At 66.2% G+C, this 110644-nt stretch carries 108 protein-coding genes, 3 tRNA genes and 1 pseudogene (1 of these 112 only partly in view); 47 read left to right on the top strand and 65 right to left on the bottom strand.

Annotation, left to right across the window (positions count from 1 at the left end):
• The first annotated feature begins 12 nt into the window (after positions 1-12).
• The 5 genes from ACFSX5_RS07910 (at position 13) to ACFSX5_RS07890 (ending at position 9167) form a co-directional block, all read left to right on the top strand.
• Positions 13-816, top strand: a complete 804-nt coding sequence (locus tag ACFSX5_RS07910; RefSeq protein WP_386832729.1) for an ImuA family protein — start codon at positions 13-15, stop codon at positions 814-816.
• Entirely contained in the window at positions 755-2374 is a 1620-nt protein-coding gene (locus ACFSX5_RS07905; protein ID WP_386832728.1) for a Y-family DNA polymerase, read from the top strand. The genes ACFSX5_RS07910 and ACFSX5_RS07905 overlap by 62 nt, the downstream gene beginning before the upstream one ends.
• Positions 2371-5814, top strand: a complete 3444-nt coding sequence (locus ACFSX5_RS07900; RefSeq protein ID WP_386832727.1) for an error-prone DNA polymerase — start codon at positions 2371-2373, stop codon at positions 5812-5814. Before ACFSX5_RS07905 ends, ACFSX5_RS07900 begins: the two co-directional genes overlap by 4 nt.
• 153 nt (positions 5815-5967) lie before the next feature.
• Positions 5968-8280: a putative bifunctional diguanylate cyclase/phosphodiesterase gene (locus ACFSX5_RS07895; RefSeq protein ID WP_386832726.1), complete on the top strand. Its 2313-nt coding sequence runs from the start codon at positions 5968-5970 to the stop codon at positions 8278-8280.
• A gap of 125 nt (positions 8281-8405) precedes the next feature.
• Positions 8406-9167 carry an N-acyl amino acid synthase FeeM domain-containing protein gene (locus tag ACFSX5_RS07890; RefSeq protein WP_386832725.1) on the top strand — a complete coding sequence of 254 codons (762 nt, stop codon included), beginning with the start codon at positions 8406-8408 and terminating at the stop codon, positions 9165-9167.
• A gap of 32 nt (positions 9168-9199) precedes the next feature.
• On the opposite strand, the gene ACFSX5_RS07885 is transcribed toward ACFSX5_RS07890, so the two are convergent.
• The 5 genes from ACFSX5_RS07885 to hemC all read right to left on the bottom strand — a co-directional run bounded on the left by ACFSX5_RS07885 (position 9200) and on the right by hemC (position 13695).
• A tRNA-Thr gene (locus ACFSX5_RS07885) sits at positions 9200-9275 on the bottom strand.
• A gap of 95 nt (positions 9276-9370) precedes the next feature.
• Positions 9371-10729: a heme biosynthesis protein HemY gene (locus ACFSX5_RS07880; RefSeq protein ID WP_386832724.1), complete on the bottom strand. Its 1359-nt coding sequence runs from the start codon at positions 10727-10729 to the stop codon at positions 9371-9373.
• Entirely contained in the window at positions 10726-11994 is a 1269-nt protein-coding gene (locus tag ACFSX5_RS07875; protein WP_386832723.1) for a COG4223 family protein, read from the bottom strand. Before ACFSX5_RS07875 ends, ACFSX5_RS07880 begins: the two co-directional genes overlap by 4 nt.
• Before the next feature lie 31 nt (positions 11995-12025).
• On the bottom strand, positions 12026-12754 hold the full coding sequence (locus tag ACFSX5_RS07870) for a uroporphyrinogen-III synthase (RefSeq protein ID WP_386832722.1): 729 nt from the start codon (positions 12752-12754) through the stop codon (positions 12026-12028).
• Positions 12751-13695: a hydroxymethylbilane synthase gene (hemC, locus tag ACFSX5_RS07865; RefSeq protein ID WP_386832721.1), complete on the bottom strand. Its 945-nt coding sequence runs from the start codon at positions 13693-13695 to the stop codon at positions 12751-12753. The genes ACFSX5_RS07870 and hemC overlap by 4 nt, the downstream gene beginning before the upstream one ends.
• 57 nt (positions 13696-13752) lie before the next feature.
• Between hemC and tsaD the strand changes: the two genes are divergently transcribed.
• Genes tsaD through ACFSX5_RS07845 form a run of 4 tightly spaced genes read left to right on the top strand, consistent with a single transcriptional unit; the run spans position 13753 to position 16541 of the window.
• Positions 13753-14832, top strand: a complete 1080-nt coding sequence (gene tsaD, locus ACFSX5_RS07860; protein WP_386832720.1) for a tRNA (adenosine(37)-N6)-threonylcarbamoyltransferase complex transferase subunit TsaD — start codon at positions 13753-13755, stop codon at positions 14830-14832.
• On the top strand, positions 14822-15805 hold the full coding sequence (locus ACFSX5_RS07855) for an NAD(P)H-dependent glycerol-3-phosphate dehydrogenase (RefSeq protein WP_386832719.1): 984 nt from the start codon (positions 14822-14824) through the stop codon (positions 15803-15805). The genes tsaD and ACFSX5_RS07855 overlap by 11 nt, the downstream gene beginning before the upstream one ends.
• A 4-nt stretch (positions 15806-15809) precedes the next feature.
• A complete protein-coding gene (locus tag ACFSX5_RS07850) occupies positions 15810-16103 on the top strand; it encodes a YciI family protein (RefSeq protein ID WP_386832718.1) in 294 nt (97 codons plus the stop codon).
• Between the two features lie 3 nt (positions 16104-16106).
• Positions 16107-16541: an EVE domain-containing protein gene (locus ACFSX5_RS07845; protein WP_386832717.1), complete on the top strand. Its 435-nt coding sequence runs from the start codon at positions 16107-16109 to the stop codon at positions 16539-16541.
• 3 nt (positions 16542-16544) lie between these two features.
• Here the strand turns inward: ACFSX5_RS07845 and ACFSX5_RS07840 are convergent, their stop codons facing one another.
• Positions 16545-16856: a DUF167 family protein gene (locus ACFSX5_RS07840; RefSeq protein WP_386832716.1), complete on the bottom strand. Its 312-nt coding sequence runs from the start codon at positions 16854-16856 to the stop codon at positions 16545-16547.
• Between the two features lie 4 nt (positions 16857-16860).
• Positions 16861-17151: a YggT family protein gene (locus ACFSX5_RS07835; RefSeq protein ID WP_386832715.1), complete on the bottom strand. Its 291-nt coding sequence runs from the start codon at positions 17149-17151 to the stop codon at positions 16861-16863.
• Between the two features lie 425 nt (positions 17152-17576).
• On the opposite strand from ACFSX5_RS07835, the gene ACFSX5_RS07830 reads away from it, so the two are divergent.
• Positions 17577-19730, top strand: a complete 2154-nt coding sequence (locus ACFSX5_RS07830) for a methyl-accepting chemotaxis protein (RefSeq protein WP_386832714.1) — start codon at positions 17577-17579, stop codon at positions 19728-19730.
• Positions 19731-19878: 148 nt separating this feature from the next.
• Here the strand turns inward: ACFSX5_RS07830 and ACFSX5_RS07825 are convergent, their stop codons facing one another.
• The 17 genes from ACFSX5_RS07825 to ACFSX5_RS07745 all read right to left on the bottom strand — a co-directional run bounded on the left by ACFSX5_RS07825 (position 19879) and on the right by ACFSX5_RS07745 (position 34383).
• Positions 19879-20565 carry an aspartate/glutamate racemase family protein gene (locus ACFSX5_RS07825; protein WP_386832713.1) on the bottom strand — a complete coding sequence of 229 codons (687 nt, stop codon included), beginning with the start codon at positions 20563-20565 and terminating at the stop codon, positions 19879-19881.
• Between the two features lie 3 nt (positions 20566-20568).
• The gene (locus tag ACFSX5_RS07820; protein ID WP_386832712.1) at positions 20569-21111 is read right to left on the bottom strand and encodes an RNA pyrophosphohydrolase; all 543 of its coding nucleotides are present in this window, start codon (positions 21109-21111) and stop codon (positions 20569-20571) included.
• Positions 21112-21121: 10 nt separating this feature from the next.
• Complete coding sequence (locus ACFSX5_RS07815) at positions 21122-22222, bottom strand: divergent polysaccharide deacetylase family protein (RefSeq protein WP_386832711.1); 1101 nt, start codon at positions 22220-22222, stop codon at positions 21122-21124.
• Positions 22223-22295: 73 nt separating this feature from the next.
• Positions 22296-23738, bottom strand: coding sequence for a S41 family peptidase (locus ACFSX5_RS07810; RefSeq protein ID WP_386832710.1), 1443 nt, complete (start codon positions 23736-23738; stop codon positions 22296-22298).
• A 7-nt stretch (positions 23739-23745) separates the two neighbouring features.
• Positions 23746-25224, bottom strand: coding sequence for a murein hydrolase activator EnvC family protein (locus ACFSX5_RS07805; RefSeq protein WP_386832709.1), 1479 nt, complete (start codon positions 25222-25224; stop codon positions 23746-23748).
• A gap of 108 nt (positions 25225-25332) precedes the next feature.
• Positions 25333-25815, bottom strand: a complete 483-nt coding sequence (rlmH, locus tag ACFSX5_RS07800; RefSeq protein ID WP_386832708.1) for a 23S rRNA (pseudouridine(1915)-N(3))-methyltransferase RlmH — start codon at positions 25813-25815, stop codon at positions 25333-25335.
• A gap of 3 nt (positions 25816-25818) precedes the next feature.
• A complete protein-coding gene (gene rsfS / locus ACFSX5_RS07795) occupies positions 25819-26211 on the bottom strand; it encodes a ribosome silencing factor (RefSeq protein WP_386832707.1) in 393 nt (130 codons plus the stop codon).
• A 188-nt stretch (positions 26212-26399) separates the two neighbouring features.
• Entirely contained in the window at positions 26400-27020 is a 621-nt protein-coding gene (locus ACFSX5_RS07790; RefSeq protein WP_386832706.1) for a nicotinate-nucleotide adenylyltransferase, read from the bottom strand.
• A gap of 160 nt (positions 27021-27180) precedes the next feature.
• Positions 27181-28464 carry a glutamate-5-semialdehyde dehydrogenase gene (locus tag ACFSX5_RS07785; RefSeq protein ID WP_386832705.1) on the bottom strand — a complete coding sequence of 428 codons (1284 nt, stop codon included), beginning with the start codon at positions 28462-28464 and terminating at the stop codon, positions 27181-27183.
• 1 nt (position 28465) lies between these two features.
• Positions 28466-29593 (bottom strand): glutamate 5-kinase, encoded by a 1128-nt coding sequence (gene proB, locus ACFSX5_RS07780; protein ID WP_386832704.1) that lies wholly within the window; start codon positions 29591-29593, stop codon positions 28466-28468.
• 226 nt (positions 29594-29819) lie between these two features.
• Entirely contained in the window at positions 29820-30863 is a 1044-nt protein-coding gene (obgE, locus tag ACFSX5_RS07775) for a GTPase ObgE (protein WP_386832703.1), read from the bottom strand.
• Positions 30860-31396, bottom strand: coding sequence for a GNAT family N-acetyltransferase (locus ACFSX5_RS07770; protein ID WP_386832702.1), 537 nt, complete (start codon positions 31394-31396; stop codon positions 30860-30862). The genes obgE and ACFSX5_RS07770 overlap by 4 nt, the downstream gene beginning before the upstream one ends.
• Positions 31393-31911, bottom strand: coding sequence for a GNAT family N-acetyltransferase (locus tag ACFSX5_RS07765; RefSeq protein ID WP_386832701.1), 519 nt, complete (start codon positions 31909-31911; stop codon positions 31393-31395). The genes ACFSX5_RS07770 and ACFSX5_RS07765 overlap by 4 nt, the downstream gene beginning before the upstream one ends.
• Positions 31908-32435: a GNAT family N-acetyltransferase gene (locus ACFSX5_RS07760; protein ID WP_386832700.1), complete on the bottom strand. Its 528-nt coding sequence runs from the start codon at positions 32433-32435 to the stop codon at positions 31908-31910. Before ACFSX5_RS07760 ends, ACFSX5_RS07765 begins: the two co-directional genes overlap by 4 nt.
• Positions 32436-32562: 127 nt before the next feature.
• Entirely contained in the window at positions 32563-32829 is a 267-nt protein-coding gene (rpmA, locus tag ACFSX5_RS07755) for a 50S ribosomal protein L27 (RefSeq protein ID WP_386832699.1), read from the bottom strand.
• A gap of 11 nt (positions 32830-32840) precedes the next feature.
• Positions 32841-33377, bottom strand: coding sequence for a 50S ribosomal protein L21 (gene rplU, locus ACFSX5_RS07750; protein WP_386832698.1), 537 nt, complete (start codon positions 33375-33377; stop codon positions 32841-32843).
• Positions 33378-33609: 232 nt separating this feature from the next.
• Positions 33610-34383: an MBL fold metallo-hydrolase gene (locus ACFSX5_RS07745; protein WP_386832697.1), complete on the bottom strand. Its 774-nt coding sequence runs from the start codon at positions 34381-34383 to the stop codon at positions 33610-33612.
• Positions 34384-34591: 208 nt separating this feature from the next.
• On the opposite strand from ACFSX5_RS07745, the gene ACFSX5_RS07740 reads away from it, so the two are divergent.
• Positions 34592-34681, top strand: a tRNA-Ser gene (locus ACFSX5_RS07740).
• Between the two features lie 55 nt (positions 34682-34736).
• Here ACFSX5_RS07740 and ACFSX5_RS07735 read toward each other — a convergent pair.
• The 8 genes from ACFSX5_RS07735 to ACFSX5_RS07700 all read right to left on the bottom strand — a co-directional run bounded on the left by ACFSX5_RS07735 (position 34737) and on the right by ACFSX5_RS07700 (position 42239).
• On the bottom strand, positions 34737-35411 hold the full coding sequence (locus ACFSX5_RS07735) for an N-acetylmannosamine-6-phosphate 2-epimerase (RefSeq protein ID WP_386832696.1): 675 nt from the start codon (positions 35409-35411) through the stop codon (positions 34737-34739).
• On the bottom strand, positions 35408-36271 hold the full coding sequence (locus ACFSX5_RS07730; protein WP_386832695.1) for a carbohydrate ABC transporter permease: 864 nt from the start codon (positions 36269-36271) through the stop codon (positions 35408-35410). The genes ACFSX5_RS07735 and ACFSX5_RS07730 overlap by 4 nt, the downstream gene beginning before the upstream one ends.
• On the bottom strand, positions 36268-37188 hold the full coding sequence (locus ACFSX5_RS07725; protein WP_386832694.1) for a carbohydrate ABC transporter permease: 921 nt from the start codon (positions 37186-37188) through the stop codon (positions 36268-36270). The genes ACFSX5_RS07730 and ACFSX5_RS07725 overlap by 4 nt, the downstream gene beginning before the upstream one ends.
• 64 nt (positions 37189-37252) lie before the next feature.
• A complete protein-coding gene (locus tag ACFSX5_RS07720) occupies positions 37253-38494 on the bottom strand; it encodes an extracellular solute-binding protein (protein ID WP_386832693.1) in 1242 nt (413 codons plus the stop codon).
• Between the two features lie 46 nt (positions 38495-38540).
• A complete protein-coding gene (locus tag ACFSX5_RS07715; protein ID WP_386832692.1) occupies positions 38541-39605 on the bottom strand; it encodes an ABC transporter ATP-binding protein in 1065 nt (354 codons plus the stop codon).
• Between the two features lie 124 nt (positions 39606-39729).
• A complete protein-coding gene (locus ACFSX5_RS07710) occupies positions 39730-40413 on the bottom strand; it encodes an NnrU family protein (RefSeq protein ID WP_386832691.1) in 684 nt (227 codons plus the stop codon).
• Positions 40414-40473: 60 nt separating this feature from the next.
• Positions 40474-40908 carry a pseudoazurin gene (locus ACFSX5_RS07705; protein ID WP_386832690.1) on the bottom strand — a complete coding sequence of 145 codons (435 nt, stop codon included), beginning with the start codon at positions 40906-40908 and terminating at the stop codon, positions 40474-40476.
• 104 nt (positions 40909-41012) lie between these two features.
• Positions 41013-42239 (bottom strand): NnrS family protein, encoded by a 1227-nt coding sequence (locus ACFSX5_RS07700; RefSeq protein ID WP_386832689.1) that lies wholly within the window; start codon positions 42237-42239, stop codon positions 41013-41015.
• A gap of 278 nt (positions 42240-42517) precedes the next feature.
• Here ACFSX5_RS07700 and ACFSX5_RS07695 point away from each other — a divergent pair, with 278 nt between their 5' ends.
• The 6 genes from ACFSX5_RS07695 to ACFSX5_RS07670 all read left to right on the top strand — a co-directional run bounded on the left by ACFSX5_RS07695 (position 42518) and on the right by ACFSX5_RS07670 (position 48263).
• A complete protein-coding gene (locus ACFSX5_RS07695; protein ID WP_386835598.1) occupies positions 42518-43027 on the top strand; it encodes a pseudoazurin in 510 nt (169 codons plus the stop codon).
• A gap of 63 nt (positions 43028-43090) precedes the next feature.
• Entirely contained in the window at positions 43091-44248 is a 1158-nt protein-coding gene (gene nirK, locus ACFSX5_RS07690; RefSeq protein ID WP_386832688.1) for a copper-containing nitrite reductase, read from the top strand.
• Between the two features lie 55 nt (positions 44249-44303).
• Positions 44304-45287, top strand: a complete 984-nt coding sequence (locus tag ACFSX5_RS07685) for a hypothetical protein (protein ID WP_386832687.1) — start codon at positions 44304-44306, stop codon at positions 45285-45287.
• A gap of 25 nt (positions 45288-45312) precedes the next feature.
• Entirely contained in the window at positions 45313-45843 is a 531-nt protein-coding gene (locus ACFSX5_RS07680; RefSeq protein WP_386832686.1) for a YcnI family copper-binding membrane protein, read from the top strand.
• A 56-nt stretch (positions 45844-45899) separates the two neighbouring features.
• Entirely contained in the window at positions 45900-47492 is a 1593-nt protein-coding gene (locus ACFSX5_RS07675) for a copper resistance CopC/CopD family protein (protein ID WP_386832685.1), read from the top strand.
• 102 nt (positions 47493-47594) lie between these two features.
• Positions 47595-48263: a Crp/Fnr family transcriptional regulator gene (locus ACFSX5_RS07670; protein ID WP_386835596.1), complete on the top strand. Its 669-nt coding sequence runs from the start codon at positions 47595-47597 to the stop codon at positions 48261-48263.
• Here the strand turns inward: ACFSX5_RS07670 and ACFSX5_RS07665 are convergent.
• A complete protein-coding gene (locus ACFSX5_RS07665; protein ID WP_386832684.1) occupies positions 48255-48461 on the bottom strand; it encodes a DUF1858 domain-containing protein in 207 nt (68 codons plus the stop codon). The genes ACFSX5_RS07670 and ACFSX5_RS07665 overlap by 9 nt on opposite strands.
• A 249-nt stretch (positions 48462-48710) precedes the next feature.
• On the opposite strand from ACFSX5_RS07665, the gene ACFSX5_RS07660 reads away from it, so the two are divergent.
• The 3 genes from ACFSX5_RS07660 to ACFSX5_RS07650 all read left to right on the top strand — a co-directional run bounded on the left by ACFSX5_RS07660 (position 48711) and on the right by ACFSX5_RS07650 (position 51552).
• A complete protein-coding gene (locus tag ACFSX5_RS07660; RefSeq protein ID WP_386832683.1) occupies positions 48711-48953 on the top strand; it encodes a BON domain-containing protein in 243 nt (80 codons plus the stop codon).
• 67 nt (positions 48954-49020) lie between these two features.
• Positions 49021-49230, top strand: a complete 210-nt coding sequence (locus tag ACFSX5_RS07655) for a hypothetical protein (RefSeq protein ID WP_386832682.1) — start codon at positions 49021-49023, stop codon at positions 49228-49230.
• Positions 49231-49356: 126 nt separating this feature from the next.
• Entirely contained in the window at positions 49357-51552 is a 2196-nt protein-coding gene (locus ACFSX5_RS07650) for a putative bifunctional diguanylate cyclase/phosphodiesterase (RefSeq protein WP_386832681.1), read from the top strand.
• On the opposite strand, the gene ACFSX5_RS07645 is transcribed toward ACFSX5_RS07650, so the two are convergent.
• From ACFSX5_RS07645 to ACFSX5_RS07630, 4 genes and pseudogenes are all read right to left on the bottom strand, one after another.
• Positions 51549-51977, bottom strand: a complete 429-nt coding sequence (locus tag ACFSX5_RS07645) for an RrF2 family transcriptional regulator (RefSeq protein ID WP_386832680.1) — start codon at positions 51975-51977, stop codon at positions 51549-51551. The two genes, ACFSX5_RS07650 and ACFSX5_RS07645, sit on opposite strands and share 4 nt — an antisense overlap.
• A 778-nt stretch (positions 51978-52755) precedes the next feature.
• Positions 52756-54540, bottom strand: a pseudogene (locus ACFSX5_RS07640) (cation:proton antiporter domain-containing protein); the annotation flags it as partial.
• Positions 54541-54695: 155 nt separating this feature from the next.
• A complete protein-coding gene (locus tag ACFSX5_RS07635) occupies positions 54696-55580 on the bottom strand; it encodes a carbohydrate kinase family protein (RefSeq protein ID WP_386832679.1) in 885 nt (294 codons plus the stop codon).
• Entirely contained in the window at positions 55577-56506 is a 930-nt protein-coding gene (locus ACFSX5_RS07630; RefSeq protein ID WP_386832678.1) for a pseudouridine-5'-phosphate glycosidase, read from the bottom strand. Before ACFSX5_RS07630 ends, ACFSX5_RS07635 begins: the two co-directional genes overlap by 4 nt.
• A 436-nt stretch (positions 56507-56942) precedes the next feature.
• Here ACFSX5_RS07630 and ACFSX5_RS07625 point away from each other — a divergent pair, with 436 nt between their 5' ends.
• From ACFSX5_RS07625 to ACFSX5_RS07605, 5 genes are all read left to right on the top strand, one after another.
• Positions 56943-58034, top strand: coding sequence for a polyamine ABC transporter substrate-binding protein (locus tag ACFSX5_RS07625; protein ID WP_386832677.1), 1092 nt, complete (start codon positions 56943-56945; stop codon positions 58032-58034).
• Between the two features lie 58 nt (positions 58035-58092).
• Entirely contained in the window at positions 58093-59241 is a 1149-nt protein-coding gene (locus ACFSX5_RS07620; protein ID WP_386832676.1) for an ABC transporter ATP-binding protein, read from the top strand.
• Positions 59242-59512: 271 nt separating this feature from the next.
• Entirely contained in the window at positions 59513-60370 is an 858-nt protein-coding gene (locus ACFSX5_RS07615) for an ABC transporter permease subunit (RefSeq protein ID WP_386835594.1), read from the top strand.
• Between the two features lies 1 nt (position 60371).
• Positions 60372-61181, top strand: a complete 810-nt coding sequence (locus ACFSX5_RS07610; protein ID WP_386832675.1) for an ABC transporter permease subunit — start codon at positions 60372-60374, stop codon at positions 61179-61181.
• A 22-nt stretch (positions 61182-61203) separates the two neighbouring features.
• Entirely contained in the window at positions 61204-61596 is a 393-nt protein-coding gene (locus tag ACFSX5_RS07605; protein ID WP_386832674.1) for a hypothetical protein, read from the top strand.
• Here ACFSX5_RS07605 and ACFSX5_RS07600 read toward each other — a convergent pair.
• Positions 61588-61962: a DUF2267 domain-containing protein gene (locus ACFSX5_RS07600; protein WP_386832673.1), complete on the bottom strand. Its 375-nt coding sequence runs from the start codon at positions 61960-61962 to the stop codon at positions 61588-61590. The genes ACFSX5_RS07605 and ACFSX5_RS07600 overlap by 9 nt on opposite strands.
• Before the next feature lie 432 nt (positions 61963-62394).
• Here ACFSX5_RS07600 and purU point away from each other — a divergent pair, with 432 nt between their 5' ends.
• Positions 62395-63249 carry a formyltetrahydrofolate deformylase gene (gene purU, locus ACFSX5_RS07595; protein ID WP_386832672.1) on the top strand — a complete coding sequence of 285 codons (855 nt, stop codon included), beginning with the start codon at positions 62395-62397 and terminating at the stop codon, positions 63247-63249.
• Between the two features lie 189 nt (positions 63250-63438).
• Here purU and ACFSX5_RS07590 read toward each other — a convergent pair whose 3' ends face one another.
• Together ACFSX5_RS07590 and ACFSX5_RS07585 are read right to left on the bottom strand one after the other, a co-directional pair.
• Positions 63439-63834, bottom strand: coding sequence for a YciI family protein (locus ACFSX5_RS07590; RefSeq protein WP_386832671.1), 396 nt, complete (start codon positions 63832-63834; stop codon positions 63439-63441).
• 63 nt (positions 63835-63897) lie between these two features.
• Positions 63898-64761 carry an EamA family transporter gene (locus ACFSX5_RS07585; protein WP_386832670.1) on the bottom strand — a complete coding sequence of 288 codons (864 nt, stop codon included), beginning with the start codon at positions 64759-64761 and terminating at the stop codon, positions 63898-63900.
• Between the two features lie 97 nt (positions 64762-64858).
• Here ACFSX5_RS07585 and ACFSX5_RS07580 point away from each other — a divergent pair, with 97 nt between their 5' ends.
• Genes ACFSX5_RS07580 through ACFSX5_RS07570 form a run of 3 tightly spaced genes read left to right on the top strand, consistent with a single transcriptional unit; the run spans position 64859 to position 67684 of the window.
• Positions 64859-65920, top strand: a complete 1062-nt coding sequence (locus ACFSX5_RS07580; RefSeq protein WP_386832669.1) for an aldo/keto reductase — start codon at positions 64859-64861, stop codon at positions 65918-65920.
• The gene (locus ACFSX5_RS07575; protein WP_386832668.1) at positions 65895-66593 is read left to right on the top strand and encodes a fumarylacetoacetate hydrolase family protein; all 699 of its coding nucleotides are present in this window, start codon (positions 65895-65897) and stop codon (positions 66591-66593) included. The genes ACFSX5_RS07580 and ACFSX5_RS07575 overlap by 26 nt, the downstream gene beginning before the upstream one ends.
• Positions 66593-67684: an ATP-dependent DNA helicase gene (locus tag ACFSX5_RS07570; RefSeq protein ID WP_386832667.1), complete on the top strand. Its 1092-nt coding sequence runs from the start codon at positions 66593-66595 to the stop codon at positions 67682-67684. Before ACFSX5_RS07575 ends, ACFSX5_RS07570 begins: the two co-directional genes overlap by 1 nt.
• A gap of 2 nt (positions 67685-67686) precedes the next feature.
• On the opposite strand, the gene ACFSX5_RS07565 is transcribed toward ACFSX5_RS07570, so the two are convergent.
• The gene (locus ACFSX5_RS07565; RefSeq protein ID WP_386832666.1) at positions 67687-69084 is read right to left on the bottom strand and encodes a M20/M25/M40 family metallo-hydrolase; all 1398 of its coding nucleotides are present in this window, start codon (positions 69082-69084) and stop codon (positions 67687-67689) included.
• Positions 69085-69188: 104 nt separating this feature from the next.
• Here ACFSX5_RS07565 and ACFSX5_RS07560 point away from each other — a divergent pair, with 104 nt between their 5' ends.
• Positions 69189-69953, top strand: coding sequence for a FadR/GntR family transcriptional regulator (locus ACFSX5_RS07560; RefSeq protein ID WP_386832665.1), 765 nt, complete (start codon positions 69189-69191; stop codon positions 69951-69953).
• On the opposite strand, the gene ACFSX5_RS07555 is transcribed toward ACFSX5_RS07560, so the two are convergent.
• From ACFSX5_RS07555 to ACFSX5_RS07530, 6 genes are all read right to left on the bottom strand, one after another.
• A complete protein-coding gene (locus ACFSX5_RS07555) occupies positions 69950-70138 on the bottom strand; it encodes a hypothetical protein (protein ID WP_386832664.1) in 189 nt (62 codons plus the stop codon). The two genes, ACFSX5_RS07560 and ACFSX5_RS07555, sit on opposite strands and share 4 nt — an antisense overlap.
• Entirely contained in the window at positions 70135-70317 is a 183-nt protein-coding gene (locus ACFSX5_RS07550) for a hypothetical protein (RefSeq protein ID WP_386832663.1), read from the bottom strand. Before ACFSX5_RS07550 ends, ACFSX5_RS07555 begins: the two co-directional genes overlap by 4 nt.
• 51 nt (positions 70318-70368) lie before the next feature.
• Positions 70369-71196 (bottom strand): metallophosphoesterase family protein, encoded by an 828-nt coding sequence (locus ACFSX5_RS07545; protein ID WP_386832662.1) that lies wholly within the window; start codon positions 71194-71196, stop codon positions 70369-70371.
• A complete protein-coding gene (locus tag ACFSX5_RS07540; RefSeq protein ID WP_386832661.1) occupies positions 71193-72143 on the bottom strand; it encodes a diacylglycerol/lipid kinase family protein in 951 nt (316 codons plus the stop codon). Before ACFSX5_RS07540 ends, ACFSX5_RS07545 begins: the two co-directional genes overlap by 4 nt.
• Before the next feature lie 189 nt (positions 72144-72332).
• The gene (locus ACFSX5_RS07535) at positions 72333-73586 is read right to left on the bottom strand and encodes a Glu/Leu/Phe/Val family dehydrogenase (protein ID WP_386832660.1); all 1254 of its coding nucleotides are present in this window, start codon (positions 73584-73586) and stop codon (positions 72333-72335) included.
• 364 nt (positions 73587-73950) lie between these two features.
• Entirely contained in the window at positions 73951-74451 is a 501-nt protein-coding gene (locus ACFSX5_RS07530) for a DUF421 domain-containing protein (RefSeq protein ID WP_386832659.1), read from the bottom strand.
• A 230-nt stretch (positions 74452-74681) separates the two neighbouring features.
• Between ACFSX5_RS07530 and ACFSX5_RS07525 the strand changes: the two genes are divergently transcribed.
• Positions 74682-75953: an O-acetylhomoserine aminocarboxypropyltransferase/cysteine synthase family protein gene (locus tag ACFSX5_RS07525; protein ID WP_386832658.1), complete on the top strand. Its 1272-nt coding sequence runs from the start codon at positions 74682-74684 to the stop codon at positions 75951-75953.
• Here ACFSX5_RS07525 and ACFSX5_RS07520 read toward each other — a convergent pair.
• Positions 75950-77308, bottom strand: coding sequence for an NAD(P)H-dependent flavin oxidoreductase (locus ACFSX5_RS07520; protein ID WP_386832657.1), 1359 nt, complete (start codon positions 77306-77308; stop codon positions 75950-75952). The genes ACFSX5_RS07525 and ACFSX5_RS07520 overlap by 4 nt on opposite strands.
• Positions 77309-77365: 57 nt before the next feature.
• Between ACFSX5_RS07520 and ACFSX5_RS07515 the strand changes: the two genes are divergently transcribed.
• Positions 77366-78034 carry a uracil-DNA glycosylase family protein gene (locus ACFSX5_RS07515; RefSeq protein ID WP_386832656.1) on the top strand — a complete coding sequence of 223 codons (669 nt, stop codon included), beginning with the start codon at positions 77366-77368 and terminating at the stop codon, positions 78032-78034.
• 6 nt (positions 78035-78040) lie between these two features.
• Here the strand turns inward: ACFSX5_RS07515 and ACFSX5_RS07510 are convergent, their stop codons facing one another.
• From ACFSX5_RS07510 to ACFSX5_RS07500, 3 genes are all read right to left on the bottom strand, one after another.
• Positions 78041-78574, bottom strand: coding sequence for a DUF488 domain-containing protein (locus ACFSX5_RS07510; RefSeq protein ID WP_386832655.1), 534 nt, complete (start codon positions 78572-78574; stop codon positions 78041-78043).
• 58 nt (positions 78575-78632) lie between these two features.
• Positions 78633-78708: transfer RNA gene (locus tag ACFSX5_RS07505), tRNA-Ala, on the bottom strand.
• Between the two features lie 50 nt (positions 78709-78758).
• A complete protein-coding gene (locus ACFSX5_RS07500; RefSeq protein WP_386832654.1) occupies positions 78759-79757 on the bottom strand; it encodes a Gfo/Idh/MocA family protein in 999 nt (332 codons plus the stop codon).
• A 530-nt stretch (positions 79758-80287) separates the two neighbouring features.
• Between ACFSX5_RS07500 and ACFSX5_RS07495 the strand changes: the two genes are divergently transcribed.
• Positions 80288-81259 (top strand): IS110 family transposase, encoded by a 972-nt coding sequence (locus ACFSX5_RS07495; RefSeq protein ID WP_386832653.1) that lies wholly within the window; start codon positions 80288-80290, stop codon positions 81257-81259.
• A gap of 587 nt (positions 81260-81846) precedes the next feature.
• Here ACFSX5_RS07495 and ACFSX5_RS07490 read toward each other — a convergent pair.
• Positions 81847-82656, bottom strand: coding sequence for a siderophore-interacting protein (locus tag ACFSX5_RS07490; RefSeq protein WP_386832652.1), 810 nt, complete (start codon positions 82654-82656; stop codon positions 81847-81849).
• 74 nt (positions 82657-82730) lie between these two features.
• A complete protein-coding gene (locus ACFSX5_RS07485; protein WP_386832651.1) occupies positions 82731-84050 on the bottom strand; it encodes an NAD(P)H-dependent oxidoreductase in 1320 nt (439 codons plus the stop codon).
• A 154-nt stretch (positions 84051-84204) separates the two neighbouring features.
• Between ACFSX5_RS07485 and ACFSX5_RS07480 the strand changes: the two genes are divergently transcribed.
• The 5 genes from ACFSX5_RS07480 (at position 84205) to ACFSX5_RS07460 (ending at position 88394) form a co-directional block, all read left to right on the top strand.
• Positions 84205-84495 carry an STAS domain-containing protein gene (locus ACFSX5_RS07480; RefSeq protein ID WP_386832650.1) on the top strand — a complete coding sequence of 97 codons (291 nt, stop codon included), beginning with the start codon at positions 84205-84207 and terminating at the stop codon, positions 84493-84495.
• The gene (locus ACFSX5_RS07475; protein ID WP_386832649.1) at positions 84492-84860 is read left to right on the top strand and encodes a response regulator; all 369 of its coding nucleotides are present in this window, start codon (positions 84492-84494) and stop codon (positions 84858-84860) included. The genes ACFSX5_RS07480 and ACFSX5_RS07475 overlap by 4 nt, the downstream gene beginning before the upstream one ends.
• A gap of 40 nt (positions 84861-84900) precedes the next feature.
• Positions 84901-87252, top strand: coding sequence for a chemotaxis protein CheA (locus ACFSX5_RS07470; protein ID WP_386832648.1), 2352 nt, complete (start codon positions 84901-84903; stop codon positions 87250-87252).
• A gap of 52 nt (positions 87253-87304) precedes the next feature.
• Positions 87305-87799, top strand: a complete 495-nt coding sequence (locus tag ACFSX5_RS07465) for a chemotaxis protein CheW (RefSeq protein WP_386832647.1) — start codon at positions 87305-87307, stop codon at positions 87797-87799.
• Positions 87800-87986: 187 nt separating this feature from the next.
• Complete coding sequence (locus ACFSX5_RS07460) at positions 87987-88394, top strand: response regulator (protein ID WP_386832646.1); 408 nt, start codon at positions 87987-87989, stop codon at positions 88392-88394.
• 12 nt (positions 88395-88406) lie between these two features.
• Here ACFSX5_RS07460 and ACFSX5_RS07455 read toward each other — a convergent pair whose 3' ends face one another.
• Complete coding sequence (locus tag ACFSX5_RS07455) at positions 88407-88763, bottom strand: hypothetical protein (protein WP_386832645.1); 357 nt, start codon at positions 88761-88763, stop codon at positions 88407-88409.
• Between the two features lie 165 nt (positions 88764-88928).
• Between ACFSX5_RS07455 and ACFSX5_RS07450 the strand changes: the two genes are divergently transcribed.
• From ACFSX5_RS07450 to ACFSX5_RS07420, 7 genes are all read left to right on the top strand, one after another.
• Entirely contained in the window at positions 88929-89510 is a 582-nt protein-coding gene (locus ACFSX5_RS07450; RefSeq protein WP_386832644.1) for a chemotaxis protein CheD, read from the top strand.
• 138 nt (positions 89511-89648) lie between these two features.
• On the top strand, positions 89649-91160 hold the full coding sequence (locus ACFSX5_RS07445; protein WP_386832643.1) for a methyl-accepting chemotaxis protein: 1512 nt from the start codon (positions 89649-89651) through the stop codon (positions 91158-91160).
• Between the two features lie 41 nt (positions 91161-91201).
• Positions 91202-92050: a CheR family methyltransferase gene (locus ACFSX5_RS07440; RefSeq protein ID WP_386832642.1), complete on the top strand. Its 849-nt coding sequence runs from the start codon at positions 91202-91204 to the stop codon at positions 92048-92050.
• Positions 92047-93096 (top strand): protein-glutamate methylesterase/protein-glutamine glutaminase, encoded by a 1050-nt coding sequence (locus tag ACFSX5_RS07435; RefSeq protein WP_386832641.1) that lies wholly within the window; start codon positions 92047-92049, stop codon positions 93094-93096. Before ACFSX5_RS07440 ends, ACFSX5_RS07435 begins: the two co-directional genes overlap by 4 nt.
• Before the next feature lie 129 nt (positions 93097-93225).
• Positions 93226-93615, top strand: coding sequence for a response regulator (locus ACFSX5_RS07430; protein ID WP_386832640.1), 390 nt, complete (start codon positions 93226-93228; stop codon positions 93613-93615).
• A 240-nt stretch (positions 93616-93855) separates the two neighbouring features.
• Positions 93856-96387, top strand: a complete 2532-nt coding sequence (locus ACFSX5_RS07425; RefSeq protein ID WP_386832639.1) for a methyl-accepting chemotaxis protein — start codon at positions 93856-93858, stop codon at positions 96385-96387.
• 64 nt (positions 96388-96451) lie between these two features.
• A complete protein-coding gene (locus tag ACFSX5_RS07420; RefSeq protein ID WP_386832638.1) occupies positions 96452-96745 on the top strand; it encodes a YkvA family protein in 294 nt (97 codons plus the stop codon).
• Positions 96746-96751: 6 nt separating this feature from the next.
• Here ACFSX5_RS07420 and ACFSX5_RS07415 read toward each other — a convergent pair whose 3' ends face one another.
• From ACFSX5_RS07415 to ACFSX5_RS07400, 4 genes are all read right to left on the bottom strand, one after another.
• Complete coding sequence (locus ACFSX5_RS07415; protein ID WP_386832637.1) at positions 96752-97399, bottom strand: MAPEG family protein; 648 nt, start codon at positions 97397-97399, stop codon at positions 96752-96754.
• A 3-nt stretch (positions 97400-97402) separates the two neighbouring features.
• Positions 97403-100843, bottom strand: a complete 3441-nt coding sequence (gene pyc / locus ACFSX5_RS07410; RefSeq protein WP_386832636.1) for a pyruvate carboxylase — start codon at positions 100841-100843, stop codon at positions 97403-97405.
• Between the two features lie 98 nt (positions 100844-100941).
• Positions 100942-101358 (bottom strand): TIGR01244 family sulfur transferase, encoded by a 417-nt coding sequence (locus tag ACFSX5_RS07405; RefSeq protein ID WP_386832635.1) that lies wholly within the window; start codon positions 101356-101358, stop codon positions 100942-100944.
• A 103-nt stretch (positions 101359-101461) separates the two neighbouring features.
• Positions 101462-102484, bottom strand: a complete 1023-nt coding sequence (locus ACFSX5_RS07400) for a glycine betaine ABC transporter substrate-binding protein (protein WP_386832634.1) — start codon at positions 102482-102484, stop codon at positions 101462-101464.
• A gap of 225 nt (positions 102485-102709) precedes the next feature.
• On the opposite strand from ACFSX5_RS07400, the gene ACFSX5_RS07395 reads away from it, so the two are divergent.
• Together ACFSX5_RS07395 and ACFSX5_RS07390 are read left to right on the top strand one after the other, a co-directional pair.
• Positions 102710-103918 (top strand): ABC transporter substrate-binding protein, encoded by a 1209-nt coding sequence (locus ACFSX5_RS07395; protein ID WP_386832633.1) that lies wholly within the window; start codon positions 102710-102712, stop codon positions 103916-103918.
• Between the two features lie 110 nt (positions 103919-104028).
• A complete protein-coding gene (locus tag ACFSX5_RS07390; protein WP_386832632.1) occupies positions 104029-104952 on the top strand; it encodes an SDR family oxidoreductase in 924 nt (307 codons plus the stop codon).
• Between the two features lie 9 nt (positions 104953-104961).
• Here ACFSX5_RS07390 and ACFSX5_RS07385 read toward each other — a convergent pair whose 3' ends face one another.
• From ACFSX5_RS07385 to ACFSX5_RS07355, 7 genes are all read right to left on the bottom strand, one after another.
• A complete protein-coding gene (locus ACFSX5_RS07385) occupies positions 104962-106287 on the bottom strand; it encodes a branched-chain amino acid ABC transporter permease (RefSeq protein WP_386832631.1) in 1326 nt (441 codons plus the stop codon).
• A complete protein-coding gene (locus tag ACFSX5_RS07380) occupies positions 106284-107291 on the bottom strand; it encodes a branched-chain amino acid ABC transporter permease (protein WP_386832630.1) in 1008 nt (335 codons plus the stop codon). The genes ACFSX5_RS07385 and ACFSX5_RS07380 overlap by 4 nt, the downstream gene beginning before the upstream one ends.
• 3 nt (positions 107292-107294) lie before the next feature.
• On the bottom strand, positions 107295-107999 hold the full coding sequence (locus tag ACFSX5_RS07375; RefSeq protein WP_386832629.1) for an ABC transporter ATP-binding protein: 705 nt from the start codon (positions 107997-107999) through the stop codon (positions 107295-107297).
• Positions 108000-108002: 3 nt separating this feature from the next.
• On the bottom strand, positions 108003-108785 hold the full coding sequence (locus tag ACFSX5_RS07370) for an ABC transporter ATP-binding protein (RefSeq protein ID WP_386832628.1): 783 nt from the start codon (positions 108783-108785) through the stop codon (positions 108003-108005).
• Between the two features lie 104 nt (positions 108786-108889).
• Positions 108890-109252: a methylglyoxal synthase gene (locus ACFSX5_RS07365; protein ID WP_386832627.1), complete on the bottom strand. Its 363-nt coding sequence runs from the start codon at positions 109250-109252 to the stop codon at positions 108890-108892.
• A 38-nt stretch (positions 109253-109290) separates the two neighbouring features.
• The gene (locus ACFSX5_RS07360) at positions 109291-109677 is read right to left on the bottom strand and encodes a DUF1801 domain-containing protein (RefSeq protein ID WP_386832626.1); all 387 of its coding nucleotides are present in this window, start codon (positions 109675-109677) and stop codon (positions 109291-109293) included.
• 61 nt (positions 109678-109738) lie between these two features.
• Positions 109739-110644, bottom strand: the 3' portion of a protein-coding gene (locus tag ACFSX5_RS07355; RefSeq protein WP_386832625.1) for a methyl-accepting chemotaxis protein. 696 nt of this gene lie beyond the right edge of the window; 906 of the gene's 1602 nt are visible here — the last part of the coding sequence; its start codon lies off the right edge, out of view; the stop codon is at positions 109739-109741.

Below are 110644 nucleotides of genomic sequence, written 5' to 3'. Positions count from 1 at the left end.
AGGGTGGCGCTCATGGGCTCCACGGATCGTCAACAGCGCCTCGCGGCGCTGCGGGATACCATTGCCGATATCGAACGCCGGCCAGCGCTGCTGGAAGCGCGTTCGCGCGTCGAACTCACGCCGGGCGATTTTCCCGTGCTGGGCGGTGGCCTGCTGCAGGAGATCTTCACCGACGAGCGGCGCAATGCCGGCGCGGCGCTGGGCTTTGCCCTGGCGCAGGCGCGGGGGCTGATCGAGGCGGCACGGCCGGGAGTGATCTTTCTCCAGCTCGCCGGCGAGTCGCAGAAGCTCGGCCTGCCCTATGGGCCGGGTCTTGTCAGCTTCGGCTTCGATCCGGCGGCGCTGATCCTGGTGCGGGTGGACGACGTCAAGGAACTGCTCTGGGCCGCCGAACAGGCGCTGGGCTGCCGGGCGGTGGCAGCGGTGGTCGCCGATATCGGCGCGCCCGCCAAGATTCTCGATTTCACCGCCAGCCGGCGGCTCAGCCTCAGGGCGGCCGAGTCCGGCACCTCGGTTTTTCTGCTCCGCTACGGCACCGGGCGCGAAGCCAGTGCAGCGCATCTGCGCTGGCGGCTCGAGCCGGCGCCGAGCGCCCGCAAACCCTTTGATGACAAGGCTCCCGGTCCGGTGCGCTGGCGGGCCGAACTCGAGCGCGGGGTCCTCATCAAGCAATCGGCCGAATGGCTTCTGGGATGGTCGAAAGATGGATTGGCAGCAGTCTCTCCTGAGCGCCGGGGTGCACAGCGCATCGCCGATGCGGCGGTTTCTCGTGCTGTTCCTGCCCAACTGGGCGACGGACTACCTCAAACGGCGTGACTATCAGCTCAGGGCGCCGCTGGCGCTCTATGAGCGGATCAAGGGCGGCCTGCGCCTTGCTGCCGTCGACAGCGAGGCGGTCCGGCGTGGTCTTCATCTCGGCCAGAGCCTGGCCGATGCCAAGGCGCTGCTGCCCGAACTTACGGCCATGGAAATGGACCGGCCGCTGCTCGAGGCCGGCTTTGCCGAGTTTGCCGACTGGCACTCCAATGCCAGTCCCCTGGTGTCGGTAATGACCGATGTCAGCGGCTTCGGCGACCTCGTGCTCGATATCACCGGGGTGGCGCATCTGTTCGGCGGCGAACGGGCGATACTGCGCATGCTGCTGACGCGGCTGCGCGACCTCGGCTACACCGTGGCCGGTGCCGTTGCGCCCACCATCGGCGCGGCCTGGGCGGTGAGCCATTATGCCCGCTCGCAGGTGGTCGAACCCGCCGACATGGAGGCGGTGCTCGATGCCCTGCCGGTGGCGGCGCTTCGGCTCGATCCGTTCCAGACGGGAACGCTGGCGCAGATGGGGCTCAAGACCGTCGGGCAGTTGCGGGCCCGCGAGCGCAAGCCATTGCAGGCGCGGTTCGGCCAGTCGCTGCTGCTGCGGCTCGACCAGGCCTTCGGCCATGTCGAGGAGCGGATGACGCCGCGCCTGCCGGTGGCCGAGCGCTATGCCGAGCGGCGCTTCGCCGACCCGATCGCCTTGATGGACGACGTGCTTATGACCACGCACGACCTCGCCATTCAGCTCGGCATCCGGCTCGAGGCGGAAGGGCTGGGGGCGCAGAGCTTCCATCTGTTCCTCTACCGGGTGGACCACAAGGTGATGTCCTTGTCGGTCAATTCCGCCCGGCCCACGCGCGAGCCCGAACATATCACCCAGCTCTTTGCCCATCGGGCAGAGCGCCTGTCGGGGGAATACGATGCCGGCTTCGGCATCGACATGATCCGGCTGGCGGTGAGTTCGGTGGGCGAACTCGATGCCGTGCAGTTCGGCGCCTTTCAGGTGGAAAGCGGGGCCGAGGATCTCGATCAGCTCAATGATCGCATGGCGAGCCGGCTCGGACCGCTGGCGGTGCTGCGCACCGAGTTCGTTGCCAGCCACATTCCCGAGCGGGCGGCACGGCTCAAGCCGGCGCTGGTGGTCAGCAACGAGCGGCCGGCGGAGAACGCGGCACCGCGAACGCCGCGACCCCTGCGCCTGTTGCCGGCGCCGGAAGTGATCGCCATTGCCGCCGAAGTGCCGGACGGGTTGCCGGCGGCAATGATCTGGCGGCGCGAGCGCTACCGGCTGATCAAGGCGGCCGGCCCCGAGCGGCTGGGGGCCGAATGGTGGCGCAGCGGCCGCCGGCTCGAACTGGTGCCGCCGCCCCCGCCGCCCAGGCCCGGTGAGCCGGAGGGCGACAGGCCTTATCTTCCCCAGATCGACAAGTTCGATCCCGATGCGGAAACGCGCGACTATTATGTGGTCGAGGACGATGCCGGCCGCCGCTTCTGGGTGTTCCGGCTGGGGCTCTATGGCGGGCCGGTGCCACCGGTGTGGTACCTGCACGGGTTCTTTCCATGAGCGATGTCGTCGCCCTGCCGAAGCGGTCGCGGGTGCCGCGGGCCGAGCCGCGGGTCGCCTCCTATGCCGAACTGGTCGCCACCACCAATTTCTCGTTTCTCCATGGCGGTTCGCACCCCGAGGAAATGGTCTCGGCCGCCATGTATCTCGGGCTCAAGGCGCTGGGGGTGTGCGACCGCAACAGCTTTGCCGGGGTGGTGCGCGGCTATGTGACGGCGCGCGAACTCGCCGACAAGTTCCCGGGTTTCCGCTACCTTGTGGGAGTGCGGCTCTGCTTTGCCGACGGCACGCCCGACATCATCGCCTATCCCACCAATCGCGTCGCCTATGGACGGCTGTGCAAGCTGCTGTCGGTCGCCAACCAGCGCGGCGAGAAGGGCAAGCCGGTGCTCCGGTTCAGCGATCTGGTGGATGGCAGCCAGCCCGGCAAGATCGAGCAGGGGCCGCCGGAGAATTATGCCCAGGGGCAGTTGTTCATCCTGATGCCGGATGAAGGAAACTGGGCGCTGACGGAAAAGGCGCTGGCGCGGCTCGCGGCGGTGGCGGCAGGGCGGGTGTGGGTGGCGGGCGTGGTGCGCTTCGACGGCGACGACCGGGCCCGGCTCAACCGGGTCGATACGCTGGCCCGCCGGCACGGCGCGGCCATGATCGCCAGCAATGACGTGCTCTACCACGAGCCGGACCGGCGGATGGTCGCCGATGTGGTCACCTGCATCCGCGAGCACCTGACGCTGGACCAGGCCGGGTTCCGGCTCTCGGGCAATGCCGAGCGCCACCTCAAGCCCGCCGGCGAAATGGCGCGGCTGTTCGCCGAGCATCCCGCGGCCATCACCGAGACGCAGCGTTTCATCGAGCGGATCGGCTTTTCGCTCGACCAGTTGCGCTACAACTATCCGGAAGAAACCGTCGGCACCGGCGAAACCGCGCAGGAAACGCTGGAGCGGCTGACCTGGGAGGGGGCGGCCAGGCGCTTCCCCAACGGCATCAGCGACACGCTCAAGCGCTCGATCTGGTCCGAACTCTGTCTCATCGCCTACAAGCGCTATGCCGCCTATTTCCTGACGGTGCACGACATCGTCATGTTCGCCCGCTACGAGCGCAAGATCCTCTGCCAGGGGCGCGGCTCGGCGGCCAATTCGGCAGTCTGCTTCTGCCTCGAGATCACCGAGGTCAATCCCGAGCAGGCGACGCTGGTGTTCGGCCGCTTCATCTCCACCGAGCGCGACGAGCCGCCCGATATCGACGTCGATTTCGAGCACGAGCGGCGCGAGGAGGTGATGCAGTATGTCTACCAGAAATATGGTGGCCGCCGCACCGGGCTGACCGCCAACGTCATTTCCTACCGCTCCAAGAGCGCCATCCGCGAAACCGCCAAGGTGTTCGGCGTTTCCGAGGACACGGTCAACGCCTTCAACCAGTTGCACTGGGGCTGGGGGTCGAAGCTCGACCTGGGCGTGGTGCGCTCCATCGGGCTCAACCCGGACGATCCGGTGCTGGCGCAGATGTTCGAGGTGATCAAGGTGCTGCGCGGCTTTCCGCGCCACCTGTCGCAGCATGTGGGCGGCTTCGTCATCACCCGCGACTCGCTCGAAAGCCTGGTGCCGATCAGCAAGTCGGCAATGGACAGCCGCACCATCATCGAGTGGAACAAGGATGACATCGACGCGCTCGGCATCCTCAAGGTGGATATCCTCGCCCTCGGCATGCTGACCTGCCTGCGCCGCGCCTTCGAGCTGATGCACCTTCATTACGGGCAGGATCTGCGGCTCACCGACCTCCTGGCCGAGGAGGTGGGGGAGGGGCCGATGGACAAGGCGCGGGTCTACGCCATGATTCAGCGCGCCGACACCATCGGGGTGTTCCAGATCGAAAGCCGGGCGCAGATGTCGATGCTGCCACGGCTCAAGCCGGAACGGTTCTACGATCTAGTCATCGAAGTCGCCATCGTCCGCCCCGGCCCGATCCAGGGCAACATGGTGCATCCCTATCTGCGGCGCCGGCAGGGGCTGGAACCGGTGCATTTCCCCAGCAAGGCGCTGGAAGGGGTGCTGGGACGAACGCTCGGGGTGCCGCTGTTCCAGGAGCAGGCGATGCAGATCGCCATCGTCGGCGCCGGCTTTTCACCCGGCAAGGCCGACCAGTTGCGCCGGGCCATGGCGGCGTGGCGGCGGACCGGCAAGATCGCCCAGTTCGGCGAGGATTTCATCGGCGGCATGCTCGCCAACGGCTATACGGAAGAGTTCGCCAAGGGGAGCTTTGCCCAGATCCAGGGCTTTGCCGAATACGGCTTTCCCGAAAGCCATGCGGCGTCCTTTGCGCTCTTGGTCTATGCCTCGTGCTGGCTCAAATGCCACTATCCCGACGTCTTCGCCTGTGCGCTCTTGAACTCGCAGCCCATGGGCTTTTATGCGCCGTCGCAGATCGTGCGTGATGCGATCGAGCACGGCGTCGAGGTACGCAGCGCCGACGTGAACCTGTCCGATCTCGAATCGCTCCTCGAGACGGACGGGCACCCGGTTCGCGAGCATATCTGGCCCAAGCATGCCGAAATGGCGGGCGACATCCACTCCACCCGCGCCATCCGGCTCGGGCTCGGCATGGTGGAGGGGCTCGCCGACAACGACATCAACCGCATCGTTGCCCGTCGCGGCCCGGGTTACACCTCGGTGCGCGACCTGTGGCTCCGCACCGGCGTGCCGATCACCAGCCTTGAAAAGCTGGCCCGCGCCGATGCCTTTGCTTCGCTCGGGCTCAACCGGCGCGAGGCCCTGTGGGCGGTCAAGGGGCTGGTCGGCACCCATGGCGCCGAGACGCTGCCGCTGTTCGCCGCCTCCGGCCTGCCGGCCGCGGCCCCTCCGGAAGAGTCTGCCGGGCTGCCGCTGATGTCGCCCGGCGAAGAGGTGATCCACGACTATTCGAGCCTCACCCTGTCGCTCAAGGGTCACCCGGTGCAGTTCCTCAGGCCCATGCTCGAGGCGCGCGGCACCACGAGAGCCTGCAATCTCGGCCGGGTGACGCCCGGGCACCGCATCGAAGTCGCGGGCCTGGTGCTGGTGCGCCAGCGGCCGGGCACGGCGAGCGGGGTGATCTTTGCGACCCTTGAGGACGAGACGGGGGTCGCCAACGTCGTCATCTGGCCGAAAGTGTTCGAGGCCAACCGCAAGACGGTGCTGGCAAGCCGCATGCTGGCGGTGCGCGGGCAGTTGCAGCGCGAGGGCCTTGTGGTCCACATCATCGCCGAGGAACTGGTCGACCTCACCCCGCAACTGCTCGAGATCAGCAATGGCAAGGACTTGGGTGACGCCGTCCTCGCCCGCGCCGATGAGGGCAAAGCCGGCCCGGCCGGCAGCCAGAGTCGCGAGAGGCAGGCCGTGCGCGAGGAAGACCTGGCCCGCCGCCGCGCCTACCAGGCCCTGCCCAGCGGGCGGAACTTCCATTGAGGGCCCCGACCTCCGGAATTGTCCCTTCCGTATTAGCCCTTGGTTCACCACCCTTTTGGAAAAGCTATCGAATTCCTCCCGAACCGGCTCGTAGCAAGCCGAAATTAAGGCGCTCGGGCGTTGTCTGGACACACGACCACTGCGAGGCCCCTCGTGTTCCATTCCGCCCGCACCACAATGCCGGCGCTCGACTACGTGTCGATCATCCGCTCCGTCTACACTGACCGGCGTGCCATGCTGGCCGGTGTGTTTGCCAGTGCCGTCGCCGCCGGAATGGGTGCCGCCAAGACCGGCTCGCTGCCGCTCTACCTGATTGCGCTGGCGTTTATCGCCATCGGCATCATCCGCTATTTCGACATGCGTGCCTTCTGGAAGGCCGACATCGAGCCGGATGATGCCGCCGGGGCCGAACACTGGGAAAACCGCGCCGTCCTGTCAGGATCGCTGCTCGCCCTGGTCTACGGGCTGTGGTGCCTGGTCTCCATGGCCTTCGTGGTCGATCCGTTTGCCTCGCTCTCCAGTGCCTCGATCTCGATCGCCGTGATGGTGGGCATCTGCGCGCGCAACTTCGGTCTCGATCGGCTGGTCACCTTCCAGATGCTGGCGGTGATCGTGCCGCTCTCCATCGGCTACGCATCCCACGGCGACATCTACCACGTCGTGCTGGCAGCCTTGCTGTTCGTCATGCTCGCCAGCTATCGCAAGCTCGCCGGCGACATCCGCTCATTGTTGCTCAGCGCCGTGCATGGGCGCGTCGAGGCCTCGCGCCTCGCCACCGAACTCGATATCGCCCTCACCACGCTGGAACACGGGCTGTGCATGCTCGATGAAACCGGCCGCGTGAGCGTTGCCAATGAGCGGGCGACCCGCGCCCTCGAAGAACTGGGGGTGAGCAACCTGATCGGACGCCGGCTCGGTTCCGTGCTTGAGGCACTGCGTTCCGAAAACAAGGTGCCCCGCACCGCCATCGATCGGCTGGAAGAGATCATCGGCCGCCATCTCAGCGGCAAGGTGCTGCTGTCGGTGGACGGTGGCACCTATTACGAGGTCACCGTCAGTTCCCGCCAGTCGCGCAGCGTCTTGCTGTTCGAAGACATCAGCGAGCGGGTCGCCGCCGAGGAACGCATCAGCTTCATGGCGCGTCACGACGCCCTGACCGGCCTCGCGAACCGCACCTATTTCGGTGAGCTCGCCGCCGAAGACCTCGATGCCCGCCGCAACGGGCCGCCGGGAACGGCGGCGCTGATGATCATCGACGTCGACGATTTCAAGCACGTGAACGACACCTACGGCCATCTGGCCGGCGACGAATTGCTGATGCAGGTGGCGCGGCGGCTTCAGGCAGCCCTCCCGCCCGGCTCCATTCTCGCGCGTCTGGGTGGCGACGAGTTCATCGTTTATCGCAGCAGTGTCGGCGATATCGGGGCCGCCGGGGCGGAAGCACAGGCGTTGCTTGCCGCCTTCCACGAGCCGTTCCGGCTCGACGGGCTGACGCTCAACGTCAACGCCAGCGTGGGGCTGGTCACCTCCGACGATCCCGAGGCGCAGTTCGACGAATTGATGACCAAGGCGGATCTGGCACTCTATACGGCCAAGAGCGGCGGCAAGGGGCGCGCGCAGATCTTCCATGCTCAGCTCGATACCGATTATCACTATCGGCAGCGGCTCAAGGCGGATCTCAAGCAGGCGGTGCAGGCCAGGTCGCTATCCCTGGCGTTTCAGCCGCTGCTCGACATCACCACGCGCCGGGTCGTCAGCTGCGAGGCGCTGGCGCGCTGGGAGCACCCAGAACTCGGCGAGATTTCGCCGGCGGTGTTCATCCCGCTGGCCGAGGAGATGGGCATTATCTGCGACATTACCGAGTGGGTGCTCGAGACGGCCGCGCGTGAATGCGCCGGATGGTCAGGCGGCGTCGGTGTTGCAGTCAACATTTCGGCACGCGACTTCCGCACGCTCGACCTCGCCGGAGCCGTCGACGAGGTCTTGGCCTGCTCCGGCCTCAAGCCCGAACGGCTCGAGATCGAAGTCACCGAAACCGCCGTGATCGAAGAACAGCACATGGCGCGCAACGTGTTGGAAGCCTTGTCGGAACGCGGTATCGGCATTGCGCTCGACGATTTCGGCACCGGCTATTCCTCGCTCAGCTATCTCAACGCGCTGCCCTTCACCAAGCTCAAGATCGATCGCTCCTTCCTGACCGATATCGACGAGAATCCGCGGGCGCTGCGCCTGCTCGCCAGCGTCGCGCGCGTGGGTCGGGATCTCGATCTGACGGTGGTGGCCGAAGGCGTGGAGACCGAGGCGCAGCTTGCGCATCTGTTGAACCACACCGATGTCCAGCAGGTGCAGGGTTACCTGTTCAGCCGCCCTCTTCCGGCCAGCGACGCCGCCGAACTGATCCGCCGGATGAACCGGGCGGCCGTGCGTCCGAACCTGCAAGTTGCTGGTGTGGTTAACGGCCTGTAAGTACCGATAATTTCAGCCGTTTTGTGCGCCGTGGTTCCGCGATAGGACCGCGCTGCAACGAATTTTGTTGTTTGGCAATTGTTTAACAAGACGTTAATACTGCCGCAGCAAGCTGGGGGTTGGTAATGAGTGCAGCGGGCGAGCGGCCGCAGAGCGGTCCTTCACGATTCGCGTTGACGTTGATGGACCTGCTGGACCGGATTCACTATCGGCGGGTATCTCCCGAAGAGCAGTTCGATCCCGTCTACCGGTTGCGCTACGAGGCTTATCGGCGCGAAGAGTTCATCCCGGTCAACTCGCAGCAGATCACCCGCGACGGCTATGACGACGCCGCCAACTGCTACTGCTACGGGCTCTATATCGACGACACGCTGGTGAGTTCGATCCGGCTGCACATTGCCAGCGCTGCCGATCGCACCTCGCCGAGCGCGGCCATCTGGCCCGACGTGTTGGGCGGCATCATCGACAAGGGCGGCAGCTACATCGATCCCAGCCGGTTTACGGCCGACCACGAAGCTTCCCTAGCGTTCCCCGCGCTGCCGTATCTCACACTGCGCCTCGCCGTGATGGCGTGCGAACACTTCCGCGCCACCTACTGCATCTCCTCCGTCCGCCCCGAGCACGCCGCTTTCTACCGGCGAGTCTTCGGCTCCGAGCAACTGGCGGGGGAGGGATATTGGGGCGAACTGACCTTCCCGGTCTGTCTCTATGCCTCCTATATCCCGGTGATGTACCCGCGCGTGATTTCGCGCTTTCCGTTCTTCGATTCGACCGCCGAGGAGCGCGAGGCCGTCTTCGACCGCGGCGCCTCGCAGAAGATCATCGTGCCGACGGCACGCCAGGCGATGCGCCTGCGGGAGATGACGGAAGAACGCGAAACCGCCTGAGGCGGCTGCAGCTCGGCAATGTCAGGGAAACGTGGTGCCGCAGAAGGGACTCGAACCCCCGACCCCATCATTACGAATGACGTGCTCTACCAACTGAGCTACTGCGGCGACGGGTGGGGCATTAGCAGGCGCCACGGAGCTTGGCAAGGCAAGCGGTTTCACGAGGCACGAGAACGTGCAGCAGGGCGCGGCTGACGCCCAGCTCAACCGGTGCTCTCGACCGGCGCCAGCGCCATGGTCGGCGTGCTCGCCGGCAACACCGGCTCGGGTGGGCGTTCGCTGCGGGTCATCGGCACCTTCCATTCGAAGGCGTCCAGCCGTCCCGTCACGGGGGAGACCGGCTCCCATTCGTCCGAGACGATGCCGTCCGCGGTCCAGACCGGATCACGCGGGGCGGTCATGGCGCGGGCCAGCCACTCGCGGGCTTTGCCCTGGTCGCCATGCTCGCCTTCCTCGATCTCGGCCATCAGTGCGGCGACGCCCTGGGTCATCTCGGTGCCGGTGAAATCCTCCAGCGCCTTGCGGGCGGTGGTCCAGTCATAGGCGTCGATGGCGGCGCGGGCCATGGCCATGGCGCTGGCCCGGTCCGGCGGCGGCATTTCGATGATCTCGCCAAGGCGCCGCAGGCGTTCCACCGCCGAGGCCCCAGGCTGGACGTGGGCATAGAGCGCCGCCGCGTCGGGATGACCGGTGGCGCGCCAGATGCGGCGCAACAGGCTCGCGGCACGCCGGGTTTCGCCGCGGCTCGAATGGATGCGCGCCGCGATCAGTGCCGCCGGCACGAAATCGGGCAGGAGGCGCAGCGCGGTCAGGGCATGTTCGAGCGCGGCCATCGGATTGGTTTCTTCGGCTTCGCGCGCCCGGGCCGTCTCGATCACCGCCTGGCGCCGGCGCTTGCGGGCTTTGGCCTCGCGAGAGGTGGGCTGTTCGGCATTGACCATGGCGACGGCCTCGGACCAGCGCGCCTCGCGCACCAGATCCTCGAACACGGCATTGGCGGCCCAGCCGCTGGTCGGCGACAGCGCCAGCGCCTTTTTGGCGAAGGTCATCGCCGCCTCGGGCCGATGCTGGCTGCGGGCTTGCTCATAGAGCCCGGCAAGGGCGGCGAGCGCTGTTTCTTCGTTGGAGAGGAGCGCCCGGTAGTGCTCGCGGGCGGCGGCCATGTCGCCCAGGGCGAGGTCGGCGCGGGCTTCCAGCAACCGCGCGGCCGTGTTGGCCGGGAGGCGCGCCCGGGCTTCGCGGGCCAGCAGCCGGGCCTTGAGGGCGTCGCCGGCCTGCAGTGCCACCACGGCATCGGAGAGGGCGGCAACGCCCTGCTCGCGCCGCCGCTGACGGTTGCGGCGCGCCATTGCCGACGGAGCGCCGATCACCCGACGAACGATGGCCCAGACGGCAATCACCAGCAGTGCCGCCACGATCAGGATGAACACGGCGGTGCCGAGCTGCGGCTGCATGCGAAGCCCCGCCACCTCCAGCGTCAGCGTCCCCGGCAGCGAGATCAGCCAGGTGGCCAGGGCGGCGACCAAGAGACTCCCGGCAATCCACAGCGCCAAGCGGATCATGAAGCAGCATCCGTGTTGGTGGTGGCGCCGGCGCGCACGGTGCTCAGCAGCCGGGCAGCTTCCGCCTGGGCGGCAATGCGGCGCGGCAACTCGCCGGCAGCGGCACGCATCGAATCGGGAAGCTCACCCATCAATTCGTCGGCGGCAATGAAATCACGACGGGCGACCGCCGCCTCGAGTCGCGACAGCACCGCCTCAGGGGAGTCACCCTCCACTTCGCCGATGGGGCGCAGCGCGATGGCCGAGGAGAACCAGTCGAGCGCTCCATCCTGCCAGTTGGCATCGGGGTCGCCCGGCCGGCCGGCCAGCATCGCCGGCACGGCATTGCGCAGTTCGGTCTCGATGGTATCGGGGCGGGCGAGGCCAGTCGCTGCGGCGTCGGCAACCGGTGCCGGAATGCTGAGCTCGGGCATGGCAGCGCGCAGGGCCGACAACTCGCTCTCATAAGGCCGGCCCATGGTGAAGGCTGTCTCGAGACCGGAGACGATCAGCGGCAGTTGCAGCACCGCGGCGATGTCTTCCGGCTGCGCCGAGAGCGTCTGGTTGGCCTCGGCGACGGCGGTGTCGAGGGTGCGGAGCTCGGCTTCGGCGGTGCCGAGGCGGGCGGCGACTTCGTCCAGCCGGCCGCCCAGAGCGCCGAGCTGCTCTTCGAGGCTCGCCAGGGCCTCGGGGTCGGCCGATGGAGCCGGTTGCTGGGACAGCGAATCAATGCGGCCTGCCAGCGCGGCGATGTCGGCTTCGAGCCCGGCGACATCCACCGGCTCGGCCGCCGCGACCGGGGAAGGTTCGGCGGTTTCGAGCGCCGCCAGGCGCTGGTTCAGCGCAGCGAGTTCGGACTGGGTGGTGGACGCGACCGTTTCCAGTTCGCCAAGGCTGGCGCTGAACTGCCCCAGCCGCGGATCTTCGGGTGGCGGCGGCACCGGCTGCGTCGGCCACAAGCCTGCCCAGGCCAGGCCGTAGGCTGCAGCGAGGCCGATCACGCCGCCACCGATGGCTGCAAGAACGGCGCTGCCGGAACCCGACGAGCGCTCCGGTTCGGCAGTGCTTTTCGGCGCCGTCGATGCAGGCTTCGGCTTGTCCGCGGGCTTCTTGTCGGCAGCGGGCTTGGCTTCAGCCTCGGGCTTGCCGTCCTTGCTGTCCTTGGCCTTGAGGTCGAGCACCGGCGGCTTGACCGCGCTGGAACGAGCGGCCGCAGCGGGGGTGTCCCCGGGCTTCGGCGCCTTGGGGTCGGTAGGTTTGGGGGTGTCGCCCGGTGTATCGGCCATGCCTGTCGACGTGCTCCCTATTCGTGCCTGATCATGGCCCAGTTTGCTCGCGGGCAAAAGCCAGCGCGAGCGCCATCATCGCATCTTCATCGGGCCGGTCGGCGAGATTGATGCGGCCAAAGCCGGCTTCGAGCAGCGGCTCCGCTACCTGCTCGGCAAGGCAGAGCAGGCCCAGCCGCCGCCGCCGCTCCGGCGCCAGCTCGCGCGTCACCTCGACGAAAATCTCGGCCGTGCGGCGCGAATAAAGCAGCACCGCGCCGATGTCGTCGCCGAGACGGGCGAGGATTTCCGGCGGCAAGCTCGGTTCGGCCACCATGTCGTAGAGCTTGGCGGTCACCACCATCACCCCGAACGGAGCGAGCGCCTGGGCGAGATCGCCGCTCTGGTGCTTGCCGGTGGCGTGGAACAGCGGCCCGCGGACGCCCGACAGGGAGATGGCGTTGACGAGGTCCTGCAGCGCTCCGGCGGCGCTGCTGACGCGGTGGAAACCGGCAGCCTCGGCGTCGCGGGCCGTGCGGTCGCCGACGGCGAAGACCGGCAGATGAAGATACTGGTCGATGACGCCGCGATCAGCCAGCGAGCGGATGCCATTGGCGCTGGTGAAGACGATCGCCTGAAAACCAGCCGGCGGCGGCAGGCTCACCGGCAGCGTCTGGCGTACCATCAGCGGCGCTGCGACCGCTTCGATATCGAGCGCCGCCAGCTTGGACACCGTGGTCTGCGAGTCGGGCTCTGGGCGGGTCACCAGCATGCGGGTCATGTCTCGGCCGCCCATTGCGCCAGCCACTCGGTCCCGGCTTGCGCCACGAGGTCCTCGCCGACCTGCCGGCCGACCACCAGCGGATCGTCGCCATCGGCGCCGGCGGTGAACGATGTCTGGCCATCGAGGCTGAGGATTTCGCCACGCAGGGTCAGGCCGGTGCCGCCAATCGTGGTCAGTGCCCCCACCGGCGTGCGGCAGGAGCCGTCGAGCACCGCCAGCATCGCCCGTTCGGCGATCAGAGTGCGATGGGTCGGTGCATGGTCGAGCGGCGCCACTAGGGCGGCGGCGCGCTCGTCGTCGGAGCGGACGGCAAGGCCGATCGCGCCCTGCGCCGGCGCCGGCATGAACAGCTCGGGATCGAGCACGGCGGTGGCGCGGTGGCTTTCACCCAGGCGGTTGAGGCCCGCCATCGCCAGCATGGTGGCATCGGCGACGCCGCTCATGAGCTTTTCGAGCCGTGTGCCGACATTGCCGCGGAAGGGCACGACTTCGAGATCGGGGCGCTGGCGCAGCACCTGCGCCTTGCGCCGAATGGAGGAGGTGCCGAACTTCGCCCGCTCCGGCAGATGGTCGAGGCTCTGCACCGTCACCGAGATGAAGGCGTCGCGCACATCCTCGCGTTCGAGGAAGGCCGCGAGCCGCAATCCGTCCGGCAGGCGCGTGGCGACATCCTTGCTGGAATGCACCCCCACATCGACGCGGCCCTGGAGCATCGCCTCGTCGATTTCCTTGGTGAACAGACCCTTGCCGCCGATCTCGGTCAGGCTGGCATTGGATGCCTGCGAGCGGTCGCCGCCGGTCGAAATCACCTCGATGGCGATGTCGTCCTCGGGCACGGAATGGGCTTCCGCCAGCAGCCGCCGCACCAGGCGCGCCTGCGCCAGCGCCAGCGGGCTACCGCGGGTGCCGAGACGAAGGAAGGGGAGCGGCGATTGCAATGGTCTTTCTTCCCGTAGTAGGCATCAGCATACCCCCGAGGGAGTAGCCAGTTCGTTGTGACCGGGCAAGCACCACAGGCCGTTCTCGGCATCGAGACCAGCTGCGACGAAACCGCCGCGGCCATTGTCCTGCGCGACCAATCCGGCAAGGGGGGCATCCGTTCCAACGTGGTCCGCAGCCAGTTGGAGGAACATGCCCAATATGGCGGTGTGGTGCCGGAATTGGCCGCCCGTGCGCATGTGACGCATCTCGACCGCATCATTGCCGAGGCCGCCCGGCAGGCCGACATGGAGCTGTCCGAGGTCGACGCCATCGCTGCCACCGCCGGGCCGGGCCTCATCGGGGGCGTGCTGGTGGGCCTCACCACAGCCAAGGCCTTGGCGGCCGCGCTCGGCAAGCCCCTGGTGGCGGTCAACCACCTCGAGGCGCACGCGCTGACGGCCCGGCTTACCGATGGCGTAACCTTTCCCTACCTCATGCTGCTGGTCTCGGGCGGGCACTCGCAGTTCGTGCTGGTGCGCGGGGTCGGGGACTACGAGCGCTGGGGCTCGACCATCGACGATGCGCTGGGCGAAGCCTTCGACAAGGTCGCCAAGCTCCTCAGCCTCGGCCATCCCGGTGGTCCGGCGGTGGAGCGCACGGCGCTCAATGGCGATCCGAAACGCTTCGCCTTTCCGCGTCCACTGTTGCGCGAGCAGCGGCTCGATTTCTCGTTTTCAGGGCTCAAGACGGCGGTGCGGCTCGAAGCCGAGAAGCGCCAGCCGCTCTCGGACCAGGACGTCGCCGACATTGCCGCAAGCTTCCAGGCGGCAGCGTGCGACGTGGTCGGCACCCGCACCCGGCAGGCTCTGGAGCGGTTCCGCGCCGAACTGCCGGAGCATCCGCCGCAACTGGTGGTGGCGGGCGGCGTCGCTGCCAACAAGCAGATCGGCGCCGCCCTGCGCGCCGCGGCCGAAGCCACTGGAGCCCGCGTGGTCATCCCCCCGCCGGCCCTTTGCACCGACAATGGCGCCATGGTTGCCTGGGCGGGCGCGGAGCGGCTGGCCCTCGGCGTCACCGATGGGCTCGACGTGGTGGCGCGGCCGCGCTGGCCGCTCGACCTCCCCGACATGAAGGTCGCCTCCGATGCGGCTTGAAACCGTTTCGGTATTCGGCGGCGGCTCCTGGGGCACGGCCCTGGCGCAGGCCGCAGCCATGGCCGGGCGGCAAGTCGAGCTGGTGCTGCGCGATCCGGCCGAAGCCGAAGCGATGAATGCTGCGCGGATGAATGCGCGCTACCTGCCCGGCGTGATCCTTCACGAGGCCGTACGCCCCACCGCAACCTCACAGGCCGCCGATTTCGTTATCCTTGCGGTCCCGGCGCAAGCGACCCGGACCCTGCTGACCGCCCTGCCGCCGGACCTCTTCGCGGGCAAGCCGGTGGTGCTGTCAGCCAAGGGCCTCGAAACCGGCACGCTCCTGCGCCAGAGCGAGATTTTGCGCGACATGGCGCCGGAGGCCATCCCGTTCGTCCTTTCGGGCCCCAGCTTTGCTGCCGACGTGGCCGCCGGCCGGCCCACCGCCGTGACGCTGGCGGGGGACGATCCCAGCGACACCTCCGATCTCGCTACCGCGCTGGCAGGGCCGAGCTTCCGGCCCTACGCCGCCGATGACCGGATCGGCGTCGAACTCGCCGGCGCGCTCAAGAATGTCTACGCGCTCGCTTGTGGTGCGGTGGAAGGCGCCGGTCTCGGCGCCTCCGCCCGGTCGGCGTTGATCGCGCGCGCCTTTGCCGAACTGGCGCGGCTGGTCCGGACCTTGGGCGGCTCCACATCAACGCTCACCGGGCTGGCGGGCCTTGGTGACCTCACCCTCAGTTGCACCTCGGCGCAGTCGCGCAACTACCGCTTCGGCATGGCGCTGGGTGCCGGCCGCCGGCCCGAGGACATCACCGCCGATGTCGGGCTTGCCGAAGGCATGTGGACCGCGCCCGTGGCGCGGCAACTCGCCCGCGATACGGGCGTCGACGCGCCGCTGGTCGATGCCGTGGTGCAGGTGCTGGCCGGCGAGGCCGATATCGCCACTGTCGTTGCGGGGCTGATGTCCCGCCCACTCAAGCGGGAGGACTGACCCCATGCTCTATGCCCTGATCGCCAAGGACAAGCCCGGCACTGCCGAACAGCGGACCGCCACGCGCCCAGTGCATCTCGATCACCTCAACAGCCTCGGCACCAGGCTGAAGCTGGCCGGTGCTCTGCTCGACGAAGCCGGCAATCCTGAAGGCTCGCTGATGGTGCTCGAAGCGGCCTCGATCGAGGAAGCCACGGCCGCTTTCGAAGCCGACCCTTTCATCAAGGAGGGGATTTTCGGCTCCTACGAGATCAAGCCGTGGCGCGTCGCCATCGACAATGTCGATATCGGGAAGTGAGCCATGGCCTATTGGTTGATGAAATCCGAGCCGGACGTGTTTTCCTTCGACGACCTCGTCGCCAAGACGGCGAAGGGGGAGGCGGAGGAGTGGCACGGCGTGCGTAACTTCACCGCGCGCAACAACATGAAGGAAATGGAAGTGGGCGACCTCGCCTTCTTCTACCACTCCAATATCGGCAAGGAGGTGGTCGGCATCATGAAGATCGTGGCGCCGGCCCACAAGGATTCCACCGCCGAGCCGAACGACAAGGGCAAAGTGGTGTGGGAGTGCGTCGACGTGCAGTCGGTCGAGCCGCTCCCGAAGCCAGTGACGCTGGCTACGATCAAGCAGACGCCGGGTCTCGAGCAGATGGAACTGGTGCGCCTGTCGCGGCTGTCGGTGTCGCGCGTGACACCGGAAGAGTGGGACATCGTCTGCCGCCTCGGCGGCAAGTAGCGGTTATCCCAAGGCTTCGATCCGGGCGCCCAGTGCCTCGACGTCGTCCTCGATCCGCAGCGTCTTAAGCCGCGCCGTTTCGCCGCTGACCAGTTGCACCGCGCTCTTCGGGACGCCGAGCGCCTTGGCGATCAGCGCCACTACGGCCGTGTTGGCCTTGCCCTTGTCGGGCACGGCACTGACCCGTACCCGCAGCACGGCGCGGCCGTCGTCACGCAGTTCCACGCCGTCTATGACGTCGCGGCCACTGTTGGGGGTCACCCGCAGGAACAGCTCGAGCCCGGCCTCGACCGGCCGCCAGCACTGCGCTGCCACTGCCTCAGAAGACGTTGGGATAGATGTAGTAGATGATGATCCGCTCGATGAAGAAGATGATGATGAACAGGATGATCGGGCTGATATCGAGGCCCGACAGGTTCGGCATCATGCGGCGGATGGGGCGCAGCACCGGCTCGGTGAGCTGGTTGAGGATGCGCCAGACCGAGGCGACGAACTGATTGCGCGTATTGATCACGTTGAACGAGATCAGCCAGCTCATGATGATCATGGCGAGCACGACCCACCAGTAGAGCTGGAGGATCAGCAGGATGATGTCGAGCACGGCGCGCATGGTCGTCTCCGGTTGAAAACGCAACGATATCTAGTGGCTGGCGGCGGTGGCGGCAAGTGCAGCCCCGCCGGAAGGTGTCGGGGGTCCCGCCCCGGTCGCAGAAGCGGGACCCGCTGACTGACATCCGGTACGCATGCACAAGTTTCCGGACAAGCGGACCATTGCCAGAACCATGCCATCGCCGAACCACCAGCGTTTCCGGGCGATTGGCGGAGGCGTCTTCCGGATCTGCGTTGCAGAATGCAACGGCCCCGTCGCAAACTGCAGCCTTGGGCACTCTGCCGATAAATTAGGCAAGGCCTTGATATGGCTAGAGATTTATCACGGTATAAACACAGGTTTAACTATCGCGGCGCAGGCTCCACCGCGTGGAGGAGCCACATGCCGGCGCCAGAAGGCGCGGCCCTATGTCGGAGTGACCCAGAATGCGTTCGCTGCTCGGCAGGATTCGCCTGACCTTTGCCATTGCCGCCCTGGCGGTTTGCTCCATCGTCATCTCCGTGGGAGCGGTGACGCTGGGATTGTTCATCAGCCTGTCCGGCACGGTGCGTGAGGAGGCGGACACCGCGGTTGCCAGCGCCACCCGCATCAGTGCCTCGATCCTGCAGGTCAACCTGCCGAGCCTCGAGGTTATCTCCGACGAGGCCGGCAATGTCGCGGCGCTGACCATGCGCTCCATGCCGCGCTTCCGCACCCATGACGTGATCGACACCATCGCCCGGGTCGCCGGGCAGGACGCGTCAATCTATGTCTATGACCCCGAAGCCGGTCCCGACATGATGGTGGGTACCACCAGCCTGCTCGACCCGGCCGGCGAGCGGCTGCTGGACATGCCGATCACCGCCGGCACGCCGCTGTTCGAGTCCCTTGTCGCCAACCAGCCGGTCCGCGCCGAAGCGACGATTTCGGGGATCGACTACTATACCCTCTACCAACCCATCGCCATGGCCGACGGTCAGGTCATCGGTGTGCTCGCCATTGCGGTCGAGAAGGCGCCGATCAATTCCGTGGTCGGGGAAACCCTGATCATGCTGGCTGGCGTCGCTGGCGTCGCCCTGCTGACGGTGGGCGCCCTGGCACTGTTGCTGTCGCGGGTCCTCACCCGTCCCATTCCGCGCCTCTCCACCACCATGAGCGCCATCGCCGATGGCAGGCTCGACGAGCCCGTACCCTATACCGACAATCGCAACGAGATCGGCGCCATGGCGCGGGCGGTGGAGGTGTTCCGCGCCAATGCCGAGCGGGTGGCCGAACTCGGTGCCGAAACCGAGCGGCATCTGAGCGTGGCTGCCGACCATACCGGCCAGCTCGACGCCATCTCGCGCTCGCAGATTGTTGCCGAGTTCACCCTCACCGGCGAACTGATCACCGCCAACGGCAACTTCCTCGATTTCCTCGGCTACCGTCTGGAGGAGGTGGTGGGCGTGTCCAACGGCCATTTCCTGTTCGAAGCCGATCCGGCCTCGGCGTCGTACCGGCAGTTCTGGCTCGATCTGGCTGCCGGCCAGTTCAAGAGCGGCGAATATCGCCGCCGCACCAGCGACGGTCGCGAGGTGTGGATTCAGAGCACCTTCACGCCCATTCTCGGGCTAGACGGGCTGCCGTACAAGGTGGTGCAGTTTGCAACCGACGTCACCGCCCGCAAGCAGGCGGTGGCGGCGATCGGGGCCGGCCTCGCGGAGCTGGCGCAGGGCAACCTAACCCACACCATCGACACCGCGTTCGATCCGCAGTTCGAGGATCTGCGCCACGCCCTCAATGGCACGGTGCAGCGCTTTGCCGACGTCATCGGCGAGCTCAAGGGAACGTCACGCTCGATCCGCTCGGCGACCGAGGAAATCCTGTCGGGTGCCAACGACCTCAGCGAGCGCACCACCCGCCAGGCCGCAACCATCGAGGAGACCTCAGCTGCCATGGAAGCCCTGGCGGAAACCGTGGCCAGCAATGCCCGCATGGCGCGCGACGCTGCCGGCAAGGCTGCGGCCGTCTCTGATACCGCCGGACAGAGCGGCGCCGTGATGGCCGAGGCGACCGAAGCCATGGAGCGGATCCGGGACTCCTCGGCCAAGATCTCCAATATCATCGGCCTGATCGACGACATCGCCTTCCAGACCAACCTGCTCGCCCTCAACGCCTCCGTGGAGGCAGCCCGCGCCGGTGAAGCCGGCAAGGGCTTCGCCGTAGTGGCGGTGGAAGTCCGCCGGCTGGCGCAGTCAGCCGCTGGAGCCTCGGCGGAAGTGAAGGCGCTGGTGGAACGCTCTGCCGACGAGGTGACGAGCGGCAGCAGACTGGTGTCGGGCGCCGCCGAACGGCTCGCCCAGATGCTCGACGCCGCCCGCCAGAACAGCGAATTGGTGGAAGCCATCGCCCGCGCCAGCCGCGACCAGGCCGCCGCCATCGACGAAGTCACCGGCGCCGTCCGCCAGCTCGACGAAATGACCCAGCACAACGCCGCCCTGGTCGAAGAAACCAATGCCGCCATCGGCCAGACCGAAGCGCAGGCGCGTTCGCTGGACGAGATCGTCGCCGTGTTCCAGGTGGAACAGAAGGCGCCCCCCGAGAAGCGGCGGGCGGCGTAAAGGTCAGGCCCCAACTCACCTCTCCCCTGAGGGGAGAGGTCGACGCGTAGCGGCGGGTGAGGGGTTGAGAATTCGCGTTTCTGCCGTGGGGGTGAACCGCTGACCCTGACCCTCTCCCCTCAGGGGAGAGGGGACGAAGGCGGCAAGCTCAAGCCAGCGCCGCCGCCACCAGTGCCTTCGCATGCAATTCGGTGGTGTCATACACCGGCAGCGGGCTGACGGAATCGTCGATCAGCATGCCGATCTCGGTGCAGCCGAGGATCACCGCCTCGGCGCCACGTGCCGCCAGCCGCTCGATGGCGGTGACATAGACCCGCCGCGACTCCTCGCGCACGATGCCGCGGCAGAGTTCCTCGTAGATGATGCCGTTGAGGTTGGTGCGGTCAACCTCGGGCACCAGCGCTTCGAGCCCGCGCTGGCGGAGCCCGTCGAGATAGAACGGCTCTTCCATGGTGAAGCGGGTGCCGAGCAGGCCCACCGTGCCGAAGCCATCGGCCAGAAGCGCCTCCGCCGTCGGCTCGGCGATATGGACGAAAGGCACGCCGATGGCATTTATGATCGGCTCGGCCACCTTGTGCATGGTGTTGGTCGCAAGCCCGATCACCTCGGCCCCGGCGCGCTCCAGCCCCTCGGCGATTTCCGCCAGTTGCTGGCCGGCCTCGTCCCAGCGCCCTTCCGACTGCATCGCCGCAATGGGCGCGAAGTCCACCGAGTGGACGATCACCGGTGCCGAATGCAGTCCACCCAGCCGCGCCGCCGTCTCCTGGTTGAGGATGCGGTAGTAGTGCGCCGTCGATTCCCAGCTCATGCCGCCGATCAGGCCTATAGTCTTCATGGCTCAGGCCTGGGTGAAGCGTTGCGGAATGTCGGCGAAGGCAGCGGCCACCTGCTCATAGGCCGGCCGCTTGAACGGCACGATCAGTTGCGGCGTACGGCTCAGCCGCTCCCAGCGCCAGGCGTCGAATTCGGCCTCGACCTTGCCGCCTCCGGGGTGGTCGACGTCGATCTCGCTATCGTTCCCGGTGAACGCAAAGGCGAACCAGCGCTGGCGCTGGCCGCGATAGCGTCCGCGCAGAGCGATGCCGAGCAGTTCGTCGGGCAGATCGTAGGTGATCCATTCCGGCGCTTCGGCCAGCAGGCTCACCGAGGCAATGTTGGTTTCTTCGAACAGTTCGCGCAGCGCGGCGCGCAGCGGGTCCTCGCCAGGGTCGATCCCGCCCTGCGGCATCTGCCAGGGCGCTTCCACTTCCGAGACGTCGTCACCCGACGGCTCCGGCTTGCGCCGGCCGATGAACACATTGCCCTGGGCATTGAACACGGCAACGCCGACGCAGTCGCGATAAGGCAGGGCGTCGCGGTCGGGGCGGGAAAGGGCACTCATCTCTGGCAGCTCATTGCATCAGGGCGCTGGCCGGAACCAGCATCAGCCCCCTCTGCTCGAGCCCGCGGGCCCATTCGGCGACGGCAGCCACCGAGAGGGGGAGCGCGCTCACCATACCAATTGCGGCGCCGTTCTGTTTTGCCTTCTCCTCAAGGCTGGCAAGCGCTGACTGGATGGATTGGGGCGACGGGTTGGCGTCGATCACGGCATCCACGCGCGAGAACGGCACCTTGTTGGCTTCCGCCAGTTGCGGGGCCACGGAGCGATTGGAGGAGCCATCGTCGAGGTAGCCGAGGCCCCGCGCGCCCAGCTCTTCCATGATGGGCGAGAAATCGGCGGCCGAGGCGGTGAAGCGGGCGCCCATATTGTTCATCAGCCCGAAATAGCCGCCGAAGCGCGACATCAGCCAGAACAGCTTGTCGAGATTGGCGCGCGGCGCATCGCCGGTCAGCAGGGTCTGCGGCCCGGGATCGTTCTGCGGGTAGTCGAAGGGTTCGAGCGGGATCTCCAGCAGCACTTCGTGTCCACCCGAGCGGGCCGCAGCCACGGTGGCCACCAGCGACTTGCCGTAGGGGGCAAAGCCCATGGTGATGGCTTCGGGCAATTGGTCGATGGCATCGAGCGAGGCCTGCTCGTTGATGCCGAGGCCGGAGACCACGATGGCGATCTTGGGCGCGCCGCTCACCGCGGCCTCGGGGGCGGGGGCGGAATAGGCGGTAAACGGCGTCAGGCCGGTGGCAGAAATGCGCGGCAGGGCGCCGTCGCCGGTTTCCTCACTGAGGTCGGGCAGGGCGCCGAACAGGTCGGGCGTGGTCCCCGCGCTCGGCGCCGGTGGCGTCTCGCCCACCGGATATTGCTGCGGGTCGGCGGTGATGGTCACCGGGCCCGGCGCCACGGCATTGGCAACGGCGTTGGCGTCGCGCGTCGAGGTGATCGGCACCTCCGCCGTGGGGCGGCCGCCATCCGGCTCATCGACGGTGAGGATGCGCAGCGCCGCGGCGCCGCCGATCACCACCAGCAGAAGAAGCAGCGCGCGCGCCACCGGCAGATGTCGCCGTACCCCCGTCTGGCGTTTACGGCCGGTCAGCGGTGTGGACAGGTCGTTGGCCAAGGCTCCGCCTTACCCCGTGGTTGGAAGCGGGCACGAACCGAATCATGCCCGCCTCCTTCATACCACGCCGCGGCTATTCGGCCTTGGGCGGGTAGGCCGGGTCGGTTTCGCGCCCTTCCACCAGGGCGATCGCATACTGCAACTGCGTGTCCTCCGCCTTGTCCACCGGCACATAGACCGAGGAGCCGACGGTGGCTTCCTCCTGGCCCTCGGCGGTGATGTGACCGCTGAGGCCGGCTTCGCCGATGATCTCGTCGCGGCCCTGGAACTCCTCGGGCACCACCTGGCGCACCTCGATGTCGGGCGTGATGCCGAGCGCCTGGATGGAGCGGTTGGCGGGGGTGTAGTAGCGCGACGTGGTCAGCCGCATGGCCCCATCCGGGCCGAGCGGAATGATCGCCTGCACCGAACCCTTGCCGAAGGAGCGGGTGCCGACAAGCGTGGCGCGCTTGTGGTCCTGCAGGGCTCCGGCGACGATTTCGGAGGCCGAAGCCGAGCCGCCATTGATCAACACCACCATCGGTACATCGGCCAGCTTGGAATCGAGGCTGTCCGGCTGGGCATCGTAGCGTTCCGATTCCTGCGGACCGCGGCCACGGGTCAGCACCACCGCGCCCTGCTTCAGGAAAGCATCGGCGACGAACACCGACTGGTCGACGAGGCCGCCGCCATTGTTGCGCAGGTCGAGAATGATGCCGGCCGGCGCCTCCCCGTCCAGTTCCTCGTAGATCTTCTCGATGGCGTTCTGAATGCCGACAAAGGCCTGTTCGGAGAAGCTGCTGAGGCGCAGCAGCGCCACTTTGCCGTCCTCGCCTTCCAGCGACCAGCGCACCGCTCGCAAGGGCACGGTCTCGCGGGTCAGTTCAAACTCGAACGGCTCGCTGACGCCCTCGCGCAGCACGGTGATCTTGACGCTGGTGCCGGTCGGGCCCCGCATCTTGCTGACCGCTTCGTCGAGGGTCAGGCCCTGCACCGGGGTGCCGTCGATCTCGACGATGAAGTCGTTGGGCAGGATGCCGGCGCGGAAGGCGGGGGTGTCGTCGATGGGCGAGACCACCTTGACCACGCCCTCTTCCATGGTGACCTCGATGCCGAGGCCGGAGAACTCGCCCGACGTGCTCTCGCGCATGTCGCTGTAGTCGGTTGGCGGCAGGTAGCCCGAATGCGGGTCCAGCGAAGTCAGCATGCCCTGGATGGCGGCCCGGATCAGTTCCTTTTCGTCCGGCGGATCGACATATTCGGCGCGGATGCGGTCGAAGATCTGCCCGAACAAGGCAAGGTCGGAATAGATCTCCAGCGGATCGCGGGGCGCGGCGGCCTTCTCCTCCGCGGTCGGCTCCGGCTCCTCACCCGATGGCGCCAGGTCTACGGGCTCCTCGGCGGGCGCCTCTTCGGCAGGCGCCTCCACGGCCGGATCGTCGCCGGCGGGGGCGGGCGGCTCCTGGGCAATCAGCAGGCCAGCGGGCACCGAAAGCGCCAGAGCCAGGGCAAGGGCGCGAAGGGGAGTGAGGCGCATGCGGGTTCTATCCACTCTGTGTCGGGGCTGCCCACCAGTCGGTCGGATCGATGGGCTCGTTGTTCTGTCGCAGTTCAATATAGAGGGTCGGCTGATCGGCGCCAGCACCGGTGGTTACGGAGCGCCCAATTGTGCGTGACCCCATGGTGCCGACCGGCATTCCCATTTGCACGAACTGGCCGATTTCGACGCTCACCGTGTCCAACCCGGCCAGCAGGGCCGTGTAGTTCTGGCCGGTATTCAGAATGACGATCTGGCCATAATTGAGGTAGGGGCCGGTATAGAGCACCCAGCCGTCGGCCGGCGCCACCACCTGGGCTTCGGCGCGGGTGACGATGGACACGCCCTCCGACAGCCCGCCGAAGCCATCGCTGGTGCCGTATTCGACCACCGTCACGCCATTGGCGGGCGGGGTGAGATAGCCGCGGGCGGCAGCAAAGGGCACGGCGGGCTCGGTGCGGGCGGCGTTGGCGAAAGCGGTGCGGATCTCCGCCTCGCTGAGCTGCGGCGCATCGGGATCGACTGTCGGCGTAGGCGTGCCGACGGCGTTGGCCCGGGCCGACAGGCTCTGGATCAGGTCGCGCAGGTCGGCGGCGCGGGAGGCGAGCTCCAGCGCCTCTTCCTCGGCCGCGATCAGGTCGGCGGAGCGTGTTTCGATGCCTTGGCGTCGCGCCGCGATCAGCGTCGCGATGCGCAACTGCTCTTCCTCGAGCACTTCGTAATTGGCCTTCAGCGTCGCCTCTTCCTCAAGCACCTGCGCCTTGATCTCGGTCAGGGCGGTGAGGTCGGCGGTAACCGCATCGGCGCGGGCGCGCAGTTGCGGCACGATGGCGGCGATCAGGATGGCGCTGCGGGCGGAGCCGAGGGCGTCGGATGGGTCGACGATCAGCGCCGGTGGCGGATTGAGCGAGATCCGCTCCAGCGCAGCCAGCACATTGGCGATTTCGCTGCGCGAACCATCGAGGCGCCCACGGATTTCGAGTTCGCGCACGATCAGGTCCGACAGGCGCTCCTCGACATCGGCGATCTCGATTTCAGCCAGCTTGACCCGCTGGGCCGCAGCGATCAGCGCGGCATTCTGGCGGGTCTGGTCGCCTTCCATCTCGGCGATCTCGGCCCTGAGGGCGTCGACCCGCTCCTGGCTGAGCGTGATTGAAGCTTCGATGGCCTGGAGTTCGGCTTCAGGATCTTCGGGAGGTTCTTCGGTCAGCGCGGTGCCGGCCGCTGCCGCGGCTTCCGCAGCGTCGGAAGCGGCCGTGTCGGCGTCGGGTTGGGCCGGTGTCTCGGGCGCTGCGGCAGGCGCAGGCTGAGGCGCGGCCTCTGGCGCGGGCTCCGTCACCGCCGGTGCAGGTGCCTGCGCCGCGGGCGCAGCCTCCGCGGGCGGCGCGGCCTCGTCGGTCTGGGCGACCAGCGGCAACGCCGAAAGGCCGGTCAGCCCAAGGCCGGCCAGCAGGACCAACAGCCGGTTGCGAGGGCTTGCTGCCATCCATTCTCCCATGGGCACCGCCCGAATCACGGAGCCGACCATATCAACCCGCCGGCAAACCGCAGGTTAACGTTGCTTAACCATGTTCAAGAATGGCGGAGCCGCGGTTCAGTCGCCGCGATGGTAGGGGTGGCCCGACAGGATGGTGGTGGCGCGATAGAGCTGCTCGGCCAGCATTATGCGGACGAGCTGGTGCGGCCACACCATGGGTGAAAAGCTCAGCAAGAGGTCGGCACTGCGGGCAAATTCAGGCTCGATCCCATCCGCGCCGCCGATGACGAAGGTGGTGGCGGGGCGGCCATCATCCCGCCAGCGGCCGAGCTGGGCGGCAAAGGCTTCGGAACTGATGGATTTGCCGCGCTCGTCCAGCGCCACGACGATGCCGTCGGCTGCGGCGGAACGGAGCGCTTTCGCCTCTTCGGCCTTGCGCGCCGCGGCGGAGCCGGCGCGAGATTCATTGAGTTCGGTGACGTCGAAGCCGGTGAGGGCCAGCGGCTTACCGCTGGCCTGGGCGCGATCGAGATAGCGGGCCACCAGTTCGCGCTCCGGCCCGGCCTTCATGCGGCCGACGGCCAGGATCGCGATGCGCATCGATCAGTGTGCGTCGGCCGCGAACTCGGCCTGCCACATCTTCTCGATGTTGTAGAACTCGCGCACTTCCGGGCGGAACACGTGGACGATCACGTCGCCGGTATCCACCAGCACCCAGTCGCAATGCGGCAGTCCCTCGATGCGCGGCTTGTCGAAGCCGTTCTCGCGCAGGGCCTTGAGCAACTGGTCGGCAATGGCGCCGACATGGCGGTCCGAGCGGCCGGAGGTCACGACCATGTGGTCGGCCAGCGACGACTTGCCGGTGATGTCGACAGCGACGGTGTTCTCGGCCTTGGCATCATCGAGGCATTCGAGGACGACCTCGATCAGCGGCCGATGCGGGACGGGAGTGGCCGCGGGGGCGGCGTGGACAGTGTTGTCGGGCAGATTGGCCATCAGCAAAGGCTCTCTGCCCCGTTCAGGGCATGCATCATGCGGTGCGCAGCATCCTTGGTGGTTGATCGGAATGTGCAGGCGTTTCAGTAAACGGCAAGCAGCGTGTTCCTGTTCCGGTGATCTCGCTTCACCTCAGGCGCTAATATGCGCGCTGGAGGCCCCAAGTGCAAGGCGCGCGCCGGAAACCGTTATTGCCCCGCCCGCAGCGCCGTCGAGGACAGCGCCGATTGCCGGCCATGAAGATAGACCCAGGCCGGCGGCCGCATCATCGCCAGCCGCCCCGCATCCTCCTCGTCGATCCGCCAGCGCGACAGGGCAACCGCCGCCCGCGAGGCCGGCGCCTGCCGCGAGCCCGGGCGCACATAGACGGCCATCGGGACAGTCCGGGCGATATCCCGCCAGCGCTCCCAGCGGTGAAAATCCCTCAGGCTATCGGCCCCCATGATCCACACGAAGCGCCGGTCGGGCAGCGTCTCGGTCAGGTGGCGGATGGTCTCGTAGCTATAGGTGAACCCCCGTTCCGCTTCCCAGCCGGTGACACGGATGCGCGGGTCGCTGACCGCGGCGCGAACCGCCTCCACCCGCTCGGCGAGCGGCGGCAGGCCGGCATTGTTCTTGAGCGGATTGCCCGGCGTCACCAGCACCCACAGCGCATCGAGCTCCAGCCGGCGCAGCGTCTCGGCCATGACCAGCAGATGCCCCTCATGCACCGGATTGAAGCTGCCGCCGAACAGGCCGATGCGCATGCCGGCCCCGGAGGTCGGCAGGGTGGTGATACCGGGAATGCGGCGCGGCGGGCGGCGCGTCATGCGGCTCCGCCGCCGCAGTTGCGTGCGTTGCTCCACCCCACCCTCATTCCCTCCCCATCAAGGGGAGGGAGGCGAAAGCTGTGCTGCCGGTGTTCATCGTCTCCCTCCCCCTTGTGGGGAGGGATCAAGGGTGGGGGTGTGCGTACGGCGAAACCGCCGCTCAAGGCCGGGTCTGCCCCGTGCCGCGCACGCGATACTTGAAGCTGGTTAACTGCTCGACCCCCACCGGTCCGCGCGCATGCATCTTGCCGGTGGCGATGCCGATCTCGCCGCCGAAGCCGAATTCGCCGCCATCGGCGAACTGGGTGGAAGCATTGTGCATCAGGATCGCCGAGTCGATCTCGTTGAAGAATTTTTCGACCGCCGCGGCATCCTCGGCGATGATCGCCTCGGTGTGGTGGCTCGAATAGGTCTCGATGTGGTCGATCGCCGCTTCGAGGCTGTCCACCGCCTTCACCGAGATGATCGCGTCCTCGTATTCGGTACGCCAGTCCTGCTCGGTCGCCGGCACGACATCGGCAATCCGCTCGGCCACCGTCGCATCGCCCCGGATCTCACAGCCCTTCTCCACCAGCGCCGCAATGATCGGCTGGAGGTGGGTGTCGACCACGTCGCGATGCACCAAGAGCGTCTCGGCGGCCCCGCAAATGCCGGTGCGCCGCATCTTGGCGTTGACGACGATCTTCACGGCCAGCTCGAGATCGGCGCTCTTGTCGACATAGACATGCACAAGCCCCTCGAGATGGGCAAACACCGGCACCCGCGCCTCGTCCTGCACCCGCGCCACCAGCGACTTGCCGCCGCGCGGCACGATCACGTCGATATTGCCGCCAAGGCCACGCAGCATTTCGCCGACGGCGGCACGGTCAGTAGTCGGCACCAGTTGCACCGCATCTTCCGGCAGCCCGGCCTGCTTGAGCCCGTGGCGCAGGCATCCGACCAGCGCCCGCGAGGACTCGGTGCTGTCGCTGCCGCCGCGCAGGATCACGGCATTGCCCGACTTGAGGCAGAGCGCGCCGGCATCGGCGGTGACGTTGGGACGGGATTCGTAGATCACGCCGATGACGCCGAGCGGGGTGCGCACGCGCTCGATATGGAGCCCGTTGGGCCGGTCCCATTCGGCGATGACGCTGCCCACCGGGTCGGGCAGTTCGGCGATGGTGCGCAAGGCGTCGACGATGCCGTCGAGCCGCGCATCGGTCAGCAGCAGCCGGTCCTGGAAGGCCTTGGTCATGCCCTTGGCCACGGCGTTCCGCATGTCGACCGCATTGGCCGCGAGAATGTCATCCTTGTGGTCGCGCACGGCCTGGGCGGCGCCGACCAGGGCGGCATGCTTGCGCTCGGCCGAAGCGGTAGCGAGCCGGGCGGCGGCAGCCCGTGCCCTGCGGCCGAGTTCAGCCATCATCGTGCCGACGTTGTCGGCAATCATTTCTGCCGCGCTCATGTCACGCCTCCTCCTTGGCCCCGACCAGCACCAGATTGTCGCGATGCACCAGGGTGGCACGGGTGCCCACGCCCAGCAAATCCTGCACCATCTCGCTCTTCTTGCCCATCACCAGCCGCGCATCCTCGCTGTCGAGACCGGCAAGGCCGCGGGCGATCTCGTGCCCGTCCGGATCGACGATGGCCAGCGTGTCGCCGCGCTCGAACTCGCCGCTGATGCGGGTCACGCCCACCGGCAGCAGCGACCGCCCCTGCCTCAGGGCACTGACGGCGCCGGCATCGATCTCGAGCGTCCCCGCCACGGCGAGCGTCCCCATGATCCAGCGCTTGCGCGCCTGCGCCCGCGAGCTCGAGGCGTGGAACAGCGTATGCCGCCCGCCTTCGGTCAGGGTGCGCAGCGGATGCAGCTCGGTGCCCTTGGCAATGATCATGGCGGTACCGGCGAGCGTAGCGATCTTGCCCGCTTCCACCTTGGTGGTCATGCCGCCGCGCGACAGATGGCTGGCAGCGCCCCCGGCCATGGCCTCGATTGCCGGCGTGATCGCCTTGACCACCGGAATGTGCTCGGCGTCGGGATCGCGCGCCGGCGGCGCCGTATAGAGCCCGTCGATGTCGGACAGCAGCACCAGGCAGTCGGCCTCGATCATGGTGGCGACGCGGGCCGACAGCCGGTCATTGTCGCCATAGCGGATTTCGGCGGTGGCGACGCTGTCGTTCTCGTTGATGATCGGGATGGCCCCGAGCCCGAGCAGAGTGGTGATGGTGGTGCGGGCGTTGAGGTAGTAGCGCCGCTCCTCGGTGATGTTGGGCGTGATCAGGATCTGCCCGGTGACGATGCCGTGCCGCCCCAGCGCCTCGGCCCAGGCCTGCGACAGGGCGATCTGCCCCGCACTCGCCGCCGCCTGCGACTGTTCCAGCGTCAGCGACACGGCCGACAGGCCCAGGAGCCCCCGCCCGAGCGCGATTGCGCCCGACGAGACGATGACGATCTCGCGCCCCTCCGCCTTCAGCGCAGCGATATCCTCGGCCAGCGCCGCCAGCCACTCGGCCCGGAGCTTGCCGGCCTTGTCGACCAGGAGCGCCGAGCCGATCTTGATGGTGAGGCGCCGATAGGCGGCGAGGGGGGTCATTGGACAGGTCCGCAGCTGGCGACGAGGCAGGTGGAGAGCTGGCGCCTCGGCCCCCCCTCCCCCTTGAGGGGAGGGGTGAGGGGTGGGGGTGTCGTCGCCGAGCCATACCCGGAATCCGAGTATGCACGCCCGCTGACACCCCCACCCTCGATCCCTCCCCTCAAGGGGGAGGGAGGCGATAGCACCGAGGCCGCAGCGCCTGCCACCACACGATCAAGCATCACCATCACGGCGTCCAATTGGGTTCCACCTTGCGCCGCTCGCTCTCGGCAGCAGCAGCGCGTTCCTCGTCCAGCACCGACACCACGCGATACAGCACCTGGTCGATGTTTTGCCGGGTCGCCGCCGAAACCGTCATCACCTCGGCCTTGCTGATGCGCTTCAGCACCTTCAGCTTGTCCTTGAGCTCGTCCGGATCGATGGCGTCGATCTTGTTGAGCACGACGATCTCGGGCTTTTCCGCCAGCCGCTCGTCATAGGCGGCAAGTTCGCCGCGAATGGTCTGGTAGGCGGCCTTCACATCCTCCTGGGTGCCGTCGATCAGGTGGATCAGCACCGCGCAGCGCTCGACATGGCCGAGGAAGCGGTCGCCGAGCCCGGCGCCTTCGCTCGCCCCTTCGATCAGGCCGGGGATGTCGGCGAGGACGAAATCATGCTCGCCGATCGACACCACGCCGAGATTGGGGTGGAGCGTGGTGAACGGATAATCGGCGATCTTGGGATTGGCGGCGGAGACCGAGGACAGGAAGGTCGACTTGCCGGCATTGGGCAGGCCCACCAGCCCCGCATCTGCGATCAGCTTGAGGCGCAGCCAGATCCACTTCTCCTTGCCTTCCTGGCCGGGATTGGCGTGGCGCGGGGCCTGGTTGGAGCTGGTCTTGAAATGGGCATTGCCGAAGCCGCCATTGCCGCCGGTGAGCAGCACCACGCGCTGGCCCACTTCCGTCAGGTCGGCGATCAGCGTCTCGTTGTCGTCCTCGAACACCTGGGTGCCGACGGGCACGCGCAGCACCACGTCGGCGCCGTCAGCCCCGGTGCGGTTCTTGCCCATGCCATGGGTGCCGGTCTTGGCCTTGAAATGCTGCTGGTAGCGGTAGTCGATCAGCGTGTTGAGCCCGTCGACGCATTCGACGATCACGTCGCCGCCGCGCCCGCCATTGCCGCCATTGGGCCCACCGAATTCCACGAATTTTTCGCGCAGGAAGCTGACGGCGCCGGCACCGCCGTCGCCCGAGCGAACATAGACCTTGGCCTGGTCGAGAAACTTCATCTTTGGCGGTCTTTCCAGACGCTGCGCGTCAATTGAGTGTCGATATGCTCCACCTCGGCGCCCCGTGCAAGGCAGAGGAGCCGCGAGCGGCCGATCTCGGTGAAGCCGAGCTTGTGCTGGATGGCCAGCGACGGCGCGTTGAAGTGAAACACGCCGGAATAGACGATGTCGGCCTTGCTGGCGCCGAAGAACCAGTCGAGGCTCGCCCGGCCCGCCTCGGTCATGATCCCCCGGCCCCAGAACGGCCGCCCCAGCCAGTAGCCGACGATCGGCCCCTGCGGGCCGCGGTGAAAGCCGATCTGGCCGGCATAGCCTTCGCCCGGCAGTTCGATCGAGAAGTTGGTCTCCTCGACCGGCAGGCCCGGCACCCGGGTCCGCAGCCACGCCCGGGCATCGGACTCGTGGTAGGGAAACGGCACCCGCGCCAGATTGCCGGCGACGCCGAAGTCGTTGAGATAGCGTGCAATCGGCTCGGCATCGCCCATCTGTGGCGGCCGCAACAGCAATCGCTCCGTCATGATGGTGGCGTTCACGCTGCTCTCCCTCGCTCCAGCCAGGCGGAGGCGTCGAGCCGGCTCACCACATGCCGCACATTGCACTGCAGGGCATGGGAATAGCGCATCTCTTCACCCACCGCCACAAAGCCCAGCTTGCGCTGAACCGCCAGCGAGGCGTGATTGTTCCGCTGGGCGCTGGCGATGACCGGTTCGGGCGAGGCGGCGAAGCGCCAGTCGAGCACGGCGGAAGCGGCCTCTGTGGCATAACCCCGATTCCAGAAGCGCCGCGCCACCCAGAAGCCGAGTTCGTCGGCGAGCGTGATGCAGCCGACCAGCCCATGGTCGGCATGCTCGATGATGAACATGGCCCGTTCCGGCGTCACCGCCGGCGCCTGCCGCAGCCAGTCAATGGCCATGGCCAGCGTATAGGGCCAGGGCAGGGCGGTCAGGTGCCGCGCCACCGCGAACTCGCCCACGGCCAGGGTGAAGGCCGGCGCATCGGCAGAATTGGCGGGCCGCAACAGCAGGCGTGGCGTGCCGAGCTCGGTCATCTGTCGAACTCCAGCCGCATCAGCACCATCCGCTGACCTTCGAGCGTGCCCTGGCGGTCGACCTCTTCGCCGATCTCGATGAAGCCGAGCTTGCCGAGCACGTTGCGGGAGGCGGTGTTGGTGGGGAGCGCCCGCGACCGCAGCGCCGTTGCTCCCGCCGCTCGCGCGGCTGCCACCACGGCGCGCCCCGCTTCGGTGGCATAGCCGAAACCCCAGTGCGGCTGGCCCAGCCAGTATCCGAGTTCGGGCACCTGATCGGGCAGGAGGTGCAGCCCGATCGTGCCGATGAACTGCCCCTCGCTGGTGATGGCCCAGGCGAACTCTTCGTCGCCACGGGCGATATGCTCGACGAAGAAGCGCCCGTCGCTTTCCGCGTAGGGGTGCGGCAGCCGCGACAGCACTTCGTAGATGGCGCGATTGTTGGCGAGTGCCGCCATTTGCGGGACATGGGCCAGCGTCGGGGTGGTCAGCACCAGCCGCTCGGTGGCGATGGTGGCGGGCAGGCGATGCTTGAGGCTGTCCATGTCTTTGCTCCAGAAACGAAGAAGGGGACCGGCTGACCCGGTCCCCTCCCGATTTTCTGGCGCTGTGGCGCTGAACCGAGCCGGGGACCTTGGGTCTACCCGGCTGTGGTTCGTGAGACCTGCCGGGTTATTCGGCGGCCTCTGCCGGCTGGACGGAAACGAATACCTGCGACTTGGCGCGGGTTTTGAACGTGACCTTGCCGTCGACGAGCGCATAGATGGTGTGGTCCTTGCCGAGGCCGACATTGGTCCCGGGGTGCCACTTGGTGCCGCGCTGGCGCACGATGATGTTGCCGGCAACGACAGCTTCGCCACCGAACTTCTTGACGCCGAGACGACGGCCGGCGGTATCACGACCGTTGCGGGACGAACCGCCTGCTTTCTTGTGTGCCATTGTCTAGCTCCTTATTCCTGGTCGGCCTTGGGCGCGGCCTTCTTGGCCGGGGCCTTCTTCGCCGGCTTTTCAGCGGCGGTGTCGGCTTCGCCTTCGGTCTTCTTGCTGGCCTTCTTCGGCGCAGCCTTGGCTTCGGTCGCCTCGGCGGCCTCGGCCTTCTTGGTGGTCTTCTTGGCCGGCGCAGCGTCGGTCACCGACTCGGTCGCGGCGGTCTTGGCAGCGGCCTTGGTGGTCGGCTTGGCGCCGCCGGTCAGGATCTCGGTGATCCGGACGGTCGAGAGCAGCTGGCGATGGCCGTTGCGGCGGCGCGAATTGTGGCGGCGGCGCTTCTTGAAGACGATGACGGTCTTCGACTTCTTGGTCTCGACCAGCTCAGCGGCAACCAGCGCACCTTCCACCAGCGGCGCACCGATGGTGTCACCCACCATCAGCACCTGGTCGAAGGTCACCACGTCGCCAGCCTGGGCGTCGAGCTTTTCGATCTTGATGACGTCGTTGGCGGCGACCTTGTACTGCTTGCCGCCCGTCTTGATCACGGCGAATGTCATATAGTCCGCCGGGCGGCTGTCCACCCGGTCCCTGGTTTGCCGCGCTCTGTGGCGCCGCGGGTTTAGCCCTCCCGCGGGCTTCGAAGTGTGATCCGGCCAATGAACCGGGGGCAGCCTCGAGCAGCGATGTTCAAAATGAAGGAGCGCGCCGGCAGGACCAGCGCGCAATCCGGGGGTGCTTATCGGGGCAAAAGCCCCAAGAGTCAAGGTCGACGGTCAGGGCTCGGAGGCGTCAGCCCTGCCCGTTCGGGTACCAGTTGCGGATGCGCACTTCCACCCCCTCCTCGACCGCCGCCTCGAAGGCATCGAGGTCGCTGTCGCCGTAATGGTAGGGGTAGACGATCGCCGGCTTGAAGCCGTTCACCGCCTCCGCTGCCTGCTCCACCGTCATGGTATAGGGCAGGTTCATCGGCAGGAAGGCCAGGGCGATATCGGTCAGCGCCAGCATTTCCGGTGTCGGCTCGGTGTCCCCCGCCACATAGACGCGCTTGTCGCCGAAGGTGACCACATAGCCATTGCCGACGCCCTTGGGGTGGAACTGCAGCCGGTCCTCGGTGACGTTGTAGGCGGCCACCGCCTCGACGCTCAGGCCGAGCAGGTCGCCGGTCTCGCCATTGCCGATGGCGGTCGCCTGCGCCTGGAGCGCCTCGGGCAGCTTGTCGAACACTTCCTGCGAGGTGAGGATCGGCGCCGTCCCGGCAAGCGCCTCGAGCGTCGCCACGTCGAAATGGTCGCCATGCCCGTGGGTGATCAGGATGGCCGAAGGTGGCGGCAGGTCCGCGTAGAGCTCGGCGCCACCCACCGGATCGAAATAGAGCACGCTGTCGCCGAACTGGAGCACCAGGCTAGCATGCTCCACCGGGTGGATGGTGAGTTCGCCCTCCGAGGTCGTCAGCGTGTCGGTTGTCGCTTCACCCTCCTGTGCGAGCACGGGGACTGCCCCCCATGCGAGCCCCGCCAGCGGCAGGCTTGCCATGCCGGCGACCACTTGTCTGCGTGTCGTCATTGATTTTCTCCCTAGCGCTGCAACTGTTGCGTTGCAGGCAACGCAACGCAGACAAAAGGCCGCCGGTTTGCTGCACACGGGAACGTGACCGGAGGCGTTCGCAGGGTCCCGTCGAATGCCACGCAACAAGGGTGTTGCGACCCTGAAATTGCTGTGCGATAAGCCCGCCCGTCGACCAGCGGCGCTCCCCGCGCCGGCCCGATCTCGCGGAGAGATGGCAGAGTGGTTGAATGCACCGCACTCGAAATGCGGCATAGGTGCAAGCCTATCGGGGGTTCGAATCCCTCTCTCTCCGCCACTTCTCCCTTGAACATCAGCGACATACATGCCGCCCTGCTGGCGGGTGACGCTGGCTAGCGGGTGGGTAGCCCCTGGCGGACGAAGGTGCGGGTGATTTCGCGCGGGTTGGTGATCATGGTGCCGACCACCACGGCATGCGCACCGGTGTCAAACGCCTGCCGGACCAGTTCCGGGGTGTTGTAGCGGCCCTCCGCCACCACCGGCACCGACAGTCTTGCCGCCAGCGTCTCCACCAGACGGAGGTCCGGCTCTTCGGGCTTCGGTTCGGTGTAGGCGGTGTAGCCGGAGAGCGTCGTGGCGACATAGGTCGCGCCCCAATCGGCGGCCGCCAGGCCCTCCTCGAAGGTCGAGACGTCGGCGAACACTTCAGCGCCGAGTTCCTCGCGGATGCGTCGGATCAGCGTTTCGGGCTTTTCGCCATCGCGTGGCCGGGGCGTGCAGTCCAGCGCAACGATACCCGCACCCGCTTCGACGATGGCTGTGGCGGCCTCGAAATTGGGCGTGATGTAGACCGGGTAGTCGTCCGAAAACACCTTGTGGATGCCGATCACCGGCAGGCCGGCAGCCACAACCGCCCGGATGTCCTCCGGGCCATTGGCGCGCAGACCGGAGGCGCCGCCGTCGCGGGCTGCCAAGGCCATGGCGCCCATGAACTGGGGGCCGTGCAGTGGATTGTCGGCGCGTGCCTGGCAGGACACGATCAGGCCCTTGGGCAGGGACAGGCTCATTTGACGGCGCCCGAGGTCATGCCGGCGATGAACTGCTTGGACAGCACGATATAGATGAGGATGATCGGCGCCGCCGACAGCGTCAGCCCCGAGAACAGCACACCCCAGTCGGTGGTGTACTCGCCCATGAAGGTGGTGAGGCCCTGGGGCAGGGTCTTGAGGTCGTCGTTCTGGATGAACACCAGCGGGAAGAAGAAGTCGTTCCAGATCGGCACCACGTTCTGGATGCCGGCAATCACCATGGCCGGGCGCACCAGCGGCAGCATGATCGACCACATGATCCGCGCTTCGCTGGCCCCGTCCATGCGGGCAGCGTCTTCCAGCTCGTTGGGCAGGCTGCGGATGAAGCCGGTCATGATGAAGACCGTCGTCGGCAGGCCCATGGCGGTATAGACGAAGATCAGCGAGAGCTGGTTGTTGAGGATCGACAGGTCCCGCATCAGCATGAACAGCGGGATGATGGCGAGCTTGAGCGGCAGGGTCAGCCCGGCAAGGAAGAACATCAGGATGAAGTTCGCGCCGGTGAAGGCATACCGCCCGATGGCATAGGCGGCCATGGTGCCGAGCGTCAGGATCAGCACCATGGAGGAGCCGGTCACGACGAACGAGTTCACCAGGTAGCGCAGGAAGTTGGTTTCGTTCCAGATTTTGACGAAATTCGCCACCTGGGTGAAATCCGGAATGGCAAAGGGTGCCTTGAAGATCTCGGGCGTGGTCTTGAAGGCCGAGAACACCATGATGACGATGGGCGCCAGCATGATGATGGTGTTGGCGATCAGGATGATCTGCAGCAGTCCGTCGCGCCCGAGCGTTGCGAACAGGCCCCTGCGGTCGTAGTAGCTGGTGGCCGCGGTGCTCATAGCTGGATCTCCCGGGCGCGCAGCCGGGTGGTGATGACGCCGGCAACCAGCGCGATGAAGATGAAGATCAGGACGGCCAGGGCCGACCCGAGCCCGAAATCCTGCTGGCCGGACGATACGTTGCCGAAAGCGGTGCGGTAGAAGTAAAGCCCCAGCACGTCAGTGGACCCGAAGGGCGACCCATCGAGCCCGCCCATGATGTAGGGCAGTTCGAACCAGTTGAAGGCGCCCACGAACAGCAGGGTGAAGACGATGGTGGCGCTGGGGGCAACCAGCGGCCAGACCACCTTGGTGATCTTGACCCACTCGCTTTCGGTTTCCATGCGCACCGCATCGAGGATTTCGCCGGGGATGCGCTGCATGCCGGCAAGGAAAACGAGGGTCGGAAAGCCCACCATGTGCCAGGCCTGGGCGACGATGATGCCCCACAGGGCCGTGTTGCTCTGGCCGAGCCAGGGCTGCGCCAGCGAACCGAGCCCGATGCTCTTGAGGCTGATGTTCACCACGCCGAACAGCGGGTGGTAGAAGAGCTTGAACAGGTAGGCGACGATGATGGTCGACAGCACCACCGGCAGGAACACCGCGATGCGGTGGAAGCGCGCGCCGGGCAGTTCGCGCCAGAGCGCATAGGCGAGGAGAAAGCCGAGCCCGTTCTGCAGCACCATCAGCGCGAAGAAGACGATGACGTTGTTCCGGAAGGCGTTGAGCGTCCAGCTCCGGTAGGGCTCGACGAACAGCACGGTGTGGAAGTTCTCGAGGCCGATGAAGTCGCCACGCCGCAGCCCCTGCCAGTCGAAGAAGGCGTAGGCGAAGGCCGAAATGATCGGATAGACGATGAACAGCGCCACGAAAGCCAGTGGCGGCACGATCAGCGCGGTGATCCAGAGGCCGCGGCCAGTCATCCGAAGTTTGGGCAAGGGAAGGCTCTCTGGGTTGGAAAGGGGGCGGGCAGTGCCCACCCCCTTAGCAGGCAAACGCCACTTAGTTCTGGAAGGGCTCGTACCAGGCGGCAAGGCCGGTGGTCAGCGCCTCGCCGATGGCTTCCGGGGTGGTCTCGCCGGCAAAGAGCTTCTGCATCTCGGACTGGATCAGCACCGAGCCGGAGGGCTCGCCATAGCGGAAGTGGGCCAGCATCAGATACGGGATCGACGACTGGTTGAGCTCGTTGACCTCGGCGAGCAGGGGATCCTCGAAGGTGACGCCCGGCACGGTCGAGATGTTCTGGAGCGTGTCCGCGAACGCCTGGCCGAATTCGGCGCTCGCCAGGTAGTTCAGGAACTTGAGCGAGGCTTCCTTGTTGGTGCCGGCCGCATTGGCGGCGTAGCCACCGTCGAAGTAGAGGCCGACGAGCTTGGCATCCTCGGCGGTTTCGCCCGGAGCGGCGAAGACGCCGAGCTGAATGTCCGGGTTCTGCGCCTTGAAGGTCGCCAGCTCATAGGAGCCGCCGACGAACATCGCCGCCATGCCCGAGGAGAAGAGCTGCTGGGCCGAAGGGTAGTCGAGGCCGATAAAGCCGTCGGGGAAGTATTCGGCGGCCAGCTCGCCGACCTCGGCGAGGGCGGAGGTGAAGCGCTCGTCGGTGAAGTCGGCTTCGCCGGCCATCAGGTCGTCATAGAAGTCCTCACCAATCAGCGAGGAGCCGAGGCCGAAGGTCACGGTCTCGTTCTGCCAGGCCGTCGCCGTGCCGTTGGCGAAGGGGATGACGCCGGCGTCCTTGAGTGTCTGGCTGAGGGCCACGAGGTCTTCCCAGGTCTCGGGCTCTTCCAGTCCGTTGGCCTCGAAGATCTCGGTGTTGTAGATCACGAGCTGCGTCTGGCTGGCGAAGGGCACGGCATAGACGGTGCCATCCGAGCGCATGCTTTCGGCCGCCAGCGACGGGGCCGAGAACTCGGCCAGGGCCGGCACGTTCTCGGGGCTCAGCGGCTCGAGGTAACCGGCGGCGGCGACGTTCTCGAGCCCGCCATAGGCGCGCACCATCATCACGTCGGGACCGGTGCCACCGGCCAGGGCCGTCGACAGGATGGTGTTGTAGTTGGCGGCCTCGAAGGCCTCGAACTTCACCGTGATGCCCGGATTGGCAGCCTCGAACGCCTCGATGAACTGCTCATAGGCGGCGCGGTCTTCCTGGCGCCAGCTCCAGAACGTGATGTCCTGGGCGAATGCGGGCGCGGCCAGGAGCAGAGCTCCCATGGCGGCGCCGGTGCGGATCATTGTGGTCTTCATGTTATCCCTTCCCTTGTACGTCTCTTGGTGGACTGTGCTTGGACCCCTATGGGGTCAGCCGCCGGCCATCCTCGGCGGAAAAGTAATGCGCCGAGCCGGGTTCGGCCGTGACCGTCACCAACTCGTCCGGAGCAAAGAGGTCATTGGGGCCCGTACGCGCGGCAAGCAGCGTACCGTCGGCGAGGCGGGCATACACATAGGCGTTGTCGCCCAGATATTCGGTGTAGACGACCGTCGCGGCGAGCCCATCGGCCGTGGCGCCGCGCTGGAGCCGCACCGAGTCGGGCCTGAGGCCCAGCTTCAGTGTTTGCGCCTGCGGCAGGGCGCCGGTGGCGATCGAGCCACCATTGGCCACCGCCAGCCGCTCGCCGTCGCGGGTCACCTCGACCAGCGTCATACGCGGCGAGCCGATAAAGGTCGCAACAAAGGTGTTGGCCGGCGTCTCGAACAGTTCGCGCGGGCTGCCCACCTGTTCGATGCGCCCGGCATTCATCACCACGATCTTGTCGGCCAGGGTCATCGCCTCGACCTGGTCGTGGGTGACGTAGATCATGGTGCCGCCGATATCGCGGTGGAGCTTGGCGATTTCGAGCCGCACTTCCGAGCGCAGGGCCGCATCGAGATTGCTCAGCGGCTCGTCGAGCAGGAAGACGGCCGGTTTGCGCACCAGGGCACGCCCGATGGCGACGCGCTGGCGCTGGCCACCGGAAAGTTCGCGCGGCTTGCGCTTGAGCAGCGGTTCGAGCCGCAGCATGCGCGCTGCCTCGGCGATGCGGTTCTCGACCTCCGCCGGGGTCAGGCCCATCAGCCGGGCGCCGAAGGCCATGTTCTCGTAGACGTCCATGTGCGGGTAGAGCGCGTAGCTCTGGAACACCATGGCAATGCCGCGGCGCGAGGGCGGCACGTCGTTCATGCGTTGCCCGTTGAGGAAGAACTCGCCATCGCTGATGGGATCAAGCCCGGCGATCAGCCGCAGCAGGGTCGACTTGCCACACCCGGAAGGCCCGACGAAGACCACGAACTCGCGGTCGCCGATCTCGAGATCGATCCCGTGAAGCACATCGGTGGTCCGAAAGCGCTTCTTGATGCCACGGAGTGACAGTTGAGCCACGTTGCCTCCCAGGTTCCCGTGTCGGGAACGAGACTCTCGGCAGAGAGCCAGCGGAATACTGAATTCCTAAACAGGAGGCTGTCAAGAATAGAATATTACCGACTGGTGAGCCGGCGGCTTTCGGTCATGGCGCCAGGGCCGGCACGCCGATGATCACTTCATGCAGCAGGGCGAAGGCGAAGGCGAACACGACGCCGGCCAGGCCTAGCAGCACGGTCCGGCAGTCGAGCCAGCGGCCGCGCGGCCATTGCAGCACCCGGTAGCGGCGCGCCAGCGCCGTCCATTCGGCCTCTCCGAGGCGGCGCCGTGCGCGCCGGTCCAGGATGAACATGCCGCCGATCGACAGCACGAGAAAGGTGCCGAACAGGATCACGTGCGACAGGTCGCCATTGGGCACCAGGTGCGACGCGGTCCACAGCGCCAGCGCCATCAGCACCGGATGGCGGGTCAGCGCGGTCACCCCGGGACGGCTCTCGTCGAAGGGGCGGCGCGCCGCCGACATCGAGAGCGGGTTGGGAGTGAACAGCCCTGCGGCACCCAGGCCGAACGAGATCGGCACCAGCAGGGCGGGCACGTGGCGCTGCCAATTCTCGAAGCTCCACAGCTCGACAAAGGGAGCGCCGGCGGCGGCATGCACCAGCCAAACCAGCAGCACGATCGACAGAGCCGAGTAGAGCGCCAGATACAATCGGTCGCCCATGAGCGCGGTGAGCCGGCGGCGCAACGGTGGTCGTGCCGGAATGGCATGGGAGGCAAGGAAGGCGACAAGCGCGGTGCCGAAGGGCGTCCAGGCGGCGAAATCGTCCATGTCGGATTCCGGTGTTCAACGAAAAGCCCGGGTGGACGAGCCACCCGGGCCAGTTTGACGTTATTGTGCGACAGCGTCGAGGGCAGTGGCCATGCGGTCCTTGGCCTTGCCCGGCAGCGTCACCGCCTTGGCGGCATCGAGATTGGTGGGTTCCCCCACCACCACGGCGGCGACCATGCCCATGCCCAGATGCGGGGCGCACTTGATGCCGTAGACGCCTTCCTGGGTGAAGGTGAAGGCCACATCCTTGCCCATGGCGCCCTTGAAGGTCTCGGCACCCTCCGGCATCATCTCCTTGATGCTCTCGGCATTGTGCCCCTTGTCGGTGGCCACGAACGTCACCGTGTCGCCCGGAGCGACTTCGATCAGCGCCGGCTCGAAGACCATGGCGCCGTCGGCGCCCTTGTTCAGCATCTGGACTTCGACATTGGCGGCATAGGCCGGTGCTGCGCCGATGAGCAATGCAACAACGGCAGCAATCCCGAGGGTCTTCATTTTCTTCTCCTTGGTCCGGGCGCGCCCGTGCGCCCGTCGGTGGCCCCTTGTGGCGCCTTGGAGGCAGCCGGTCTTTGATCCGTGTCAAACAGTGATCCGGCGGTTCAGTCCTTGCCTCGCCCCGGCGGCAGGTCCTTGCGCCGGCGGGTGAGGGGCGGGGCGTATTCCAGCACATAGAGCGCAAAGGCGAGCATCCACAGCACGCCCGCTGCCGAGTAGATCTCGAGCGTGAGGTCGGGCAGCACCGCATTGAGCGGTCGCACCAGCGCGGCGGCGACCACGGCGGCGTAGCTCGCCACCGTCCAGCCCGAGGCGTGCAGCGGCAGACCGGTATGCCCGCGGGTGGCACGGCTCATCACCGCCAGCGTCATCGTGCCGATCGCCCCCACGGTGAAAACATGGAGCGCTGCTGCCGGCTCCATCAGCCCAAGCGCCGCGGCGGCCGTGCCGAGAAAGCCGAGCGGCACGAAGGCATAGGCGACGTGGAGGATCAGCACCAACCCTTCGGCACGCGCCGACCAGCCCTGCCAGCGCTTGAGCCGCCACGCGTGGGCTGCGCCGGCAATCAGGTGCAGCACCGCCACCGGCCAACCCTCCGGCACCACCACCCAGACCGCCAGCGCCGCGAGCCCGATCAGCAGCGCCACCGTGTCGAAGGTGTCATAGGCCGCCGGAAAGGCCTTCCAGCCGTTCTTGGCCAGCCAGTTGCGGGTAAAGCTCGGCAGGATGCGGCCGCCGATAATGGCGATCAGCATCACATAGGCGGCGACCGCCAGCCGCGAGGGCAGGGCCGTGTCGCCGGTGGTCAGCATGGCGATGTCGAATGCGGCATTGGCCACCGAAAGCGCCAGCAGTCCGGCCAGGACCTTGAGGTCCTTCCACTTCTTGCCGGCAATCACCTCGCGGGCGCAGATCGCCAGCAGTAGCGGCAGGAACAGGATGTCGAGCGCCACTGCCCAGTCCGGTCCGATCGTGTCGGGGAACAGCAGCGCCAGTCGCCCCAGGCACCAGACGGCAAAGAGGCCCAGCAGCGGCCATCCGGAGACCGGCAGCCGGCCGGTCCAGTTCGGAATGGCGGTAAGCAGAAATCCGGCGAGCGCCGCGCTCGTGTAGCCGAACAGCATTTCGTGGGCGTGCCAGGAGACGCCGCCGAGTGATCCCCCTGCCTCCATGGCGCCGGCAAGGGTGGCGATCCACAGCGCCATGGCGGCGATCCCCCAGACACCGGCGGCAAGAAAGAACGGCCGGAAGCCATAAGACAGGATCACCGGGCCGGTGCGACCCAGCCCGCGCGGAACAGGTTGGCGCTTGGTTTCTGCCTGCTGTGTCATATACTTCTCCTTGGTCCCCGTCCGGTATCCGAAAGGCGGCACTGCCTCTTTGCGCCACCGCAAGCAAACTCCGCCGTCATCCTTGACCTGGGTCAAAGAAGGTCCGGTGGCGCCTCGCTACACAGGAGAAACACAACCCGGAGTTTACGGACCAGACCCGCTGGATTGCCTGCAAATACCAAGGCGAACCTTCCCTTGGCCCAGTCGTTAGGCACGGAGCGCTCACGTTCGCAACGCGCCGAGCCAGGCGCGGTCCCCCGAATAAACCCCGAGGAGAAATCATGAAAAAGATAATCGCCACCTCAGCCCTGATCGCCACCACCCTGCTGGCCGTGCCCGCCTGGGCCGCGGATCACCAGGTGCAGATGCTGAACAAGGACTCCGAGGGGCGGCCGATGCAGTTCGAGCCTGCCTTCCTCAAGATCGCGCCCGGTGACACGGTGACCTTTGTCGCCACCGACAAGGGCCATAATTCGGAATCCATCCTGAACATGATCCCCGAGGGTGGCGAGACCTGGAAGGGCAAGATCAACGAGGAAATCACCGTCACCTTCACCCAGGAAGGCTTCTACGCCTACAAGTGTCAGCCTCATGTGGGGCTCGGCATGGTTGGGCTGATCCAGGTTGGTGACAATCCGCCGGCGCTTGCCACCGAAGAGGTCGAGAAGCTGCCCGGTCGCTCGAAAGACCGCATGGCCGAGCTGATCGCGGAAGCAGAGGCAGGCGGTGGTGCCGAAGCCGGCGCTGCAGAGGGCGGCGATGCTGAAGCGGCTCCTGCTGCCCAGTAATCAATCGGTGCCTCCCGGCCCCCTTGCCGGGAGGCGTTTTGCTACCAACCAAAGGGTGAAAGCATGACTGACAAAAAAGACGACCACGCCGCTGCGGGCGAGCGTGAACATGGCATCAGCAGGCGCAGCCTGCTGGCGGGCACGGCAGGGCTGACCTTTGCCGGCGCGCTGGCCGGCGGCACTGTCCAGGCGACGGCCCAGCATGCCCATCACCAGTCGGCAGCCGGTGGCACCACCGGCAGCGGCCGGCTCTATCAGGTCAATCCGGGCATGACCGAACATGCCGACGTCGCGCATGATCCGGCCGACATTCCTGGCCCCATCACCCGGCGCGAGCCGGAAACCGTGCGGGTCGAGCTGGAGACGATCGAACTCGAGGCGCACCTCGACAACAATGCCACCTTCCGCTTCTGGACCTTCAACGGGCGCGTGCCCGGCCCCTTCATCCGCGTGCGGGTGGGCGACACGGTCGAGTGCTACTTCAAGAACAACGAAGATAGCTGGATGGCCCACAATGTGGACTTCCACGCCACCACTGGTCCCGGTGGCGGCGCGGTGCTGACCACGGCCCTGCCGGGCGAGGAATTTGCCTTCAAGTTCAAGGCGCTCAATCCCGGCGTCTATGTCTACCACTGCGCGGTGCCGCCGGTGGCGCTCCACATCGCCAACGGCATGTATGGCCTGATCGTGGTCGAGCCCGAAGAGGGCCTGCCGCCGGTCGATCGCGAGTTCTACGTGATGCAGGGCGAGATCTACACCGAGGAGCCGTTCGGCACCGCAGGCCTGCTGACCGAGAGCTATGAGAAGATGCTCAACGAGCGGCCGGAATACTTCGTGTTCAACGGCCATGTGGGTGCCCTGACCGACCACTTCCCGCTCAAGGCGAATGTGGGCGAGACGGTGCGTATCTTCTTCGGCGTCGGCGGGCCGAACTTCACCTCGTCGTTCCACGTCATCGGCGAGATCTTCGACCGCGTCTACAATGCGGGCTCGCTCACCAGCCCGCCCCTCACCGATGTGCAGACCATCACCGTTGCACCGGGCGGTGCCTGCGTCGTCGAGTTCAAGTGCGAGGTCCCCGGCCGCTACGTTCTGGTGGATCATGCCCTGTCGCGCGCCGAGCGCGGGCTGGCGGGCTATCTCATCGTCGAGGGCGAGGAACAGCCGGATATCTTCGCGCCGATCGGCGAACCGCCCGATCCGGCGATGTCGGGCCACTGACATCCTTGCGGCCCGCCACTGGCGGGCCGCATCATCTACGCTTCGGAGACATGACATGGCAGCAAGACCGATATTGACCCTCTTCGCGGGGACCCTGGCGCTCGGGTGCAGTCCGGCGGTACTGGCACAGGAGGCCGTGCAAGGCGTCTTCGCGCTCCCTGGTGCCGAAGCTGCCGTCACCGGCGAGATGCAGGTGCGCGACACCGGTCCGCTCACCCGCGAACTCCAATTCAGCTATGCCGATGTCGCGACGAGCGAGCCCGTCACCGGGTTCGACCTCGAACTGACGCAGGAACTGCACGTGCTTGCAGTCGACGCCGGGTTGTCGACGCTGATCCATAGGCATGTCGAGCATGCCGACGCCGACGGCCGCTTCACTGTGGAACTGCCGTTCCCCGAAGCCGGACTCTACCATGTCTTTACCGACGCGGTGCCGACCGGGCACGGTCAGCAGGTGTTGCGCTTCGATCTCGAGATCGGCGAGGGCGGCGCTGCCGCCGACGGCATGAGTCGCGAGCCGGTCAGCATCGATGCCGGTCCCATCGAAGCGGTTTCCGGTGCCTATACCGTCACCCTCGATGCGTCCGAGCTTCAGCCCGGCACCGAGAGCATGCTCAGCCTCTTGGTCGAGAAGAATGGCGCCCCCGCGGACGACATCACGCCCTATCTCGGCGTTGCCGCCCATGCGGTGCTGATCCGCGCCGAGGACCTCGCCTATGTCCACGCCCATGCCATGGCCGATGGCGAAGCCGGTGGCCACGGAGGCCACGGCGGCGGACATGGCCACGATACGCCTCCGGCGGCCGAACACGGCGCCGGCCACCACGGCGCACCGGAATCCGATCACGGCCACGCCGACGCTTCTGGTACACATGGCGGTCATGGTGATCACGGCACCGCCTCTGCGGAGGCTGTGGACCCCGAGATGACGGTTCACGTCACGCTGCCCGCACCCGGCGACTACGCGCTGTGGATCGAATTCACCGGCGGCGGCGACGTTGTCACCGTGCCGTTTGCCCTCACCGTACCAGCCGAATAACACTGCCAACACAAGGAGTGAGCCAATGAAAAAACTGCCCCTGTTCCTTGCCACCGCAGCCCTGCTGGCCGGCGCCGTGCCGGCCCACTCGCACATCGTATTGCAGAACCAGGAAGCACAGATCGGCACCACGTTCCGTGCGGTGCTGGTGGTCGGCCATGGCTGCGGCGATGCCGCCACCACGGCGGTGCGCGTGCAGATCCCCGAAGGCTTTTACAACGTCCGCCCGATGCTGAAGGCCGGCTGGACGGTGGAAACCGTACGCGGCCCCTACGAGACTCCGTTCGAAAGCCACGGTTCCATGCTCGAAGAGGGCGTCAAGGAGATCTCCTGGAGCGGCGGCGAACTGCCCAACGACTTTTTCGACGAGTTCGTCTTCCGCGGCACCTTCGGCGCCGATGTCCCGACCGACCAGCCGTTCTATTTTCCGGTGATCCAGACCTGCGGCGACACCGAAGACGCCTGGATCGACACTTCGGGCGACGCGGATGCCGAGTTCCCGGCACCCTCCGTGACCCTGTCGCCGGCCGAGGCGAGCGACGGGCATCACCATTGATCCTGCTCCAGCGCACCGGTATCTGCCGGTGCGCTGAAGCCATTCGGGGGTAGCTCTTGCGCGGTCTCGCCAGGGCGATCGTTGCCACGCTGCTATTGCTGGCCGGTATCCTGCCGGCGCTTGCGCACGCCACCCTGACCGGCTCCTCGCCGCCCGACGGGGCGGTGCTCGAGGCGCCTCCACCGGCGCTGGTGCTGAGCTTCAACGAACCGGTCAGCCCGCTCACCGCCACATTGATCCGCCCCGGCGACGGCAGTGGCGAACCTGTCGAGCTCGTCGCCAACGGCAGCGAACTGACGCTCGCTTTCGACGCCGGCCTGGACGACGGCACCTATGTCGTCAGCTGGCGCGCGGTGTCCGAAGACGGTCACCCGATCGCCGGCACCAGCGTGTTCTCGATCGGTCAGCCGGTGGCGGCCGGCCAACTCGACCTCGCCCCGCCCTCTCAGCCCGAAGTGATCCCCCTCCTCTGGGCGAGCCGGCTCGCGCTTTATCTCGGCCTGTTCTTCGGCGTCGGCGGCGCCGCCTTCCGCATCCTGTCGCCCGTGCTCCCGCGCCGCGCCCGGCGCCTCGCCGTAACGGCATCGCTGGTCGGCGCGGCGGCGGCGGTGCTGGTCATCGGTTTCCAGGGCCTCGATGCGCTGGGGCTCGGCATTGCCGGTCTCGCCGACGGGCAGGTCTGGAGCACGGGGCTCGCCACCGTCTACGGCCGCACCAGCCTCTTGGCACTCTGCGCCTTTGCCGCGGCGCTCCTCGCCCTGAGGCTCCGGCACGATCTGTGGCTGAAGCTGATGGCGGCGGTGGGGCTGGTGCTGCTCGGCCTTGCCGTCAGCACCAGCGGCCACGCCAGTGCCGCCGAACCGCAATGGCTGATGCGCTCGGCGCTGTTCGTGCACATCGTCTCCATCGCCTGGTGGGTGGGCGCCCTTTACCCGCTGGTGCTGCTGCTCCGGCTCGAGCGGCGCATCGCCACGCCGCCGCTGCTCTATTTCTCTGCGGCAATCCCCTTCGCCATCGTGCCCCTGGTTGCTTCCGGCATCGTGCTGGCGGTGGTGCAGCTTGGCTGGCCCGGCCCGGCCTGGATGTCCGGCTATGGCGCCATCCTTGCCGCCAAGCTGGTTCTGCTGGTGGTGCTGTTCGCCATTGCCAGCTGGAACCGCTGGGTTCTCACCGCGCCCGCTGCCGCCGGTGACCTCAAGGCGGTGCGGCATATGCGGCGCGGCATCGTTGCCGAACTGGTGCTGATCGCGGCCATTCTTGCGCTGGTCGCAGGCTGGCGCTTCACGCCGCCACCGCGCGCCCTCGCCGCGGCAGAGCAGCCGGCGGGGGTGGAGCTTGCGCTTGCCGCCAGGAACCTCACCGCCGAACTGGCCATCAATCCCGCCCGCGTCGGGTCCACCGATGTGCTGATCACCCTTGCCACCGCCGACGGAGAGCCCGTTTCGCCCCGCTCCGTGCGCCTGTCCCTCACCCCCGCGGAGCTCGACCTCGCCCCGGTGACCAGAACCGCAGAGGTCGATGCCGAGGGCAACTGGCGTGCCGAAGCCGTCGTGCTGCCGCTGCCGGGCCGGTGGACCGTCGAGGTGGAGGTGCGGGTCACCGATTTCGAGCTGATCAAGCTCACCGGCGACGTGACGGTCGCGCCCTGAGGCGGTTGTTTGCCAAGCTGCCGGAAGGCGGGTTATGCAAGCGGCGGGTTGGAGTTGCCACACGTGAACCATTCAGATCTCGGCGAAGCCCGTACCCTCGGCATGTTTGCGGCGCTGCCGGACGAGCAGCTCGATGTACTGGTGTCCGGCGCGGTCCAGCGCCGCTATCGTCCCGGCGAAGCCGTTTTCGAGCAGGGCGAGGAGGCGAAGCACTTCTTTGTGCTCCTCTCCGGGCGGCTGCGGGTGACCCAGGTTACCGCCGAAGGCCAGCAGGTGATCGTCCGCATGGTCAATCCCGGCGACCTGTTCGGCATCGCCAAGGCGCTCAGCCGCACCGATTATCCCGGCACTGCCACCGCGGTCATCGACAGTGCCGCCGTCGCCTGGCCGATGTCGCGCTGGTCGCAGCTTGTCCAGGATTTCCCCCATTTCGCCGTCGGCGCCATGCAGACCATGGGCGATCGCCTGCAGGAAGCGCATACCCGCATGCGCGAGCTGGCGACGGAGGAGGTCGAACGCCGCGTCGCCCATGCGGTGCTCCGGCTCGGCAATCAGGCCGGCCGCAAGGAGCCGGCCGGCATCCGCATCGATTTCCCAATCTCCAAGCAGGACATTGCCGAGATGACCGGCACCACCCTGCACACCGTGTCGCGCATCCTGTCAGCCTGGGAAGCGGCGGGCCTGGTCGAATCCGGTCGTCAGAAGCTGCTCCTCAAGAACCCGCACCGGCTGCTGCTGATCGGCGACGGCGAGGTGCCCGGGCTACTTTAGCCGGTCGAGCCGCACGATCTCCTCGGCCAGACCGGCCAGGTCCTTGCCGTGCTCGCGCGATGCATCCTCCAGCGTGTGAAATGGGCCGATCGGACAGCCCGGGCATTTGAGCCCATTGCGGATGAACAGCGGCACCGTTGCCGGCCAACGGTCCATGATCTCCTTGACGCTCATGTCTTCCAGATGATTGCGGCGCATGGCTCCACCTCCAGAACGAGAGCTTTGCCGCAAGGCCCGCCACCGCTCTTTGCTGAAGCGCAAGCTGACAACACCGTGATCGGGGCTGCTTCAGGTCGACCGCTCATGCCCGGAACAGCGACCTCGCGCCTCAGCGCCGACGAACTGCATGCCTGCCATGCCCCAGGGCGGGGCGCTTTTTGATCCAGCGCAACTATCTAGCGGGTGAGACGGCCTATCGAGTGGCCATACCGGACAAGGAGATGCGCCATGCACACCATCACCGACGACAACATCGCCCAGCGGGCGCTCGAGGCCCTGTGGTCGCACCCGTTCCTGGTACCCACCGGGGTCGACATCGAGGTCGCCAACGGCGTGCTCACCGTCAGCGGCGAAGTGGCATCTCTGGTTGAGATGGAGACCACGCTCGACCTGCTCGAAGATCTCTACTGCACTGGCGACGTGCGCAATCAGCTGACCCTCGCCCGCACTCCTCTCGCCCACGCCGCCTGAACCTCACCGGCGGTGAGCGCCGGAACCGCCCCCGCAGCACGTCGTTCTCCCCGCCGGAGAACGACCGATGCCAAGGCTGACCCTTGCTGCCATGCTGATGCCTCCCACCGCCGCGGCCCTGTGCGGGCCGGGGCTTGTTGCGCGCTGCATGTCGCCGCTCGGGCTCGAGGCCATGATGGCCTCGCTGCAATCGGTCGCCTTCGCGGCGCTCCTGTTCTCGATGCCCATATCCTGGGCCGTCGCTGCCGCGATCATGGGCGCGCCCAACCGGCGGTAATCCGCCGCTATTTCAGCCCAACTGCAGGCAATGTCTTGCAAGGTTCTTAAGGTCTTGGGCTCAAGCTCGGGGACATCAGTGGCAGGGGAGGACTGCCGCGCCCGACTTCCCGAGAGCTTCTAGATTTTGAACAGCCGGCCCACACTCCCCCGCAAGATCATCTATGCGATGCCCGCCCTGGCCATGCTCCTCCTGGTGGCCGTGGCCGCCTTCGGCTGGTGGGCGGCCTCCCGCATCGACGATGAAGCCATCGCCCACGAGACCCGCGCCATCCGCAACGGCATTGCGGAGGTCGTCGACCGCATCCCCACCGATCAGGAGACCGTCACCGTGTGGGACGACGCGGTGCTTCAGGTGCGGGTGGGCGACCCTGTCTGGATCGATGACAATCTCACCGCCTGGGTCAGCGACTATTACGGGCACGACTATGTGTTCCTGCTCGGGGCCGACGACCAGCCCCTGCGCGCCGCTGCTGGTGGCGAAGCGGTCGGGCCGGAAGTGTTTGCGAGCTTTGCCGCGCTTGCGCCGCTGGTTTCGGATTTGCGGGCCCGGATGGCCGAAACGTCCGAGGGCCTTGCCGACTCGACCGCCGCAGTGACCGGCCTCGGCGCCAGCGACTTCATCCTCCTCGACGATGGTCGCGTCGCGGCGGCCAGCGTGCGTCCGGTGATCCCCAGTACCGACCGCGTTTCGCAGGCGCCGGGCAGCGAGGCGATCCATATTTCCGTCCGGCTCCTCGACCAGGATCTTCTGGCCGAGATTGCGGATCGCTACGACATCCACGATCTCACCTTCGAAGCCGGCGCCACCACGATCGCCGATCGCGCCGCGATTCCGGTCAGCAACAGCGCCGGCCGGATCCTTGGTGTCCTCGCCTGGGAGCCGCGCGAGCCCGCCTTCCAGCTGATCCGTGACACAGCGCCGGTCATGCTCGGCAGCGTGGTGATGGCTGGGCTCGGCCTGCTGCTTCTGTTGGGGCGGCTACGCAGCACCTCCAACCAGCTCGAGACCACGCAGGCGCGGGCGAGCTTCCTCGCCTTTCACGACCCCCTGACCGGCATTCCCAACAGGGCTCTGTTCGAGGATCGTCTGGAGCAAGCGCTCGCCAACGCACGCCGCACCGGCTCCAGCCTTGCCGTCCATTACATCGACCTCGACCACTTCAAGCACGTCAACGACACGCTCGGTCATCCGGCGGGCGACCAGTTGATCCGGCAGGCGGCCAGGCGCCTCTGCGATCTGGTCGAGGAGGTCGATACCGTCGCCCGGCTTGGGGGCGACGAGTTCGCCGTCATCCAGTTCGAAACCACGCACCCGGAGGCCGAGGAGATGAGCCAGCGGATCGTGGCTGCGCTCGAAGAGCCGTTCGAACTCGACGGCCACACCGCCCGGTGCGGCGGCAGCGTGGGCGTGGTGGTCACCGACGCCTCCCAGTCCCCCGAGGAGATTCTGCGCCAGGCCGATATCGCGCTCTATGAGGCCAAAGGCAACGGCCGCGGCCGGGCGCAGCTCTTCGCCGGCGAACTCGGCGATGCGGTGCGCGAGCGGCGCATGCTGGAACTCGACCTGCGCATGGCGCTGCTGAACGACACCGGTCTCGAGCTGGTGTACCAGCCCATTTTCGAGGCGAGCACGGGCGAGATGGCCGGTGCCGAGGCGCTGGTGCGCTGGGAGCACGCCACCCGCGGGCGCATGTCTCCCGCCACCTTCATCCCGCTCGCCGAGGAACGCGGGCTGATCGACATGCTCGGCTTCTGGGTCATGCGGCAGGCCTGCGCCTACGCGGTTGCGACGGGCCTCCCCTGGGTGGCGGTGAACGTGTCGCCCGTGCAGTTCCGCGACGAACGCTTCGCCGAGCGCGTCTTCGAGATACTGGCCGAAACCGGCCTCAAGCCGAAGCGGCTGGAGCTCGAGATCACCGAAGGCCTGCTGCTGCAGAACTCACCCATGGTGCAGGAGACCTTGCGGCATCTGCGGGCCAGCGGCATCCGCGTCGCGCTCGACGATTTCGGCACCGGCTATTCCTCGATCAGCTATCTGCGCAATCACGGCGTCGACAAGCTCAAGATCGACCAGTCCTTCACCGCCCAGCTCGGCAAGGATGCCGAGATCGAAAGCATCATGCGCTCGATCATCGACCTCGGTCGGGCCATGCACATGAAGGTTACCGCCGAAGGCGTCGAGACCGAGCAGCAGCAGCAGATGCTGCAGGAAATGGGCTGCAATCAGCTACAGGGCTATCTGCTGTCGCGTCCGCTGACCTCCGAGAGGCTCGCCGAGCAGTTTGCTGCGGCGGGTTCTCCCGCCGTGCGCCGGGCCTAGACCGGCAGGTCCTCGAGCCGGAGCGAGTCGGCGAGGCTGGTGCGGTCGAGCACGGCCCGCGTCGCCAGCGTCACCCGCTCGAACACATGGCGGATTTCGCATTCGGCTTCGTCGCGGCAATCCTCGCAGCGGCGATAAGCGATGATCGACAGGCACGGCAATGGCGCGATGGGGCCGTCGATCAGCCGCAGCACTTCCCCGAAGGTGATCTGTTCGGCTGGCCGCAGCAACTCGTAGCCGCCCGATCGGCCGCGGCGGCTGGCGACCAGCCCGGCCCGCTTCAGCTCCAGCAGGATCTGCTCGAGAAACTTCTTGGGGATGGCCTGCTCGCGCGAAATCTCCCCGATCATCCGGGTCTCGCCCCGGCCGGCGCGGGCGAGGGATACCAGCGCCCGCAGCGCGTATTTGGCTTTTTGCGAGATCACCTCTGCCCCCAAGCCGTCTCTAGCGTCGTTCGGGCTCGACCGGAGGCACGACCGGCGCTTGCTCTTGCTCCTCGCCGTTGGCCGGTGTCGCATCCGGCACGGGCGCAACCGGTTCGGCAGGGGCGGTCGCTTCCGGCTCGTCGGTCCGGTCGTCGTCGCCAGCAGGCTCGGGCGCCACATCCACTTCGGTCGCCGGTGCCTCTTCGGCCCCCAGCGCAGCTTCCGGCGCGGTCTCGGCGGAGGGCGCCGGTTCGGTTGGAGACTCCGGTTCGTCGACGGGCTCTGCCGCCGTTTCGTCTTCCGCGGCACTTTCGTCCGCCGGGGCTGGCGCTTCGCCGACCGCAGGTGTGGCCTCGGTCGTCTCCAGCGTATCGGCAGCGGGAACAGCGGCTTCGGCAACAGGCTCGCTGCCGCCTTCCACCGCGACCACCACCACCGGGTCGTCCTCCAGGCTCGGCTCGGCCGGCTCACTGGCGGCAACAACCGCAGGAGCCTCTTCCACAGTGGTGGCTTCCGGTGTCACGTCTTCTCCGGTTTCGTCCGCATCGCCCCTTGTCACGTCGCTTGCGGCAACCGGCTCGGCGCTCTCCTCGACCGCGGCCGAGGATACGGCGACCCCGGCCACGGCTGCGGCAGCGGCCGCTTCGGGAATGGCGAAGGTCATCGCCTCGGCCGGCACGCTCGCCTGCGCCAGCAAATTCTCGGCCGGGGGAAGCTTCACCTCCGGTTCGGCGGGTTCCGCCGGTGGCTTGGCGGGCAGTTCGCCGCGCTCGCCGCGCAGCCAGGAGAGCAAGCCGAGCCCGATCTCGCGTTCGCCACGGATCACCACATCGGCGCCGAGGGTGCGCAGATGCGCCTCTTCCTCTTCGGAATAGGCGCGCGCCATGATGCGGATCGACGGGTTGAGCTTGCGCCCGGACTCGCAGACTGTTCCGGCTTCGAAGCCATTGGAAATGGCCACCAGCAGCGTGCGGGCCTGCCCGAGATTGGCAAGCCGCAGCACCGGGGTGCTGGCCGCATTACCCACCACCACCTCGTGCCCGGCGGCGCGGGCAGCGGCGACGTCATGATCGGAATCCTCGATGACCACCAGCGGTTCGCCAGTCGATTTCAGTCCCTCGGCCACCACGCGCCCGACCTGTCCGTAGCCGACCATGACGATGTGCCCGGTCTTGGTGCTCGGCTCCCCGCTGTCGTCGTCGGCGCCCAGCGCCCCGGTGTCCACCGCAGCGTCGCTCGGGATGTCGGTCGTCGCCGGGCCAACGCCCACGGAGCTGAGTTCACGCGGCTCCACTCGCTCGTCGCTGCGTCGCGCCGGCGGCACGCCGAAGCGCGCTTCCACCGCCGGGCGGGCCGCCTCGGCGATCCAGAATACGATCGGGTTGAGGATGATGGTGATCAGCGCGCCCGCAAGGATCAGGTCCTGCCCATCCGGCGGCAGGATGGCGAGGCTCACCCCCATGGTGGCGAGAATGAACGAGAACTCGCCGATCTGCGCCAGGGAGGCCGAAATGGTCAGCGCCGTTCCCGCCGGGCGGCGGAACAGCATGACGATGGCAAAGGCGGCCGCCGACTTGCCGATGACGATGATGAACACCGTCGCCAGCACCGGCAGCGGGTTGGTCACCACGATCATCGGGTCGAACAGCATGCCGACCGACACGAAGAACAAGACCGAGAACGCATCGCGCAGCGGCAGCGTCTCGTTGGCGGCGCGATGGCTGAGCTCACTTTCGCTCAGGATCATGCCGGCAAAGAACGCCCCCAGTGCCAGCGACACCCCAAACAGGGTCGCCGAGCCCAACGCTACCCCAAGCGCAATGGCCAGCACCGCCAGCCGGAACAGTTCGCGGCTGCCGGTATGGGCGGTGTAGTGCAGCGCCCACGGGATCAGCCGCCGCCCGACGATCAGCATGAAGCCAACAAAGGCGGCGATTTTCACCACGGTCAGCGTCAGTACGCCGGCGATGCCGATTTGTGTGCCCAGCAGGCGCTCGACGAAGGATACGAACGGGTCATGGATGCCGGTGTCGGTTCCCTGCAGCCCCGCGATGGCGGGGATCAGCACCAGCGCCAGGATCATGGCGAGGTCTTCCACGATCAGCCAGCCAACGGCGATGCGGCCCTTTTCGGTTTCGATCAGCCGCCGGTCCTGCAGCGCCTTGAGCAGCACCACGGTGGAGGCGACCGACAGGGCGAGGCCGAACAAGAGGCTCCCCCCGAGATCCCAGCCCATCAGCAGGCCAAGGCCGGCCCCCAGCAGGGTCGCACAGGCGATCTGCGCCACCGCGCCGGGAATGGCGAGGGCGCGCACGCTCATCAGGTCCTTGAGCGAGAAATGCAGGCCCACGCCGAACATCAGGAGGATCACGCCGAGTTCGGCGAGTTCGGCGCCCAGCGCCTGATCGGCGACGAAACCCGGGGTATAGGGGCCCACCAGAATGCCGGCGACCAGATAGCCGACCAGCGGCGGCAGCCGCAGCCGGTTGGCGATCATCCCGAAAAGGTAGGCCAGCACCAAACCCGCGACGATCGTGGAGATCAGGGGGGTGTCGTGGTGCATGCTGCCTCGCTGCGGGACGCCGGAACTGGCCTGGGGGAAACTCTAGTCGCAAGATGGAGTATGGCCTGCGCCCGTGCAAGCGCCAGCCACTCGTTCTTATGGCGAAGTCAGTTTGGCAGTGTTGTGGCGAAGCGGACGGATTGTGCCGGCGGGCGTCAGCTCTGCGGCTGGCCGCCGAGCGACTGCACTGCCTGCGCCCCGGCGGCGATCCCCGCTGCCAGCGCTTGGGCCTCGTCCTCACCGCGCAGCCGTGCGGCAACGAAGCCGGCGGCGAACGCATCCCCAGCACCGGTCGAGTCCACCACCGCCACTGCCGGCGCCGGCAAGCGCAGCCGGATGCCGGCCACGTCGCCGAGCATGGCGCCGTTGCGCCCCTGCTTGAGGACCACGGTGTGGTAGTGTGCCCCCAGCGCCGCGATCTGCGCCTGCGGTTCGGTGAGCCCGGTCAGCGCCTCGGCCTCGTCGGCATTGGCGAACAGCAGGTCCGCCCCCGCGGTCCAGCCGAGGAAGGTGCCCGCGCCGACCTCGGCGAGGAAGCCCACCGAAGCCGGATCGATTGCCACCGCCACGTCCCGCGCGCGCGCCCGCTCGAGCAATTGCTGCACCGCCACCCGCGGCCCTGGCGCAAAGAAGCTGTAGCCCGAGGCCATCACCAGCCCGGCCTCGTCGAGCAGATCGTCGCCGAGATCGTCGGGAGAGAGGTTGAGGTTGGCGCCGCGGTCGGTGAGGAAGCTGCGCTCGCCATCGGCGTCGAGAATGGTCACCAGCACGCCCGAGGGCTGCTCGCGATCGCCGGCCAGGGCAGGGGTCACCCCCAGCCCGCGGAAATAGTTCTCGTACATGGTCTTGTCGGCAGAGCCGACCCGCGCTGCGAACAGCACCGGCACGCCCATCGAGCCGAGCCACACCGCCTGGTTGGCACCGGAGCCACCGGGGCGGCTGCGGATGGTGGCGCGCCGGTCGCTGCCGCGCACGATCGGGCCTTCGGGCGTGACGATCACGTCCGTCATCACGTCCCCGACGACGAGCACGCGTTTCATGCGGCGGCGGTCTGGCGGGCCAGGGCCACGGCAAGGCGGGCGGCCACCCGCGCATTGTTCTCGACGAGAGCGATATTGGCCTTGAGCGAGCGGCCTTCGGTGAGTTCGAAGATGCGCTTGAGCAGGAACGGGGTCAGGTCCTTGCGCGACACCCCTTCCGCCTCGGCATGGCCGATCGCCTCGGCGATGCGCGCTTCGATGGCGGCGGGATCGAGCGCATCGGCTTCCGGGATCGGGTTGGCGACGAGGATGCCGCCGAGCTCGAGCTCGATCTGCAGCGCCAGCACCCGCGCGATGTCGGCGACGTCGTCGAAGCGGTGATCCACCTTGTGCCCGCTCTGGCGTGCCCAGAAGGCCGGGAAGTCCTCGGTGCCATAGCCGATCACCGGCACGCCGTTGGTTTCCAGCACTTCCAGGGTCTTGCCGATATCGAGGATCGACTTGGCACCGGCACAGACTACCGCCACAGGGGTGCGCCCGAGTTCCTCGAGGTCGGCGGAAATGTCGAAGGTTTCCTCGGCGCCGCGATGGACGCCGCCGATGCCGCCGGTCGCAAACACATGAATGCCCGCCTCGGCGGCGATCTGCATGGTCGTGGCGACGGTGGTGCCGGCAATGCGCTTCTGTACCAGCAGGGCCGAGATGTCGCGGCGGCTCGCCTTGGCGGCCTTGCCGCCTTCCAGTGCCAGCCGCTCGAGGTCGTTGCCCGACACGCCGACATGGAAGCGCCCGTCCATCACCGCAATGGTGGCGGGAATGGCGCCTTCTGCCCGGATCACCGCCTCGACGCTCTGCGCCATTTCGAGGTTCTGCGGATAGGGCATGCCGTGGGTGATGATGGTCGATTCCAGCGCCACCACCGGCCGTCCCTCCGCCAGTGCCGCGGCCGCTTCGGGGCCGATCGTGAGGTAGTCCTTGGCGCTCATGGTCACATCCGGGGCAGAAGAGAAAACGGGGCGGGGACGAGCCCCGCTCGGCAGCGGTTTTGCGACGCCCCAGCACGGCCCGTCAAGTCGCGAGATTGAGCGCTTTTGATCCCTTGTCCGCCAGGGGTTTTGGCTCTAGGGTCCATCGCCGCAAACCCTAGCGGGGAAAGGGTACTTCGCTGCAGACCGTCATTGTTGACCGCGCCGGTGGCGCGGGTCGATCCGGGTGGTTCACCCGGCGAGCTTCAGCCCAGTCCGCCAGCGCCCGCAGGCGCCTGTTTTGCGCGTGTCTCACGCCCCTCCGTCTGCCTGAAGCGGGTCTGCCCATGACATATCGCGTCTGAGTGTCGGTGCGGTCGCCCGCACGCCTGCCGTCTCGCGGTGCCCCGGGGCGCCGCCCAATCCACGACCCATCCCTAAGGAGTGTTCGAACGAGATGAACAAGTCCGTTGCCCTTGCGCTCGGCGCGCTGATGGCCGCCAGCCCCGCTCTTGCCCAGGAAGAGCCGGTCCTCAACGTCTACAACTGGTCCGACTACATCGCCGAGGACACCATCGCCAATTTCGAGGCGGAGACCGGCATCACCGTCAATTACGACGTCTATGACAGCAACGAGATCGTCGACGCCAAGCTCCTCGCCGGCAATTCCGGCTACGACATCGTCGTGCCGAGCGGCAACTTCCTCGAGCGCCAGATCAAGTTCGGCCTGATCCTGCCGCTCGACAAGTCCAAGCTCACCAATCTCGGCAATCTCGACCCCGCCGTGATGGCGACTGCTGCCGGCCAGGATCCGGACAACGCCCATGGCGTGCCCTACATGATCAACACCATCGGCCTCGGCTACAACGTCGCCAAGGTCACCGAAGCGCTCGGCGCCGATGCCCCGGTCGATAGCTGGGACCTGCTGTTCGATCCGGAAGTAGTGTCCAAGCTCGCCTCCTGCGGCGTGACCGTGCTCGACAGCCCCACCGAAGTGGTCGGCATTGCGCTCCACTATCTCGGGCTCGATCCGAACTCGGAGAGCGAGGAAGACCTCGCCAAGGCCGAGGAGCTGCTCAACTCCATCAAGCCGCATATCCGCTACTTCCACTCCTCCCAGTACATCGATGACCTGGGTAATGGCGAAGTCTGCCTGTCGCTGGGCTATTCGGGCGACGTGTTCATCGCCAGCGATGCCGCTGCCGAAGCCGGCCAGGGCGTCGAGGTCAACTACCTGATCCCCAAGGAAGGGGCGGCAACGCTGTTCGACTTCCTCGCCATTCCGGCCGATGCCCCGCATCCGGAAAACGCCCACAAGTTCATCGACTACATCCTGCGCCCGGAAGTCGTGGCCGAGATCACCAACTACGTGTTCTACGCCAACCCGAACCTCCCCGCGCTCGAGTTCGTCGATGAGGAAGTGAAGTCCAATCCGGGCATCTACCCGCCGGCCGAGACGGTCGAGCAAGCCTTCGTGATGCGGGCCCATTCGCCCGAATTCGAAGAGGTCTTGACCCGCACCTGGACCCGCATCAAAACCGGCCAGTAAGACCTACCGAAAGGGGCGGCCCGGCGGCCGCCCCTTCAGCCTTTCAAGAGTCCCGCCCATGGCCAAGAAGCCGCAGCTCGCGATCGACACCCGCCCGTGGCGCGACCCCGCTGCCAAGCCCTTCGTGCGCATCAAGAACGTCACCAAGAAGTTCGGTGACGTCTTCGCCGTGTCCGACGTGTCGCTCGACATCTACCGCTCCGAGCTGTTCTGCCTGCTCGGCGGATCGGGTTCCGGCAAGTCGACGCTGTTGCGCATGCTCGCCGGCTTCGAGAAGCCGACCAGCGGCAGCATCGAGATCGACGGTCAGGACATGACCGACACCCCGCCCTACCAGCGGCCGGTCAACATGATGTTCCAGAGCTATGCGCTGTTCCCGCATATGAGCGTCGAGCAGAACATCGCCTATGGACTCAAGCGCGACCACCTGCCCAAGGGCGAGATTCAGGACCGCGTCGCCGAGCTGCTGACGCTGGTCAAACTCCAGGACTATGGCAAGCGCCGGCCCCATCAGCTTTCGGGCGGTCAGCGGCAGCGCGTGGCCCTCGCCCGATCCCTCGCCAAGCGCCCCAAGCTGCTGCTGCTCGACGAACCGCTGGGCGCGCTCGACAAGAAGCTGCGCGAGGAAACCCAGTTCGAGCTGGTCAAGATTCAGGAATCGCTCGGCGTCACCTTCATCGTCGTCACCCACGACCAGGAAGAGGCGATGACGCTCGCCACCCGCATCGGGGTGATGAACCAGGGCGAGATCGCCATGATCGGCGAGCCCACCGACATCTACGAGTTTCCGAACTCCCGCTTCGTCGCCAATTTCATCGGCTCCGCCAACATGGTGGAAGGCATCGTCACCGAGGACGAGCCCGACCATGTGCGCATCCGCTCGAGCGAACTCGGCTGCGACATCTATGTCGGCCACGGCGTCGACTGCGCCCCCGACCAGCTCCTGTGGTGGGCCGTCCGCCCCGAAAAGATGCATCTCAGCCGCGAACAGCCGGCCGACACGTTCGGGGCCAACGTCACCAAGGGCGTGGTCGAGGAAATCGCCTATCTCGGCGACATCTCGCTCTACCAGGTGCTGCTGGAAAGCGGCAAACGCATCCGCGTCAGCCAGACCAATTCGGTGCGCGGCAACCCCGACGCCATCACCTGGGAAGAGCAGGTCTATGTCTCCTGGGACGACAACGCCGGCTCGGTGCTGACGGTATGACCAGGTCGGCGGCAAACGCGGTCGGTCCCCTCCCCCTTGAGGGGAGGGCTAGGGTGGGGGTGTCGTGGACAGCCCCGCACTCTGAGCGCGCAATGAGCACGACACCCCCACCCCCAGCCCCTCCCCTCAAGGGGGAGGGGGGCTGTGGCGCCGAGCAAGCGGGGAGACCTGCATGACCACCACCCACGACCCCACCATACCCCCGCCGCGACGCCTCAAGCCCTGGCGCGCCGTGGAAAAGCGCCTCGCCAAGGTCGGCATTTCCGGGCGCATGCTGGTGCTGGCAGCGCCGGTTCTGTGGCTGCTCGTCTTCTTCGTCGTTCCGCTCGCGGTGGTGTTCGGCATTTCGCTCGCCACCAAGCAGTTCGGCCGCCCGCCCTATTCGCCGCTCCTCACCACCACCGAGGAAGGCACGGTGCAGCTCACCCTGCACCTATCCAACTACATCAGGCTGTTCACCGACAACCTCTATGTGGCGGCCTATCTGAGCTCCATCCGCATCGCCTTCGTGTCGACGATCATCACCCTGTTGATCGGCTACCCGATGGCCTATGCCATCGCGCGGGCGCCGGAGCAGTGGCGCAACATCCTGCTGATGCTGGTGATCCTGCCGTTCTTCACCTCGTTCCTCCTGCGCGTCTATGCGTTGACAGGGTTCATGCGCGGCAATGGTGTCATCAACCAGTTCCTCGGCCTCTTCGGCATCGAGCCGCTGGTGATGATGCAGACCGATTTCGCGGTCTATGTCGGCATCGTCTATACCTACCTGCCGTTCATGATCCTGCCCCTCTACACCACCCTGGTGAAGCTCGACGTGTCGTTGTTCGAGGCTGCCGCCGACCTCGGGGCGCGGCCGCTCAGGACCTTCCTGTCGGTGACCCTGCCGCTGTCGATCCCGGGCATCGTCGCGGGGTCCATGCTGGTCTTCATCCCGGCAATCGGTGAGTTCGTCATTCCCTCGCTTCTCGGTGGTCCGGAAACGCTGATGATCGGTCGGGTCCTGTGGGACGAGTTCTTCACCGCCGCCAACTGGCCGCGGGCCGCCGCCGTGGCGGTCGCCATGCTGGTGGTCGTGGTGGTGCCGATCATGCTGTTGCAGAAGGCGCAGGGCGCCGTGGTGGAGAAGTAGCATGCGCCGGGGCTGGTTTCTTCCGATCGCAGCGGCGCTGGGCTTTTCCTTCCTCTATGCGCCCATCGTGTCGCTGGTGATCTTCTCGTTCAACGAGTCGCGGCTGGTCACCGTCTGGTCGGGCTTTTCGACCAAGTGGTATGGCGAACTGTTCCGCGACCCGCAGATGCTGGGCGCTGCCTGGCTGAGCCTGCAGATCGCCGCGCTCAGCGCCACCATCGCGCTGGTGCTGGGCACGCTGGCCGCCGTGGCGCTGGTGCGCTTCCGGCGCTTCCGCGGCCGCACCGCCTTTGCCGGCACCGTGTCGGCGCCGCTGGTCATGCCCGACGTGATCACCGGCCTGTCGCTGCTCTTGCTGTTCGTTGCCATGGAAGGGCTGATCGGCTGGCCGCGGGGGCGCGGCATGCTCACCATCGTCATTGCCCATGCCACCTTCTGCACCGCCTATGTGGCCGTGGTGGTGCAATCGCGCCTCAGCGACTTCGACCGGAGCCTTGAGGAAGCGGCGATGGATCTCGGCGCCTCGCCGGTCCGCACCTTCTTCGACGTCACCCTGCCGATCATCGCCCCGGCGCTGGTGTCGGGGTGGCTGCTCGGCTTCACCCTGTCGCTCGATGACCTCGTGATCGCCAGTTTCGTGTCGGGCCCCGGCTCGTCCACCCTGCCGATGGTGATCTTCTCCAAGGTCCGGCTTGGCGTGTCGCCCGACGTCAACGCGCTTGCCACCATCATCATCGGCATCGTCGCCCTGGGCGTCCTCACCGCCACCATCCTGCAACTGCGCGCCCGCCCCAGAAAGAGACGGGCGTAAGCACGAGCACATGGAGCCGCCGATGAAGCTCTCCGAATACATTCGTGAGCACCGGCTGGTCGCAAAGTATGTCGGCGCGATCGTCATCGCCGTCCTGGTGGGGGTGGGCAGTTGGTTGCAGGGCGACCCGCCGAGCGTCGCCACCCTCAAGGCCATGCTCAGCATCGTCTTCGTGATCGCCTGGCTCGGCCTCGGTGCGCTGTTCAACCCTGAACGCTCGCAGATTCCCTTCAGCCCCAGCCGGATGGAGCGCACCCTGCTCGAAGGCATCCTGGTGGCCCTGGCCGTTGGTGTCGTCTCCTGGACCCCGGACGACCACCCCGCGGTCATCGCCATCGCCGCGGTGACAGCTTCCGTTGTTTACTTCGCAGCACGCATGCTGCTCGACCGCTTCCGCGCCAACCGCTCACGCTAGCCGGTCCCACAGTTCCGCCAGAGGCTGCGGCAGCACCTTGTGCATTTCCGCTGCATCGTACGGCTCACTCTCTGTCCTGATCACCCACAGCGTGTCGGCCGTAATCCCCTCCGGCATGTGGACATGGGGCAGCAGCCGTTCGGCGAGCGCCGTCTCGAAGCTGGCGAGGTCCGGCGTGGGCAGCGGCTCGGCCGGGCGCCAGTCCTGGTAGAACACGCCGCGCTGCACGGCCGGCAGGTGATTGCCGAAGGTGGCGATGTCCCCAAGCGGCAGCCGCGCGCGCAGTTCATGCAGCACGCCGCGAAGGCAGGCGAAGGTGATGTTGTTGGTCGCAAGCAGCGCCCGCTCCTTCAGCTTTGCTGCCAAAGGGCGATACTCTCGTTGGCATATTTGACATCGCGTGGGTTGGTCACGTCAGCCTCCGGCCATCTTCCGTTCATCCTTGCTCCCGCGGCTGTCGTATCCGTGACTGGACAAGCCCGGAAAACCTGTCATTCTGCGTTCATGTTCAACAGCTGAAAGGAGGTGATCCAGTGTCTTATGAGATTTTGGCTCTCGAGGAAGGTCTGGGTTTTCGTGTGATGGCAGGGAGTGATCTCGCCTAGAGCGTTCTCAGGAAAAGTGGGCACCACTTTTCCGGTTCGGGAACGCGGCTAAGGACCACACGCACACCTCCCGGCCCCTCGAGGCCGATAAACTCAGGAAGGGCCGCCCGCAAGGGTGGCCCTTTTCCTTTGCCGCTTGACCTTGCGTCGGGGCGCCGGTACCTCGGACCCGGTAATCCATTGAGTTTTCAGCATGTCGGCGGCCAATTTCGTCCTCACCCTGTCCTGCGAAGACCGTCCCGGCATCGTTGCCGCGGTCACCACCGAGCTTGCGGCGCTCAATGCCAATATCGCCGAGTCCAACCAGTTCTGGGATCGCGAGACCGGCCGCTTCTTCATGCGCCTAGCCTTCACGGCACCGGAAGGTGTCGGCCGCGACGAGCTCGAGCGCGCCCTCAAATCGCCGATCGAGCGGTTCGGCATGAAGACCAGCCTGGTCGACCAGAGCCGCAAGAAGCGCATCGTCATCATGGTCTCGAAGTTCGACCATACGCTCTTGCACCTGCTCTACCAGATCCGCGTCGGCTGGCTCGATGCCGAGGTCGCGGCGATCATTTCCAACCACGACGACGCCCGCAAGATCGCCGAAGACGCCGGCATTCCCTACCATCTGTTGCCGGTGACCAAGGACACCAAGGCCGAGCAGGAAGAGCAGGTCCTCGCCATCGTCAAGCAGACCGGGGCGGAGCTGGTGGTGCTGGCCCGCTACATGCAGGTGCTGTCCGACAAGCTTGCCACCCGGCTGTTCGGGCAGGCGATCAACATCCACCACTCCTTCCTGCCCAGCTTCAAGGGCGCCAAGCCCTACCACCAGGCGCATGAGCGCGGCGTCAAGATCATCGGCGCCACGGCGCATTACGTGACCCCCGATCTTGACGAGGGCCCGATCATCGAGCAGGAAACCGCCCGCGTCACTCATGCCATGAGCCCGGACTACCTGATCGCCGCCGGCCGTGACATCGAAAGCCGCGTGCTCGCCCGCGCCGTCAAGCTCCACCTCGAAAGCCGCGTGATGCTCAACGGTCGCAAGACGGTGGTGTTCGGCTAGGCTGCCGAAGGGATTGAACCTCGGCCCGTGTCCTCCCTCCCCCTTGAGGGGAGGGTAGCGTCGCTAAGGCCCGTAGGGCCGTAGCAGAGCTGGGGTGGGGTGGTCTTGTGGTCCACGGATGGACCCCCTCCCTCTTAGGGGAAGGGCGGCGAAGGTTAGGCAAGCCCCCAGGCGTGGGAAGCCGATCCGCTAAGCGGCCGCTTCGGCCTCTTTCCTCTCCGCCAAGGCACTCGGGCTGTAGAAGCGCACCGGGCGGATCTCATAGGAGCCGCTGCCCGGGTTCGCCTCGGTCAGTTCCTTAACGAAAGCCACGGCCTCGTCGAGCGTTTCGCAGTCGACCACATAGAAGCCGAGGAACTGCTCCTTGGTCTCGGCGAATGGGCCATCGACCACGAAGGGCGTGGTGCCCTTGCGCACGGTCACGGCCTTGTCGGTATTCTTCAGCCGGGCCACCGGTCCAAGCTTGCCCTTGGCGGCCATGCGGCCATTGACCTCGGCAAGGCGCGCCATGCAGGCGTCATCCTCTTCCTGGGTCCAGGTCGCGACGGCGTTTTCGTCGTTGTAGCAAAGCACTGCATACAGCATCGGCAGACTCCCTCTCTCCGGGGCGGACTATGCCTCAAAAATGTGGCGCTGCCATCCCGGCAACTACGCAACCGGCGGGGCCGGCCGGCTGATCGTGGCGGTGGCGCCGAGTGAGGCGACGACAATGGCGGCGATCCCCGCCAGTTGCGGCAACTCCAGCCGCTCTTGGAGAATGATCAGGCCGGACAGCGCAGCGAAGGCCGGCTGCGCGCTCATCAGGATGCCGAACAGACGCGCCGGAATATGCGGCAGCGCCACCATGTCGAGTGCATAGGGGATGGCGCTGGAAAGCAGCGCCACCGCCAGCGCCAGCGGCAGGATGGAGGCGTCGATCAGCGCCGTGCCCGCTCCGGCGATGCCGAAGGGCAGGGCGATCACTGCCGCCGTCGCGACACCCAGGGCGGCCGTATGCGGCCCGCCGCCGGTGCCGGCCCGTTGCCCGAAGACGATATAGCCGGCCCAGCACACGCCCGCTCCGAGGGCCAGCAGCACGCCGCCGATGGCGATGTCGCCCGAGAAATGTCCGAGCGGCAGCAACAGCACCAGTCCGCCCACCGTCATCAGCACCCAGAAGAAGTCGAGCGGGCGGCGCGATCCGGCCAGCGCCACCGCCAGCGGACCGGTGAATTCCAGCGCCACGGCGACCCCGAGCGGAATGCTCGTCAGCGCTGCATAGAACAAGAGGTTCATCGCTCCCATGGCGCCGCCATAGAGCAGCACCGCCCGCCATTGTCGACCGTCCAGCCGGTGCCGCCAGGGCCGGAACACCAGCACCAGCACCAAGGCAGCGAGGGTCAGTCGCAACGCCGTCGCGCCCTGTGCGCCCACCAGCGGGAACAGCATCTTGGCAAAGGACGCGCCGGTCTGGGTGGCGATCATGCCGAGCACCACCAGCAACACGGGCAGGAGAATGGATTTTTGGAGCAAGGAAAGAGCTTTCGCGAACCGCTTCTGCCTAGTGCGGATTGACCGCGCTCTCAATGGGCTTTAGCCGTTGCTGACGCGGAACAAAGGAGGAATGTCGATGGAGTATCGTTATCTCGGACGCTCCGGTCTCAAGGTGTCGACCATGACCATGGGGACCATGACCTTCGGCGGTTCCGAGCGCGTCGGCGCCACCGGCCAGGACGACGCGACGCGCCAGGTCGATCTCTGCCTCGATCACGGCATCAACCTGTTCGACACCGCCAATGTCTACAATGCCGGCGTTTCCGAGGAGATGCTGGGTGTGGCGCTCAGCGAGAACGGCCGTCGACAGCGGGCGCTGGTCGCCACCAAGGTCCGCTTCAAGATGGGGGACGGGCCCAACGAGATCGGCCTATCGCGCCACCACATCATCCAGCAGTGCGAAGCCAGCCTCAAACGGCTCAAGACCGACGTGATCGACCTCTACCAGGTCCACGAATGGGATGGCATGACGCCGATCGAGGAGACCATGGCCGCGCTCGACACGCTCGTCGAGCAGGGCAAGGTCCGCTATATCGGCTGCTCCAACTATTCCGGCTGGCACATCATGAAGGCGCTGGCGGCCGCCGACAAACGCGGCGGGCACCGCTTCGTCAGCCAGCAGATCCATTACACCCTCCACTCCCGCGAAGCCGAGTACGAGCTGGTGCCGATCTCGCAGGATCAGGGGCTCGGCATTCTCGTCTGGTCGCCCATTGCCGGGGGCCTGCTCTCGGGCAAGTACCGTCGCGACGGTGGGCCGAAATCCGGCCGCCATGTCGGCGGCTTCCGCGAGCCGCCGGTCTATGACTGGGACAAGCTCTACGACATCATCGACACCATCGTCGAAGTGGCCGACGCCCGCGGCGTCTCCGGCGCCCAGGTGGCGCTCGCCTGGCTGCTCGGCCGGCCCGGGGTCACCTCCGTCATCATCGGCGGGCGCAATCAGGAGCAGTTCGAGGACAACCTCAAGGCCGCCAGCCTGCAACTGACTGCCGAGGAGCGCCAGCGGCTCGATGCCGTCAGCCAGCCGCCGCTGCTCTACCCCTATTGGCACCAGAGCTTCACCGCGCAGGACCGGCTCGGCCCGATCGACCTCGATCTGATCGGCCCCTATGCCGAGGAGTTCAAGCGTGGCTGAGCCGCTCTTCCTCCGCCCACCGGTGACCCTGCCGGTGACCGACGGCTCCCGTTTCGCGGTCCGTCGCGTCTGGTGTGTCGGGCGCAATTATGCCGAGCACATCCGCGAAATGGGCAATGATGTGCGCGAACCGCCGTTTTTCTTCGCAAAACCCGCCGATGCCGTCGTCGGCGGTAACGGAACGCTGCCATTTCCTCCCAAAACTTCCGACTTTCATCACGAAATAGAGCTGGTCGTCGCTATCGGCCGTGACGGCGTGGACATCCCCGTGGACGCCGCTCTCGCGCACGTTTTCGGCTACGCCGCCGGTCTCGACATGACCCGCCGCGACCTCCAGGCCTCCGCCAAAAAGGCCGGAAAACCTTGGGAAATGGCCAAGGGCTTCGACCATTCCGCCCCTATCGGCGCGATCGCCCCCGCCGCCGAGATCGGCCATCCGGTCAGTGGCGCCATCACGCTCAGGGTCAACGGCCACGAACGCCAGCGCGGCGACCTCGCCGACCAGATCTGGAGCGTGCCTGAAATCATCAGCAATCTCAGTAGCTTGGTCGAACTCAAGGCCGGCGACCTGATCATGACCGGCACGCCGGCCGGGGTTGGGCCCGTCCAGCGCGGCGACGTACTCGAAGGCGAAATCGCCGGAATCGGCACCGTCCGGACCACCATAAGCTGATGCCGCCCGTCTGGTCACCGCAGCAGGACGCGGCGCTGGTCGCCGTTTCCAAATGGCTCAAGGACCGCAACGGTCCGCAGGTTTTCCGCCTTTTCGGCTGGGCCGGCACCGGCAAATCAACACTCGCCGTCCACTTGGCGCAGGACGTCAAGACGGTCAAATACGCTGCCTTCACCGGCAAGGCCGCCCTGGTGATGCGCAAACGCGGCTGCAAGGGCGCCCAGACCATCCATTCGCTGATCTACACCCTGGTCAGCGAGAAGGAGGGCGAACCGCGCTTCGTGCTCGACGACGAATCCCCGGCTGCCGACGCCGATCTCATCGTCATCGACGAAGTTTCGATGGTGGATGAACAGCTTGGCCGGGATCTGCTCAGCTTCGGCACCAAGGTGCTGGTGCTGGGCGATCCGTTCCAGCTCCCGCCGGTGCAGGGTGCCGGCTTCTTCACTGCCGACGAACCGGACTTTATGCTCACCGAGATTCATCGGCAGGCGGCGGACAACCCGATCATCCAGCTCTCCATGGCCGTGCGCGAAGGCGGTTACCTCGAGCGCGGCCGCTATGGTGAGTCCGAGGTGGTCAGCCGCGAGCATGTCGACCGCAATGCGGTGCTGGAGGCCGATCAGGTACTGGTCGGCCGCAACAAGACTCGCCTGCAGTACAACGATCGGCTGCGGGAGTTGCGCGGGCTGCCGTTCCATGAGCCTGTAGTGGGTGATCGCATGGTTTGCCTGCGCAACAATCCGCGCAAGAAGCTGCTGAACGGGCAGATCTGGATCGTCACCGATGTCACCCGCCGCTCCAACGGCAAGTATTCGCTGCTGCTCGCGGACGACGAAGGCAAGGGCGAAACCCGCGTTCTGACGCACAAGGCGTTCTTCTCCGGCGAAGAGGACGCGATGAGCTGGCCGGAACGGCGCCAGTTCGACGAGTTCACCTTCGGCTACTGCCTCACCGTGCATAAGGCGCAAGGTTCGCAGTGGGACAATGTCTATCTGTTCGACGAGAGTTTCGTGTTCCGAGAGGAGCGGGCGCGCTGGCTCTATACCGGCATCACCCGCGCCGCCGAAAAGATCACCGTGGTGACCTGACGCTACTCCGCCAGGGCAGCGAGTACTCGCACCCAGGAGCGGATGCCCCGGTGGAAGCTTTCGAGATCGTACTTCTCGTTGGGGCTGTGGATCTGATCGTCGATCTGGGCGAAGCCGATCAGCAGGGTGTCGAGCCCGAGGATGCGCTTGAACTCGCCCACCACTGGTATCGAGCCGCCGGAGCCGGTGACCACAGCAGGCTTGCCCCATTCTCCGGTCAGGCCGACCAGCGCCTTTTGCAGCATCGGTCCGTCGGTCGGCACGGTGATGGCGGGGGAGCCGCCATGCTCCGAGAAGCGCACGGTGCAATCGGGTGGCAGCCGCGCCTCGACATGGCGGCGGAAGGCGGCGCGGATCTTGTCGGGCTGCATGCCGGAGACGAGGCGGAAGCTGATCTTGGCGCTTGCCTTGGCGGGGATCACGGTCTTGAAGCCATCGCCGGTATAGCCACCCCACATGCCGTTGATTTCGCAAGTGGGACGCGCCCACAGCATTTCGAGGACGCTCCGGCTCTGCTCGCCTGCCGGAGCCGAGAGGCCCACCTCGCCGAGGAATTCCTGCTCGTCGAAGCCAAGGCCAGCCCACTGCGCCTTGAGTTCGGGAGTGATTTCGGCAACGTCGTCATAGAAGCCCTCGATCGCCACCGAGCCATCGGGAGCTCGTAGGCTGGCGATGATATCTGCCAGAACCTGGTTGGGGTTGCGGGCAGCGTTGCCGAACATGCCCGAGTGCAGGTCCTTGTTTGCGGCGGTGATTTCCACCTCTTCACCCACCAACCCACGCAGCATGGCAGTGATCGAGGGCGTGGTGCGATCCCACATATCCGTGTCGCAGACGAGGGCGATGTCGGCGGTGCCGAGTTCGTCGCGATTGGCTTCCATGAAGGGCGGCAGGTTCTTGCCGCCGGATTCTTCTTCGCCTTCCAGCATCAGAGACACACGTACCGGCAGAGAACCGGTGACCGCCTTGTAGGCGCGGCAGGCCTCGATGAAGGTCAGCATCTGGCCTTTGTCATCGGAGGCGCCGCGGGCCACGATGATCTTGCGGCCATCGGCAGCCTCGCGCAGCTCCGGCTCGAACGGGTCGGAATGCCAAAGTGCCACAGGATCGACCGGCTGCACGTCATAATGGGCGTAGAACAGCACATGCGGACCGGCCTGCTCAGGCCCGTGGGCCACCACCACCGGGTGACCGGGTGTCGGCCGCGCGGAAGCGCCGAAGCCAAGTCCGTTCAATTCCGAGACCAGCCAGTCAGCCGCCCGCTGGCACTCGGCAGCATAAGCCGGATCGGTCGAAATCGACTTGATCCGCAGCAGCTCGAAGAGGCGCTCGAGGCTTTGGTCGAGCCCGGAATCAACGGCGGCGAGAACAGCGTCCAGCTGGGAAGAGGTAGCGGTCATGGCGAATCCTTTCGCGCTTACCCTTGAAGCTTGCCCCTGCGGCTGTCCAGCCGGTTGCGGCTTGTTCCGCTTCAGTGGATTATCCGGCACCAGGCAACGGAGCGATGATGACAGCCGGCCCACGCACGACCAATCGAAGCGATCTCATCGCCAGTATCGCTGGACGGCGGCCGGCACGGAACCTTCATGCCCAGGTGATGCACCGGCTTGGCACGGCGATCGTCGGCGGCACCTACCCCGAGGACAGCATCCTTCCTACGGACGCTGAACTGCTCCAGCAATTGCGCGTGTCCCGTACGGTGTTGCGTGAGGCGCTGAAGACGCTCGCCGCCAAGGGGCTCATCGAGGCGCGCGCTCGCGTCGGGACACGGATATTGCCGCGCACGCGCTGGAACCTGTTCGATGCCGACGTACTTGCCTGGCATTTCGAGACCGGACCGAGTGTCGATTTTCTCCGCAGCCTTTCGGAAGTCCGCATCGGGATCGAGCTCGAGTCAGCAGCGCTAGCGGCGCAGCGGCGCTCGTCGGCTGAAGCAGAGAGCCTCGTCGAGGCGGCACGACAGATGGCAGAAGCAACGAGCGCTGAGGCGTTCGCCCGCGCCGACCTGGCCTTTCATCGCCTCGTGGCGCAAGCGGCCGGTAACCCGTTCATGGCATCGATCAGCGCGCTGGTCGAGGTTGCGCTCACGGCGATGTTCACCATCAGCTCGCCGGTGCACGATCGGGAGCAGCACGCGGCCGCGGCCCAGTCTCACGCGCGAATTGCTGCGGCGATCCAGTCCGGTGACCCAGATGAGGCTCGTGAGGCGATGCGGAAGGTGATCAGCGACGGCTTCGCTCGCGCGGCCGAGCGAATGGGGCGCAGCTAGCGCCGGGGCCCCTCGTCCTCGACATTGCGCGGCTTGGGCGGCGACTTGCCGTCATGCTTGCGATCGTTCGGTCCAATATCGTACCCACCATGGGGCGGATGGCTGCCACCGGGTCGGTCCTGCCGGTCATGATGCTCTTCATTGGCGGGATGCGGATCGGTCGGACGGTTCGGTGTGGGGCTCATTTCGGCAGCCTTTCAGCAAGAGCATCGGCTTTGAGGCGATCTCCGGAACGACGCATGACCTCGCGCGCCTCCTCGGTGGAGATACCGTGACGAGAGGCGAATGCGGTGAGCTCGCGCAGGTCGCGCTCCATCGGGTGGCGCTGGTCGGCGTCCATGGGGAAATCGGTGTCGCGTTGCATGTCGCCTCCTTCCTGGGAAGCAATCGGGCGCGCGGCGATTGGTTCCGCACGTCAGGCGGGCTCGGTGGCACGTTCCTTGGTCTGCCACTCGCTATCGCGCCATTCCCGGACGTCGATGCTGATCAGACCGTCCTTGATGGTGATCACGTTGTAGGCGTTGGGCTCACCGCGCAGCCGGGTCGAAATCGTCGAGGAGGCCTGCGCGACAAGGATGGGTGCCGCAGCCGCCTGGCGGAGCCCCGTGGGTTCGCCCTCGGTCACTGCGCCAGGTGCCTCGTGCCGCCGCACATAGGAAAGGTGGAAATGACCGGACAGGACCAGCCGCACATTCAGTTGCGAGAACACTTCCAGCGCTTCGTCGGCTCTCTTTACCCTCTTGGTCTTCTGCAGCATCGGCTCGGTCGGAAACAGCAAGGGATGGTGGGCGACGATAACCCGTACAGCATCCGGCGATGCCTTCTCGAAACGGGCGGCGAGGTCGTCCAGCTGGCTCCGCGAGATGGTGCCGTGCCCCCAGTTCCACTCCAGGCGGAACCGGCGAGAGGTGCGCATGCCGACGAACACCACGCCGTCCATCTCAAGGAACGGCTCTGTTTCGGGCGCGATGAAGCGCCGATAGAGCCCGTATGGGTTGAGGAAACGGCGAAAGATATTGATCGCCGGCACGTCGTGATTGCCGGGGACAGCAAACAGGGGAGCAGGCAAGGTGTCGAGGAAGGCGCGAGCCTGCTTGTATTCCTCCACGGTTCCGACTTGCGTGAAGTCGCCGCTGATCACCACCAGGTCAGGCTCCTGCGCCGCGATCTCTGCCGACAGCGTCGCCGCAACAGCGGGATCGTGGTGACCGAAGTGAAGGTCTGAGAGGTGGACCAGCTTCACGGCGCCACCTCCTCGACAATCTCGCCCGCGGTGTCGGCCGGCGTGTTTTCGGGTGGCGCCGGAGCAACGACGCAAAGAGCGTTGTGCCGGATGCGGAAGTGGAGGGGGAACTCCATCGACTCCACCTCTCCGTCGAACATCACCTTCACCGTCTGCTGGTGAGCGTGGATGGTCACCTCATCCACCTTTTCGATGCTCAGCGCATCGTCGTCCTGCCACTTGCCCATCAACATGCCCCAGGAGAGGCGGATGAAGTCGCGAGCCGACAGATGGCGGAGGATGTAGAGGGTCAACTCACCCTGATCCAACCGGTCGCGAGAGAAGATACGCCCCACGCCCTCCACATAGGAGTTGCTCGCGACAGCCACCGCCTGTACCCGCTCCGGCTTCGGCCTGCCGTCGCCGCGGTCGATGGCCACTGCAAAGCGCCGTGCGCGGGCGAGCCGGCGGAAGATGAAGCGCAAGAAGCCGAACTTTGCGGCCACGTCTGCCTTGCCGCGAATGTGCTCGCGACCGGCGGCGAGGGCCGGGATCAGTCCGATCACCACCTTATGGAGGAAGAAGCACCCGTCGACTTCGCCCACGTCGATCCACTGACGCTCGTTGGCTGCGAGCACGTCCATCGCCTCTTCGAGTTCGAGCGGGATGTTGAGGTCCTTCGCAAGGGCATTCACAGTGCCCAGCGGCAGGATGCCAAGGGCACGGTCGGTCCCCACCATCGCATTGGCCAAGGCAGTAATGGTGCCGTCGCCACCGGCGGCCACCAGAAGTTCGGCATCGCTGGCGACAGCTCGGGCGATGCGCTCATCAAGGGGCACGACCTCGTCATCATCGATGACCGGATCGAGCCCGTGTTCGATCAGCATGTCGGCCAAAGCCTCGGTCGACAGAGACAGAGATAGAGCTGTGCCGGCATTGGCGTTGAAGATCACGTAGCAGCGAGGCATGGCGGGCGGCTCTTCCGGGTCAGAGCAGGCAGCGTCCGTGCTGCGGGCTCGAGCGCTTTTTGGGCAGTTCGCCAGTTAATGGTTGAGCAGTGCCGCCGGTTTCATGCCGCGTATCGAGTGGTGGTGCAGGGTACGAAAAAGGGGCGCTCCGATGGGAGCGCCCCTGCAATTTCAGTCCTCCCCAGCCTTTCAGCTGGTGAAGAAGGGCTGCGTGCCGTGCGCCTCGATGGCCTCGGCCAAGCGGCTCAGCGCATGGACATAGGCCGCGGTGCGGCAGCTCGTCGACTTGTCGCGCGAAACCTGCCAGACGGCTGCGCCCTCACGCTCCATGATCACGCGCAGCCGCTCATGGATCTCCTCGACGGGCCAGTAAAAGCCCTGGCGGTTCTGGACCCACTCGAAATAGGACACGGTCACGCCGCCGGCATTGGCGAGTATGTCCGGAAGGACGACGATGCCCTTGCGCTCGAGGATTTCGTCGGCACCCGAGGTGACCGGGCCATTGGCGAGTTCCAGCACCACCTTGGCCTTGATGGAATCGGCATTGCCGTCGTGGATCATATCCTCGAGAGCCGCGGGGACCAGCAGGTCACAATCCTGGGCGATGACGTCGTCGATGCGCTGGACCGAACCGCCAGCCAGAGTGGTCACGGACTGCCCCTTCTTCTTGGCTGCAAGAAGCTGTTCGACATCAAGACCATCGGCAGAGGCGATCGCGCCGCTGGTGTCCGACACGGCAACGATCACGTGGCCGTCGGCCGCGAGCAGACGGGCAATGTGCTGGCCAGCATTGCCGAAACCCTGGATGGCCACGCGCATGCGCGCCGGCAGCCCAAGTTCCCCCGTCAGGTGGCGGACCAGATAGTAGCCGCCACGCGCGGTCGCATCCTCGCGACCCAGCGAGCCGCCGAGTGCAATAGGCTTGCCGGTGATCACCGCCGGGGTGACTTCGTCGACGGTCTGGTTGTATTCGTCGGCCATCCAGCCCATGATCATGGCGTTGGTATAGACGTCGGGGGCCGGGATATCCCGGTCCGGCCCGATGATGCGGGAGAAAGCCTGCATATAGGCGCGCGAAAGACGCTCGAGCTCGGCCTTCGACAGTTCGCGCGGGTTGACCTGCACCGCACCCTTGCCGCCGCCATAGGGCAGGTTCATCACCGCGCACTTGAACGTCATCCAGAACGCCAGCGCCTCGGTCTCGTCCTCGCTCGCCTGCGGATGAAAGCGAATGCCGCCCTTGGTCGGCCCGCGGGTGTCGTCATAACGGCAGCGCCACGACAGGAATGACTTCCGCGACCCATCGTCCATGCGGATCATCAGCCGCATCTTGCTGGTCTCGCGCGGGTATTTCAGCTTCTCGAGCACATCCGGATCGACGTTCAACAGGGATGCGGCTTCGTCGAGCCGCACCAAGGCGCGTGAGAGCAGGGTCTGGGTCACTGTGGGTCTTTCTCCAAATGGAACCGATTGCCGGGGCGGTACGCCCAATTGTCTCTTCCTTCAGCGCTGGCCGGACCACGTGGGTAGGGCGATGAAGGAGGGGTTCAGGTCAGAAGGTCGAAGTCTTTTCCGCTTCGCGGTTGGGAAAGGCGCCGACTGGAGCTCAACACGCTGCCTGTGGCGGTGGGATCGCTGCCCGCGCGCCTTGTCACATGTCAGCGCGCGGGCAAATGTCCTTCGACGGGATGCTCCCGCCAAAAGATCGATTTCGCCGCTGTCGCATGAGCCAACATGGGCCGGAACATGGCCAAAGGGAGCCATGCTGTCAACGCGAGAGTACGCTCGGGTACGGTAAAATCCTGCCCTAGTCGCGGGCGTCTCGCGTGATGATGGAGACCTTGCCTTTCCCTTCGACCACCGCCAGCTTGACCTGGCTTATATCGGTGATGCCGTTCTGCCTGAGATAGCTCGCCAGCTCTTCCTCGGTGATGAACTCACGCTTGAGGTTGGAGCGATTGCCGACTCCGTCTCTGACGACCTCGACGGGCGGTGCCGACACCAGGCGCTCGATCGCGGGGAACCTGAAGCTGAGCATGTTCAAGAGGTAATCGAGGCTCACCAGGGTGAGGATGACGACCATTCCTTCTGTCACTGAGGTGTAGTCGCCGAAGGCACCCGCCGCCCCCTGAGCGATCAGCAGCATGAAGATCAGGTCCATGCGGGCGACTTCTCCGCCGCTTCGCCGGGGCAGGATCCGCATAAGGACGAGGATGCCGAGATAGAGCACCACCGACCGCACTATCAGTTCCGCGACCGGAGTCTGGATCGCGAAAATCTCTCCCCAGTCCGATGGCAGCAAAGGCATCGACCGGCCCTCCTTCGGGATCGTGCCGCGCGGCTAGCCGTGGCACTGACCTGTTTCCAAGAATGCCGAGGGACAAGGATGGCTCCCCCAGGAGCTGCTTCATTGGACGGTTGTGCCTTCGCTGCGTGCTCGAGGAGAACTTCGTTCTACGCCACTCGATTGTCCGGCCGGTTGACTCGTGATCGACTTGCCCACACAGCCAATCTCAAAAAATCTGGAGGACTATCCACGTGAAGCTGGAATCGCTTGCCCTGCACCATGGCTATTCGGCAGAGGCCACCACCAAGGCGGCAGCCGTGCCGCTCTATCAGACGACATCGTACACGTTCGACAACACCCAGCACGGCGCGGACCTGTTCGATCTCAAGGTGGCCGGCAATATCTATACCCGCATCATGAACCCCACCACGGCAGTGCTCGAGGCGCGCATCGCCGAGATGGAGGGGGGTGTCGGGGCTCTCGCCGTGGCGTCGGGCATGGCGGCGATCACCTATTCGATCCAGACGATTGCCGAAGCCGGTGACAACATCGTCTCCATCTCGCAGCTCTATGGCGGCACTTACAACCTGTTCATGCACACCTTCCCCCGCCAGGGAATCGAGGTTCGGCTGGTCGGGTTCGACGACTTCGAGGGCTTCGAGCGGCTGATCGACGGCAAGACCAAGGCGGTGTTCCTTGAGTCGATCGGCAATCCGGCCGGCAATGTCGTCGACATCCAGCGCATCGCCGAGATCGCGCACCGGCATGGCGTGCCGGTGATCGTCGACAATACGGTGGCCACGCCCTATCTCTGCCGGCCATTCGACTTCGGCGCTGACATCGTGGTGCATGCGCTGACAAAGTATATCGGTGGCCACGGCAACTCGATCGGCGGCATCATCGTGGATTCCGGCAAGTTCGACTGGGTGGCCAACAAGGAACGCTTCCCGATCCTGAACCAGGCCGACCCGTCTTATCATGGCGTGGTCTACACCGAGGCGCTGGGGCCGGCGGCCTATATCGGGCGCGCCCGCGTGGTGCCGCTGCGCAATACCGGTTCGGCGCTGTCGCCCTTCAATGCCTTCCTTATCCTGCAGGGTCTCGAGACGCTCGGCATTCGCATGGAGCGGCACTGCGAGAATGCCGAGAAGGTTGCCGAGTATCTGAGCAAGCATCCGAAGGTCAGCTGGGTGAACTATGCCGCGCTGCCCGACAGCCGCTTCAACGAAGTCGCGAAGAAGATCACCAAGGGCAAGGCCTCAGGCATCCTCAGCTTCGGCATCAAGGGTGGCCGCGAGGCGGGTGGGGTGTTCATCGACAACCTCAAGATGATCCTGCGCCTGGTGAATATCGGCGATGCCAAGTCGCTGGCGACGCACCCGGCCAGCACCACCCACCGCCAGCTCAGCCCGGAAGAGCTGGAGCGGGCCGGCGTGTCGGAGGACCTGGTGCGCCTCTCGATCGGCATAGAGCATATCGACGATATCATCGCCGACATCGAGCAGGCGCTGGCCGCGGTCTAGCCATCGTCGCTGGTGTCTACCCGCCGCTGCAGGAAACCGGCGAGTTGCAGCAATTGCTGCTGCAACTCGCTTGGTCCCATCTGCGGCAGAAGGCGTTCGAGCCTTTCCTGAAGCGCAGTTTCGGCCTGGGAGAAGGTCTCCCGGGCTGTTCCTGAACCCATGTTTGCAGCCCCGAGCAGCAGAGCATGGCGGCCATATTCGTGCGCGATGGCGTCGAAGGGTGGCGCCGCCGGTGTGTCTGGCAAGTCGCGCAGATGCAGGCGCAGGGCTGTCCGGAGGGTGGCGCCCACCTCGTCCACCTCCTTCCGGATCGTCTCGGTAAGCACCGAGCCGCTGGCCGGTCCGTCGGCGAGGTAGCAGACGGAAGAGGCGAACTCCGCGGCTCCCTCCTGGTTTTCCAGTGAGGCGACAGCCTCGTCCATGATCTGCCGCACCACGGTGCCTGCCGATTCCACGGCGCGAACCGAGCCCACGCCGGTGCCGGCGTAGAGGGCCATCTGCTCGAGCGCGCCCGTGGTGGTCCGCAGCGGCGAGTCGGTGCTGAAGCGAGGGATGGGACGGCCGTCGTCATGGGCGACCACCGGATCGTGGGCAGCAGCGCTCGTATCGATCGCGCTCTTCAGCACCCGCACTGCGGCGCCGGGCGGCCAGTTGACGTGAAAGGCGTGGGTGAGAACCGTGTCTCCGGCTTCCGCCTTCACCAGCCGGGCTTTGTGGTAGTCGTGGGCGAAGGATTCGCGGCTGGCCAGCAGGGCGGTGCCCAGCATCACGCCCGCCGCGCCCAGCGACAGCGCCGTGACGAGATCGACGCCGGAAGAGAGCCCACCTGCGGCAACCACCGGCACCTCAACGGCATCCACGACCTCCGGCAAGAGCACGCCCAACCGCTGCGTGCCGCGGACGTGGCCGCCGGCTTCGCGGCCCTGCGCGATCAAGATGTCGACGCCGGCCTGCTCGGCCGCCACCGCTTCGTCCACGGAGCCAACCTGCCAGGCGACGCGGATGCCCGCTTGCTTCAGCGTCGCGATGGCGGCGGGGTCGAGATCCCAGAACATGCACACCACCGGCACCGACAGCTCGATGCAGAGTGCGATCTGCTCCTGGAGCAGGGCAGGCGGCGTGGAGAAGGGGATGAGGTTGACGCCGAAACGCTGATGGCGGTCGCGCCGGACCGCTTCCACTTCTCGGCGGATCAGGTCGACGGGTTCGCGCACCATGCCGAGAAAGCCGAAGCCGCCGGCAGCGGCGACGGCTGACACCAGTTCGGACCGCGCGGGGCCGCCCATGCCGGCGGAGAGGATGGGGACGCGGCAGTCGAGCAGGGCGCAGAGCTTGGCGCTGGCCGGCGTCCTCATGATCTTGTGTCCGCCGACGTCGTTCCAAGCCGGGCCGAAATCGCTATGGTCCCTCGCATGTCCTCTCCCTTGCAGTCTCGTTTTGCGCCTCGGGTAGCCGATGCATCCTGCGCCAAGCCAGGCGAGGATGATAGGTCTACGCCCGATGGGCAGGATGTCGACGCCGTGGTGGCGGCGGCGCGCGCCTGCAGGCTTTGTGCGGACCAGTTGCCGCTGGGTCCTCGCCCGGTGCTGCAGGCCAGCGCCACCTCGCGACTGCTGATCATCGGCCAAGCCCCCGGCACCAAGGCACATGCGAGTGGCCTTCCCTGGGACGACCAGAGCGGCCAGCGGCTGCGCGACTGGATCGGCCTTTCCGAGGCACGGTTCTATGATCCGGCTGCCGTGGCCATTGTTCCGGCCGGGCTGTGTTATCCCGGTTCTGTCCGTGGCGGCGGCGACAACCCGCCGGTGCCAGCCTGCGCTCCGCTGTGGCATCCGCGCATCCTGCCGCTGCTCCGCAACGTGCGGCTGACGCTGCTGGTGGGACTTCACGCCCAAAAGCTGTTCCTGTCCGGTTCCATGCCACTGACGGAAAGAGTGCGGCTCCACCCGGCCGACTCGCCGCTGCTGCCGCTGCCGCATCCGAGTTGGCGGGTGGTGGGCTGGATGCGCAAGAACCCATGGTTCGAAGCCGAAACGCTGCCGCAGTTGCGGGCGCGGGTGGAACAGGCGCTGGGCGGATGACGGTGCTCACTCCTTGCCACCGGGGTAGGTGACGCCATTCCCGCCCACCATGGCGCCCGGAGTCAGGGTGGCCGCCGGAACATCATCGGGGCCCATGATGTGGAACACGCTGAACCCGCGGGCGAGCAGGTGATCGGCGATGATGCGGCGGTGGCAGCGCCACCAGACCGCTTCGGCGCACATGATCGCAGCACGACCGGTGGTGCCGAGTTCGATCAGTTGCCCGAGGCCTTCACGAAAGGCATCGGACTGGGTGTAGTCGGCATAGTTGCGGAAGCTCTGGTTGCGCCAGAGGGCATTGGCGGACTCGTCGGCCGGTTTCTGCCGGCCGCGGAGACCGCCCAGGCCGGCGATATGGCCATAGCCGATCTGGTAGGGGGCGAGGCTGGCCCCCAGCGTGTCGAGGTTGAACTGCGGATTGGTGCGCGAACGCGGGACGGTGCGGACATCGACCAGGTGCCGGATGTCGGACTGCCGGAGCAGCGCCGCGAACTCCTCGAGGGAGCGGGTGGAGTGGCCTATGGTGAAGAACGGCTGCATCGGCTGCTCGCAGGAAGGGAGCGCCGCCGGTATTGGCCGGGAGGGGAACAGGTCGGAATGGTGGAGCTGAGCGGGATCGAACCGCTGACCTCGTCATTGCGAACGACGCGCTCTCCCAACTGAGCTACAGCCCCGTTCCGACGGCGCCTGATATGAACAATAATCCGCTTGAGGGCAAGAGGGTTCACACCTCGGCCCAGCCGCCCTCCCGCTCACTTCTGAAGATGGCGTCGAGCACGCGCATCGAAGCGATCGAGTCCTCGATGCCCCAGGGCAGCTTATGCTCGCCGAGCACCGCGAGGGCGAAGGCTTCTGCCTGTTCGGTGTACTGGTCGCAGGCGGGCAGGATCTCGCGCCGGGCGAGGGAGCCATCGAAGGGAGCGCCGGTGTCGACGGTGATGGCGGTGCGCTCGTCGGGCGGGGCGTTGAAGGGGATGACGATCTCGAGCTTGGCCTTGCTGCCGAAGACCTGCACGCGCTGGTGGCCGGCAAGCTGGGTGGAGCAGGTAAAGCTGAGCTGCCGACCGCCGCCGAAATCAGCGATCACGGTAGCCAGCCGATCGGTGCCGAAATCGGGATCGCGCTCCACCAGCGAGACGACCCGGTCCGGCTCGCCCTCGAACAGGAACCGGCCGGCAGTCACCGGATAGCAGCCGATGTCGAGAATGCCGCCGCCGCCGATGTCGGCCTGGTTGCGGACATTGGCAGGATCGACATTGTGGTAGGCAAAGACGGCGTTGATGGCACGCACCTCGCCGAGTTCGCCGGAGCGGACGATCTCGCGGGCCCGGAGCCATTGCGGGTGGAAGCGGATCATGAAGGCTTCAAGCACGATCCGGTCGGGCGGGCAGGCGCGCAGCCCTTCCGCTTCGGCCGCGGTGCGGGCGATCGGCTTCTCGCACAGGACATGCTTGCCGGCCTTAGCCGCAGCGACCGTCATCGGCACATGCAGGTGGTTGGGCAGCGGGTTGTAGATGGCGTCGATGTCGGGATCGGCGAACAGTTCCTCGTAGGAGCCATACGCCTTGGGAATGCCGAGTCGGGCCGCTGCCGCCTGAGCCTTGCCGAGGTCGCGCGAGGCGATGGCGACCACTTCGGAATGAGCCGATTTCTGGATGGCGGGCGTGACCTTCTGCATGCCGATATTGGCGGTGGACAGAATGCCCCAGCGGACCTTGCGCATCGTGGTTCTCCCTTTTGGGTGAGGGGTAGCGTGAGTGGGTGTGCTTTGCCAGCGGCTTTGTCCGCCGGGTTGTCGCCCGTCGGTTGGTATGGAGGCGGAGCCCCGAGGCGGTGGCGCCTCTGAGAATTTACTTAGTGAGACGACATCGCCTCGGGGCGCCGGTTTTTGGATGCGCACGCCGGCCTGATCCGGCGGGACCCACGCAGGACAGCGACGTCCCCGTGCCCGGCTCCTCCCGCCACTGTTCGCTGCAGGCCGCCCCGTCGCGGAAGAGATGGGTGCATTGTAGGCACAGGTGGAGGAGGTGGGGATTATTTCTGTGGGCGCATCCTTGCGCTGGGTCTTATTGGCGCGAGGATAGCCCGGCGCGGAGCCGCACAGCTCCGGCGCCGGGCGGCGGGCGGGCCTGGTGGGGATTGGCCATAAAGGCCGTAGCTTATCTTGCCCCCCGCTGCAGACCTTTCCGGCCATCCGAACGGTAGAGAGGCCTTTGACGGCCGCAAATAATCCAGGACGAACGGACAGCAAGCATGAGCATGAACTCCAACGATCCACGTTTCAACCACATCGTCGCTTTCGAGGTAAGCAAGGCCCATCTGGTGGTGCATACCCTGCCGGCCGACAGCCAGAAGATCATCCCGAACACCCCTATTCAGGTGCGCCGCCTACTCAGGGCAGAACAGCGCGTCAGCGCCAGGCTTGGCACCGGCCCCTTGCTGGTGGTGTGCGAGGCGACCGGCGGATATGAGCGCCATGTGCTGTCCGAGGCGGTCGCACTGGGTCTAGCCGTTCACCGGGCCCATGGCAGCCGTACTCGGCTCTTCGCTCGCTTCAACGGCAAGCTAGCCAAGACGGATGCGATCGATGCCCGCCTGATCGCCCGCTATGGTCTGACCCCCGGACTGGAACTTTACCAACCGCCCAGCCCCGAGCAAGCCGCCCTGCGTCAACTCCGCCGGCGCCGTGACGAGCTCGCCCAGATGCTGCGAATGGAGGCCAACCGTAGCGAACACGCCAGTCTCAAGCGCTTGCAAACCTCGATCCAGCGCCACCAGACCTGGCTCAAAGGGGAACTGCAGGCCATTGAGACCGAGATCGAAGCCCTCATCAAGAAAACCCCTGAACTGCAGCGCAAAGCTGGCTTGATGCGATCACTCAAGGGCGTGGGGCCACACACCACGGCCGCTATCCTGGCTTACCTCCCCGAGATCGGCTCCATTTCGAAAGCTACCGCCGCGGCCATTGCCGGCCTAGCCCCTATCGCCAACGACTCCGGCCAACTCACCGGCAGGCGGCGCATCGGCGGAGGACGCGCCGACCTCAGATCCAGCCTCTACATGGCCGCCCTCGTCGCGCGCCAACGCAACCCTGCAATTCGGGCTTTCGCCGACAGCCTCAAGGCAAGAGGAAAGCCAAGCAAGCTCGTCCTCGTCGCCGTCATGCGCAAGCTCATCGTCATCCTCAACGCCATCGTCGCCTCAGGACAGCCCGCACGAACTTGACAAGACAAGACGGTAGATAAGCGGGATAGATTTGTGGGCTTCTCGCCGCCGCGGGTGCTCCCCTCCCCCTTGAGGGGAGGGGTTGGGGGTGGGGGTCGTAGTTCGGGGCAGGAGCCGATCGACCCCCTCCCCGGCCCTCCCCTCAAGGGGGAGGGAGGGCAGAACACGGACACCGTGGTTGTCTGAGCAACGACACCAGGGCCATTCGGACGTAGCCCTCATGGCTTCTCACCTGAAATCGCCCCACTGGAGCGATTTAGCCTTCGGCCGGCTCGAAGCCCCCGCGAGCGGAGGGACGGGCCGGTGGGTGCCGGGATGCCGAGGCAAACTCGATGCAACCGCTTCCCCGCTTGCGGGGGGAGGATGGGTGGGGGTGTGTGAGCTCAGAACAAGCTCAGTGTCATTCCCGCGGAAGCGGGAATTCAGGTTGAGAGGATTGCACCACTACCTGGCGGCCGTTGAGGCATCTCAGGATGGGCCCCCGCTTTCGCGGGGGTGACATCGGGGCGAGGGTGGTGAAGGGCCCGAGACATTGCAACCATGGCACCCCCGCCTTTGCCGTTCGGGCAGAGATTCAGACCAGGACGTTAGTGGTCCTCGTGGGCGTCGGCGACGCCGAGGCGCCAGTAGCCGGCGGCTTTGATGTAGTCGGGGCGGAAGCCGCGGTGGTCGGCGAGATGGGCGCGGATCGCCTGGGCCATGGTGACTTCGCCGGCGATATAGGCGTAGGCGTCGCCGGACGGGAAATCGAGGCTGCGGAGGCGGTCGAGCACCAGAGTGGTGGTGCCGGCGGGACGGCCGTTACGGTGGACATAGTGGAGGTCGAGCGCCGCCGCGGTGCGGAATTGCTGCTCTTCGGCCGCGTTCTCCACTTCGATGACCGCAACAGCATGAGCGTCTGCCGGCAGTTCCTCGATGCGGCGGCCGATGGCGGGCAGAGCGGTTTCGTCGCCGGCCAGCAGGTACCAGTCATAGGCCATGGGCACCACGACGGATCCGCGCGGCCCGCCGATGACGAGCTTGCTGCCGACAGCGGCATTGGCTGCCCAGGTGGAAGCAGGGCCGTCGCCGTGCAGCACGAAATCGAGCTCGATGGTGCCCTTTTCGACGTCCCAATAGCGCGGGGTGTAATCGCGCATCTCCGGCCGCTCACCGGGAGCATATTCGGCGCCGTTTGGCCCGATGCGGACCAGCTTGGGCTCGACGCCTGCGGGGAAGAAGAAGGCCTTGATGTGATCGGCGTGACCCGGGGAGGCGAAGCCTTGCATGTCGCCCGTGAAGGTGAACCGGCGCATGCGCGGGGTTACGTCGGTCACGGCGGTCACGGTCAAGAGGCGCTGGCGGGTCTCGTGGCGGATGCGCTGCGGCGCGCGCAGGTCGATGCTCTCGGTGGTCATGCTTAATCCTGATCCAATACGTCAGGGTTTATGATGGTCGGCGCAGCAACGCAAGCGGTCGGAACCGCTCCGCCTCAGGCCAAATGGCCCAGCATCCGGTCCTGCTCCTGCCGGAGGGCGAAGAGGCGGGTGGTGGTGTCGGGCTGGGCGTTGGCGGTGGTCAGCAGCTCGCCTTTCCTGACCGGCGCGGTGACGCGGCCGCCTTCGAGCAGACCGACCGGAACGGCGCCCTGGCTGCGGGCGTCAGTGGCGGCCATGGCGTAGGAGCGATAGCAGGTCTCGCCGATGGCATCGAGCATTTCGCCCGCGACGAGGTCGCGCTTGGCGACGGCGCAGACCTCGGCCACCGGCTTTGGCAGTGGCACCATGTCGGTCTTGCCGGTCAGCATGATGCGGGCACAGGTCAGCGGCACTTCGAGGCTGGTGAGGTGGTAGGGCCGGAAGAAGGCGTAGTAGGGCCCGTGGCCGATATGCAGGTCGTCCATGCGCTCGATGATGCGCGGATGCTCGGCCTTGACGATCACGAAGACGCCGGGCGCGACGCCCTTGCCGACGGTGAAGTCGACCACGCCGGACGAGTTGAGGATGCCGCCATCTTCCTTCGGGATCAGCACCTTGACCATGTCGTCACGATCGGCGCGAGGCCCGTGCATGCCGGGCACGTCCGGCAAGAGGCCAGTGGCGTTGGCGATGGCGGTCATTTCCACGGCGGTCTTGGAGCCGTCGACGAATTCGACCAGCATGCGGGGGTTCATGTTCCGGCGGGCGGCTTCCTCGCGGTAGTCGTCGGGGACAGCGTCGTGGCGGAGAGGATTGTTCTTGCCCTTGCCGGCGGCGACCACGGGAAGGCCGAGCGCGGTGACGAACTCGATCAGCTCCATGCAGGAGCTGGGCTCGTCGCCGGCACCGACAGAGTAGACGACGCCGAGCCGGTCGGCCTGCGCCTTGAGATAGGGCCCGATAGTGACGTCGGCCTCGACATTCATCATGACGAGGTGCTTGCCGTGCTCCATGGCCGTAAGGTCGTAGTCGGCGGCGACGCCCGGCTTGCCGGTGGCGTCGATGACGACGTCGATATTGGGAGTGGTGACCAGGGTTTCGGCGCTGGTGATGGCGATCTTGCCCGACTCGATGGCGGCGGTAGCCTGTGCCGGCGTATCGACCACCTTGCCCATGGTATCCTCGCCATAAGCGATGCGCATGGCATCGAGCGCGGTGTGCGGCCGGCGGGTGGCGACGGCAGCCATCTCGATGCCGCGCATCAGCGACATCTGGGTGACGAGATCGGTACCCATCTCTCCCGAGCCGATCACACCGACGCGGATTGGCTTGCCGCTGTCGGCGCGGGCAGCCAGGTCGCGGGCAAGCCCGGTAAGGGCGATGGGTCGGGTCATGTTCTCAAACCAGTCTCGGGAAAAGCACAACGGGGTTAGCCCTGCCGCGGCTCCCACCGCAAGGGAAAAGCCTGCACCGGGGGCTGCTTAGCACTTCTTAAACCGTTCCCGAGGAAACTGCGGGCGGGAGAGTTTCTCCGGGGGCAGCTCACACATGGTCAGCAAGGCGAAGAAAAGCGTCGCGCTGCCGGCGATCGTCGATCTCGACTCGCTGGATGGCATCCGTGACGGGTTGATTGACGCCATCGAGGAGGGACCGGTGACGGTGAATGCCGGCGCCGTGGAGCGCGTGTCGACCAATGCCCTGCTCATGCTGATCAGCGCCGCGGAAACCTCACGCAAAAACCAATTCGAGTTCAGAATTGAGCAGCCGAGCGCGGCCATGACGACTGCGATCGAGCGGCTGGGCCTTGGGGCCCAGTTTTCAGGGATGATGGAACAATGACGAGTTTGCGGGTTCTCACGGTCGATGATTCACGGACCATACTGGCGATGCTGCACCATACGCTCAGCAATGCCGGGTTCGAGGTGCTGCAGGCCGAGGACGGCAAGCAGGGACTCGATGTGCTGAACCGCGAGCAGGTCGACGTGGTGATCACCGACATCAACATGCCGGTGATGGACGGCATCGAGTTCATCAAGAACGTGCGGGCCAGCGGACAGTACCAGAGCCTGCCGATCCTGATCCTCACCACCGAGACCTCGCAGGACAAGCGCGACCAGGGCAAGGCCGCCGGGGGGACGGGCTGGATCGTGAAGCCGTTCGATCCGGAGAAGCTGATCAGCGTCATCCACCGGGTCGTCCACTGATTATGGCAGGGCCATCCAGAAGGGTGGGGCAGTTATCCGCATGAGCGAGCTCGACGACTTCAAAGCCACCTATTTCGATGAATGCTCGGAACTGCTCACCGAACTCGAAGAGCAGTTCTCGGCCATCGAAGAGGGCGAGCGCGACGCGGACCGGCTGAACGCGGTGTTCCGGGCGATCCATTCGATCAAGGGCGGTGCTGGTGCCTTCGGCTTTTCGGCGCTGGTGGGCTTTGCGCATGCCTATGAGACGCTGCTCGACTATGTGCGCGACGGCCGCGTCGAGATGAGCGACGACGTCGTGGCGCTGTGCATCCGCGCCAACGACATCGTCGCCGACTATGTGAAGGCGGCGCAGGACGACGTGGCGCTGCCGGCCGACTACGGCCAGGAAGAAAAGGCTCGCTTCGACGCTCTGGCGCGTGGCGAAACCGCTGCCAGCGACGACGAAGGCGGAGAACCGCTCGAGGAGTTCGACATCGACTTCACGCCGGTGCGCGTCGATCTCGATGCACTGATGGACGGCGAAGCGCCGGTGGAGGATGCCTTCGAGGCACCGCCGCTCCAGGGCGAGGACGGCCACTGGGAAATCCGCTTCGTGCCCCACCGGGCGCTCTATGCACGGGCCAACGATCCGCTGCTGCTGTTCCGGGAACTGGCGGCGCTGGGCGAAATGCATGTGCGGGCGGTCTTGTCCGACATTCCGCCGCTATCGGATTTCGAGCCCTTCGCCGTTTATTGCAGTTGGGAAATCACGCTGGTGTCCGCGGACGTGACCGAAGCCGCGATCCGCGAAGTGTTCGAGTTCGTCGACGGCGACTGCGACATCACCATCACCCAGCTCGGGGCCGGTGCCGTGGCGCCGGTGCCGCGCTCGGTCGCGGTGAGAGCGGAGCCGGAGCCGGCCGACGACGGCTACGATGTCGCGAGCCTGCTTGCTCTGTCGGAAGAGGAAGTGGCAGCGACGCAAGGCCGCAAGCCTGCCGTGGATCCGCTGATCCGCTCCGAAGTGCCGGATGTGGCGCCGGAGGCCGAGGCCGAAGAGGATACATTCGACGAGCCGCCGGGGCTCAGCTTCAGTGACCTCGTCGCAACCGTGGCGCCGCCGGCCAACATTGCCGAGGTGGCGGAAGAGCCCAGCGTGCCCGCCAGCGCTCCGCCCAAGGCAGCCGCCGCCCCTGTCAGCGACGGCGAAGAGCACGAGCGGCGCAGCCAGAGCGTCCAGTCGATCCGCGTCGACCTCGACAAGGTGGACCGGGTCGTTAACATGGTGGGTGAACTCGTCATCACCCAGTCCATGCTGACCCAGCAGATGGATGAGACGCTCAGGGCCCGCTACACCGAACTGGTGCGCGGACTCGAAGTGCTGGCGCAGACCACCCGCGGCCTGCAGGACTCCGTTATGGCGATCCGCGCCCAGCCGGTGAAATCGGTGTTCAGCCGCATGCCGCGCCTGGTGCGCGAACTGGCGCAGAAGACCGGCAAGAAGATCAAGCTCGAGACCATTGGCGAGAACACCGAAATCGACAAGACGGTGATCGAGCAGCTGAGCGATCCGCTCACCCACATGATCCGCAATTCGGCCGACCACGGCATCGAGTCGCCGGAGCGCCGGCTTGCCGCGGGCAAGGCCGAGAGCGGCACCATCCGTCTGTCCGCGGAGCAGGCCGGCGGCAACATCCTGATCGTGGTGGAAGACGATGGCGGTGGCATCAACCGCGAGCGCGTGCTGCAGGTGGCGCGGAACAAGGGCATCGTCGCTGCCGACCAGCAGCCGACGGACGAGCAGATCGACCAGTTAATCTTCGCGCCCGGCTTCTCGACGGCTTCGGAAGTCAGCGACATTTCCGGCCGCGGCGTCGGCATGGATGTGGTGTTGTCGAACATCAAGAAGATCGGCGGCTCGGTGCATGTCCGGTCCTGGACTGGCAAGGGCACGCGCATGACGCTCCGGCTGCCGCTGACGCTGGCGGTGCTCGACGTGATGCTGGTCAAGGTCGGCGCCGGGCCCTATGTGGTGCCGCTCTCTTCGATCGTGGAAACCATGCAGTGCTCGCGCGCCAGCTTCGAGCGCGTGCCTTCGGGCGGACGGGTGCTACAGGTGCGCGGCGAATATGTGCAGGTTGTCGACCTGGCCGAGCGCTTCGGCCTGCCGACGGACCTGCCGGCCGACGACCGGTTCGTGGTGCTGTGCGAGACGGAAGGCAGCCACAAGCTGGCGCTGATCGTCGACGACATCATCGGCCAGCAGCAGGTCGTGATCAAATCGCTGGAAGAGAACTTCGAACGCGTGGACGGCATTGCCGGCGGCACGATCCTGGGCGACGGCAATGTCGCGCTGATCGTGGACGTGCAGGGGCTGAGGACCACGCAGATTCACAAGAACGCCGCGTGAGCGGAGACTGGTATTTTGCGTTGCCGGACAGAAGGCCGGCAGAAAGGCCGTGATGCAAATGGAAGCCCTGAACCTGCGGGACGACCTCTCCGACAAGACTGCCGTAGCGGGCCAGAACTCGCTGCAGCTGATCGCCTTCTCGATCGGCGAACAGACCTATGGCGTTGAAATCACCACCGTGCGCGAAATCCGCGCCTGGAACGGAGCGACACCGCTGCCGAACACGCGCGAATTCGTGCGCGGGGTGATCAACCTGCGCGGCACCATTGTGCCGATCTTCGATCTTCGCGCCCGGTTCGGCGATGGCCTCACTTCGCCCACCAAGAACCATGTGGTGGTGGTGATGAGCGTCGGTGACAAGTGGATCGGCATCCTCGTCGATGCCGTGAGCGACATCCTCACCGTTTCCAAGGACGACATCCACAACGTGCCGGAGGGCAACTCCATCGACACCGAACTGCTCAACGGCATCGTCACTCATGACAGCCGCATGGTCGGGCTGATCGACCTGCACGCGGTGGTCTCCGGCGCGCGGATGGACAACTAACAGGCCCTGCCCACCAGGCGGTTCCCGGCTTCGGGAACTGCCACTATCTATTTCCGCGCGATTGCTGTAGTCTGATCTGGCTAAGCGGGTCTGCGCTGCCCGTCGTTCATTTGCACCCTGTCCATCGGATGTTCCTGTTCGGATTGAGTTGCTCCGCCCCGGAGCGGCTGCGCCAAGGACGACGGCCGTGCACGCCCTTTCCCATATCGACTCGGTGCTCATCATCGAGGACGAGTATTTCATCGCCTCGGAACTTGCCGAAACCTTCAGCCGCCACGGCGTGCCGACGGTGGAGATTGCAGCAGGCATCGCTCAGTGCCTGGCGTTGCTGGAGCAAAAGGCCATCGACTTCGCGACGGTTGACGTCAACCTGAGGGATGGCTGGTGCGAAGAGCTGGTGGAGGAACTGGCCGCCCGCTCGATCCCCTTCGTCTATGTCAGTGGCTATGCTCCGGAGGACCGACCCGGGCTGCGGCGGGCCGCTTGGATCCGCAAGCCGGTGGACGAACAGGAACTGCTCGCCGCAATTCTCGCAGCTCGACCAGCCAAGGCGACTTCCGCCGGCCAAAGCGAGGACTCGTCTCCGGCGCTCTGAGCGCCCGCAGCTCTAGAACAGCTCGACTTCGCCGTGGCTGGGGTGAACTGTTGCTATGCCGGACAGGGCGGGAACGCGAAGCTCATCCAGGGTGAGCCCGGCCCAGATCTCTTCATAGTCGCTCGGTGGCGCAGACGGAGGCAGCAAGGCGAACTGCCGCACTGCAAGAGCCATGTTGCGGCAACGCTGCTCGATCCGGTCCTGACCCTGGATTGCGGTGATGATCATCTGGACCGCTTCGCGGACGGCGGGATTGCTGACGAGTTGATCGTCTCCCAGAACGTCCAGCGCTTCGGTGATCCCCTCCAGCATGGAAGAAGACTGGCGCGCCGTTTCGTCCAATTCCCTCGCCAGTTTCTGCAAAGACATAGATACCTATCCCGAGCCCACTGCGGGTACCCTAGGGCGTATTCCTAAAGCTCTTATTGCCAGCCTCCGCAGCGCCGTGACGTGGTTAGCGTTTGGCTAACGAGTTGACGGTAGCATCGGAAATACTGGGCGTTCCGGGTACGACAAAGGCGTCAGATGGTTGCGGTGCATTCTCTCCCCCCCGAATTCGATCGCGGGGTGGTCACCACCGTGCACCAGGGGGACTGCCACGTCGGCGATGTGCCCGATGTCACCTTCTCGACGGTGCTGGGCAGTTGCATCTCTGCCTGTGTGCGCGACCGCGTCGCCAATGTCGGCGGCATGAACCACTTCCTGCTCGCCGAGCAATCCGGCTCGGCCCGGGATCGCTATGGTGCCTCCGCCCGCTATGGCGCCTTCGCCATGGAGCAACTGATCAACAAGGTGCTGAGCCGCGGCACGGGCAAGAAGCAGAACCTGGAAATCAAGATCTTCGGCGGCGGCAAGATCAATTCGGCCCTCGATGACGTGGGCGCCAAGAACATCGAGTTCATCCGCCAGTTCCTGTCGGTCGAAGGCTATGTGGCGACCAGCGAGGACGTCGGTGGTACCTATGCCCGCCGTGTGTTGTTCAAACCCTATTCCGGACGGGCCTTCGTCAAGCGCCTCGACAGCGATCTCGGCGCCTCGGTGGCTCGTGAAGAAATGGCACTCGCCCGCCGTCGCGTTATCGCTCCCGTGCCCGCCGACGACATCGAACTGTTCTAGGCGCCGAGCCGTTCATCTTCGGACAAGATCGATCAAGCAGATGTTTCCGGTCGCGACGACCTGAAAGGGTTGGTTAACCATGAAGGTTTACTTTGCCTTCATGTTCAAAGCCCCCGTTGCGATCGTTGGCCCTACCCCATGGTCCGGTTGAACCAGGCACTGATCAGCAATGGCATTTGGGTCGGTGCCGCCGCCGTGAGCGGCGGGATGTTCTTCGCCATCGGTCCCGGGACAGCGTTCATGACCATGGCAGGCAGCCTGGTGGGGCTTGCCGCTGCCGGTACCATGGCTCTGGCGGTCATGGCAGAACGGCAGGAGCAGCAAGCACTGGCAGCCCTGGCACTGGCCGCCGGGCTAAGTGAACATCCCGACGAGCCGCTGACGATCGCCGGCATCGTGAGCCGCATGGGTAAGCGGCTCGAGAAGGCGCATACCTTCAAGGCGGCCATCGCCAGCATGCGACTGCCCGCGGCGGTGGTCGACGAGGGCGGCAGGGTGCTGGCAGCCAGCGCGGGACTGGGCCAGCTGGCTCCGGACGCCGGTGAAGGCGGGACGCTGAATGGCCTGTTCGGCGCCGGCTACCTTGAGGCTGGCGGCGGGGCGCCCGAGGAGGCGCTGGTGACGCTCGGTGGCCGGCGCTTCCAGATGCGTCGGCACGACCTCACGGCTTCCCGCTCGCTGATCGAGCTCGAGCCGGCAGGCAGCTATATCGAGGATGATGATCTCGACGCGGTGGCGACGGCCATTGGCGCCGGACAGACAAGCTTTCGCTTCCAGCAAACTGCGGTGCAAGGCCAGCGGGCGCTCGCGGCCCTCAATAGCGGAATGGCGCGACTGGACGATCACCTGGCCCGGTTGGCGGAAGTGGCGGCTGGCGGCGATCTGCCGGACGCTCTTTCCGGACCGCTTGGACAGATCGGCAAGCGGCTGGGCGAGCAGGCGCGATCGCTCGCGGCACAGCTCTCGGACGAAAGGGCGCAGCGCAGCACGGTGGAGCGGCGTCTGCAGCGGGTGGCACAGCTGGTGGAAACCTTCGAGGCGCGGGCCGGGGAACTCGGAGCGCTGGTCAGCGAGGGTGGCGCCGAGGTGATGCAGGGTGGCCTGGTGCTTGCCGATGGCGCCGATCGCCTGCGACGGGCGACCCTGCGCGGCCGCAAGGCGCGGGAACTCGCCGGAGATGCCGATCTTGCAGCGCGGCGGGTCGGTGCGGCGATGGGGGAGATCAACGGTATCACCGCGCAGATCGACCAGATGGTCGCCACCATCGAGGACATTTCCTTCCGCACCAACCTCCTGGCTTTGAATGCGGCGGTTGAGGCGGCGCGTGCCGGTGAGAGAGGAGCGGGCTTTGCCGTGGTGGCGGACGAGGTGCGGCAACTGGCGCAACTGAGCAACCGTTCCGCCAAGGACATCCGCGCCGCTGTCGGCCGCGGGCGGGCACAGGCGGAAGCGGGAGTGAGCGAGGCGGAGGGACTGCAGAAAATGGTCGCCGAGCTCGAGGACCATTTACGCAATCTAAGCAATGAGACCGATACGATCGCCATCACGCTGGAAGGCGGGGAGGCTTCGCTGAAGCAACTCGGCGGGCGGATGATGGCGCTCGGCGCGGCACCGGCAGAACAGCCGGAGCAGTTGGCACGCGCTTCCTGAAAGCGCACGCGGCAGAAGGCGGCGGAACGGGGTAGGCCAGTATGGAACCGGGAGAAATCTCCCTCAGCGATCGCGAGTTCAGCCGCGTCAAGGCTCGTGTCTACCAGGTGGCCGGCATCTCGCTCAGCGAAGCCAAACGCACGCTGGTGGTGTCCCGTCTCAGCAAGATCGTCAGGGCGCTCGGGCTGCCGAGCTTCGATGCCTATCTCGACTATCTCGAGCGTGGCGGCACTGCCGAGGACGGCCAGAACTTCGTCAACGCGCTGACCACCAATCTTACGCGCTTCTATCGCGAAGACCACCATTTCGAGCATCTGCGTTCCTATGTGGGCACGCTGATGACGGAGCGCCCGCGTGGCGCGCGGCTGCGGATATGGTCGGCGGGGTGCTCCACCGGACAAGAGCCCTACACGATCGCGATGGACTTGCTGTCGGTCTACCCCGAACTGAAGCGGTGGGACTTCCGGATTCTGGCGACCGACATCGACACGGCGGTGATCGCCAAGGCCGCGAGGGGCATCTACCCCGAGAGCGAGCTCAACGGGCTCTCCGTCGAGCGGCAGCGGCTGTTCGAGCGTCCCGGCGACGGCAGCATTCACGTGCCCGCCGCAGCGCGCGAGCTGGTTTCGTTCAAGCCCCTTAACCTGATCAGCGCACCCTGGCCGATGAAGGGGCCGTTCGACGCCATTTTCTGCCGCAACGTCGCAATCTATTTCGACAAACCCACACAGGGCGAGGTGTTCGGCCGGCTGGGCCGGATGCTCGCACCGGAGGGGTTCCTTTATATCGGGCACTCCGAGAATCTCGGGTCCGGCGGCGAGGGATTCCGCCTCGTCGGCAAGACCATCTACCAATCGCGTGAACCCCTTCGCAAACGAGCAGCCGCATGAGCATCAAGGTCCTTGTCGTCGACGATTCGGCGCTGATCCGTGAGGTGCTGTCGCGGATGCTCAGTCGCGACGGCGATATCGTGGTGGTGGGCACGGCAACCGACCCGATCGATGCGCGCGAGAAGATCAAGGCGCTCGATCCGGACGTGGTGACGCTGGACATCGAAATGCCCAACATGAACGGGCTCGCCTTTCTCGAGAAGCTGATGCGGCTGCGTCCGACGCCGGTGGTGATGGTGTCGACCCTCACCAAGAAAGGCGCGAGCGAGACCTTGCTGGCACTGGAACTCGGGGCGGTGGATTTCGTCGCCAAGCCCAGCGCCGAGTTCGAGGGCGGGATCGAGGCCTTCGGGGCAGGGCTGAGGGACAAGATACGGGCCGCTGCGAAGTCGGATGTGCGCGGGCGCGCCATCGGCCGGGCCGACGCGCCCAGGATGTCCATCAAGACCGCGGCCGCACCGAATGGGGCGCTGATCGCACTCGGCGCGTCCACCGGCGGCGTCGAAGCGATCCGCACCGTGCTGGCGGAGCTGCCGGCGGACTGCCCGCCTGTGGTCATCGCCCAACACATGCCGGCTGGTTTCACGAATCGCTTCGCGGCACGGCTCGACGAGCTCTGCGCGCTCACGGTGGTGGAGGCTGCCGATCGCATGCCGCTCGTCGCGGGCCACGCCTATGTGGCTCGTGGTGACTACCATTTGCGGGTCGAGCGCAGCTCGGGCCAGCTCAAGGCGCGGCTGGCGCAGGATGACCTCGCCTCGGGGCACCGACCGAGCGTCGATGTGCTGTTCGAATCGGTGGCCCGTACCGTTGGTCCGCTGGCGGTGGGCGCGATCCTCACCGGCATGGGCCGGGACGGAGCGCGAGGGCTGAAGCTGATGCGGGATGCGGGCGCCTATACGGTGGGCCAGAACCAGGCCACGGCGCTGGTTTACGGCATGCCGCGGGTCGCTTTCGAGGAGGGTGCGGTGGTGGAACAGGCGCCGCTCGAAGCGATCGCCGGCCGGTTGGCCAACGCCCTTGTACGGCTCAAGACCGCGGCCTGACCGGGCCGAGGCATGCAATGCCCAGGGCCGGATTGAGAGATTTGTAACGCTTGCCCTTCTAGACTTCAGACACAGAAGGAACGGGGCCGCAAGCCGGCTCCGTGGCGCCAAGAAGGTGTATACGAGACCATGCCCAAAGCCAGCGCTCTCAGCGTCCTCGTCGTCGACGACCAGCAGTCCATGCGCGGGATATGCAAGTACATTCTCACTCAGCTGGGCTTCAAGGACATCATCGAGGCCAAGAGCGGCCGTGACGCTCTGGGCAAGCTCGAAAAAACCAATGTCGACCTGATCATTTCCGACTGGAACATGGAAGACATCGACGGGTTGACCCTGCTCAAGGTCATCCGCAAGCATCCGCGCACCCAGTCGATGCCCTTCATCATGGCCACCGGCCGCTCCGACAAGGAGCAGGTGAAGGAAGCCATCTCGTTCGGCGTGAACAACTACATCATCAAACCCTTTGACGCTTCGACCATGAAGAAGCGGATCGAGGCGGTGATCGGGGCGCTGACCTGAGGTCAGTAGTCGTACCGGATTCGAGCGAGGCCGTCCGCAAGGGCGGCCTCGATGCATTTTGGAGGCACGGTGCCGAAAAAGCGGGCACGGCGCCACACCCCGTAAGGACTGATTAAGTCGACGACGTATATCGTTGCAACGGTGCCGGTTTCTGCCGGTGGGGGAATTTCCTTGTCTCGGGTAGACGCCGATGGCGCGCCGCAGAAGCGGCGGCCGGGACAAGTCACACGGAGTGATAGGATGCGTTTGCTGCCGCAGTTGAAGATCGCACAGAAGTTGCCGCTGGCACTGGTGGGGTCGGCCCTGGTGGTCAGCGCCGGGGTCGGCATTGCCAGCTACTTCATCGGCCTCGGCACGGTGCAGGAACAGCGCGACCAGTCGATGCAGGCGGCGCTCAACACCGCCAGCGTGATGGTCAGCGACTATTATCATAGCGCGGAGGTCGACCTCAGGCTGTTCGTGCAGCGCTCCGATACCGTTGCGGCGATGAAGGGCCTGACCCGCGCACTGGACGAACTGCGCATGGGTCTCAAGGACCGCGCCGCCCCGCAGTTGCAGGCGGCTTATGGGACCGAGAGCCCCAATCCTGAAGACCGCGCGTCGGTCGACAGTGTCGGCATCAAGGGCGCGACCTATGACGCGCCGCACAAGCGCTTCCATCCCGGCTTCCGCACGCTGATGCAGGAGCGGGACTATAGCGACGTGCTGCTGATCAGCGCTGCCGGCGACGTGGTCTATTCCGTTGCCAAGAACCCCGATTTCGTCAGCAACGTCGTGAGCGATGCGGCCAGTGCATCTGGTGGCCTCGGCCGAGCTTTCGCTGCCGCCAAGGACTTGCCGCCGGGTGCTGCCGCCTTTGTCGACTTCACCAATTACGGCCCCACGGGCACGGTGGAGAGCTTCATCGCCATGCCCGTGCATGAGGGCGAGGAATTCACGGGGGTGATGGTGCTCTCCATCTCCCCGGTTGCGGTCAGCACGCAGATCGAGGGCCTGTCCGGACTGGGCGGGACCGGTGAAGTTGTGGTGGTGGGCCAGGACGGCCTGTTGCGCAGCGACTCGAGCCATACCGAAGCGGCGGACGTGCTTGTTACCTCGCTGACCTCGGACGTGATCACCCGCGCCTTCGAGGGCGAGAGCGTCGAAGGTATCAGCACCGACTATCGCGGCGACACCATGGTGGTGCGTGCCAAGCCGGTTGCGGTCGGCGACACCGTCTGGGCGGTAGTGGCGGTGCAGCCCGAGCAGGAGGCTTATGCCGCCGTGGTCGAGATGCGCAACATGACGCTGATCGTCGGTGGCGTGCTGCTGGCCATCGCGGCGGTGGTGGGCATGCTGTTCGCCCGCTCGTTGACCAAGCCGATCAGCCGGCTGACTTCGACCATGGAGGCACTGGCGGAAGGCGACCTCGACGTTGAAGTGCGTGGCGCCCAGCGCCAGGACGAAATCGGTGCCATGGCGCGCGCCGTGGAAGTGTTCCGCGAGAACGGCATCCGGATTGCGCAGATGACCGAGGCCGAAGCGGCGCAGGTGTTGCGCACCCAGGCCGAGCGCGCCGCCATGATGCAGGATCTGCAGCGCGCTTTCGGCGTGGTGGTCGACGCGGCAATTGCCGGCGACTTCAGTCGCCGCGTGGAAACCGAGTTCCCGGATCCCGAACTCAACTCGCTGGCCCGTTCGGTCAACGAGTTGGTGGACACCGTGGATCGTGGCATCACCGAAACCGGCCAGGTGCTGTCGGCATTGGCCGACACGGACTTGACCCAGCGCATGCATGGCGACTTCCACGGCGCCTTCGCCAAGCTCAAGGCCGATACCAATGCGGTGGCCGAAAAGCTCACCGAAGTGGTAGGCCAGCTCAAGGAGACCTCGCGTACGCTCAAGAGCGCGACCGGGGAAATTCTGTCGGGCGCGAACGATCTTTCCGAGCGCACCACCAAGCAGGCGGCGACCATCGAAGAGACCAGCGCCACCATGGAGCAGCTGGCCGCGACCGTGCTGCAGAATGCCGAGCGCGCCAAGGAAGCCAGCGGCGTTGCCGCGCAGGTGACCCGCACCGCCGAGGATGGCGGTCAGGTGATGCACCAGGCGACCGAGGCGATGGAGCGGATCACCCAGTCCTCGGCCAAGATCAGCAACATCATCGGGCTGATCGACGACATCGCCTTCCAGACCAACCTGCTGGCCCTCAACGCTTCGGTCGAGGCAGCACGGGCCGGCGATGCCGGCAAGGGTTTTGCCGTGGTGGCCGTGGAAGTGCGGCGCCTCGCCCAGTCGGCCGCCCAGGCGTCCAACGAGGTCAAGGTGCTGATCGAGCAGTCGGCGACCGAGGTCAATAGCGGCAGCAAGCTCGTTTCCGACGCCGCCGCCAAGCTCGAGACCATGCTGCAGGCCGCGCGGTCCTCGAACGAGTTGATGGGTTCGATCGCCCGCGAGAGCGGCGAACAGGCTTCCGCGATCGATGAGGTCAACACCGCCGTCCGCACCATGGACGAGATGACCCAGCACAACGCGGCGCTGGTGGAAGAGATCAACGCCGCCATTGAGCAGACCGAGGCGCAGGCGAACGAACTCGATCGGGTGGTCGACATCTTCACGACCGAAGCAGCGGCGGCGGAAACGCGTCGGCCATCGACAGAGCCCGCCCGCCAGACTGCGGTGCAGAGCCTTGCCGCCGGTGCGCGGGGCCTGCAGGACAAGCTGCGAACAGCGGCGAAATCCTATCTCAGCCACGGCAATGCGGCGGTGGACAAGGACTGGAACGAGTTCTGATCACAGAATTGGGTCCGGTGCTTGAATCGGGCCCTGACGGGGCCACATAGGGAGCATGTTGAACATGCTCCTCCCCCGTGTCCTGCGCTTCCGCAAGGAAGTGATGCTGCTCTGGCAGGCGTTCCGTTCTCCGGCGACGCCGCTCTATCTCAAGGTGGCGACGGCCTTCGTCGCCTTCTACCTCGTCAATCCGTTCGACCTCGTTCCCGATCTGCTGCCGATCCTCGGCTGGGCCGACGACCTGATCCTGGTGCCGCTGATGGTAAGCTGGATCGTGTCGCGCCTGCCGGTGCGGGCCAAGGTGCACGCCAGGGCACCGCGCGGCGGCGTGGTGGAGACGAGCTACCGTCGGATGTAGCTGCTGCTAAAGCTGTTCGCGCCCGGCGCGGACGGCCACCAGCACGAGATAGGCCTCTATGCCGCCGAAAATGGCGATCGGCAGGACGGCGCCGGGCCAGCCGCCGAACTCGTAGCCGAAGTGTGCGGTGCCGAGCAAAAGCACCGACATCGACAGCACCAGTCCGAGGATGCCCGGAGTGCGCAGCTCGTGCGACCGGTGATAGCCGACCCAGAACACGAAGCGCAGGGCGATCCAGACAATTGCGGTGGCGGTAACGGCGCGCAGTTCCGCTGTATCGGCCGCGTACCAGGCGAGGAGCAGCAGACCCGGCGCGAATATCGCCAACTGCTCGAGCGTATTCTGCAGAAATCTTAGATTGATCTTGAGTCGCCGGCTCTCGGCACCCGCGAGCGGGTCGATGGCCGGGGTGAACAGCCGCTCATGCGCCACCGCCTCTATGCCGCTGACCAGCGTCAGCAGCGTGGCAACGGCGATCCAGCCGAACGCAAAGCCTAGCCGGCCAGCAGGATCGGCGAAACTCACCGGTTCGGGTGAGTAGTGATAGAGCCCGAGCCATACCAGGATAGCCGGAGGGACGACGACGATCGCACTGACCAGCATGCGGCGACGGCTGGCCGCCACGGTGCTGAGGTTCGCCGGCCCGCCGCTCACCCGCTACTCCAGCCGGACCAGCAGGTCCTTGGCGTCGATCTGGTCACCGGGGCGGATCAGGAGTTCGGCCACGACGCCATCCACTTCGGCGTGGATGGCGGTTTCCATCTTCATCGCCTCGATCGAGCAGAGCACATCGCCGGCCTGAACCGTCTGGCCTTCCTTGACCGCAAGAGTCGAGATCACGCCCGGCATGGGGGCGCCGACCTGCTTCGGGTCGCCTGCCTGTGCCTTGGCGCGGACCTTGATGTCGCCGGCCTTGAGGCGGTCGGGCACGGTGATGGTGCGCGGCTGGCCGTTGAGGTCGAAGAACACCCGGACTTCGCCCTTGTCGTTGGTCGGAGCGCAGCCGAGGTAGTTGATGACGAGGGTCTTGCCCTTTTCGATGTCGACGAAGAGCTCGTCGCCCTCGTTGAGGCCGTAGAAATAGACCGGCGTCGGGAGCACCTCGGTGGGGCCGTAGCGCTCCTGGGTCTTTTCGAAGTCCGAATAGACCTTGGGGTACATAAGGTACGAGGCGAGGCGGAAATCGTCGATCTCGTGCCCGACCTCTTCGGCGATTTTGTTGCGCTCGGCTTCGAGATCGACATCCTCGAGGTAGGAACCGGGCCGGTCGGTCAGCGGCGCCTTGCCCTTGAGTACCTTCTTCTGCAGCGCCTCGGGGAAGCCGCCCGGCGGCTGGCCGAGATCGCCCATGAAGAAGCCCACGACGGAATCAGGGAAGGCGATGTCGCGGCCGGGGTCTTCCACCTCCGCGCGGGTCAGGCCTGCGGAGACCATGGCGAGCGCCATGTCGCCGACCACCTTGGACGAGGGCGTCACCTTGACGATGTCGCCGAACATCCGGTTCACGTCGGCATAGGTCTGCGCGACTTCATGCCAGCGGGTCTCGAGCCCGAGTGAGCGCGCCTGCTCCTTGAGGTTGGTGAACTGGCCGCCCGGCATTTCGTGGAGATAGACCTCCGAAGCACCGCCCTTGAGGTCGCTCTCGAAGGCGCGGTACTGCGTGCGAACCGCTTCCCAGTAGAACGAGATCTGGCGGATGGCTGTGGCGTCGAGCCCAGGGTCGCGCTCGCCGCCGGCGAGGGCTGCCACCAGCGAGCCGAGGGTCGGCTGCGAGGTGGTGCCGGACAGCGCATCCATGGCGGCATCGACTGCGTCGACCCCGGCTTCCACAGCCGCCAGAACAGTCGCGGCCGAGGCACCGGACGTGTCGTGGGTGTGGAGGTGGATCGGTAGGTCGACTTCCTGCTTCAGCGTGGAGATGAGCTTCTTGGCGGCGGCAGGCTTGAGGAGCCCTGCCATGTCCTTGATGCCGAGGACGTGGACGCCGGCTGCCTCCAATTCCCTGGCAAGGCCCACATAGTATTTGAGGTCGTACTTGCTGCGGTCGGCATCGAAGAGGTCGCCGGTGTAGCAGATGACGCCTTCGGCGACCTTGTTCTCTTCGATCACCGCATCGAGCGAGACGCGCATGTTCTCGACCCAGTTGAGGCAGTCGAAGACGCGGAAGACGTCGACGCCACCCCTGGCCGCCTGCCGGACGAAGAACTTGACCACATTGTCGGGGTAGTTGGTGTAGCCGACGCCGTTGGAGCCGCGCAGCAGCATCTGGGTGAGGATGTTGGGTGCGCCCTCACGCACCTTGGCGAGCCGCTCCCACGGGTCCTCGTTGAGGAAGCGCATGGCGACGTCGAAGGTGGCGCCGCCCCAGCACTCGAGCGAGAACAGGTTCGGCAGCCCGCGCGAATAGGCCTGGGCGATGCGGGTGATGTCGAAGGAGCGCATGCGCGTCGCGAGCAGCGACTGGTGTGCATCGCGCATGGTGGTGTCGGTGAACAGCACCCGTTCCTGGCTCTTCATCCAGCGGGCAAGGCCGGCCGGGCCGTCGCGATCCAGAACCTGCCGGCTGCCCTCGATGACGGACAGCGGCGGGAACTCGGGGACGACGGGAGCGGCCGCGTCGGCGGGCGGTCGTGGCCGGTCGCGCACTTCCGGGTGGCCGTTGACGGTGACGTCGGCGATGTAGCTGAGCAGCTTGGTCGCGCGATCCTTGCGCGGCTTGAAGTTGAACAGGTCCGGCGTCGTATCGATGAAGCGCGTGGTGTAGCGGTTCTCGAGGAAGTCCGGGTGGGTGATGATGTTTTCGAGGAAGGCGAGGTTGGTCGACACCCCACGGATGCGGAATTCGCGCAGGGCGCGGTGCATGCGGGCGATGGCCTCGTCGGCGCTCGGCGCCCAGCAGGTGACCTTTTCGAGCAGCGGATCGTAGTAGCGGGTGATGACCGCGCCGGTATAGGCGGTGCCGCCATCAAGGCGCACGCCGAAGCCGGTGGCGCCGCGATAGGCGGTGATGCGACCATAGTCGGGGATGAAGTTCTGCTCCGGGTCCTCGGTCGTGACGCGGCACTGGATGGCATTGCCGTTGAGGCGGATGTTTTCCTGCCGCGGGACACCCGATTCCGGCGTGCCGATCACCGCGCCGTCGAGCACGTGAATCTGCGCCTTGACGATGTCGATGCCGGTCACCTCCTCGGTGACGGTGTGCTCGACCTGGATGCGCGGATTGACCTCGATGAAGTAGAATTCCTCGGTGTCGGCATCCATCAGGAACTCGACGGTGCCGGCGCCCCGGTAGTTGGCCGCCTTGCCGAGCTTCACGGCGGCGTCGGTGAGGTCCTGGCGGCCGGCATCGGACAGGTAGGGCGCCGGCGCGCGCTCGACCACCTTCTGGTTGCGGCGCTGCACCGAGCAGTCGCGCTCATAGAGGTGAACCAGGTTGCCGTGGTCGTCGCCGATCAACTGCACCTCGACATGGCGCGCGCGCTCGACGAGCTTTTCGAGATACATCTCGTCCTTGCCGAAAGCGGCCTTGGCCTCGCGCTTGCCTTCGGAGACTTCGTGGACCAGGGATTTTTCGTCCATGATCCGCCGCATGCCGCGGCCGCCGCCGCCCCATGAGGCCTTGAGCATCAGCGGATAGCCGATTTCGGCGGCCATGCGCCGCACTTCGTCCATGTCGTCGGGCAGGGCGTCGGTGGCAGGAACCACCGGCACGCCGGCCTTGATCGCCATGTTGCGGGCGGCGACCTTGTTGCCGAGGTCGCGCATGGTCTGGGCGCGAGGGCCGATAAAGATGATGCCGGCATCCTCACAGGCATCGGCGAATTCGGGCGATTCCGACAGCAATCCGTAGCCCGGATGAATGGCATCTGCACCGGAGATGCGGGCGATGCGGATGTATTCGTCGATCTGCAGGTAAGCCTCGACCGGGCCCAGCCCCTTGCCGATCAGATAGGCCTCGTCGGCCTTGAAGCGATGGAGCGCCAGCTTATCCTCTTCGGCATAGGCCGCCACGGTCTTGAGTCCGAGCTCGTTGGCGGCGCGAAACACGCGGATGGCGATTTCGCTGCGGTTGGCGACGAGGATCTTCTTGATTGGCATCGATTTAAATGTCCGGGCAGAGGAGATGGACGGCCTCGCGGCCGGGCCAGCATAGCCGACGGCAGGACGGCTGAGGCGCCCCAACCGTCACGGGGCTGTTATGTGCGGCTGAGATGGCCAGCCAGGTGGCTCATGTCGTAGCCGGCACCGGCGGCTTCGGAGATGATCTCGTCGGCGGGGCGTTCGCCGGCCTGCGACAGCGCCCACAGCGTGGTGGAGCGGGTGCCCGAGCGGCAGAAGGCAAAGACCGGGCCTGGGCTCGATTCGACCGCCGCCTTGGTGCGCTCCACCATGTCGGGTGTCACCCCTTCACGACCGAGTGGAATGGCGTGGTAGGAGAGCCCGGCGGCCGCCGCGGCGGCGGCGATCTCGCTGCCGGCCGGCTGGTCCGGAGACTCGTCATCGGGCCGGTTGTTGATGATGGTGGTGAAGCCGAGGGATTTGAGCGTCGCCACGTCCTCGGGCTGGATCTGCCCGGCAACCGTGATCCGGTCGTTGATTCGCTTCAGGTCCAAGTCGCTACTCCCCGCTGTCGCCGTCACTGCCCCTCGCGGCGCCCGTTATATCCACCGTACCCGCGGGGACGCAACTGCGCCGTAGGGCTGATATGGGTCAGGTTCAGGGGAGGGCCGCACCCACCCACGGCTCCCAGACCTCACCGCGTTCCGCCACGAAGCGGTCGGCGACGCCCTCGACGGTGCTGCCGGTCTCGCTGAGTTGGGCGAGCATGGCGTTCATTTCCTCGAGCGGCAGGCTGGCGCGCTGAAGGTAACCGGCAACCTGCGGTGCTTCGGTGAATACCCACTCGCTCACCGCGATCACCACAGGCTCAGCGGCGAAAGCGCTCGGCGCGGGCGAAGGGCAGGCGCGACGCGCGAGGCACTGGGCAGCTTCCTCGATATACTCGCCCATGTCGAGCGGCAGGAAGTTGAACTGCGACAGCACCGCGTTCGGCGCCCAGTAGTAGAAGATGATCGGCTCGGAGCGGCTGACCGCCTCGGCGAGCAGGGTGTCCATCTCGAAGCGGTTGGCGGGCTCGACCAGGTCCACCAGATCCGTCAGGCCGTGCGCGGCAACGAGGTTGCGGTTGATCACCGAGCAGGCCCAGTCGGGCGGGCAGGAGATGAAGCGCACCGGATTGCCGTCGCTGATGGTGGGGAGCGCAGCGGCAAGATCGGCGGCGGTGATGGGCTGTGGCAGGGACGCCGCCAGGTAGTCGGGCACGTACCAGCCCTCGAGCTGGGTCTCCGCAAAGGTTGGTGCGGCCTGGCGGAGCATCTGCGCTTCAATGCCGGCATTCCAGACTTCCACGGCGCGGGTGGGCCACATTTCCGGCGCGACGGCAGGCTGGCCGGTCGAGCCCATGGCGGATGCTGTTGCGGCGAGATCGCCGGGCACCACTTCGGCCGTGCAGCCGAAACTGCGGGTGAGAATGCGGGCGTGGATTTCGGCCAGCAGTTCGGCGGATGGCCAGGCCATCCGGGCGATGCTGAGGGGGCGGGTGCCGCAGGGCGCCGGTGGTTCGGCGGATGCGGCGGCTTGATCCTGGGCCTGGTCCAGGACGCTGACCTGCGCCATGGCGGGAACAGCCAATCCGGCGGCAAAGAGGATCAGGGTCGCGGCCAGGTGCCGGATGTGCATGGGAGCCTCCATCGCGGGTCGATCTTTGGCGAAACCCATCGCGTTAAGCAACCGCAGCGGCAATCAGAATTCGCGCGCAATCACCGGTGACTCGGCGCAAGAAAATGTGCAACAGTCCTGCCGGCGGGGCGCCAAGGGAGCGCCCCCTATATCGCGTCGCGCCGCCCGCAAGGAAGGGTCCGCCAAGGACCGCCCGGCGGTTTGCGACCCAGCAGAGGGACGTACATGCGCAAAATCCACAAGACCCTGACCCTGGCCGTTGCCGCCACCACGCTGTTCGCTGCCGCTCCGGTTCTGGCCCAGGAGGTCAAGATCGGCTTCCTCGCCGACGTGACCGGGCCGATTGCGGGCTTTGCTCCTGGCATGGTGGACGCCGGCAACCTGGCCATCACCCATGTGAACGATCAGGGTGGCATCCTCGACGGTCAGAACCTGACCTCCGTGCTGGCCGACTCGGCCTGTGACGGCGGTTCCGCCGGTCCGGCCGCCGACCGTCTGGTCAATGCCGAGAACGTCGTTGCCATCTTCGGCGGCTACTGCTCCGGCGCCACCATTGCCGGTGCCAACGGCTCCGCCATCCCGGGCAATGTGGTGATGATCTCGCCGGCCTCGACCGCTCCGGCCGTCGCCGAACTCGAGGACAACGACCTCGTGTTCCGTGACGTTGTTCCGGACTCCATCCAGGGCGTCAAGGCTGCCGAACTGCTGCTGGCCCAGGGCGTGACCGAAGTCGGCCTGACCTATGTCAACAACGACTACGGTTCGGGTCTTGCCGGTGCGTTCGAGGAAGCCTTCGTGGCTGGTGGCGGCACCGTTCTCGCCAATGTCGCCCATGAAGACGGCAAGGCCGACTACCGTCCCGAAATCGGGCAGATCGAAGCTTCCGGCGCCACCACGCTGGTGATCTACGGCTACGAGAACGCCGGCGGCGGCGCCATCCTGAACCAGGCTGTGGAAGCCGGTTCGTTCGACCTGTTCGTCGGTGGTGACGGCATGGCCGGCGAAGCCCTGCTCGCCACCCGCGATGCAGCCAACCTCGAAGGCATGATCCTGACCCAGGCCGCTCCGGCCGAAGGTCCGGCCTTCGACGCTCTTGCTGCCCTCACCGAGGCTGCCGGCCAGGACGTCAACGGCACCTATGTGACCAACTCCTACGACGCCGTGTTCCTCCTGGCTCTGGCCATCGAGAAGTCCGGCTCGGCCGATCGCGAGGGCATCTCCGCTGCCTTGCGTGAAGTCGCCAACGCTCCGGGCGAGACCATCCTGCCGGGCGAGTGGGAGAAGGCCAAGGAACTGATCGCTGCCGGTACCGACATCAACTACGAGGGTGCCTCGGGCACCGTCGAGTTCGACGATGTCGGCGACGTGGCCGGCGCCATCAACTACTTCGTGGTTGAAGGCGGCGACGTGGTGAACAAGGGCCTGATCGAGTAGTCAGCGCCGACTTCAGCATCAGGGGCCCGGACGGCGACGTCCGGGCCCCTTTCGTTTCTGAACCTTCCCACGCCTCTGTCGTTGCAGCCCGCGAGCAAAGGAGTGGTGGCATGATCTCGAGCCAGCAGGACGTTCCAGACCTTTCCGGCAAGGTGGCGCTGGTCACCGGCGCAACCAGCGGCGTGGGGCTCGAAGCAGCGCGGATGCTGGCGGTTGCGGGAGCACATGTGATCCTGTGCGGCCGCAGCGCCGAAAAGGGGATCGCTGCCATTCGCGAGATCGCCACGGAGGCGCCTCGGGGTACGGTCGAGTTCGAGCGCTTCGACATGGCCGACCTGGCAGAGGTGGCGGCCGGCGCCGCGCGGATCGGTGCCACTCACAGCCGCATCGACATCCTGGTCAACAATGCCGGCGTGATGATGCCACCGGAGCGGCGCACCACGGCCGATGGGTTCGAGCTGCAGTTCGGCACCAACCATCTTGCGCATTATGCGCTGACCGGACGCCTGTTGCCGCTGTTGCAGGCTGGGCGGGCGCGGGTGGTGTCGGTTGCGAGCAATGCTTCCCGGCGCGGGCGGATGCGCTTCGAGGATCTGCAGTTCGAGCGCGGCTATGAGCCGTGGGATGCCTATGCGCAATCGAAGCTCGCGAACCTTCTTTTCGCCCGGCATCTGCAGAAGCTCAGTGACCGCTCCGGGTGGGGGCTGCGTTGCGTAAGCGCCCATCCGGGTCTGGCCAGCACCGGGCTGATCGCCAGCGGCATGGGCAATGGCATGCTGGCCCGGGTGGCGGGGATGTTCACTTCGGTGGTGGCGCAGTCCGCGGCAGCCGGCGCCCTGCCCATCGTCGCCGCTGCCGTGGAGCCTGACCTGGCGCCACTGGACTATGTCGGCCCGTCGAATTTCGGCGGCTGGCGGGGCAAGCCGAAGCTCGTGGAGCGGCCGGCGGCCGCCGATGATGACGCTGCGGCCGAGCGGCTGTGGTCAGTGTCGGAAAATCTCGCCAACCTGCGCTATGCGACAGGTGGGCTATAGGCGGCGCGATCAGGTTTCGCGCCGCACCACTTCCGGAATCAGGCCCTTGGGCGCGTAGCGCAGCGCGATGGTGATCACCACGCCGAGCACGAAGACGCGCATCTGCAGGGCGCGCGAGTCGATCTCCGGGATGGCGCCCCAGCCGATGGCTTCGGTCAATGCCGACAGGTTGAGGAAGATCAACTGCGCCAAGGGATCCGAGATGACCCAGACGATGTAGATCAGGAAGGCCCCGAGCACGACGCCCCAGTTGTTGCCGGCACCGCCAACGATCACCATCACCCAGACCATGAAGGTGTGGTTGATCGGCTGGTAGCCGGAGGGGTCGAAGATCTGGGTGAAGGTGGCGAGCATGGCGCCGCCGATACCCATCAGGATCGAGCCGAAGACGAACAGTTCCAACTGGCGGCTGGTGACGTCCTTGCCCATCGACGCGGCGGCGATGTGGTTGTCGCGGATCGCCCGCATCATCCGGCCCCACGGGCCGCCATAGGCGCGCTGGACCAGCAGGAACGCACCGACCAGGATGACCAGGCAGATGGCAAGGAACATGATCCGCGCGAACGTGAAGCTGTCGGGAATCGATAAACCGGCGGCCTGCAATTGCTGCGGCAGCGGAGTCGGCCAGGGCATCGGCGACACCGTCATGGTGCCGCGGGTCAGCCAGTCCATGTTCTTGATCAGCGCCCGCAGGATCTCGGAAATGCCGATAGTGGCGATGGCGAGATAGTCGGTGCGGAGACCAAGGCTGATGCGGCCGATGAATAAGGCGATGATCGCTGAAACCAGGCCGCCAAAGGCCCAGCCGAGCACCGGGTGGAGGCCAAGCCCACCGATGAAGCCGGCATTGGCCTCGATATAGGCGGCGGCGGGATCGATCTGGCTGCGGTAGATCACATAGGCGGCGAACCAGGCGAGGATCACCAGCGCGGTCTTGAGCTTTCCGGTGATGCCAATGCGGTGACTCTGGCGCACCAGAAGCACCAGTCCCAACCCGATCAGGAAGGCGATCAGCGCGCGGGCCAGCAGCATCGGACCTTCGCCGTCCCAGAACACCTGGTTGACGGGATAGGACAGAAACACCGTCGAGGCGCCGCCCACCATCAGGAAGCCCATGATGGCGAAGTTGAACAGCCCGCCATAGCCCCACTGGATGTTGAGCCCGAGCGCGATCAGCGCGAAGGCCGTCGCCTGGGTGAGGATCAGGAGGATCGAGGCAGTGCCCTGGACGACGCCGACCACCACGACGATCAGGAACATCAGCGCGAACAGCATCAGGCCACGACGCAAGGGGCTGTCCCAGCCAGTCGTGGCAGCGTTGGAAGCGGCGCTCATGTCGAAGCTCCCTTGAAGATACCCGTGGGGCGCACGAGCAGGGTGATGACCAGGATCACGAAGGCCACGGTGAGTTTATACTCGGTCGGCACCAGCGCGAGGTTCGCCGGCAGCGCCATGCCTTCGGGGAGCACGGCGTTCAGTGGGCGCAGCACGGCGGTCCAGTTGAACACGGCCAGCGTCTCGGCGAATGCGATCAGGAAGCCGCCGACGATGGCGCCATAGGCATGGCCGAGCCCGCCGACGATGGCGGCGGCGAAGATCGGCAGCACGATGTTGAACGCGAGGTCGGGCATCAGCGCCACGTCGAGCGCCAGCATGGTGCCGGCGACGCAGGCGAGCGAGCCGGCGATCACCCAAGTGACCCGCACCACCAGAGCGGTGTTGATGCCGGAAACCTGCGCCAGTGCGGCATTGTCGGCCATGGCGCGCATGGCCTTGCCGAGACGCGAGCGGGTGAGGAAGAGGTGAAGCGCGACGACGATGATGGCCGTCACGACGAACATGATCAGCTGCGGTTCGGTGATGCTGATGGGGCGCGACCCGCCCAGCCATTCCATGTCGAAGCGGAAGATGTCCTTGGGTTCACCGCCGACATAGAGCTGGCGGGTGCCGGAGCCGAAGATCAGACGGATCAGGCCCTGAATCATCAGGGTGACGCCGATCGAGGCGATCAGCAGCGTCACCGGTTTGGCGCCGCGGGCGCGCAGGGGCGCGTAAAAGCCCTTGTCGATGCCGAGCGCCAGCAGGGCGGTGATCACCATCGCCGCCGGCAGCACCACGAAGCCCATGGGCAGCGGCAGGATGATCCCCATGGCGGCTAGCGCCGAGGCGAGGATAAGGGCGACGAAGGCACCCATGGTCATCATGTCGCCATGGGCGAAGTGGGCGAAGCGCAGAATGCCGAAGATCAGCGTGACGCCGATGGCACCCAGTGCATAGATCGAGCCCAGCACGGTGCCGGAAATCAACACGCGGTTGATGAAGAAAATGAGTTCGTCCACCGCCTAGCCCCCCAGGAAACTCTTGGCCACTTCGGGATCGGCGATGAGCTCGGCGCCGGTGCCGGTGAAACGGTTCTGCCCGCCCGCCAGCACGAAGCCCTTGCTGGCGAAGGCCAGCGCCTGGCGCGCGTTCTGTTCGACCATCAGGATGCCGACACCCTCCTGGTTCACACGTACGATGGTCTCGAAGATTTCGATCACGTAGCGGGGCGACAGGCCTGCCGAGGGCTCGTCGAGCATCAACAGGCTTGGCTTGCTCATCAGGGCGCGGCCCATGGCCACCATCTGGCGCTGGCCGCCGGAGAGTTCGCCGGCCGGCTGGCGGCGCTTTTCCGCCAGCACCGGAAACATCTCGTAGACCCAGGCCATGGTCTCGGAAAAATCGTCACGGCGCGTGAAGGCGCCCATTTCGAGGTTCTCTTCCACCGTCATCGAGGTGAAGACGTTCTTTTCCTGCGGCACGAAGCTGAGGCCCCTCGGCACCAGCTTGTCGGGCAGGGAATTGGCGATGTCCTCGCCGGCAAAGGTGATGGTGCCGCCGGTGACCTTGAGCAGGCCGAAGATGGCCTTCAGCGTCGTCGACTTGCCGGCACCATTCGGCCCGACGATCACGCCGATGTCGGACTTCTCGATGGCGATATCGACGCCGTTGAGGATGGGTGCGCCGCCATAGCCGGCCACCACGTGTTTCAGTTCGATCAGCGGCATCGGCTACGCAGCCTCCACCGGAGTGCCGAAATAGGCTTCGACGATGGCGGGGTTGGCGCGGATTTCAGCCATGGGTCCTTCGGCGATCTTCTCGCCCTGAGCCATCACGATCACCGGATCGCAGAGCCGGCCGATCAGGTCCATGTCGTGCTCGATGACGAAGAAGGTGTAGCCGAGTTCGCGATTCATGCGCTCGATATTGGCGGCAAGGTCGTTGAGCAGGGTCTTGTTGACGCCGGCGGCGACCTCGTCGAGCAGCACGACCTTAGCGTCGACCATCATGGTGCGGCCCAGCTCGAGCAGTTTCTTCTGGCCGCCCGAAAGATTGCCGGCGAGTTCGTTGCGGACGTGGCCGAGCTTGAGGAAGTCGATGACGTCGAGCGCCTTCTTGCGGACCTCGATCTCCCGCCCACGCACCAGCCAGGGCCGGAACCAGGAATAGGCCAGATGCTCCCCCGGCTGGTCGCCGGGCACCATCATCAGGTTCTCGAGCGCGGTCATGTTGGAGAATTCATGCGCGATCTGGAAGGTGCGCAGCATGCCGGCGCGGAACAACTGATGCGGCTTCATGCCGGTGACATCTTCGCCGTCGAAGATCACCGCGCCTTCGTCGGGCACGATGTTGCCGGCGACGATGTTGAACAGCGTGGATTTGCCCGCGCCGTTCGGGCCGATCAGCCCGGTGATGGAGCCGCGGCGAACGGAAAGCGAGCAGTTGTTGACGGCCGTTAGGCCGCCGAAGCGCTTGCTGACGTTGCGAACGTCAATAACCAAGTCGGAGGACAAATACCCGGCCCCGATGTTCCTGAACTATGCCCACCCGGTTAAATCCGGGCAAATTTGCGGCATCTGTTCATAACAGCGGCAGCCGGTCAACCTTGACCGGACGGTCAAATGAAAGCGAGCACGGCATCTGCAGTGGATTTGTTCACGGCGCAGGGAACATCGTAGAGGGTGGCGAGGCGGGTCAGCGCCTTGACGTCCACGTCATGCGGCTGGGCCGTCATCGGGTCGATGAAGAAGACGAGCACGTCGAGACGACCTTCTGCGATCATGGCGCCGAGTTGCTGATCCCCGCCGAGCGGGCCGCTCTTGAGCAGGTTCACGGCGAGGCCCGTTTCGGCGATGACGCGGCTACCGGTGGTGCCGGTGCCCCACAGCTCGTGTTCGCCGAGCTTGACCCGGTGGCGCCTGGCCCAGGCGCACAACTCGTCCTTCTTGTCGTCATGCGCCACAAGGCCGATGCGTGCCATTGCTGCTCCCCCAACCGGTTGGCGCCTTGATGCACGCTTCAGGCGAACAGGGCAATGGCTTCGGCCAGGAAGGCCCCTATTGGCCCAACAGGGACCTCGGCGTCCGGGCGGAGGCGCAGCATTCGCCCGCGCTTGAGGTCCTTGCCCTCGAGAAGTCCGTCCGGATCATGGAGCAGGCGGCCGTGCTCGAAATAGAGGGCGACGCCGTCGGCCGACGGGAACACTCCGCAGACGTGCCCGGCCCGAGAGTGCCGGAAGTTCACCGAACCCCAGCCGGGCATGACCCGCGCCTCGAGTCCGGGATAGGCGGCGATCAGGGACACCAGCCGCCGCGTCAGGGCGGCAATGGCTGGTGGACGCGGCGCTAGCAGCGCCTCGAACTCCGGCGAACTGTTGATGTCGACAACGGCTGACACTGCGGGCATGGCGACGCTCCATTGGAGCGCCAGCATGTCCAGTGCTGCTGCCGGACAGTGTCAGCAGAAGCTAGAATGCGTTCCAGTCCTGCTTCAGTGCTGTGTTGCCGGCCACCACGAGGCGAGGAGCGGACGGCGTAACTCCGGTGGCGGCGGTATCATCGACGCGGAACACCTCGATGATGCGATCCAGCTCGGTGGCCTGCGCCTCGGTCTGCTCGATCGCCGCATTGGTTTGTTCCACCAGCGCAGCGTTGTGCTGGGTCATCTCGTCCATGGTGCGGGTAGCCACGGCGATTTCCGCCAGTGCCGCCGACTGTTCGCGGCTGGCGCGGGCGATCTCGTCGATCAGCGACGCGCTTTCCTCGGCTCCGGCAAGGATGTCGGCCAGTTTCTCTGCGGCTTCATCCACAAGGCTCGTGCCGCCCTTGACCTCGCGGGCACTGGCTTCGACCAGCGCCTTGACGTCGGCCGAGGCTTCCGCGGCGCTTTGGGCCAGGCGACGGACCTCGACCGCGACGACCGCGAAACCCTTGCCCGCCTCGCCAGCGCGGGCTGCCTCGACCGAGGCGTTGAGGGCCAGGAGGTTGGTCTGGAAGGCGATGTCGTCGATGAGCTTGATGATGCTGGAGATCTTGCTCGAAGAGGTCTCGATCGCCGCCATGGCTTCAGTGGCCCGGCTCATCACACTGCCGCCCTCCGTGGCTTCCTGCGCAAGTTGCCGGGCGCGGTCGCTGGCCGAGGCGGCCCGGCTGGCGTTCTGCGCCACGGTGCCGGTCAGTTGCTCGACCGCTGTCGAGGTCTGCTGGATGGTGGCCGCCTGGCGGGTGGTGCGGTCGCTGAGGTCATTGGCTCCAGAGAGGATTTCGCTGGTGGCGGTCTTCACCGACCGCGAGGTATGGCGCAGGGAGCTGACGATGCCCGCGAGTTGTTCGACTACGGCATTGGTGTCGTTCTTGATCCGGCTGAACTCCGG

This window comes from Devosia albogilva, from assembly GCF_042685625.1.
GTDB classification, from domain to species: domain Bacteria; phylum Pseudomonadota; class Alphaproteobacteria; order Rhizobiales; family Devosiaceae; genus Devosia; species Devosia albogilva.
The sequence above is the reverse complement of the archived record's forward strand: the minus strand, read 5'-3'. Positions and strand labels throughout refer to the sequence as shown.

What these genes read in the sequence shown, in the direction of transcription:
- ACFSX5_RS07910 (WP_386832729.1), top strand. Translation starts at nt 13, where the DNA reads ATGGGCTCCACGGATCGTCAACAGCGCCTCGCGGCGCTGCGGGATACC.
- ACFSX5_RS07905 (WP_386832728.1), top strand. Translation starts at nt 755, where the DNA reads ATGCGGCGGTTTCTCGTGCTGTTCCTGCCCAACTGGGCGACGGACTAC.
- ACFSX5_RS07900 (WP_386832727.1), top strand. Translation starts at nt 2,371, where the DNA reads ATGAGCGATGTCGTCGCCCTGCCGAAGCGGTCGCGGGTGCCGCGGGCC.
- ACFSX5_RS07890 (WP_386832725.1), top strand. Translation starts at nt 8,406, where the DNA reads ATGAGTGCAGCGGGCGAGCGGCCGCAGAGCGGTCCTTCACGATTCGCG.
- ACFSX5_RS07880 (WP_386832724.1), bottom strand. Translation starts at nt 10,729, where the DNA reads ATGATCCGCTTGGCGCTGTGGATTGCCGGGAGTCTCTTGGTCGCCGCC.
- ACFSX5_RS07875 (WP_386832723.1), bottom strand. Translation starts at nt 11,994, where the DNA reads ATGGCCGATACACCGGGCGACACCCCCAAACCTACCGACCCCAAGGCG.
- ACFSX5_RS07870 (WP_386832722.1), bottom strand. Translation starts at nt 12,754, where the DNA reads ATGACCCGCATGCTGGTGACCCGCCCAGAGCCCGACTCGCAGACCACG.
- ACFSX5_RS07855 (WP_386832719.1), top strand. Translation starts at nt 14,822, where the DNA reads ATGCGGCTTGAAACCGTTTCGGTATTCGGCGGCGGCTCCTGGGGCACG.
- ACFSX5_RS07850 (WP_386832718.1), top strand. Translation starts at nt 15,810, where the DNA reads ATGCTCTATGCCCTGATCGCCAAGGACAAGCCCGGCACTGCCGAACAG.
- ACFSX5_RS07845 (WP_386832717.1), top strand. Translation starts at nt 16,107, where the DNA reads ATGGCCTATTGGTTGATGAAATCCGAGCCGGACGTGTTTTCCTTCGAC.
- ACFSX5_RS07835 (WP_386832715.1), bottom strand. Translation starts at nt 17,151, where the DNA reads ATGCGCGCCGTGCTCGACATCATCCTGCTGATCCTCCAGCTCTACTGG.
- ACFSX5_RS07830 (WP_386832714.1), top strand. Translation starts at nt 17,577, where the DNA reads ATGCGTTCGCTGCTCGGCAGGATTCGCCTGACCTTTGCCATTGCCGCC.
- ACFSX5_RS07825 (WP_386832713.1), bottom strand. Translation starts at nt 20,565, where the DNA reads ATGAAGACTATAGGCCTGATCGGCGGCATGAGCTGGGAATCGACGGCG.
- ACFSX5_RS07820 (WP_386832712.1), bottom strand. Translation starts at nt 21,111, where the DNA reads ATGAGTGCCCTTTCCCGCCCCGACCGCGACGCCCTGCCTTATCGCGAC.
- ACFSX5_RS07810 (WP_386832710.1), bottom strand. Translation starts at nt 23,738, where the DNA reads ATGCGCCTCACTCCCCTTCGCGCCCTTGCCCTGGCTCTGGCGCTTTCG.
- ACFSX5_RS07805 (WP_386832709.1), bottom strand. Translation starts at nt 25,224, where the DNA reads ATGGCAGCAAGCCCTCGCAACCGGCTGTTGGTCCTGCTGGCCGGCCTT.
- rlmH (WP_386832708.1), bottom strand. Translation starts at nt 25,815, where the DNA reads ATGCGCATCGCGATCCTGGCCGTCGGCCGCATGAAGGCCGGGCCGGAG.
- rsfS (WP_386832707.1), bottom strand. Translation starts at nt 26,211, where the DNA reads ATGGCCAATCTGCCCGACAACACTGTCCACGCCGCCCCCGCGGCCACT.
- ACFSX5_RS07790 (WP_386832706.1), bottom strand. Translation starts at nt 27,020, where the DNA reads ATGACGCGCCGCCCGCCGCGCCGCATTCCCGGTATCACCACCCTGCCG.
- ACFSX5_RS07785 (WP_386832705.1), bottom strand. Translation starts at nt 28,464, where the DNA reads ATGAGCGCGGCAGAAATGATTGCCGACAACGTCGGCACGATGATGGCT.
- proB (WP_386832704.1), bottom strand. Translation starts at nt 29,593, where the DNA reads ATGACCCCCCTCGCCGCCTATCGGCGCCTCACCATCAAGATCGGCTCG.
- obgE (WP_386832703.1), bottom strand. Translation starts at nt 30,863, where the DNA reads ATGAAGTTTCTCGACCAGGCCAAGGTCTATGTTCGCTCGGGCGACGGC.
- ACFSX5_RS07765 (WP_386832701.1), bottom strand. Translation starts at nt 31,911, where the DNA reads ATGACCGAGCTCGGCACGCCACGCCTGCTGTTGCGGCCCGCCAATTCT.
- ACFSX5_RS07760 (WP_386832700.1), bottom strand. Translation starts at nt 32,435, where the DNA reads ATGGACAGCCTCAAGCATCGCCTGCCCGCCACCATCGCCACCGAGCGG.
- rpmA (WP_386832699.1), bottom strand. Translation starts at nt 32,829, where the DNA reads ATGGCACACAAGAAAGCAGGCGGTTCGTCCCGCAACGGTCGTGATACC.
- rplU (WP_386832698.1), bottom strand. Translation starts at nt 33,377, where the DNA reads ATGACATTCGCCGTGATCAAGACGGGCGGCAAGCAGTACAAGGTCGCC.
- ACFSX5_RS07745 (WP_386832697.1), bottom strand. Translation starts at nt 34,383, where the DNA reads ATGACGACACGCAGACAAGTGGTCGCCGGCATGGCAAGCCTGCCGCTG.
- ACFSX5_RS07735 (WP_386832696.1), bottom strand. Translation starts at nt 35,411, where the DNA reads ATGAGCCTGTCCCTGCCCAAGGGCCTGATCGTGTCCTGCCAGGCACGC.
- ACFSX5_RS07730 (WP_386832695.1), bottom strand. Translation starts at nt 36,271, where the DNA reads ATGAGCACCGCGGCCACCAGCTACTACGACCGCAGGGGCCTGTTCGCA.
- ACFSX5_RS07720 (WP_386832693.1), bottom strand. Translation starts at nt 38,494, where the DNA reads ATGAAGACCACAATGATCCGCACCGGCGCCGCCATGGGAGCTCTGCTC.
- ACFSX5_RS07710 (WP_386832691.1), bottom strand. Translation starts at nt 40,413, where the DNA reads ATGGACGATTTCGCCGCCTGGACGCCCTTCGGCACCGCGCTTGTCGCC.
- ACFSX5_RS07705 (WP_386832690.1), bottom strand. Translation starts at nt 40,908, where the DNA reads ATGAAGACCCTCGGGATTGCTGCCGTTGTTGCATTGCTCATCGGCGCA.
- ACFSX5_RS07700 (WP_386832689.1), bottom strand. Translation starts at nt 42,239, where the DNA reads ATGACACAGCAGGCAGAAACCAAGCGCCAACCTGTTCCGCGCGGGCTG.
- nirK (WP_386832688.1), top strand. Translation starts at nt 43,091, where the DNA reads ATGACTGACAAAAAAGACGACCACGCCGCTGCGGGCGAGCGTGAACAT.
- ACFSX5_RS07685 (WP_386832687.1), top strand. Translation starts at nt 44,304, where the DNA reads ATGGCAGCAAGACCGATATTGACCCTCTTCGCGGGGACCCTGGCGCTC.
- ACFSX5_RS07680 (WP_386832686.1), top strand. Translation starts at nt 45,313, where the DNA reads ATGAAAAAACTGCCCCTGTTCCTTGCCACCGCAGCCCTGCTGGCCGGC.
- ACFSX5_RS07670 (WP_386835596.1), top strand. Translation starts at nt 47,595, where the DNA reads ATGTTTGCGGCGCTGCCGGACGAGCAGCTCGATGTACTGGTGTCCGGC.
- ACFSX5_RS07665 (WP_386832684.1), bottom strand. Translation starts at nt 48,461, where the DNA reads ATGCGCCGCAATCATCTGGAAGACATGAGCGTCAAGGAGATCATGGAC.
- ACFSX5_RS07660 (WP_386832683.1), top strand. Translation starts at nt 48,711, where the DNA reads ATGCACACCATCACCGACGACAACATCGCCCAGCGGGCGCTCGAGGCC.
- ACFSX5_RS07655 (WP_386832682.1), top strand. Translation starts at nt 49,021, where the DNA reads ATGCCAAGGCTGACCCTTGCTGCCATGCTGATGCCTCCCACCGCCGCG.
- ACFSX5_RS07635 (WP_386832679.1), bottom strand. Translation starts at nt 55,580, where the DNA reads ATGAAACGCGTGCTCGTCGTCGGGGACGTGATGACGGACGTGATCGTC.
- ACFSX5_RS07630 (WP_386832678.1), bottom strand. Translation starts at nt 56,506, where the DNA reads ATGAGCGCCAAGGACTACCTCACGATCGGCCCCGAAGCGGCCGCGGCA.
- ACFSX5_RS07625 (WP_386832677.1), top strand. Translation starts at nt 56,943, where the DNA reads ATGAACAAGTCCGTTGCCCTTGCGCTCGGCGCGCTGATGGCCGCCAGC.
- ACFSX5_RS07620 (WP_386832676.1), top strand. Translation starts at nt 58,093, where the DNA reads ATGGCCAAGAAGCCGCAGCTCGCGATCGACACCCGCCCGTGGCGCGAC.
- ACFSX5_RS07615 (WP_386835594.1), top strand. Translation starts at nt 59,513, where the DNA reads ATGCTGGTGCTGGCAGCGCCGGTTCTGTGGCTGCTCGTCTTCTTCGTC.
- ACFSX5_RS07610 (WP_386832675.1), top strand. Translation starts at nt 60,372, where the DNA reads ATGCGCCGGGGCTGGTTTCTTCCGATCGCAGCGGCGCTGGGCTTTTCC.
- ACFSX5_RS07605 (WP_386832674.1), top strand. Translation starts at nt 61,204, where the DNA reads ATGAAGCTCTCCGAATACATTCGTGAGCACCGGCTGGTCGCAAAGTAT.
- purU (WP_386832672.1), top strand. Translation starts at nt 62,395, where the DNA reads ATGTCGGCGGCCAATTTCGTCCTCACCCTGTCCTGCGAAGACCGTCCC.
- ACFSX5_RS07590 (WP_386832671.1), bottom strand. Translation starts at nt 63,834, where the DNA reads ATGCTGTATGCAGTGCTTTGCTACAACGACGAAAACGCCGTCGCGACC.
- ACFSX5_RS07580 (WP_386832669.1), top strand. Translation starts at nt 64,859, where the DNA reads ATGGAGTATCGTTATCTCGGACGCTCCGGTCTCAAGGTGTCGACCATG.
- ACFSX5_RS07575 (WP_386832668.1), top strand. Translation starts at nt 65,895, where the DNA reads ATGCCGAGGAGTTCAAGCGTGGCTGAGCCGCTCTTCCTCCGCCCACCG.
- ACFSX5_RS07570 (WP_386832667.1), top strand. Translation starts at nt 66,593, where the DNA reads ATGCCGCCCGTCTGGTCACCGCAGCAGGACGCGGCGCTGGTCGCCGTT.
- ACFSX5_RS07565 (WP_386832666.1), bottom strand. Translation starts at nt 69,084, where the DNA reads ATGACCGCTACCTCTTCCCAGCTGGACGCTGTTCTCGCCGCCGTTGAT.
- ACFSX5_RS07560 (WP_386832665.1), top strand. Translation starts at nt 69,189, where the DNA reads ATGATGACAGCCGGCCCACGCACGACCAATCGAAGCGATCTCATCGCC.
- ACFSX5_RS07555 (WP_386832664.1), bottom strand. Translation starts at nt 70,138, where the DNA reads ATGAGCCCCACACCGAACCGTCCGACCGATCCGCATCCCGCCAATGAA.
- ACFSX5_RS07550 (WP_386832663.1), bottom strand. Translation starts at nt 70,317, where the DNA reads ATGCAACGCGACACCGATTTCCCCATGGACGCCGACCAGCGCCACCCG.
- ACFSX5_RS07540 (WP_386832661.1), bottom strand. Translation starts at nt 72,143, where the DNA reads ATGCCTCGCTGCTACGTGATCTTCAACGCCAATGCCGGCACAGCTCTA.
- ACFSX5_RS07530 (WP_386832659.1), bottom strand. Translation starts at nt 74,451, where the DNA reads ATGCCTTTGCTGCCATCGGACTGGGGAGAGATTTTCGCGATCCAGACT.
- ACFSX5_RS07520 (WP_386832657.1), bottom strand. Translation starts at nt 77,308, where the DNA reads ATGAGGACGCCGGCCAGCGCCAAGCTCTGCGCCCTGCTCGACTGCCGC.
- ACFSX5_RS07515 (WP_386832656.1), top strand. Translation starts at nt 77,366, where the DNA reads ATGTCCTCTCCCTTGCAGTCTCGTTTTGCGCCTCGGGTAGCCGATGCA.
- ACFSX5_RS07510 (WP_386832655.1), bottom strand. Translation starts at nt 78,574, where the DNA reads ATGCAGCCGTTCTTCACCATAGGCCACTCCACCCGCTCCCTCGAGGAG.
- ACFSX5_RS07500 (WP_386832654.1), bottom strand. Translation starts at nt 79,757, where the DNA reads ATGCGCAAGGTCCGCTGGGGCATTCTGTCCACCGCCAATATCGGCATG.
- ACFSX5_RS07495 (WP_386832653.1), top strand. Translation starts at nt 80,288, where the DNA reads ATGAGCATGAACTCCAACGATCCACGTTTCAACCACATCGTCGCTTTC.
- ACFSX5_RS07490 (WP_386832652.1), bottom strand. Translation starts at nt 82,656, where the DNA reads ATGACCACCGAGAGCATCGACCTGCGCGCGCCGCAGCGCATCCGCCAC.
- ACFSX5_RS07485 (WP_386832651.1), bottom strand. Translation starts at nt 84,050, where the DNA reads ATGACCCGACCCATCGCCCTTACCGGGCTTGCCCGCGACCTGGCTGCC.
- ACFSX5_RS07480 (WP_386832650.1), top strand. Translation starts at nt 84,205, where the DNA reads ATGGTCAGCAAGGCGAAGAAAAGCGTCGCGCTGCCGGCGATCGTCGAT.
- ACFSX5_RS07475 (WP_386832649.1), top strand. Translation starts at nt 84,492, where the DNA reads ATGACGAGTTTGCGGGTTCTCACGGTCGATGATTCACGGACCATACTG.
- ACFSX5_RS07470 (WP_386832648.1), top strand. Translation starts at nt 84,901, where the DNA reads ATGAGCGAGCTCGACGACTTCAAAGCCACCTATTTCGATGAATGCTCG.
- ACFSX5_RS07465 (WP_386832647.1), top strand. Translation starts at nt 87,305, where the DNA reads ATGCAAATGGAAGCCCTGAACCTGCGGGACGACCTCTCCGACAAGACT.
- ACFSX5_RS07455 (WP_386832645.1), bottom strand. Translation starts at nt 88,763, where the DNA reads ATGTCTTTGCAGAAACTGGCGAGGGAATTGGACGAAACGGCGCGCCAG.
- ACFSX5_RS07445 (WP_386832643.1), top strand. Translation starts at nt 89,649, where the DNA reads ATGGTCCGGTTGAACCAGGCACTGATCAGCAATGGCATTTGGGTCGGT.
- ACFSX5_RS07440 (WP_386832642.1), top strand. Translation starts at nt 91,202, where the DNA reads ATGGAACCGGGAGAAATCTCCCTCAGCGATCGCGAGTTCAGCCGCGTC.
- ACFSX5_RS07435 (WP_386832641.1), top strand. Translation starts at nt 92,047, where the DNA reads ATGAGCATCAAGGTCCTTGTCGTCGACGATTCGGCGCTGATCCGTGAG.
- ACFSX5_RS07430 (WP_386832640.1), top strand. Translation starts at nt 93,226, where the DNA reads ATGCCCAAAGCCAGCGCTCTCAGCGTCCTCGTCGTCGACGACCAGCAG.
- ACFSX5_RS07425 (WP_386832639.1), top strand. Translation starts at nt 93,856, where the DNA reads ATGCGTTTGCTGCCGCAGTTGAAGATCGCACAGAAGTTGCCGCTGGCA.
- ACFSX5_RS07420 (WP_386832638.1), top strand. Translation starts at nt 96,452, where the DNA reads ATGCTCCTCCCCCGTGTCCTGCGCTTCCGCAAGGAAGTGATGCTGCTC.
- pyc (WP_386832636.1), bottom strand. Translation starts at nt 100,843, where the DNA reads ATGCCAATCAAGAAGATCCTCGTCGCCAACCGCAGCGAAATCGCCATC.
- ACFSX5_RS07400 (WP_386832634.1), bottom strand. Translation starts at nt 102,484, where the DNA reads ATGCACATCCGGCACCTGGCCGCGACCCTGATCCTCTTTGCCGCCGGA.
- ACFSX5_RS07395 (WP_386832633.1), top strand. Translation starts at nt 102,710, where the DNA reads ATGCGCAAAATCCACAAGACCCTGACCCTGGCCGTTGCCGCCACCACG.
- ACFSX5_RS07390 (WP_386832632.1), top strand. Translation starts at nt 104,029, where the DNA reads ATGATCTCGAGCCAGCAGGACGTTCCAGACCTTTCCGGCAAGGTGGCG.
- ACFSX5_RS07385 (WP_386832631.1), bottom strand. Translation starts at nt 106,287, where the DNA reads ATGAGCGCCGCTTCCAACGCTGCCACGACTGGCTGGGACAGCCCCTTG.
- ACFSX5_RS07375 (WP_386832629.1), bottom strand. Translation starts at nt 107,999, where the DNA reads ATGCCGCTGATCGAACTGAAACACGTGGTGGCCGGCTATGGCGGCGCA.
- ACFSX5_RS07365 (WP_386832627.1), bottom strand. Translation starts at nt 109,252, where the DNA reads ATGGCACGCATCGGCCTTGTGGCGCATGACGACAAGAAGGACGAGTTG.
- ACFSX5_RS07360 (WP_386832626.1), bottom strand. Translation starts at nt 109,677, where the DNA reads ATGCCCGCAGTGTCAGCCGTTGTCGACATCAACAGTTCGCCGGAGTTC.